The following is a 115,343-nucleotide window of genomic DNA, read 5'->3' on the forward strand; positions in this document are numbered from 1 at the left end:
CGTGCCGTCTTCCCAATGAATGATTGGAATCGGTTCACCCCAGTAACGCTGACGGCTGAATAACCAGTCGCGAAGACGGTATGTTATTTTCTTCGTACCGATTTCTTTTTCTTCCAGCCATTTGATCATGGTTGAAATGCCTTCTTCTTTATTCAATCCATCAAGGAATTCCGAATTCACATGAAGGCCATCGCCTGTATATGCTTCACTTGTCACATCTCCGCCAGCTACGACTTCCTTGATCGGCAAGTTGAACTTGACTGCAAATTCATAATCCCGCTCATCATGCGCAGGAACGGCCATGATCGCACCTGTTCCGTAGCTGATCAACACGTAATCAGCAATCCAGATCGGCATTTTTTCGCCGTTTACCGGGTTAATGGCATATGCCCCCGTGAACACGCCTGATTTATCCTTAGCCAAGTCTGTTCTTTCCAAATCGCTTTTATGTTTCACTTCATCTAAATATGCGTCGACTGCCGACCTTTGATCAGCTGTCGTAATTTTATCGACAAAGTGATGTTCAGGTGCCAATACGGCATATGTTGCACCGAATAACGTATCCGGACGGGTCGTGAATACCGTGAATGTATCTTCAAAGCCATCGATATTGAATGTAACCTCCGCTCCCTCGGAACGTCCAATCCAGTTACGTTGCATATCCTTGATGTTTTCAGGCCAATCCACATCATTCAAATCGTCGATTAAGCGGTCCGCATAAGCCGTGATTCGAAGCATCCATTGTTTCATCGGGCGGCGCTCAACCGGATGGCCTCCACGCTCACTTTTTCCATCGATGACTTCTTCGTTCGCCAATACCGTGCCAAGAGCCGGACACCAGTTAACGGCCACTTCATCAATATATGCAAGGCCCTTTTCATATAATTTCAAGAAGATCCATTGCGTCCATTTGTAATAGTCGGGATCTGTCGTGTTTATTTCGCGATCCCAATCATAAGAAAAACCAAGGGCTTTGATTTGGCGGCGGAACGTGTTGATATTGTGCTCCGTGAATTCAGCTGGATCATTTCCCGTATCGATCGCATATTGCTCTGCCGGAAGTCCAAATGCATCCCAGCCGATCGGGTGTAAAACATTATACCCCTGCGCCCGTTTCATACGTGCTAAAATATCGCTTGCCGTATAACCTTCCGGGTGCCCCACATGAAGACCTGCGCCTGAAGGGTATGGGAACATATCCAGCGCGTAGAATTTACGTTTGCCGCTTTCTTCACCCGTTTTGAATGTCTTATTGCCTTCCCAATACTGCTGCCATTTCGTTTCTATGCTTCTATGGTCAAAACTCATATGATTTCCTCCTAATTTCCGTATAAAAAACAATAAAAAACCCCTCATCCCAAAATAGGGACGAGAGGATTATGTATATCTTCCCGCGGTACCACCCACATTGGCGATAGCTAAAATCCGCCCAGCTTAAAACATCCGTAACATGGATTAAAACGCCAGGCATTACTTTTTACCTTCACACCCGGAACTCCAAGGGGAGTTCACGACCCTCCCAGGTTGACTTGCACCACCCGTCAACTCTCTTTACTGGAATCAAATCGCTACTGTTCCTCATCATAGTCTTTATGAGAATATTTGATTATATTAATTCTAGTCAATTTCACCGATAATTGCAATAGCCGTACATAAACATTATCGACAGGTTTTTCATTATATATGCGAATTCAAGGAAAATCGTGCAAAAAAAGGGAGCTATGCATCCATAGCTCCCTTGCTTCCCTTTAATGCCGCAGTAAAATCATTTCATTTTTCAATTCATTCATCTGCTGCCGCATCCGCGAAAGCATATCCCGTTGTTGGGCATTCGAACTGGCATACAATCGTTCCATATCCGTCAAAGCCTCTTCGATATACTTTTGCGAATTTTGAAATTGTTCATCATCATAATGCTCCTGCCGTGAGGCCTCGTTAAATTCAAACTCTGCAAAATGGAGAGCTCCTTCACATTGCTCTAAAAAATGATCGACGGATTGTCTGGTTGCCATTACAAACCCTCTCCTTCGCGTCTCATGTGGATGATTCGGAATCATCTTGTTTAGTTTGAGCAAATAACGAGTGGATTATCATTTTTTTTGAGGAATCAACCTTTATCCCAAAACTTCTCCCCGTGATGGGAAATGAACTGCTCGATCCACTCGGCAAAGCCCATATGGAGTTTCTCGCCTTCTTCAAAATCATCAATATGGCCTTTTACCATTAAATAATCCTTATCACCTTTAGCGACGGCTTCCCCATCTATCACGATATTATCTTGATAAATGCATGCCACTTTATAGCATCCTTCGTATGAATTTTCATATGTGTAATTAACAATATCATCCAGGCTGTATAAATCATTTTCCCCGCCAGATTCCACATTATCGAATAGACGGCATCCATTCGTTATTTTTAAAAACTCTTTATAATCATCGGGCAGAAGCAATCCGGTTTTCTTTTCAAAGGAATGAATTTGTTCATCCGAAGCAGGTGAATTGAAGGTGCAAGTGGCTTTGTATATGAACCCATCTTCATTTACTTCGATCACCTGATTATTTTCGGCTAATTTCTTTTTCATTTGATTAATCGCTTCTTCAACTTGACCGGTCATGTCCATCAGCTCCCGATTGGATATAGTCATTCATTAGATATACTGAAAATAGCAGCTAAATTTTAACCTTCAAGTATACAGTATACGCTTATTTTTCAAAAAAAGACCTAGCTGCCAGAATGTTGTATAATATATGTTGCGCTTTATTTTTAATTAGGAGGTTGCTGATTTGAATCAAGCAAACCCGTTTATATATGCAACGGATAACAAACGATATCATACATGGAATTACCACTTGAGAAATCATTTTGGACATAAGGTTTTTAAAGTTGCCCTGGATGGCGGTTTTGACTGCCCGAACCGTGATGGCACCGTCGCACATGGAGGCTGTACCTTCTGCAGTGCCTCAGGCTCGGGTGACTTTGCGGGCAGCAGGGTTGAACCGTTAGAAGTCCAATTTAAGAAAATCAGCGAACGGATGCATCATAAATGGAAAGACGGAAAATATATGGCCTATTTCCAAGCGTTCACGAATACCCATGCACCCGTGGCAGAGCTTCGCGAGAAATATGAAAGTGTATTGACCCAGGAAGGTGTCGTCGGACTCTCCATCGCGACACGCCCGGATTGCCTCCCAGATGATGTAGTCGAGTATTTAGCGGAATTGAACGAGCGCACTTACCTATGGGTGGAACTCGGTCTCCAGACGGTTCATGAAAAGACCGCGACGATGATCAACCGTGCCCATGACTTCAATTGCTACAAAGAGGGTGTCGATAAACTGCGTAAACACGGCATCCGCGTATGCTCCCATATCATCAATGGTCTTCCTCAGGAAGATTACGAAATGATGATAGAAACAGCCCGGGAAGTCGCCAAACTCGATGTGCAGGGCATAAAGATCCATTTACTTCATCTATTAAAAGGGACACCAATGGTCAAACAATATGAAAAAGGCCTACTTGAGTTTCTCGACCGTGACGATTATGTCAGCCTGGTATGTGACCAGTTGGAAATTATCCCTCCAGAAATGATCGTTCACCGCATTACGGGTGACGGTCCGATCGATTTGATGATCGGACCAATGTGGAGCGTCAATAAATGGGATGTCTTGAATGCCATTGACGCCGAATTGAAACGCCGCAACAGCTGGCAGGGGAAAAATCATCAGACGGAGGTACAAACATGAAGCTTGATCGAATTTTGCCATTCGCCAGGATTCTGCTTGAAAAGGCGGTTCAGCCTGGAGATATAAGCATTGATGGCACGATGGGCAACGGTTTTGATACGGTCTTTCTTGCAGGACTTACAGGTGAAAACGGACATGTCTATAGTTTTGACATTCAGAAAGAAGCCCTCCAAACCACAGCGGCGAAACTGAAGGCCGAGAATTTACAAGCGCACTGCACCCTCATTCACGATGGGCATGAACAATTGAGCAAATACATCAGGCAAGAACATTCCGGAAAGATCACAGGTGCCATATTCAACCTAGGCTACCTTCCTGGCGGAGACAAATCAATCATCACCCAAGCAGATACGACGATATCGGCCATTGAACAGCTGTTCGAGATGCTGGCACCAGAAGGCATCATCATCCTCGTCATTTATCATGGACATCCAGGGGGATCTGAAGAACGGGATGCATTGATGGATTATGTACGGGACTTTCCTCAACAGAAAGCACATATCCTAAAATACGGTTTCATCAACCAAGCCAACAATCCGCCATTCATCGTGGCGATTGAAAAGAGATGATCACGCATGACACCGTTCTTTAGTAACGGTGTTTTTGCATTAGACATTCGTTTAAGCCTCCACTCGAAGGGTGCATGGAACAAAATAAGAAAACGACGCGTTTAGACCTATTCGCCAATATCCTCCACATTATAAAAAGATACTTGTTATGTATTCCGTGCACCGGTCATCAAGACGAACGAATTGCTTACAAACACAGGTTAATCCAAATAAAAAAAGCTGCCAAAGGTCTCACTTCGGCAGCTTTTTCATTATATCCCGCAGTATGTACCGATCAAACGACATACCCTAATATCTTTAAACGATTTTCAACAAAACTCAGTGCATATTGAAATACATCATCACGCTCTGGCTCGTTGAAGATTTCATGATAAAGCTTCGGCCATTCCTTATATTGCTTTTCACTGGCCAAGTTATAATTAAACCACTCACGAACCGCCTTCTTATTCACGATTTTGTCATCTCCGCCCTGCATGACCAAAAGCGGTACATCCTGAATTTCGGGAATCTCTTCAAAAGCATCCTTCATAGCCTGTGCAAGCTCGCGATACCAACGAATCGAAACTTTTGTGATATATAGGGTATCGTTTCTATCGGATTCACGAACTTCAGAACTTCTCGTTGCCATTTCAGGTGTCAATCCGGAATCTACCCTGAACTTAGGCATCACGATGTTCAAACCATGAGAGAGGGCTGTCATGAGCTTCGGCGGCTTCGTCATGAGGCCTAAGCATGGTGAAGATAGAATCACCCCTGCAATGTCCCATTCCTCTTCCTGAAGAAGGCGTATCGAGATCAAACCGCCCATGCTGTGACCAAGTAAAAACACCGGCAGCGAATATTCGTAGGCATCTTCTATCCAGCTTTTCACTTCATCTAAATATTCATCAAAGGAATCGATATGTCCCCGGTAGGCGCGTGTTGTCATTCCCTGCCCAGGAAGGTCGCCCATGACCACATGGTATCCGGCTGAAAGCCACATTTGTGTAACCCACTTATAACGGCCGTGATGCTCCATAGCCCCATGAATGATGACAATGACGCCTTTTGCGTCTCCTTCTGTCTCCCATTTCCACATTCGAAATCCCCCTTTCACTTTTCACTTGTTGTATACGATCCATGATAGTTAAAATAATATATATAAATTATAACCATATTCGTGATTTTCGACAAAAAAGAAATCTAACAAGTTGTACATTGGTATTATAAATAGCCAAGTGTATTTGCATACGGTATATTAAAATAATACATAAAAACATTAACTTCGGAAAGGAAATGATTGAAAATGATTATTTATCCGTTTAAAGGCAAAGAACCTGAAATTGCTGAAAGCGCTTATATTGCTGAAAATGCTGTCGTCACAGGTGATGTGAAAATTGGTGACAAATCATCAATTTGGTTCAATTCCGTCATTCGCGGTGATGTATCCCCAACCATCATAGGGAAAAAAGTCAGTATACAGGATAATAGCGTCCTGCACCAAAGCCCAAATAATCCATTGATCATCGAGGATGAAGTGACCATCGGCCATCAGGTCATTTTACATAGCTGCAAAATCCGTAAAGGAGCTTTGATCGGCATGGGATCGATTGTGCTTGATGCAGCGGAAATCGGCGAAGGGGCATTTATCGGTGCCGGCAGTCTCGTTCCCCAAGGTAAAGTCATTCCACCGAACATGTTGGCATTCGGACGCCCAGCTAAAGTCATTCGCGAAATCAACGAAGAAGATCGCCAGGATATGGAACGAATCGTACGCGAATATGCCGAAAAAGGACAATACTATAAAACGGCAGAACGAATAAAATAAACTAACGAGTATTTGCTCCTAACTCACGAGTAAATGCACATAACTCACGAGTATTTGCTCCAATTTCACGAGTATTTGCTCTAATTCGCGAGTAAATACTCCTAACTCACGAGTAAACGTATATAACTGGCGAGTATTTGCTCCCATTTCACGAGTAAATGCTCCTAACTCACGAGTATTTGCTAAATTCGCGAGTATATGCTCCAATCCACGAGTAAACGCACATAACTGGCGTGCATTTGCTCCCATTTCACGAGTATTTGCTCCAATTCACGAGTATTTGCTCCTAACTCACGAGTAAAAGCACATAACTCACGAGTATTTGCTCCAATTTCACGAGTAAATGCTCCTAACTCACGAGTATTTGCTCCTAACTCACGAGTAAACGTTCCTAACTCGCGAGTATTTGCTCCAATTCACGAGTAAACATTCCTAACTCGCGAGTATTTGCTCCTAATTCACGAGTATACGACCATAACTCGCGAGTAATTGCTCCAATTCACGAGTAAACGCACATAACACGCGAGTATTTGCTCCAATCCACGAGTAAACGCACATAACACGCGAGTATTTGCTCCAATCCACGAGAAAGCTCCAAACTCACGAGTAACTATCGATTTCTTGAATTATTCCCCCTGAAGGCAAAATTAATCCATAAAAAAAGGTGCCCCGCTGTTGCGGGACACCTTTTTTTATGGATTATGCTTGTGCTTTTAATGTTTCTGCTTTATCCGTGCGTTCCCATGGAAGATCGACATCTGTACGGCCAAAATGTCCGTATGCAGCTGTTTGTTTGTAGATTGGGCGACGAAGATCAAGCATTTTGATGATACCAGCTGGACGAAGGTCGAAGTTTGCACGAACTAGGTCAACTAGGACTTCTTCGCTAACTGTACCAGTTCCGAATGTATCAATCGAGATCGATACAGGCTCTGCCACACCAATTGCGTATGCCAATTGAACTTCCGCTTTGTCAGCAAGGCCAGCGGCAACGATGTTTTTCGCAACGTAACGCGCTGCATATGCCGCAGAACGGTCAACTTTAGTAGCATCCTTACCAGAGAATGCACCACCGCCGTGACGAGCGTATCCGCCGTACGTATCAACGATGATTTTACGTCCAGTAAGACCAGCATCCCCTTGAGGTCCGCCAATTACGAAACGGCCGGTCGGGTTGATGAAGTACTTAGTTTGAGCATCGATCAATTCAGCTGGAACAACTGCTTTAATCACATGTTCTTTTATATCGGCTTGAATTTGTTCAAGCGTAATTTCTGCATCATGCTGTGTAGAGATAACGATCGTATCTACACGTACAGGACGGTTATTCTCATCATACTCCACAGTTACCTGTGTTTTACCATCAGGGCGTAAGTAAGCAAGAGTTTCATCTTTACGAACTTTAGCCAAGCGGAATGAAAGTTTATGTGCCAAGGAAATCGGAAGTGGCATAAGCTCTTCTGTTTCATTACAAGCAAATCCGAACATAAGACCTTGGTCCCCTGCACCGATTGCATCGATTTCTTCCTCTGACATGTTTCCTTCACGAGCTTCCAATGCTTTATCGACGCCAGCTGCGATATCAGCAGACTGCTCATCAATGGAACTCAATACAGCACAAGTTTCAGCATCGAAACCATATTTCGCACGTGTGTAGCCAATTCCTGCAATGGTATCACGAACGATACGCGGAATATCCACGTAAGCGGATGTTGTAATTTCACCAGCAACAAGCACAAGACCTGTTGTTACACTTGTTTCACACGCAACACGTGCATTTGCATCCTTAGCAAGGATAGCATCTAAAATGGAATCTGAAATCTGATCACAAATTTTGTCCGGATGGCCCTCTGTAACAGATTCAGAAGTAAATAGACGTTTCTTTGACATCATATTTCCTCCTTGGAAGTTAGTATGTTGTAGGCATAAGCCTGATTTTTTACGGAACTCGTTTCCCTCATTAGTTTCAACTATAGACACAGAATTACTTATAAATACACAAAAACCTTCCCTGGCAAATGAGGAAAGGTTTAAAATTCTGTCTTCTATCCTTTCACTCTTATCGTTCAAGGGTTTTTTACCTTGCTCAGGTTAGCACCATCACCACTATTCCTTGAAGAACCATCGCTTTATTTTCGGCGATCGATCTTGGAGTCAAGTTCAATATGGCAGGTTGCTGGGTTTCAAAGGGCCTGTCCCTCCACCAACTCGGGATAAGAGAATCCGTACAATTTAAGATAATATCGTATCAGGTTGGAACTTGTCAATGTTTTTCTAAAAAGAACATATCCGCCCACTTGAAAAAACGGGTTGTTTCAGCGTCTTCAAAGGGTTTCCAAGGCAGAAGGCGAATAGAAATGTTGAAAATTGCCATTAATAATAGAAAATAAAGCATACTAACAGGAATGGCCAATTAGAAATATGTTGCTTAATTACTTCCTATTTAAAATAAAATTTTCACTCCATGTAAGTATATGCAATTGTATTGACTCGGTTCCTGCGCCTTAATAATGAAAAATGATTAACGAAACCAGTTGAAAATAATCACAAATTAAAAGAAATAGTATAGACTATTTAAATGAATGTGTTATACTAATTGTAATATAAAAACTTAAACAAAGGAAGGTACCTCATATATGAATTCTGTAGATGTTTCTAATGAGTTACACCAGTTATTAACAGGAAACAATGTTCAAACTCAACTTTCAGTTCCTCAATTGGTCGAAAAAGTATTAAGCAGAAATGAAGGCGTACTAACATCAACTGGTGCAGTAAAAGCTGAAACCGGCAAGTATACTGGTCGTTCACCTAAAGATAAATATATCGTGGAAGAAGCATCCGTTAAGGATAAAGTCGATTGGGGTTCAGTGAACCAGCCAATTTCTGAAGATGTTTTCAATAAACTATATAATAAAGTAGTTGACTACCTAAAAGCAAAAGAAGAGATTTTCGTTTTCAAAGGTTTCGCTGGTGCAGACGAATCATCACGTCTTCCCATCCGAGTTGTTAATGAATATGCTTGGCATAATCTTTTTGCCCATACTTTGTTCATCCGTCCGAACGAAGAGGAATTAAGAGGTCACGAAGCTGAATTCACAATTCTTTCGGCACCTAATTTCAAAGCAGACCCAGAAGTGGACGGGACTTCATCCGAAACTTTCATCATCGTTTCATTTGAACGCCGTACCATCCTGATCGGCGGAACGGAATATGCAGGAGAAATGAAAAAATCGATCTTCTCGATCATGAACTACTTACTTCCAGAGGCTGGAATCCTTCCAATGCATTGCTCTGCTAACGTAGGACGTGAAGGAGACGTCGCTTTATTCTTCGGACTGTCTGGAACAGGTAAAACAACTTTATCCGCAGACACTAGCCGTAAACTGATTGGCGATGACGAGCACGGCTGGTCTTCTAACGGCGTATTCAACATCGAAGGTGGCTGCTATGCGAAAACGATCAACCTTTCACGTGAAAAAGAACCACAAATTTTCGATGCGATCCGCTTCGGTGCCGTATTGGAAAATGTAGTTGTGGATCCGGATACACGTGAAGCGGACTATGATGATAGTTCATTGACTGAAAACACCCGTGCTGCATACCAAATGCAAGCGATCGATAACATCGTGAACCCAAGTATTGCAGGACACCCAAATACAATCATTTTCTTAACAGCTGATGCTTCAGGCGTTCTGCCTCCAATCAGCAAGCTTTCCAAAGAACAGGCAATGTTCCATTTCCTAAGTGGTTACACTAGTAAATTGGCTGGTACTGAAAGAGGGGTAACTTCACCGGAAGCTACATTCTCCACTTGCTTCGGTTCACCGTTCTTACCGCTTCCCGCTCAACGCTATGCTGAGATGCTTGGTGATAAAATTGACGAGCACAATGCAAAGGTATACCTTGTCAACACTGGGTGGACTGGCGGAGCATACGGAACCGGAAGCCGTATGAAACTTGCTTACACTCGTGCGATGGTACAAGCGGCACTTGAAGGTGAATTAGCGAACATCGAAACGATCAAAGATGAAATCTTCGGTTTGGATATCCCGCTTCATGTTCCTGGAGTTCCTGACGAAGTGCTTCAACCAATCAAGACTTGGGCAGATCCTGCGGCTTATAAACAAGCAGCAACAGCTCTTGCAGCTCAATTCCGTGCAAACTTCAAGAAATTCGGTAGCGTTCCAAGTGAAATCGAAGAACTTGGCGGACCGACAGCTTAATAAATTGTACACAAAAGGACCAAGCTCTTGCTTGGTCCTTTCTTCATTTTGCTCCCCCCCGTGCCAGTTGCAGAGCTTGACTTTCAACCACAAAAAGGGCACTGTCCATAGTCAGCGCCCCCTTTATCCTTATTCCATTATCGATGTTTGTCCAAGTTTTTAGATGATCGCTTTATTCCTGGCTTTTTTCATGGACATCGTTTTGTATTGATATATATTGCCCAGGTTGGCCACCGGGACATCGGTTTCGTTCGCATCAATGCAATTCCGAGTATCCAAAATCAATTTATTGGCCATAAGATCCGATAGCTTATCATAATCCATCCGTTTAAATTCATCATGGTCGGTCAGGACAAGTATCAAGTCGGCACCTTTTACAGCATCTTCCACTGAAACGATTGGCATTTTCCCAGATTGAACATGCGGATCATGCAAGGCTACATCCACATTTTCCATTCCCATCAAGATATTGACGACATCAATGGCGGGACTTTCACGAATATCATCTACATTTCCTTTGTATGAAAGTCCGAAAACCGCTACCTTTGGATGACGGATTCCCTCGAGCATCATTCTTACGCAATTGACAATGTAATAAGGCATCGATACGTTCGTATCACGGGCCAATTTAATGATTCTCGCATACTCTGGTGCCTTTGCTACGACGAAATACGGATCGACTGCTAAACAATGTCCCCCGACTCCAGGGGCCTGGTTGGTGAATATTGACACGTGGGTGCTTGTTTGCCATCCCTATGACATCCAAGACATTGATGTCCAGCTGGAAGCAGACTTTCGCCAGCTCGTTTGCAAGGGCGATATTGACATCCCGGAAAGTATTTTCCATCAGCTTGGACATTTCCGCCGTTTTCGCATCCGTCTGAATGATTTCACCTTGAACGAAGGTTTCATAAACTAAGCTCCCTTTATAAGAACATGTTTCCGTGATCCCTCCGACGATACGATTATTATGAACTAACTCTTCAAGAATCCTTCCAGGTAAAACACGTTCCGGGCAATGAACGAGGAAGATGTCTTTACCGATCGTGAGGCCAGTCATTTCTATCATCGGTTTGATATGATCATCCATGCTTCTTGGCGCTATCGTCGATTCGATAATGATGACATTTCCCTTTTTGATAAAAGGAAGAATGGTGGATGTCGCTTCTAAGACGTAGGTTAAATCACATGATTGATGCATATCATCTTTTATTTGGAGTAGGGACTGCAATAATGAAAACATCAGCATGTTCCGGGCTTAAAGCAGCTCGAAACTTATTGGAAATAAGTACCTCATGTAATACCTGCTCCAGTCCAGGTTCTTCGATATGGAGCTTACCATTATTCAAATTGGAGATAACCTCAGGCTGGATATCCACGCCGATAACATCGACACCGTGTTTCGCAAACATTAAAGAAGTTGGAAGCCCTATATAACCAAGTCCCATTGTACAAAGTTTCATATTAACCACTCCTATCCTATTTTTCTGCTACACTCGTTTTGTTAGGCAGATTGATAAATATCGATAAAGATTTCCTTCTCTTGTTTCCAATTGTATTTTTGCCGGGCATTCAGGCAATTACTGCTCATTTCCGCCCTTTTTTCAGGATGTTTCAATAGGTAATTGACTCCTTCGGCAATTGACTTTGGATCATGTGAATCGACACACACGCCAATCTGTTCCGCATCGACCACCTTTTGAATTTCAGGAAAACTACAGGCAACCACAGGCACACCGCTCATCATGTATTCAAACAATTTATTTGAAGAAGCGGAGTAGTGATTAAAACAGACATTATTCAATACCTGAAAACCTAAATACGCATTTTTCGTATAATGGAGCAGCTCGTCGACCGGAACCTTCGGTAAGAACTTCACACGATGTTCCAGATGCATGTCGCTTACTTTTTTCATCAAATCATCCTTGATTCTTCCATCTCCTATAAAAACCACTGTCCCACCCTCTATCATCGGTACAGCATCAACCAATTGCTCTAAACCTCTGCCCATTTGAACGCCGCCTTGGTATAACAATATCGGCTCATTCGCTGGCAAATCGAGCAGCTCATGCAAATTCACGGCCGTACTTTCCTCCGGATTGGTTGGAATTGGGTAGTTATGGACCACATTGGGATATAAACCATATAAGTCTTCGTTATATTTAGCTCTCGTATGGTTTTCGGCAATCATTTCATCAACAAATATTAATAGGAATTTCTCCATCATCCCGTAAAGTCTGCTATTATATCCCGTTCTGCTCGTTTGTACCTCATGTGAGTCATATATCAGCTTTTTTCGCCTTAACCATTTACTGCTGATCGCTCCCTGCATTAGCGTATTCAAGTCATTCGAATGATAAAAATCATATTTCCTTTTCCGGCCATGGTGGATCATTTGACCAAAAATGTAGCTCCTTGTTAATAGGGTCGGCAGCTTCGTTTTACTCATGATCAAGGTGCCGATCGCAAGGAGTGCAAGGGAACCGAACAATATTCCCGATCCCACCCAGCCATTGATCAAATTTAAGTTCCACAACGTATTCCAAACCAATAATGCCAGTAGAACGATTTCAAACTTCTTTTTCTTCAATTTGCCTACGATCCTGAGAATCCTATGAAGCGCCTCCCAGCGGTTATTCACCCTAGTGACAGTGAAACCATTTTGATGTTTCTCCTTTTTGGGCAAATCCTTGATCTTCCAGTTATGAATGGCAATCAAATCCACTTCATAACCCGCTTCAGTAAGTGCTGTGCATTCTCTTAGAACCCTTGCATCGTTCGTAAAGTGATTCCACACAAACATACATACTTTCTTCGCCATGTTGTCCTCCAATTCCAGATTTTCAGCCTGACGCTTCCATCACGTTGATGAGACCTTTAATATTTTTGGACCATTGAAAATGTTGTTTAGCATACTGATAACCGTTTTCCCCCAGTTCTTTACGAAGGGCTGGATCTGAGGCCATGGTCAGGATATGCTGACTGATTTCATCAACATTTCGGCTGTCTGCCACCAACCCGCATTTCGCCTCTGAGAGCATCTTCTTGGCCCTTCCAGCAACATCACCGACAATGGGCTTTCCGACACACATATAATCGATGATTTTACCAGGCAGCACCTTGTTGAAGACCTCTTTTTCAACCAAGCTTACATATGCAATGTGAGAAGTTGAAACTTCATGAAGAGTCACTCTTCTATTCATCGCATTAATCACCTTTATATTAGTCAGCCCTTTAGATCCGATCTCCTTCTCCACTTCGGATACCCGATATCCATATCCGATCATCGAGAACTCGATTTGCTTATGTTCCCTTAGCTTTTCAGCCACGGCTATCAGTTTTTTCAGGTCTTGAGCCAGTCCAATATTCCCTGTATAAACGACCTTGATTATTTTTTCCGATACGGGTGTAAGCAAATTCTTTAAAGTCAGCTCATCCGCAGTAAGCGAATTAGGGATGAATTGGATGGTATCCTCCTTGACTCCCTTTGAAACGATATAATCCCTGAATCCAGGACTATTGATTATGATAAAATCCGAATGCCGATATAGCTTCCTTTCCAGAAAGAAAGCGAATTTCAAAACCCACTTATTTGTAAACACTCCTACTCCTATCAACGATTCCGGCCATAAATCCCTGACATCGGTAATGAGTTTCGCCTTCATCTTTTTCTTGGCGATCAACGCCGCCAATGTCGGGAAGATCGGCGGGGTCGTTGCAAACACATAATCATATTTTTTTTCGAGACGGATGATTGTATAAATGAAAAGCCACATCGCTTCAAGATAATGAAGCAACCGCTTTCCCATATTGCTTGTATACCGCTTCACTTTGTCCGGCTTTATCCTGATGACATCTTCTTCAATGCTATCTTCATCCCAAAACTTTGTATCTTGATATAAACTTTGATTAGGATAACTCGGCTTCAATGTGATGACCGTTACCTCAAATCCGTTTCTTTTCAAATGGAGATATATATTTTTCATTCTATTTCCCGCACTTCCGATTTCCGGATAAAAGTTTTGCACGATCATCAGGACGCTTTTCATATTCGCCTATCACCTCTATTCTTGGGTTGTTATGTTCCTGCTTTTCATTGTAAATGCCAGATATTAACTGAAAGTTAAAGAAATATAAAGTCCTTATTAATATTGTAAATATTCCGTTAATTATTGTTTCATTTTTATATTTTCCATGAACTTCCCGCTATAATGGGGAGGACATTTAGAAGGGGAGGAAATGAGCATGCCTAAACAACGTTTAAAGGTCATGACCGTATTTGGTACAAGACCGGAGGCCATCAAAATGGCACCCGTCGTATTGGAACTGAAAAAACATCAAGAAGAAATAGAAACCATCGTGGTGGTCACCGCCCAGCATAGGGAAATGCTCGACCAAGTCTTGCAATGTTTTCAAATAAAGCCAGATCACGATTTGGATATGATGAAGGATAGGCAAACATTAGAAGAAATTACAACTCGAGGCATTGAAAAGTTGAGTTCGCTCATGAAAAATATAAAACCGGATATCGTCCTCGTTCATGGGGATACAACGACAACTTTCATCGCAAGCTTGGCTGCTTTCTATAATAAGATACAGGTTGGTCACGTTGAAGCTGGTCTCCGTACCTGGAATAAGCATTCACCGTTCCCTGAAGAGATGAATCGACAGTTGACTGGAGTCCTGGCTGACTTGCACTTTGCACCGACCAAGAAGGCTGCTGAAAATCTCCTAATGGAAAACAAACAGAATGACCGTATCCACATTACCGGTAACACTGTCATCGATGCCTTGAAAACAACGATACAAAAAGACTACACGCATCCGATCCTCTCCGGGTTGAATGGCGATAGAATGCTATTGATGACCGTACACCGTCGTGAAAATATCGGAAAACCCATGCAAGGAATATTCCGTTCCGTGAAACGGCTTCTTGATGAACATGGGGATATCCAAGTTGTTTTTCCGATTCATAAAAACCCAGTCGTTCGCGAAATCGCTCATGAGATTTTCAACGATAACGATAGGCTGCATATAATCGAACCTTTAGAGGTGATTGATTTCCATAATTTCGCTGCGCGATCCCATCTGATCCTGACAGATTCCGGAGGGGTGCAAGAAGAAGCCCCATCACTGGGTGTCCCAGTTCTCGTATTGCGCGATACGACGGAACGGCCGGAAGGAATAGAAGCTGGCACTCTATTATTGGCAGGGATCGAAGAAGAAAGAATTTACCAATTAACCAATGACCTACTTACGAGTGAAGAGGCCTATAAAAAAATGGCCACAGCTTCCAACCCATATGGAGATGGACTTGCTTCAAAGCGGATTGTTGAAATCCTATTAAAGCATAGTATGAAATCCCCCCTTCCAATATGAAAATGGTTCAATAAAAAAGATGATTAAATCAGCCTGCCACTTTACCGGCAGGCTTTTTCCAATTAGTTAGATCTATACTTGAGCACCTTCGGAAATCTGTTCAGTCGCGGCACACCTATCATTTGCCCTTATCCCGAAATAACCGCTATTTCTTTTATTGAATCCGCGCCAGCATTAACATTCTGGGTCATCACTTGAATCATTTACGAAAGGGGACGCAAAAATAGTCAAAGCAACGAAGGACAAAAAACCACTATTAATTTGTATTTGAAATGGCAGATACTTATGATAGTTTTGATATATCAAAATTCATTGGATTTAAAAATTTACATTGCTTGGAGGTGTTTAAATGTTCGGGGAAGACCCAAAGTGTGTTAATTGTGGAAAAGAAATTAAAGGCGATGAAGTTGTTCTTGTGAAAATGCGTTATCCGAAGCGTAGAGGGATGACTGAAATAAAAGCATATTTAAAAAATGAAGGAAGTTTCTTCTGTGAAGTGTGTTTTGATAAAGCACAAAACTAATATATGATATTTAAATTTATCTCCCTTACTAAGTCTTTGGATAAAAAGGACCACCAAAATTGGTGATCCTCAATTTATCATTTTATTGAACTGGGCTTTTCCCCAAATTTTCGAACCTTTTCTTTTTAAATAAAGAAGGACGGTTAAGAATATGACCACCTCTGATAATGGAATGGCCAGCCATGCTGCATTCGTCCCGAATATAAGCGGCAATGTCAGCAAGAATATAAGCATGAAAATGAACTCTCGCCCAATCGTGATCCAGGCGGCCATCTTCACTTGCCCAATTGATTGGAAATAGGTCATCATGACAAAGTTGACACCCATTAGGATATAGCCGCTAAAGAAGATCCTAATTCCAATTGTAGCAAGTTCTTTAACGTCACTTGAAAAATCACCGAATAAATTCACGATGAAAGGAGCGGCAACCTGTCCCATGAGGGTAATGGATATTCCTGCCCCCATTGCGGTAAAAATGGCAATGCGGACCGTTTCGCGCTTCCTCTTTTCATCTTTTGCACCATGATAATAACTTACCAGCGGCTGGATCGCCGACCCTATGCCGAGAAACATCAGCAGCATGACACTATGGGCATAATTCACAATCGAAAATGCAGCTAATCCATCGGTGCCTGCAAGTCGGGAGAACGCATTATTATGAGCGATAGTAAAGACGGATACACCTATTTCCGCTAAGAAACTAGGAAAACCGATCATCATCGTCATCATGAATAGTGACTTTTCAAAACGGAACTTGACGAGACGAAGCGTATTCTTCTTCGTGAAAAAGTGCAGGCTTAGAACCAGTATCCCCAATGCTGCTGCCAAGATCGTACCATAAGCTGTCTCACGCACCCCTAGTTCAAGTACGTAAAGAATAATGAAGTTCAAAACGAAATTGGATATGGCTGTAACGATAAGGGAGGCCATGGCCAAATTCGGATTGCCATTATTCCTGACGAATATGCTTAAAGTGTTTTCCAACGTGAAAACAAAGCCCAGCATCAAGAAAACATTCATGTAGTCCGTTGCAAAGGGAGCCGTTGCTTCATTGGCCCCTAGTGCATAAACAAGCTGATGATGAAAAGCGTAGGCAATCAGACCAATGATTACGGTGAATATCGTAATCAAAATGATGGAATGGGTGAAAATAAAGCGTGCACGGCCATAATTCCTTGCCCCCATGCTTTGTGAATAAAGTGTTGCGCCCCCTACCCCAATCCAAATCGACATCGCTACAAAAATCGTATAAATGGGCCCTGCTATATTAACTCCTGCAAGGGCAACCGATCCAAGTTTATTGCCGACCATCACGCCATCGACAACAAAGTTCAATGCCATCAATACCATTCCTATCATGGAAGGAATCAAATAGCGTAAAAAGACCCTTCCCGTCGATTCCATCTCCAGTAGATTTTGTTGTTGTTTTTCTCTTAATGACATGTTTACCAGCTCCTGCTATTCGACCTTACTTTGAAATACCTCTCCAAAAAATGGACCATGACGCTGCAAGTTTTTCCGCCACCCGCTCTCGATTATCGGCATAAACCAGTTCAACCATAATGGCCACGATGACACCTGAATACGCCAATGTCAGGGTCCGCGCATTCCCTGTGTTTAAAGCCCCCTCTGATAACCATGATCGGAATATCTCTTCCATTAAGGCTTCCTGTTGAACCTGAATATCATCAGTCTCCTTCTGTATTTCATTGTATAGATGTGTTGGCGGAAAGAATCCCATGCGAAGCCAGAACTTCAAACTTTCTACCTCCTGGAACATCTTGATCATTTCTTCCAAAAATCCGTATAGCGTCTCTTCCGGATCACTGTTGCGCATCATTTTGAAATACTCCACATAAGACGAAAGCTCCATTTCCTTGGCGTCCTTAAGGACAGATAAAAACAGATCGTCCTTCCCTTTAAAGTGAGAATAAATGGATTGTTTCCTTATTCCGACTTCTTCCGCAATTTGTGAGAGTGAAGTCCCCTCATACCCATGAATCGAAAAATATTTTAGTGCCGCTTTTTTTATTTCATCGCTTTTCATAATAAGATTCACCTTTCATTGCCGAATATTCTTTTTTGTATTTCTGATAAACCTATCATACCCTAACGAACGTTCGTCAGGCAAGTTTTTATAATAAAAAACACACAAATCATATTCCCTGTGATGAAATAAAGGAGGATAAGATATCTCCGTCGAAATGAAAGTCATGTACAAGAAGGAGGATTCATATGAAAAATCAGGTTACCCCCTATTTAATGTTCGATGGACAAGCAAAGGACGCATTAGCCTTTTATGCAGAGGTATTCCAAGCAGAGATTACCGACCTGCAAACTTACGGTGAAGCTGGTTTCCCAACACCTGAAGAAGCGAATGACCTTGTTTTGCATGCCAAAATCAAAAAAGGCGATATGTTGATCATGGTATCTGATACGTTTCCAGGCAATCCCCTTCAAGTCGGGAATAATGTATCGTTGGTCCTCGAATGTGAAAGCGACTCGGAAATCCAGTATTTATATGATGCCATCTGTGAAAAAGGATTATCCTTAATGGAACTGCAAGATACCTTTTGGGGGGCCAAGTATGGTAAAGTCAAGGATCAATTTGGCGTTCACTGGGACTTGAATTACACAAAATGAATTCAAAAATGGCCGGAGATACAAATTTGTATCTCCGGCCATTTTTTATATCATCAAAACACATGAAAATAATTCAAGACATTTTTTCCAATCAGTAAAATCGTGACGCAAATGAATAATAAACGTACATAGGAAGCACCTTTCTTAATTGCGAAATTCGTTCCGACCAATGCTCCTGCGACCATTGAAAGACCCATCGGAATTCCATAGGCAAAATTGACGGTCCCCATCGATAAGAAAATGATAAGTGCGGCTATATTGCTTCCAAAGTTCAATATTCTTGCATTCCCAGCTGCCTGGACAAAATCAAATCCAATGATCAAAAATGAAAATAATAAAAAGGAGCCTGTCCCTGGTCCAAGAAAACCATCATAAAAACCAATGGCAAAAATTATGGCAATCAGAAGTAACATTTTCTTCCTTGTCAGTCCTTTATACCTTGCATCTTTACCCCAATCCTTTTTTACCATCGTATAAATCGCAACAATGACCAACAGGATCAAAATGAGGGGCTTTAATATTTCAGCGGAAACGAAATGTACAACAAAAGCCCCTAATGCCGCTCCAATCACAGTAATCGGAAACAGCTTGATGACGAATTTGAAATTGACTTTGCCAGCCCGAATGAATGAAATCGTACTCGTTAAAGATCCCATTGTACCCGCAAGCTTATTAGTCGCAAGTGCCGCAGAAGGCGAAATCCCCGTGAACAATAAAGCCGGAATGGAAATTAAGCCGCCTCCGCCCACAACGGAATCGATGAATGCAGCAATAAAACCCGCAATAATTAAAAATAGCAAAGTATAGAGATTGATATCCTCCATGTATTCCCCTTCTTTCAAAAGCACTATCTAAATCATTTTTCATCCAGATAATCGACTAACCCTTCCTCTGAAGTAACCGTGAATCCATGGCGTTTAAGCAAAGCCGCGGTCACTCCATTCCCGACCCTCCTCTCCCCCTTGAATTCACCATTATAAATCGTCGCACTTCCACAGGATGGACTATATTCTTTTAAAACGACAAGCGTCGCTCCAACCTCCTGGGCTTTCAATAATGTAAGATTGGCTCCTTCTATGTACAACTCCGTTACATCCCGACCCGACTTTTCAATTACCTTCGCTTTTCCATCAAGGACATCCCCACCATCACCGCCAATTATCTCAGCAGGTTCCCTAGGTGTCGAAAAACCGCCAAGCAACTCAGGACAAACCGCTACAGCCTTTTTCTCCCTCATTAATTCCATAATTCTATCGTCCAGGCTGTGTGTACCGTTGTACCTCACCTCAAGACCCGCTAAACAAGAACTCACCAAAATCACCAAATCACCCCACCTCATGCTTTTTCCACCATTTTATCATTCTTTTAGTGTCATTCATTTCGAATATTGAATATCAATTGGAATTTTGCTGTGTGGCGAATGACGAAGGTCGATTTATTGATGCGGAGGTCGATTTATTTGGGTGTAGGTCGATTTATCAGCGCGGAGGTCGAATTCTGCCAACTCAACCAAAAAAAGCACTTGCAGTGAAAACGATTCCCGGCAAGCGCTTGTCTATTTAGTTAGTTGAGTTCAGTGATAGAAGTTGGTACGTAATGATGGTCTTTTCACTGGTCCATTCAATTTTTTGGATAACGGCTGTTCCGCTTGAGTCAGATTGAATCGTTTTGCGGACATCAATTGGGATATCGATAGGGTATAACCGGTAACCTGCTTTCGATAGCCGAAAGATATTTTCTTCTTCTCGGGTTTCATTCCCTTTTGTAACGATCATAGTATTGAGTTCCATAGGCATGCCCATGTTGTATCTCCTCCTCTTGCCAATATACTTAGAATATACTTCATTCTATCATTATTCGGTTTTATTTTTCATCCAAGTTGTTAAATCTTCGACTACTTTTCTGTTAATGGCTGGTGGGAAGTAATGAGTGAATTGAGGAAAATACCAGCTTTCGACCTCTTTGTCATGCATTTTCAACCTTTTCTCCAACCTGTACGCGTGTTCAATGGCGACATTATCATCTTTTTCACCATGAATGATCAGAACGGGTATATTCAAATCTTCAATCGCAAACAATGGCGTACGGTATTCATATTGATCAGGGCATTTTTTTGGTGTTCCGCCGATGACCCGCTTCATCATCCGACGCATATCGACACGTTCGACATATGTTAAAAACATATCCGACACACCTCCCCATGTGACGATCGACGCTGCATTCTTGCAGTATATCCCAGTCCAAAGCGCCATGATGCCGCCACGGGAAAATCCGAGGATATGAATGTGGTCCTTGTTCACTCGGGGGTGCTGTTCAAGAAGATTGAACCCTGATATCGCGTCGAACCTATCTTCTCCCCCAAAATCCTCATCTCCCTCTCCGCCTTGATTTCCGCGGTAAAAAGGGGCAAAAACGATAAAACCTTCTACGGCATACTGCACAATCCTTGCGGGCCTAACCTTGCCGACATTTTTAATCCCGCCGCGTAAATATAAGAAGGCATCGTGAATTTCACCATCAACCGGTTCAGCCAGTAACCCCTTTACTTTCAGGCCTTGTGATATGTATGTAACTGAATAAAGATGGATTTGTGGATGCGGTGAGGGAAACCGCCGTTTTGAAATAATCGTTCCGTTCTCCAATTTCCACTCTCCTTTCTCTTTAATCTTATTGTAAAACATCCGCTTGTTTTTATCCCCTAAGAGACATTCACATTTTTTTCTTCCATTCATACGATAAGGTAGGCAAAATACCTATTTATCAAGGAGGAAGGAATTTTGAAAAAATGGTGTAAAGCAGGTGTCATATTTTTACTTCTGTGTATGCTGGTGATCCCGCTCGGAGCATGCGGCAACAAGGACCAGGAAACAACGAAGGTCAGGGTGGCCGAAGTTACCCGCTCCCTTTTCTATACACCGCAATATGTAGCGATTGAAAAGGGATTTTTTAAAGACGAGGGCCTAAGCATTGATTTGAAAACGACGGCAGGCGGCGACAAGACGATGACCACGCTTCTGTCCAATGGTGCGGACATTGCTCTCGTTGGCTCTGAAACATCGATCTATGTTCAGGCACAAGGTTCGAACGATCCCGTCATCAACTTTGCCCAATTAACACAGACGGATGGAACGTTTCTTGTTTCACGTGAAAAAATCGACAACTTCAAATGGGATATGCTGAAAAACTCTACATTCTTAGGCCAGCGAAAAGGCGGGATGCCACAAATGGCCGGCGAGTTCGTATTGAAAAAACATAACATAGACCCGAAAGAAGATTTGAATCTCATCCAGAATATTGATTTTGCGAATGTCGCAACTGCCTTCGCTTCCGGAACCGGCGATTTTGTTCAACTGTTCGAACCAACAGCCAGCGTGTTTGAAAAAGAAGGAAAAGGCTATATCGTCGCTTCTTTCGGCACCGAGTCCGGGCATCTTCCCTATACGGTTTATATGGCTAAGGAAAGCTATTTGAAAGAAGACAAAGAGACTGTCGAGAAATTCACGAAGGCATTGAAGAAAGCACAGGATTGGGTTCAGGAAAATGACGCTGCCGAAATCGCCAAAGTCATTCAGCCATATTTTGAAGATACCAATATCGAGACGATGGAAACAGTCATCAACCGCTACAAAGAACAAGGATCCTTTGCCACCGACCCCATTCTTGATGAAGAAGAATGGAACAATCTGCAAAACATCATGGATGAAGCAGGAGAGCTGCCTTCACGTATAAGCCATGATGAGCTGGTCAATACAGATTTTGCTGAAGAAGTCACTAAATAGCATAGCTAAAGGTAAGGAGGATGTCCGATGAGCTTTTTAAAAATCCAAGACATTCACCATACTTATTTTTCAAATCAGACGGCAGCGACCGCACTCGCGGACATTTCCCTCGACATTGAAAAAGGTGAATTCGTCTCTTTTCTAGGTCCCAGCGGCTGCGGAAAGACCACCCTGCTTTCCATCATCGCAGGGCTATTTCCGCCCACTGCGGGAAAGATCCTGCTCGAAAACAAACCGCTGAAGGCCAACAGTGACCTTTCAATCGGCTATATGCTGCAGCAGGATTATCTATTTCCATGGAAGACGATAGAAGAAAATGTTTTATTAGGATTGAAACTGATTAAAAAGGATGAAGGCCTTGAGAGAATAAAGACGCTGAAACTATTAAGTGACGTTGGATTGGGAGGCACCGGAAAATTATATCCGCGCGAACTCTCAGGCGGAATGAGGCAAAGGGCTGCACTGGCACGGACACTGGCGGTCGATCCAAAAATCCTTTTGCTTGACGAACCCTTCTCGGCCCTTGATTACCAAACGAAGCTGAAGCTGGAAGACCTTGTTTTTGAAACCTTGAAATCCTTCGGAAAGACAGCCGTGCTCGTCACCCATGATATCGGTGAAGCCATTGCAATGAGTGACCGCATTTATCTGTTTTCCGCGAACCCGGGTAGCGTGCACAAAACTTTCGATGTTCCCGATGAAATGCGTGAACTGACGCCTTTCCATGCACGCAACCATCCACAGTATCCGATGCTATTCCAAACGATCTGGAAGGAGCTTGAGAGCCTTGAATATTGAACAACTTCATAACCAATATAAAACCTCATTAAAAAAGGAAAACAGGCTCATTCGCTTTTATCAGATCCTGATTTTCATAGTTTTTTTCAGTAGTTGGGAACTTTTTTCCAGGATGGAATGGATTGACCCGCTCATCTTCAGCTCCCCAACTAAAGTGTGGCACCTTTTCATACAGAAATTGAGTGATGGAACGCTGCTTTCCCATTCCGGAGTGACACTATTCGAGACCGTTCTCGGCTTCATCATAGGGACTTTACTTGGAACGGTCCTGGCATCACTGCTCTGGTGGTCGCCAAGATTATCAAAAACACTTGACCCCTATCTCGTCATTTTAAATGCCATGCCGAAAGTGGCACTCGGCCCCATCATCATCGTAGCATTCGGCCCTGGCTTTCCTTCCATCATCTCGATGGGGGCAATCATCTCCATCATCATCACCACCATCGTCGTCTACACCGCATTTCGCGAAGTGGACCCGAACTACCTGAAGGTGCTCCAAACTTTTGGAGCCACAAGAACACAAGCTTTTCGGGAAGCCATATTACCCGCCTCATTCCCAACGATCATCTCGACATTGAAAGTGAATGTCGGCCTCTCCTGGGTCGGCGTCATCGTCGGAGAATTCCTTGTCTCGGCGAAAGGACTGGGCTACCTGATCATTTATGGCTTTCAAGTCTTCAACTTCACCCTCGTCATGCTTGCCTTGATGATCATCGCCGTCTTTGCCACCATCATGTATCAACTTGTCGAACTGCTCGAGCGAAAACTAATCAAAGACTAACCAAACTGCCGATAACCCTCGGCAGTTTTTCATTCATGTCAGGCGATTTATTCGTGAGTTTCGTGCCTTAACTCGTGAATTTGCGCGGTTTACTCGTGAGTTTCGTGCTTTTACTCGTGAGTTTCGTGCTTTACTCGTGAGTTTGCGCGATTTACTCGTGAGTTTCGTGCTTTACTCGTGAATTTCGGCGATTTACTCGTGAATTTGCGCGGTTTACTCGTGAGTTTCGTGCTTTACTCGTGAGTTTGCGCGGTTTACTCGTGAGTTTCGTGCTTTACTCGTGAATTTGCGCGGTTTACTCGTGAGTTTCGGTGATTTACTCGTGAGTTTCGTGCCTTACTCATGAATTTGCGCGGTTTACTCGTGAGTTTCGTGCTTTTACTCGTGAGTTTCGGCGATTTACTCGTGAATTTGCGCGGTTTACTCGTGAGTTTGGTGCTTTTACTCGTGAGTTTCGGCGATTTACTCGTGAGTTTGCGCGGTTTACTCGTGAGTTTCGTGCTTTTACTCGTGAATTCGAGCCTTAATTCGTGAATTTGATGTTTTTACCTATAAATTGTCAAACATCCGTAAATTTGCCCCATCTACTCGTTTCTCAGTTATATACTGCCATCCAGCCTTGATAAGCTCAACGGCACAATCTGATCTTTCATGATGAAACTAAACTCCTCACCCAGTACATCCGGAAATGATTCCAAAAAGATCGGGCCGTCCGTTTCCAGGTAATCTTCCTTCTTTTCGACCTCACGCAAAGAAGCATAGTATATCGATTTAACGAATGGCTTAACTGGGTCATGCACTTTATATTGTCCCAAAAATTGCAGCTCCTCCACTACCCCCCCTGTTTCTTCATACACTTCCCGTATGGCTGTTTGTTCTATCGACTCCCCTGCTTCCCGCTTACCTCCCGGGAACTCCAGCCCCCGCTCTCTGTGTTTGGTCAATACCCACATTCCCTTATACCTGCTTAGCACAAAAACATGCCAGGACTCACCAAAAACAGGATCCTCGGAGTATTCCACCTTATATCCGTTCTTATCTAAAAAGCGTTTCATTTTTCCCCTTCTCCCCATGTAAGAAATAATGCTGATTTTTATTGGATCCATCTTTCATTATAATCCAGCAAGAATCTCCATCACATCAAAAAAACGATGGTACCTCAATATTCGAGGCCATCGTCTGTTGGTTTTGCCTGTAAAATCCCCATACTTTCTATATGCCGTCTTCCTTCTTCAGTACCTAGTGCATAAATCATCTCGTAAATTTTTTGGAGTGTAATGTCCTGTTTATCATTTTCCCGGTCAAAATGATATTGTAGGTATGGGACATGTGCCCGGTAAAAGTTTTCTTCCCCTACTGAATAATTATAATCAAATAACTCACGTAACTTGATGACTTCATTATCAGTCGCCTCGATTTCGAAATTCCATGGAGAACTTTCCCTATCTTGTGTTATCTGCCCATTCGGAAGCCAAATGTAATACTTTTTCCTGTTTTCAGACACATTCATCCACCCTTTCCATAAATCCTACGCTTATTTTTTCACGTAATTCCCCACTTCATACAATGGAAAATATTGCTTAAAGAAGAACAAAGATGTTAAATAATAGATTAAAGTATCTTTCAAAGGGTAAAACATATAATAAGCCCAAGCATCCCTTCAGATTTTTATATGCACCCAGAGGTTTTTTTGATAACCTACATATAAAGAGATAACGGATTTCTAATAAATGTGAGGTGAGAGTTTTGAAGTTAATTGAAGAATTATACAATATGTACCGCAATAAGATGACTGGTGATGAAGAAGATATTGATATGCTTACTTTTGCCGTTCTGGAACAACTGGATCGCAAGGAAATTTTCGAATTGCTTCAAGAGATGGATGATCAGGAACTAACCAATCTAATGGGCCTTTACATTATTGAAACTTTAAAAGGGAAGTTCGCACAAAATAGCATGAACGACACGAAACCTACACATTTTCCGCCACGGAATATTCATTAATACATACTTGTCAGGTGTCCCTCTCTTGATGGATGCCTTTTTGTTGTTTTAGTTTTTTTCCTCCCAAAAAAAAACCCTACCGAAGTAGAGCTTTTCCTTAAACCTTAATGTCCTAAATACGCACGCAACATCCAAGCATGTTTGTTTAAGCTTTTCTTCATGCCTGTCAGCATATCAGCCGTAACCGGATCTTCTTGTTCCGCAACTTCGATAATTTCCAAGAACTCTTCGGAAAGCTTCTCAAAATCACTGATGACACTTTGAACCATATCTTCTGTATTTTCTTTCCCTGTCGCTTCTTCAATCGTGGTTAATTCCAAGTATTCTTTAAGGGTAGCGACTGGTTTTTCACCAATGGCCAATAGTCTTTCAGCCAGTTCGTCATAATTGGTTGTCACTTCTTTATATAGCTCTTCCAATTTTTGATGAAGTTCAAAGAAGTGCGGTCCATTCACGAACCAGTGGTAATTATGAATTTTCGTATAAAGAACACTGAAGTTTGCAATTTCCTTATTCACTAAAGTTCCTAATTTTTTCTGAGCCATAAATATCTACCTCCGTAAGTTGGTTATACCTTTATAATTCCCTCTATTCAAAAATTGAAACATTATCTAATTCGGTTCTTATGCTAAAATGAATCTAAATTGTGAACGTTAGGGGCTGTAAAGTATGATTACGGTTTTAGTTATCTCCATTATTGTGATTTTGATTGTATTGGCATTATCCGTCCTAACCATCGGAAAAGGTTACAGCTACAAGCATACAGTGGATCCCATTGACCCTTTGCCAGAGGATGAGCGGAATAAGGAAGAATCCGAAAAATAAAAAAGGTTCCTGTCAAAAAATGACGGGAACCTTTTTCATTAACCGAAAACTTTATGAAGTTCTTCTTTATCTTGTGTAAGCCAGAAATTCATTAATTTCTTAGCTCCTTCAAGATCATGCAATTTTGCTTGGCCGCATTGCTTTTCATTTGCAGCAGGAATTTCTGTAATTGTAACGGCATCCTTGAATGTATCTTCAAGAACATCGATGATTTCCGTTACTGTCGGCTCACCGCTGACAACAAGGTAATATCCTGTTTGACAGCCCATTGGCGAAATATCGATAATATCAAAATGATCGTAACGCTCAGAATGCTTACGGATATTGAATGCAAGCAAATGTTCCAGTGTATGGATCGTATCCGGCTTCATCGCTTGTTTATTCGGCTGGCAAAAACGGATATCAAATTTATTAACAACACCATCTGTTCCTACCTTATGGACACCGCAATGTCTAACATATGGGGCTTTAACAGCGTCATGATCTAATTCAAAGCTTTCAACTGAAGGCATTTAATTCACTCCTTAATTGTATGTCATCTCTATTTTACCTTGAATAACAATATATTTCATCCTTTAAAATTAATTCTCATTATATCTATCGGATTACCAATATGCTTATACCTTATTGGTAATTTAGAAAATATGCTATAATTGAGGGTAGTGAATTTACTCGAAAAGAGATGAAAGCATCGTGTTGAAAAAAGTATTAATGGGAATCATCCGTTTTTACCAAGTTGCCATTTCTCCATTAAAACCGCCTACCTGCCGTTTTTACCCAACGTGTTCCCATTATGGTTTGGAAGCGATCAACCGTTTCGGACCTATAAAAGGAAGCTGGTTAGCACTCATCCGGATTCTTAAATGTCATCCGTTTCATCCAGGAGGCATTGACCTTGTTCCTGAAAAAAAGAAAAAAGGTGAGGATTAGAAAAAACCCTTGCTTTCCTTTGCAATTTTTTGTATTATACAGAAGTCGAATCGTAATCATTTCGTTTTTACACATAAAATTCAAATCGTAATCAATACGAATTATAAAGGAGCATTTCATATGAAAAATCGAGCATTGCTCTCCCTTTTCCTTGTTACTGCGCTATTTTTGTCAGCCTGCGGCAACACAAAGGGAGAATCCACTAAAAAAGAGAAGGATACCTTAGATATATATACGACGGTTTACCCATTGCAATACTTCACGGAAGCCATTGGTGGGGAGTACGTGAACGTCGAAACGGTTTATCCACCCGGAACGGATGAACACTCATTTGAACCCTCTCAAAAAGATATTGTAAAAATGGCTGAGTCAGACCTATTTTTCTACATTGGCTATAATCTTGAAGGCTTTGTAACTAAAGCTGAACCAATTTTAAGCAAAGAAGGCGTCGGCACAGTCGCGATAGGCGAAACGGTTCATCTTGATGAAGAAGAGCATGCACACGAAGATGAACATGCACATGAAGAAGACGGTCATGACCATGGGGGCGTCAATCCGCATTTATGGTTAGATCCCATCTATTCCATAGAGATGGCTAAAACCATCAAGGACCAATTAACGAAGAAAATGCCTGAACAGGAAGAATATTTCGATAGCCAATTCAACAAGCTTTCCGAAAAGATGAAGTCACTTGATGAAAAATTCGCGACAACAATCGAGTCGGGTCGTACCAATAAGATCATCGTTTCCCATTCCGCTTATGGGTATTGGGAGGAACGCTACGGTCTTGAACAGATTGGCGTCACAGGACTAACATCTTCAAACGAGCCATCTCAAAAGGAACTGGGGAAAATTGTAACCATGGCCGATAAAGAGGACTTGAATTACGTCATCTTTGAGCAGAATATCAGTTCTAAACTAACCGAGATCATCCAAAAGGAAATGGGAGCGAAATCACTTGAGCTCCATAACCTTTCCGTTCTGACGGATAAAGATATCGAAGCTGGCGAAGATTACTTTAGTTTAATGGAAAAAAATATTAAGACACTGCAAACTGCATTGCAATAGTCAAAAAAAAAAGCGGGTCCTTATGGGTCCGCTTTTTTTTCCTTTTAAACGGACTAAAAAGCCCGCTTTCATTATTCCTTTAAATGCTTCTCGCGAATCTTTTCCATTTTCGTCATCAATTCGGTTCCAATCGTTGATTCAAATTCCGGATAGATGACGGTCATCTCTTCCATCCATTCTTTCTTTTCTTCATCTGACAGTGTATAGATGTCTATATTCGATTTTTGCTGAATTTCCCGTAGCTGTTCCTGATTCAATTCAGTTGATTTGTTCCATAGCCATTTCGTTGTATCATCCATCGCCCGTTGGATTTGCTGCTGAATATCCAACGGGAGTTTGTTCCAAAATGGCTTGTTTATCATGACGACATACCCTAAATAGCCGTGATCACTGATCGTTAAATATTTTTGCACCTCATATAATTTCTTGGAATAGATATTCGAAATCGTATTTTCCTGGCTGTCCGTTTCATTGATTTCAAGGCTTTTAAACGTATCATTAAACTCCAGCTGAGATGTTGTCGCCCCAAAATGCTTAAATTGGCTTTCCAGGACTGCACTTGGCATGATTCTAAAATTCTTTCCTGCAAAATCACTTGGATGCCGTATCGGTTTACTGCTTGTAATCTGTTTATAGTTATTCGACCAAAATGCGAGTCCCTCGATATCAATGGTATTCAGCTGCTTAAGCAGCTCTTCCCCCACTTCCCCATTCAAAGCTTCCTGCAAGGCAGCGTCCGTTGGAAAGACGTAAGGGAGGTCCAATAGCATCCATTTTTTTGATATACTCGTAATTTTAGATGTAGTTGGAGCAATCATCTGCACCTTGTTTTCCTGTAATGCTTCGATTTCTTCAAGATCACTATATAATGACTGATTAGGATAAACTTCAATTTTTACACGATGATCTGTATATTCATCGACTAGTTGGGCAAACCGGTTCGCAGCTAGCCCTTTAGGTGTATTTTCGGCTACGACATGACTGAACTTAATTACGATTTGATCCTTCATCCCTACCTGCTCCTCATCCTTCGGCAAATTGAAACCGAAGCTTGTAAAGAACGATTGAAACGATATATATACTGCTATCGACAGTCCCAAGCCAATTAATATGAAGTACCCCCATAATGCACGCATACCGACAACTCCTTACCGCTCACTTCACGTTAACACTATTCTATCACAGCCTTTTTGCTGTCGTAATACAATGCGCGAAAAATAGCGAAAAGTGATAGTAATTCTGTTACTATTAGGTATAGAAGTAATGGAGGAAAAACAATGGATAAATCCTTTCATATGCCCATTCAAGTTAAGATCACCCTGCTATCATTCGTAATCGTCGCTTTTTCGATACTTATAGGCGGGATTTTTATATTTGGAAATATCGTTTCAGTCAGGGAAGATGAAATTGGCAAACGATCGATGATCACCGCCCATACCATTGCCGAACTCCCTGAAGTACAAAAATTGGTCCGTGAGCCCGAAGGATGGACGCAGCTCAATCCGATTATTGAAAATTTAAGGAAAATCCATCAAGCGGATTATATAGTTGTACTCAACAATCAGCATATACGTTATTCCCACCCTGTGTTCAGCCAATTGGGAACCCCCTCTGGCAGCAGCGACGAAAGCGCTGCGTTCGCTGAACACGAATACCTTTCAAAGGCCGCTGGCGAACTTGGCATTTCCGTCCGCGCCTTTGTCCCGATCCTTGATAGAGATAGAGAGCAAATCGGCGTCGTTCTGGTTGGGAATATCCTGCCTACGATACCGGAATTAATCAAGGATCTGAAAGGCGAAATCGCGATTATCCTGGTCCTTACACTCCTATTCGGTGTATGCGGCTCATGGCTCATGGCCAGACGGATAAAAAAAGAGACCTTTCAACTTGAACCACATGAAATTTCACGGATGTTGGTTGAAAGGACAGCCGCTTTCAATGCCATGCATGAAGGGGTCATCGCCATAGATAATAATCAGACAATCACGATTTTCAATGAAAAGGCTAAGCAAATATTCAATATTGACGGTGCGGTCATAGGCAAGAATATCAATGATATTATACATGATACCCGTCTCCCGGAAGTGCTCGACCGGTCATCTCCCATCTTCAATCAGGAAATCTCCGTTCAAAACAGGAATATTGTAAGCAACCGGGTACCGATAAAGATTGCGGATAAAACGATCGGTGCCGTGGCCATTTTCCAGGATCGCACCGATGTGACGAAGCTAGCTGAAGAGTTGACTAGTGTCAAAGCTTTCGTTGAAGCCCTGCGCGTCCAAAACCATGAACATATGAACAAACTTCATACGATAGCTGGATTGATCCAGCTAGGTAATCTGGACGAAGCACTGCATTACATTTTTCAAATCACGGAAGAGCAAGAGGAATTGACCAGGTTCTTAACGAAGCACATTCACGATGATAATTTAGTGGGGCTTATATTAAGCAAGATTTCCTTGGGACGGGAACTCGGAATCGAACTAATCATGGACAAGCACACGAAATTGGACCACTTCCCAGCTGATATGGATCATCACGATTTTGTTTTAATAATCGGAAACCTGATTGAAAATTCATTCGCTGCACTAAAGCATTTTTCAGAGGAAACGAAACAGGTTTATCTATCCATCTACCAGGATGAACGTAATTGTCAAATCGTGCTTGAGGATAATGGACCCGGTATTCCCGAGGACATTCATAAAGATATATTCGAATATGGTTTTACAACAAAAGGTGCGGAAGGATCAGGAATTGGTCTTTACCTAATAGACCAAATTGTAAAAAAAGCGAACGGCGAAATGAAATTCACGACACGCCCTAATGAAGGAACAAGCTTTTTTCTTTCTTTTCCCATGCACGATATAGAGGAGAACCAAAATGACTAATGAAATTCGTGTACTTTTAATTGAAGACGACCCAATGGTCCAAGAGGTCAACAAACAGTTCATCGAGCGCCTGTCTGCCTTTAAAGTAGTTGATACAGCTTCCAATGGGCTTGATGGTCTAAAAAAAATCAGGGAGTCTAAACCCGACCTTGTGATTTTGGACATCTTCATGCCATCTTTAAACGGGGTAGATACACTTTATCAAATAAGAAAAGAGCAAATTGATGTGGATGTCATCATCATTTCAGCGGCAAATGATCAGAAAACGATCCGAAAAATGGTACAGAACGGGGCTTTTGACTATTTAATCAAGCCATTCAAATTCGAAAGGCTAAAACATACGCTTGAACAATATTTTGCTTTTCGGATGGAGGTTGAACCTGACCATCAAATCTCTCAAAATCAGCTTGACCGAATTCTCTTTCAAAACAAAACACCTTCTGAATCGAGTCCGAAATATGATGTTCCGAAAGGATTGAATGGCGCGACTCTTGAGCAAGTGACGAAATTCATAAAGACCCAGCCTGGATCTTTATCTGCGGAAGAAGTGGCTGATGGGATTGGAATCGCCAGAGTTACTGCAAGGCGCTATCTTGAATACTTGCATGGCGAAGAAGTCCTTCAGCTTGACGTTCAGTACGGCAGCATTGGCCGTCCAGTCAATAGGTACCGGCTTCAAAAACCTTAAAACGCATGGGGACCGGCTAGAACCGAAACGGTTCCCTTTTACCTTTTATTCATTTTACGCACCCGTCTTTCGATCATATAGGCCCCACTTTCTCTTCAAAAGAAACAGTTCACACTCCGCCAATGCCGTCACTTCTTTTATGACATAGTCCGGCATGCCTCTTCTTAGTAGAATTTCCGCAATAAGGTACGGTCTTTTCATGCTTTCCCCTCCCTTTCCCTTGTTTGCATACTTTTTATTTCATTATACAAAATAATCCAGTAAAGAAAAAATAGACAAAGCCCCATTTTACGAAAAAAAATATGACTGATCGGGCCATTTAAATGATTTTTCTTCTTTAAAACGCCATTTTTAATAGGGAATACTGGAGATAAAATATATTTGTAGTCTGCTGACAAATAAAAAAGAGTTCCAGTCTTTTTCAGAAATCCGTTCCCTTTCCGCTCTGCCAAGCATCTGGCGGGGTCTTGGCTAGCCAGTTATTCGGCAGGAGTATCCGAGTTAACTTTTAACACCATGATTCGGGGTGAGAGCTCCTTTTATCGACAAACTGATATTTGTTAGTATCCTATTAAAATCATTTTCCAAAAGGGTGGGGTTTTTGTCCAAGAAGTACTAAATGGGTGAGTTCCATATACCTTGATATCGAATGGATGAAGCATGAAGCACATTAGCTTTATAGCGAGATAGAGGATTATTATAAAATGTAGTTGGATTTGCAATATTGGTTCAAAAGAGGTGGGGCATTCACCTCCTTTGATGTTTTCACCTGTACAGTTTACTATATGTAGTCAAATCCTTTAGCCGCTTTTCATTAATGGCAAAACCGATCCCAGCTTTATCGGGGACTTGGATCATGCCATTTTTGACAATGACTTCCGGATCGATTATGTCCCCTTCCCAATAGCGGGATGAGGATGATATATCCCCGGGAATCGTGAACCCTTTTAATGTGGCAAGTGCGATATTATGTGCACGTGAAATGCCAAATTCAATCATGCCCCCGCACCAAACGGGCACTTCATTTTCCAGGCATAGATCATGTATTTTGACAGCTTCCGTCCAGCCGCCGACTTTTGCCATCTTAATGTTGATCACCCCACAGCTTACGAGCGACAGAGCACTTTTGGCATCATGAAAGGAATTTATGCTTTCATCAAGGCAAATGGGTGTCTGCAGCTGTTTCTGTAAAATGGCATGTTCAACAATGTCGTCATGTCCCAGCGGCTGCTCAATCATCATCAGATTAAACACATCAAGCTTCTGAAGGTGTGGGATGTCATCAAGAGTGTACGCTGAATTGGCATCTGCCATTAGCGGGATATCGTGATAGGCCCGACGGATTTCCGAAATTAACTCCAGATCATTTTGAGGATTGATTTTTATCTTATATCGCTGATAACCAGATCCGGAAAAATCCTCAATCTGGCGCAACGCGTCTTCAATATCATTGGAAGCAACGACAACACCAGCGGGCACTTCACTTCGTTCGCCGCCAAACAGCCGTCCGAGATAGACTTCTTTCTGCTTCGCATATAGATCAAGGATTGCCTGCTCTAAAGCTGACTTGGCCATCGCATTCCGTCTGATTCCGCTCCATAAGTTCGGCAGCTCATCAGGATGCTTGATCTGACTTGCCAATGTCAGCGGTATTAAGAAGTCATCCAACATATGAAAGCATGTTTTGATCGTTTCCTCGGTATACCAAGGACTTGCAAATGGCACCGCTTCCCCGTATCCAATCAATCCATCTTCATCCATGGCTTCGACAATTATCACTTCCCGGTCGCTTACCGTTTCGAGATGCGTCTTAAATGGCCGCTTTAATGGGGCCTTAATGAGCTTTAGTGAAATGGAGGATAACATCATTGCCATTCCCCCATTCCCTTCTTCAGTTCCCTTCTCAGAAGCTTGCTCGCCCCATTACGCGGAAGCTCCTGGCAAAAAATCACGTTCCGGGGAATTTTATAGGCCGCCAAGGATTCCCTGCAATACTCCAGCAGTTCGCTCTCACTAAGCTCTGCACCTTGGTTTAAGACGACAAAAGCGAGTGGAACCTGTCCCCATTTTTCATCGTCGGTCCCCGTCACTCCCGCTTCGAATACATCTGGATGCTTACTAAGGACATTTTCAATCTCGGCCGGATAGACATTTTCACCGCCGGATATGATTAAATCCGAGCGTCGGTCAAGCACATACAAAAAGCCTTCCTCATCGAGATAACCAAGGTCCCCAGTATAAAGCCAGCCATCGGTAATGGCCTGCTGTGTAGCATCCATCCGATTGAAATAGGCTTTTGTCACATTCGGACCTGAAACCACGATTTCACCCGCTTCCCCCGGTTCACACATATTGCCGTCTTTCTCTATACGTAATTGCGAAGGGAATAAAGGTTTTCCCGCTGATCCGATTTTTGTCATGCTATACTCCGGTGCCAGTGTCACAATCTGTGAAGACGTTTCGGTCATCCCATAAGACTGATAGACGGGAATCCCTTTCTCCTTACATGATTCAAGTAAATGAACGGGTGCAGGGCCGCCGCCCAACAGGAAACAGCGAAAGGTTTCCGGATAGCTAGTTCCCTTCAAATCCTGCACCATCCTATTCAGCATCGCCGTCACGACCGAAATGATCGTCACGCCATTTTCCTGAATGCTCCGGTTTGCTTCCCGTTCATCGAACCGTTCCACCAAAACGACCTTCATGCCATAAATCACATTTTTCATCAGGATGGATAAGCCGCTAATATGAAAGATCGGAACCGCGCAATACCAAGAATCCTCCTCATGCAATCCAAGGTTCAGAACCGACCCGACGGCACTCCACCAATGATTGCCGAAGGTTTGGATCACACCTTTTGGATTTCCTGTCGTACCTGATGTATACATGATCGTAGCGGTATCCTCAAGATAAAACTCTTGAAGTATCTCTGCCTTGCCTTCATCCGGCAATTGTTCCATTAAGTGAAGGTTTAAATCCGGGAGAATACCGCCAATATCCGAGAGTTTGTCGGTGAAGGTACCTTCCGAAACCAGATAAACGGTCTCACTATCTTCAAGCTGCCAGGACAACTCTTTTGCCGTTAACTTATTATTCAGCATCACAATTTTCACACCAAGATAAAATAGTGCGTGGATAGCGACAACACCATCAATATGATTACGGAGTAAAACCGCGCATGAATCGCCAGCCCTCAGACCAATGTTAGAAAGCTTGCCAGCCATCTTCTCCGATAATGTATGCAGTTCAAGAAAGCTATAGGTATGACCTTCAAACTCAATTGCCGGACGATCTGGTGAAAGATGCGCCCGATTTTTCAGCCAGTTCGGCAACTTTTCTTCTGCCATGTTTACTTAGCCTCCTCCATTTGGATATAGAAAACAGCCCAGCGAATATCCGCCAAGCTGTCAGTCTCATCGATTCACGCGTTTCATTAAGGGAAACGAGGGAATTGTCCAAAGTCCGGATTGCGTTTTTCTTTGAATGCATCGCGGCCTTCTTTTGCTTCTTCTGTTGTATAGTATAAAAGTGTAGCGTCACCAGCCAATTGTTGAAGACCTGCAAGGCCATCAGTATCAGCGTTCATTGCCGCTTTCAAGAAACGAAGTGCCGTTGGGCTCTTCTCAAGCATTTCTTCACACCATTTAACCGTTTCCGCTTCTAATTGGTCTAAAGGTACGACCGTGTTGACCAATCCCATATCCAATGCTTCCTGGGCATTGTATTGACGGCATAGGTACCAGATTTCACGTGCCTTTTTATGACCGACGATACGTGCCAGGTAGCCAGAACCATAACCAGCATCAAAGCTTCCAACATTCGGTCCAGTTTGTCCGAAGACTGCATTGTCAGCAGCAATCGTTAAGTCACAAACCACATTCAAGACATTACCTCCACCAATTGCATAACCTGCGACCATGGCTACGACTGGTTTTGGAATGACGCGAATCAAGCGTTGTAAATCAAGAACGTTTAGACGTGGAATGTTATCTTCACCTACATATCCGCCATTCCCACGTACACTTTGGTCTCCGCCTGAACAGAATGCTTTGCCACCTACACCCGTTAAAATAATGACACCGATGCTGGAATCATCACGCGCCCTTGCGAATGCATCAATCATTTCCGCAGTCGTTTTTGGTGTGAATGCATTATGTACATGCGGTCGGTTGATGGACACTTTTGCAATCCCGTTATATTTTTCATATAAAATTTCATCATACTCACGTATTGTTTCCCATTGTATCGTCATCTTAATTCCTCCTTCGATTTCTCTTTAAAAACTCACTTATTATTTTACCAAACTTTTCTCCATCTTCCACATGAATCGCATGTCCCGCACCATTTATTATTTTCCATTCAGCCCGCTTCAGCTTTTTTTTCATCGAGGCAGCAATTTCACAAAACTTAGGATCGAGTTCACCGGTTACAAGGAGCACAGGAAAATCAAGGGTTTTCAGTTCTCCCCAGTAAGAAGCTTGACTGCCGGTCCCCATACCTAGAAGGCTATTGTAAAGGCCGGCAGGGACATTTGCCATCCGCTGTTCCCGGATGGCCAACCTGGTTTTGGCCGGCAGCCGTTTTTGACTTTCAAACAGCGGGATGTTTTCCCATTGATCCACAAAAGCTTCCATGCCATTTTCAAGAATCCTTTCGGCAAGCTTTCTATCATTTCGCCTTCGGATTTCCCGATCCTCTTCTGTTAAAAGGCCTGGTGAAGCGCTTTCCAATATCAATGTATCAACATATCCAGGATATAAACAGGCAAATCCCAATCCAAGCCTTCCGCCCATCGAGTACCCAAGGATATGGGCTTTCGGGAAATGTAACGCATCCAAAATATCCTTAATATCTTCAGCCACTCGCTCCATCTCATACCTTCGATGATCAGCTGGTGATGCAGACATGCCATGGCCTATGATGTCGACCATGATCATGGTATACTGCTCACGCAAAAGCGGAATGAGGAATTTCCATGTATCCCGATTTCCCGTAAATCCGTGCAAAAGAACAAGAGGATCTCCATTTCCCGTTATTTCAACAGCATAATTGACATCCTTGATGACATAATTCATGATATTTCCCTGTCTAACACCATTTTTATTTCCTGGGAAACAAAACTCCACAAATTTCGATGCTTTTGTAAATTGGACTCTCTTTCTGTCGGTACTTCAATGATTTTCAGACCTTGTATTTCAAATGACTCTGTAAATACATTCTTTAACTCATCCCAATTTTGCACCTTGCTGTATTTACCGCCGTAAAGCTGGGCAGCATGGGAAAAATCGAGACCGTGAGGCGTCCCGAATAGCGTTTCGAAATGTTCTCTCTCATTCGCCTGTGGCAAGAAAGAGAAAATGCCGCCCCCATCATTATTGATCAACAATATCGTGATGTTTTGTTTTTGAAGTTTAGCCGCAAGCAAGCCATTCATATCATGGAAAAAACTTAAATCCCCGATTGCCAGTACAGTATTTTTCGATACCGTACTTACGCCAAGCGCAGTGGAAACGACACCATCGATGCCATTCGCCCCTCGGTTTGCAAAGGTTTTGATTCCCTTTCCATTATTCAAAAAGAATGTATCCAAATCACGTATGGGCATACTATTCCCGACAAACAAGGTGGATCCCGATGGCATCATATCAGCAAGCAGGGAGAACAGCTTGCCTTCACTTAACTCCCCTTCATCCTTGATGGAGGCTAAGGCATTCTTCGTCGCTCCGTTGACGGTTTGCCATAAACCAAGCCATTCATCATCATTGGCATCAGTAATATTTTCAGCAACACGCTTGCAGAAATCCTTCTCTTCGCTGTAAATCATGTTAGTTGCCAATCCTGCTGGCTCACGCCAACCTGCACCGCCATCGACGACCAAAGTGGTTGCCTGTTTTTGTTTTTTCATGAATAACAATAAAGGTTTAGAAACAGGCATTGTCCCGAAACGCAATATCACTTCCGGCTTGAAAGCCGCCTTTACCGCTTCATCGCGCAGAAACGTATCGTACGCATCAATTATGACGTCTTTGCCGTGACTCCCGCTCCTTAACTGGGAAAGAGGGTCAGCCAGTACCGGAAAAGCAAGTTTATCCGCTAATGCGACGATGGCTTCCTTCATCTCTGGATGCGGTAATTCGCCACATACAATCAACCCTTGCTTAGCTTGTGACAAAGTAGTTGCAATAGCTTCTATTTGTGATGCGGACAGTGACCGCTCTCCACTGTCAATCAACACTGCAGGCGTCATTTTATTTTGCCGATACTCCTTTGCTTGCTCCAGATCCGGAATCAATGGTTCACGAAGCGGGAAATTCAAATGTACAGGCCCTGCAGGTTCACTTGCCGCTGTAGCCACTGCCCTTGCACCAACCGTTCTTGCATACCGCATCATCTCATCCGTGCTTTCAGGAAGTGCCATTTCGACAAACCATTTTACTTGTCTACCATAAAGATGAATCTGATCGATTGCCTGTGGGGCGCCGACATCACGCAATTCATGCGGACGATCAGCGGTAAGTACAATAAGCGGCACCCTTGAATAGAATGCCTCAATGACGGCTGGGTAAAAGTTTGCAGCGGCTGTACCGGACGTACAAAGAAGTCCGACAGGTTCCTTTAAGGCCTTAGCCAAACCAAGGGCAAAAAAAGCAGCCGAACGCTCATCCACATTAATATGAACTTCGATATCAGGGTGTTCCACTAGCAACAAAGCTAGGGGTGTGGATCGTGAACCCGGGCTCACCACCACATGCTTCATCTCATTTTGTGCCAGCTCATCGACAAATGAAGCAGCATATGCTGTCAATGCATCTCGGTCATTCATTAAGATTTCCTCCTAAAGCACTTAACATCGGATTGAATTTAATCCCCGTTTCCCGGAATTCACTTTCGGGAGTCGAATCCTCCACTACGCCGCATCCAGCAAAAAGCGATGCCTCATTGTTCTGTATAAGCGCAGAACGTATCCCTACAGCGAATTCCCCATTTCCATACGTATCCACCCAGCCTAAAGGACCTGCATAAAAGCCGCGTTCAAGGCCTTCCATTTCCCGGATTCGCACAACGGCCTTTTCTTTTGGAAGTCCGCCCATAGCCGGTGTAGGATGTAGTTTCTCGACGAATTCAAAAATCGTGACACCTTCCTTGGATATTCCGCGGACCGGTGTATACAAATGCTGGATATGACGGTTTTTCATAAGTTTCGGTTCGGCTGGAACAATTACCTTTTCGCATACAGAATCAAAGGCATTTGATATCATCGACACGACATATTGGTGCTCTTGTAAATTCTTTTGGTCCTGTAGCAATTCATCACCAAGACAAACATCTTCTTGCTCATCTTTCCCTCGCCCCATCGATCCAGCAAGACAGGTAGAAAATACTTCATTTCCCTGTTTCTTAATTAAACGTTCAGGAGTGGCACCGACAAAACAGTCACCACCTGCTTCCAAACTGAAAATATAGCTTAATGGCTGCTCAGCAATCAATTGTTCAAGCACTTTCCCTGAATCGATGGAACGCTCAAAAACCAGTCGAAGCTCCCTCGCCAAAACGATTTTGTCGAGATCTGTCGTCTTGATTTCCTGAACAGCCTCAGCGACCGTCCGTTTCCATTCGTCAGGTTTGACTTCCCTCTGCTTAACCAGGGAATTGTGACCCAATCCAGTGTCATCCAAGCTTTCGAAAAGAAAAGCTTCCCGTTCATTTATCATATCTATGAAGAGTTTTTCTGAATCATCAGGCGAACAAAGTAAGTTTGTCGTTAAGTAAGCTTGTTTCCCCACTATTGATAGCATGAAGGCAGGTATATAAAACAGGTTGTCCCCGAATTGATTCCAAAGGAGCGTACTGTTAGTTTCATAATCAAAAGAAAAGCCCCCAAACAGTAAAGGACCGGTCGCTTCTACATCAGTCAATCCTGTTTTGACAGCAGTATTCTGCAGTTTGATCCAGCTCTTTTCGACTTCTCTATAACGTTCGGCATTCGATGCCGCTTTGAGTTTCTTAACATTGCCTAAGCCGGTGATGGTTATTTCCTTTGCAGGGTCCTCCCAGAAAAAGCGTTCACCCGCGTACCGTTCTCTTCCAGCTTGATAAAATGAAAGGGGGTTCGTGCAATTAACTTTCTTAATATGACTGAATAGAACTTGATCATTCAAGTCCTTCGCCTTTTGTATAGCTGAAGCCAGTCCCTGAAACTGCCCAGTTTCTTCTGAGATAGCCAAAAAAATCCCCCCAAATGTACATTTTAAAAGCTTTTTAACCTATTTAAAGATACACCTCCATTCAACCTCATGTCAATAAAACGCCCCTTTACCGAACGATTCATGCCTGCTTTTTTCCTTATTATATGAATCTTAGCGAATGAAGAGAAATATCCTTTATTTTGGAAGAGAATCTTCCACGAAATCAATTGACACCCTTACCTAATTTTCCTATCCTTATTAGGATAACCTTTTGTGCAACATTTCAATATTTGTTATAATTTCGAGAGAACCAATAATGATTTTGAGGAGAGAAATAATGCAAACAGAATACGACGGACTTCCCCTTAAACGGACCTGGAAGATTTGGTGGGAGTTAATTCGTCCACATACACTAACCGCAGCTTTTGTCCCGGTCTTACTTGGAACTGTGATTGCACTTTTGGATGATGGCGTGAATTGGTTACTATTCGCTGCCATGATGATTGCAAGTATCCTGATTCAAGCTGCAACCAATTTATTCAATGAATACTATGATTTCAAGCGAGGCTTGGATACTGAGGAGTCCGTAGGCATCGGTGGCGGAATCGTCCGTCATGGGATGACCCCCAAACTCATCATGACCTTGGCCCTTGGCATGTATGCCATCGCACTCATAATCGGAATCTATATCTGTGCCGCATCATCTTGGTGGCTTGCTGCAGTAGGCCTGGTTTGCATGCTTGTCGGCTATCTTTATACAGGCGGTCCCCTACCCATTTCATATACACCATTCGGGGAACTTTTTTCTGGATTGTTCATGGGCTTTTTGATAATCCTGATCGCCTTTTTCATTCAAACCGGTCATGTTTCCTCAACAGCCATCTTAATTGCCATTCCAAGTGGAATATTGGTCGGGTTGATCAACTTATCCAATAACCTCCGTGACCATGATGGGGATAAGGCACATGGCCGCAAAACCATGCCTGTAGTGATGGGCAGGAAAAACGCACTGAAATTCATGGCAATCATGTTTGCCTTCTCTTATCTATGGCTGGTTGGGTTAGTCCTTACCGGAAACGTAACAGCGTGGATTCTCCTTGCCTTCCTAAGCATCCCGAAAGCCATGGCCGCAATCAAAGGCTTCGTAGGTAAAACGCAGCCGATCACCATGGTGCCAGCAATGAAAGCCACGGCCCAGACGAACACCTTCTTTGGCTTACTCATGGCCATTGGATTATTCATCAGCTATCTAATATGATTTCCAAGGACTGAGCTCATCCGCTCAGTCTTTTTTCTATCTTCCGTTCCATTTTGTTTTCCTATACTACGATTCGGGTAATAGATAATACAACCATCTTACCAAAATAAAATGAGATATGGACTTTAGAAGGAGTGAAACGGATATGGCAACCAAACAGCAAATGCAAAAATTCAAAAAAGAACTGCTTCAAGAAAAAGATGAGCTTGGAAACAGGATTCAAAATGATGAACAATCCGTTCTGGATAAAAGCCAGACTGAATCCGTAGGGGAATTATCATCCTATGATAATCATCCTGCTGACCTAGGAACAGAATTATTCGAGATGGAACGGAACCAAGCACTGGATGAGCATGCACAATCTGAAATGGAGAAAATAGAAGAAGCATTGTATGCCATAGAAGAGGGTACGTATGGCCATTGTAAAACCTGCAATATAGAAATACCCATCGATAGGCTTGAAGCGATCCCAAGCACTCTTTACTGTGTCGAGCATGCCCCAGAACGGCCTACTGCACAAGACCGACCAGTGGAAGAGGATATATTGATTCCATCCAAGGGTGATCATTTTGAAAATCGTCATGGAAATGAAATAGTGGATAAAGAGGATAGCTTTGGTGAAGTCGCCAAATTCGGTACATCCGAAACGCCATCTGATTACACCGGCGATCATGACAATTATAATGATCTTTATAAAACCGAAGATGAAACGGATGGATTTCCAGAAGACTATGAAGGATTTGCAGCAAATGATATCGAAGGAAAAAATAGGGTGGATATACCGAACAAAAAGCAAAAGGAATATGAAGATACATTAGATGAAGAAAATATCGATTCCCAGCTTGGAGACATTCCTTATAAACAAAAAGATACTTATATCAATGAAAAGAAATGAAAAAAAGAAGCATACATGGATGTATGCTTCCTTTTTTGTTATGACCCGTACGGGATTCGAACCCGTGTTACCGCCGTGAAAGGGCGGTGTCTTAACCGCTTGACCAACGGGCCAAATGGCGGAGAAGGAGGGATTTGAACCCTCGCGCCGCTCGCGCGACCTACACCCTTAGCAGGGGCGCCTCTTCAGCCTCTTGAGTACTTCCCCATGGCTCCGCAGGTAGGACTCGAACCTACGACCGTTCGGTTAACAGCCGAATGCTCTACCACTGAGCTACTGCGGAACAATATAAATATGGTGGGCCTAAATGGACTCGAACCATCGACCTCACGCTTATCAGGCGTGCGCTCTAACCAGCTGAGCTATAGGCCCATATTTGGAGCGGGTGAAGGGAATCGAACCCTCATCATCAGCTTGGAAGGCTGAGGTTTTACCACTAAACTACACCCGCGAAATGGGGCGACTGATGGGAATCGAACCCACGAATGCCTGAACCACAATCAGGTGCGTTAACCACTTCGCCACAACCGCCGTAATATGAAAGATATGGTGGCTCAGGACGGAATCGAACCGCCGACACAAGGATTTTCAGTCCTTTGCTCTACCGACTGAGCTACTGAGCCACATTTGTATTAAATTTAAAAAATGGCGGTCCCGACGGGAATCGAACCCGCGATCTCCTGCGTGACAGGCAGGCATGTTAACCGCTACACCACGGGACCTAATAATTGCGGGGACAGGATTTGAACCTGCGACCTTCGGGTTATGAGCCCGACGAGCTACCGGACTGCTCCACCCCGCGACGGTAATAATGAAACGATTTGCATCAAGTTTTCGTGTATATTGTTTTTTCGCTTCCTCTATGTAAGGTTGTTTCAAAACAACTTGCTGCTTTTTAAAAAAATGGAGGAGGTAGAGGGATTCGAACCCCCGCGGGATTTGACTCCCCTGTCGGTTTTCAAGACCGATCCCTTCAGCCGAACTTGGGTATACCTCCACGGCTTTAAAAAATGCATATGGTGGACCTTGTAGGACTCGAACCTACGACCGGACGGTTATGAGCCGTCTGCTCTAACCAGCTGAGCTAAAGGTCCTTATATTTATTGGTAGCGGCGGAGGGGATCGAACCCCCGACCTCACGGGTATGAACCGTACGCTCTAGCCAGCTGAGCTACACCGCCAATATAATATAAGTATCTGATTGAAAAATGGTGGAGCCTAGCGGGATCGAACCGCTGACCTCCTGCGTGCAAGGCAGGCGCTCTCCCAGCTGAGCTAAGGCCCCATTCATTAAAAATCACGTGGTCGGGAAGACAGGATTCGAACCTGCGACCCCTTGGTCCCAAACCAAGTGCTCTACCAAGCTGAGCTACTTCCCGCAATAAAACATGGTGCGCCCGGCGGGAGTCGAACCTACAACCTTCTGATTCGTAGTCAGATGCTCTATCCAATTGAGCTACGGGCGCATATTAAGATGGTGCCGAGGACCGGAATCGAACCGGTACGGTAGTCACCTACCGCAGGATTTTAAGTCCTGTGCGTCTGCCAGTTCCGCCACCCCGGCACATACGAAAAGTGGAGCGGAAGACGGGATTCGAACCCGCGACCCCAACCTTGGCAAGGTTGTATTCTACCACTGAACTACTTCCGCATGAAAGATGCGGGTGAAGGGACTTGAACCCCCACGCCTTGCGGCGCCAGATCCTAAGTCTGGTGCGTCTGCCAATTCCGCCACACCCGCATATAAAATGGTGAGCCATGAAGGATTCGAACCTTCGACCCTCTGATTAAAAGTCAGATGCTCTACCAACTGAGCTAATGGCTCGTGCTTGTACTATTTCAAAAAATGGTGCCGGCAAGAGGACTTGAACCCCCAACCTACTGATTACAAGTCAGTTGCTCTACCAGTTGAGCTACACCGGCAGGTGTAAAATGGTGGAGGATGACGGGATCGAACCGCCGACCCTCTGCTTGTAAGGCAGATGCTCTCCCAGCTGAGCTAATCCTCCATATAAAACCTGCTTGGCGACGTCCTACTCTCACAGGGGGAAACCCCCAACTACCATCGGCGCTGAAGAGCTTAACTGCCGTGTTCGGAATGGGAACGGGTGTGACCTCTTCGCTATCGTCACCAAACAATGTTAACATTTTTTCAAGACATATATTATTATAACGTCTTTTCGAAAAAATGCAAGAAGAAATTTTCATTCCTTCAAAACTAGATAATAAGAAGGTATTTCATTTTTTTAAAGCGTTGGTTAAGTCCTCGATCTATTAGTATCAGTCAGCTCCACATGTCGCCACGCTTCCACCTCTGACCTATCAACCTGATCATCTTTCAGGGATCTTACTAGCTTGCGCCATGGGAAATCTCATCTTGAGGGGGGCTTCATGCTTAGATGCTTTCAGCACTTATCCCGTCCGCACGTAGCTACCCAGCTATGCCTTTGGCAAGACAACTGGTACACCAGCGGTGCGTCCATCCCGGTCCTCTCGTACTAAGGACAGCTCCTCTCAAATTTCCTGCGCCCGCGACGGATAGGGACCGAACTGTCTCACGACGTTCTGAACCCAGCTCGCGTACCGCTTTAATGGGCGAACAGCCCAACCCTTGGGACCGACTACAGCCCCAGGATGCGATGAGCCGACATCGAGGTGCCAAACCTCCCCGTCGATGTGGACTCTTGGGGGAGATAAGCCTGTTATCCCCGGGGTAGCTTTTATCCGTTGAGCGATGGCCCTTCCATGCGGAACCACCGGATCACTAAGCCCGACTTTCGTCCCTGCTCGACTTGTAGGTCTCGCAGTCAAGCTCCCTTGTGCCTTTACACTCTACGAATGATTTCCAACCATTCTGAGGGAACCTTTGGGCGCCTCCGTTACTCTTTAGGAGGCGACCGCCCCAGTCAAACTGCCCACCTGACACTGTCTCCCACCCCGATAAGGGGCGCGGGTTAGAATTTCAATACAGCCAGGGTAGTATCCCACCAACGCCTCCACCGAAGCTAGCGCTCCGGCTTCTCAGGCTCCTACCTATCCTGTACAAGCTGTACCAAAATTCAATATCAGGCTGCAGTAAAGCTCCACGGGGTCTTTCCGTCCTGTCGCGGGTAACCTGCATCTTCACAGGTACTATAATTTCACCGAGTCTCTCGTTGAGACAGTGCCCAGATCGTTACACCTTTCGTGCGGGTCGGAACTTACCCGACAAGGAATTTCGCTACCTTAGGACCGTTATAGTTACGGCCGCCGTTTACTGGGGCTTCGGTTCAAAGCTTCGCTTGCGCTAACCTCTCCCCTTAACCTTCCAGCACCGGGCAGGTGTCAGCCCCTATACTTCGCCTTGCGGCTTCGCAGAGACCTGTGTTTTTGCTAAACAGTCGCCTGGGCCTATTCACTGCGGCTTTTCCGGGCTATTCACCCTAAAAAGCACCCCTTCTCCCGAAGTTACGGGGTCATTTTGCCGAGTTCCTTAACGAGAGTTCTCTCGCACACCTTAGGATTCTCTCCTCGCCTACCTGTGTCGGTTTGCGGTACGGGCACCTTACATCTCACTAGAGGCTTTTCTTGGCAGCGTGGAATCAGGAACTTCGGTACTATATTTCCCTCGCCATCACAGCTCCGCCTTAATGGAAACGGGATTTGCCTCGTTTCCGGCCTAACTGCTTGGACGCGCATATCCAACAGCGCGCTTACCCTATCCTTCTGCGTCCCCCCATCGTTCAAACGATGTATAGGTGGTACAGGAATATCAACCTGTTGTCCATCGCCTACGCCTTTCGGCCTCGGCTTAGGTCCCGACTAACCCTGAGCGGACGAGCCTTCCTCAGGAAACCTTAGGCATTCGGTGGAAGGGATTCTCACCCTTCTTTCGCTACTCATACCGGCATTCTCACTTCTAAGCGCTCCACCAGTCCTTCCGGTCTGACTTCAACGCCCTTAGAACGCTCTCCTACCATCGACACCTAATGGTGTCAATCCACAGCTTCGGTGATACGTTTAGCCCCGGTACATTTTCGGCGCGGAGTCACTCGACCAGTGAGCTATTACGCACTCTTTAAATGGTGGCTGCTTCTGAGCCAACATCCTGGTTGTCTAAGCAACTCCACATCCTTTTCCACTTAACGTATACTTTGGGACCTTAGCTGGTGGTCTGGGCTGTTTCCCTTTCGACTACGGATCTTATCACTCGCAGTCTGACTCCCAAGAATAAGTATTTGGCATTCGGAGTTTGACTGAATTCGGTAACCCGTTGGGGGCCCCTAGTCCAATCAGTGCTCTACCTCCAATACTCTCATCTTGAGGCTAGCCCTAAAGCTATTTCGGAGAGAACCAGCTATCTCCAGGTTCGATTGGAATTTCTCCGCTACCCACACCTCATCCCCGCACTTTTCAACGTGCGTGGGTTCGGGCCTCCATTCAGTGTTACCTGAACTTCACCCTGGACATGGGTAGATCACCTGGTTTCGGGTCTACGACCTCATACTCATTCGCCCTATTCAGACTCGCTTTCGCTGCGGCTCCGTCTTATCAACTTAACCTCGCATGAAATCGTAACTCGCCGGTTCATTCTACAAAAGGCACGCCATTACCCATTAACGGGCTTTGACTACTTGTAGGCACACGGTTTCAGGATCTATTTCACTCCCCTTCCGGGGTGCTTTTCACCTTTCCCTCACGGTACTGGTTCACTATCGGTCACTAGGGAGTATTTAGCCTTGGGAGATGGTCCTCCCTGCTTCCGACGGGATTTCTCGTGTCCCGCCGTACTCAGGATCCACTCAGGAGGGAACGAAGTTTCAACTACAGGGTTTTTACCTTCTTTGACGGACCTTTCCAGGTCACTTCATTTACCCCGTTCCTTTGTAACTCCATGTTGAGTGTCCTACAACCCCAAGAGGCAAGCCTCTTGGTTTGGGCTAATTCCGTTTCGCTCGCCGCTACTCAGGAAATCGCATTTGCTTTCTCTTCCTCCGGGTACTTAGATGTTTCAGTTCCCCGGGTCTGCCTTCAGTACCCTATGTATTCAGGTAAAGATACTGTTCCATTACGAACAGTGGGTTTCCCCATTCGGAAATCTCCGGATCAAAGCTTACTTACAGCTCCCCGAAGCATATCGGTGTTAGTCCCGTCCTTCATCGGCTCCTAGTGCCAAGGCATCCACCGTGCGCCCTTTCTAACTTAACCGTTAAAAAGATCTTACAGATGCTTTGAAAAAAATTAATTGCCTTCTATCTATTATCTAGTTTTCAAGGAACAAAGCAGAAAGAATCCATCACATCGTGATGCTTTTCTTCCCTATTTGAATGAATTACTCATTCAAAACTGAACAAAACAAAAGCGCTCTCGTAATTATCCTTAGAAAGGAGGTGATCCAGCCGCACCTTCCGATACGGCTACCTTGTTACGACTTCACCCCAATCATCTGTCCCACCTTAGGCGGCTGGCTCCATAAAGGTTACCTCACCGACTTCGGGTGTTACAAACTCTCGTGGTGTGACGGGCGGTGTGTACAAGGCCCGGGAACGTATTCACCGCGGCATGCTGATCCGCGATTACTAGCGATTCCGGCTTCATGTAGGCGAGTTGCAGCCTACAATCCGAACTGAGAATGGCTTTATGGGATTCGCTTACCTTCGCAGGTTTGCAGCCCTTTGTACCATCCATTGTAGCACGTGTGTAGCCCAGGTCATAAGGGGCATGATGATTTGACGTCATCCCCACCTTCCTCCGGTTTGTCACCGGCAGTCACCTTAGAGTGCCCAACTGAATGCTGGCAACTAAGATCAAGGGTTGCGCTCGTTGCGGGACTTAACCCAACATCTCACGACACGAGCTGACGACAACCATGCACCACCTGTCACTCTGTCCCCCGAAGGGGAAAGCCCTATCTCTAGGGTTGTCAGAGGATGTCAAGACCTGGTAAGGTTCTTCGCGTTGCTTCGAATTAAACCACATGCTCCACCGCTTGTGCGGGCCCCCGTCAATTCCTTTGAGTTTCAGCCTTGCGGCCGTACTCCCCAGGCGGAGTGCTTAATGCGTTAGCTGCAGCACTAAAGGGCGGAAACCCTCTAACACTTAGCACTCATCGTTTACGGCGTGGACTACCAGGGTATCTAATCCTGTTTGCTCCCCACGCTTTCGCGCCTCAGTGTCAGTTACAGACCAGAAAGTCGCCTTCGCCACTGGTGTTCCTCCAAATCTCTACGCATTTCACCGCTACACTTGGAATTCCACTTTCCTCTTCTGCACTCAAGTTCCCCAGTTTCCAATGACCCTCCACGGTTGAGCCGTGGGCTTTCACATCAGACTTAAGGAACCACCTGCGCGCGCTTTACGCCCAATAATTCCGGACAACGCTTGCCACCTACGTATTACCGCGGCTGCTGGCACGTAGTTAGCCGTGGCTTTCTGGTTAGGTACCGTCAAGGTACCAGCAGTTACTCTGGTACTTGTTCTTCCCTAACAACAGAACTTTACGACCCGAAGGCCTTCTTCGTTCACGCGGCGTTGCTCCGTCAGACTTTCGTCCATTGCGGAAGATTCCCTACTGCTGCCTCCCGTAGGAGTCTGGGCCGTGTCTCAGTCCCAGTGTGGCCGATCACCCTCTCAGGTCGGCTACGCATCGTCGCCTTGGTGAGCCATTACCTCACCAACTAGCTAATGCGCCGCGGGCCCATCTATAAGTGACAGCGTAAACCGTCTTTCCATCTTCTCTCATGCGAGAAAAGAACGCATCCGGTATTAGCTCCGGTTTCCCGAAGTTATCCCAGTCTTATAGGCAGGTTGCCCACGTGTTACTCACCCGTCCGCCGCTAATCTCAGGGAGCAAGCTCCCATCGATTCGCTCGACTTGCATGTATTAGGCACGCCGCCAGCGTTCGTCCTGAGCCAGGATCAAACTCTCCGAAGAAATGTTTGACTTGCTCATTTTGCTTTTTTAATAGTGTGTGCTCACTTAAAATTTAACGTTGGCGCTTTGTTTTGTTCAGTTTTCAAAGAGCAATTTTTGTCGTTTCTCTCAGAAGCGACCTCTATAATGTAACACATTGTGTCACGTTTCGTCAACAACTTTTTTAAAATATTTTTCAACAACTTGTTAGCTGTTTAAGTTGCTGTCTTAGCGACAAGAAATAATATACCATGTACTAAAAATGTTTGCAATATGTTTTTTAAAACTTTTTTCAAAAAAACGTTTTTTTCTTTTTCCCTCTATATATCCTTCATTATCATCCCCCCCTGCTTCCTTGGCCAATAGCATGGTACATGAATAAACGAAGCATATTTCCAAAGAAACACAAATAGACATATAAAGATATCTTTTCCCATGAGGTGAAGCAATGAATCTATCATTAATCGGATTACTCATTTCTTACAGTATGGCCCTTTACTTATTCAGTACTGCTTTTTATGAAGCCATCAGGTTCAGCAGAGAAAAAGGCAAGGTGAATGGTACGACGTTTTTATTCAGCTTTACTTTTGCTATGATTTTCACACGAATCACCTATTTGTTTCATCCCTATTAAATAAAAGCAGTAAGTCAGGAGACTTACTGCTTTTATACGGAGACTTGTGTTTCTTCCTGTACCCTACTTTTCTTTTCATCCTTCAGGAACATCATCAAACCGCCCAATATGATGGTACCTCCCAGGACCTGCGTCCATAGTATCGGTTCATCTAATATGAAATAAGCCAGAACCGTCGCTCCAACCGGTTCAAGTAAGATTCCCATCGAAAGAGTCGAAGTGCTTAACCACTTTAATGACCAATTGAATAAAGAATGTCCTAATAATGTCGGAAAAATGGCAAGCAAAACAAAATAGATCCAATCGGCAGCAGGATATGGTGCCAATGCCTCTCCCTTGAAGATCACATAAAAAAACAAAGTGACTGCACTGATAGCATACACGACAAATGTATATGTTATAGAAGAGATGCGTTTTCGAACATTTTGCCCAAATAATAAATAACCGGTTACAAGCGCACATGCGATTAGCGAAAGAATATCTCCCCAAAGCGCCATGCCGCTGATTCTCAAATCTCCCCAGCTAATGACAAGACTGCCTGCTATCGCAATGATGCCGCTCAATATTGCCTTCATTGAAAACCTTTCTTTAAAAAACAAATAGGCTCCGGCAAAAGCGAATAAAGGCTGGAGGGTGACAAGTACAGTTGAACTCGCAACAGACGTGTAATTAAGCGATTCAAACCATAAAATAAAATGAAAAGCCAAGAACACTCCTGCAGCAATCGAATACAGCCAATCCTTTTTACCAATGAATTTAAGTTCATGGCGGTATTTCACCAAGAAAACCGGCAGCATAAGAAGGACAGTAAATAATAAACGGTAAAAGGCTATAACACCCGATGGAGCAGTCGCTAATTTAACAAGGATGGCCGAAAATGAAACGGATGCCACACCAATCGCCAACGCAACATAAGGATTCACTTTTGGCATTTGCATTTCAAACTCCTCCTATCAAAGGGAATTACTTAACATTGAACTCTATTCTACTATGTTAAAATTAATAGGGTAAGCTTTTTTGAAAAACGGGTATATGGCAACAGACGATCTTTTTCTTCGATAATAATTCGGAAGTGGTGAAACAAAATGGAATGGACATTCGACCCTCAATCGGAACTGCAAATCCTTATCAAATTGGGGATTTCAGCTCTCCTAGGACTAATTATCGGACTAGAGCGAGAAATGAAACGAAAACCCGTTGGATTAAAAACAAGCCTGGTCATTTCAATAGTCAGCTGTTTATTAACGATCGTTTCCATGGAGTCCGCTTATAAGTTCCCAGGAAGTGACGACGTAAATATAACAATGGACCCCTTGCGTCTAGCCGCTCAGATTGTTTCTGGCGTCGGCTTTATCGGGGCAGGCGTCATTCTCCGGCGGGGCAACAACAGCATATCCGGTTTAACGACAGCCGCCATCATATGGGGAGCGGCCGGAATCGGGATTGCCGTAGGAGCAGGATTTTTTCTTGAGGCAATAGCTGGCGTCATACTATTGATCATCAGTGTCGAATTGGTGCCAGCAATGGTCACCTGGCTCGGACCGATGAAGTTACGGCAAAAAGAAATCTTTCTGCAGCTGGTGGTCAAAAACAAAGATGACATTGCCGTCGTATTGAAAAAAATCAAAGAGGAAAAAATATTCATCAAGAACCTTAGAATCAAAGATGTAGAAGAAGACCACCACCTTTTGACACTTAAAGTTTTGGTCGATCATAAAGTTAGAACATCTGAAGTGTATTACACCGTCTCCAATCTTAAGGAAATTGCACGGGTAGAAATCGAAAATTCATAATAAAAGAACCGTTTGACTACTATCAAACGGTTTTTTTATCGTTTTTGCAAAAATCTCATTTTTTATATTGACTTTTCCCCAAAATCCGATAAAATAATTATTGTACCTCAATTCGGGGCATTAGCTCAGCTGGGAGAGCGCTACGCTGGCAGCGTAGAGGTCAGCGGTTCGATCCCGCTATGCTCCATATCCGAAGAACCCTTGTGTAGCAAGGGTTCTTTTCTTTTTTATATATCACTGTGCCCCTAATATTTTCTTCAAAAATGTCCGTCTGGTCACAATCTGGTCACACACGCAATTATTTAATAATTTCATCTAATTTACGAGCCACTTCTTCTTGCATTGATGGAAGAACGTGTGAATAGGTATCAAGTGTAACTTTTATGTTACTGTGTCCTAATCTTTCTGAGATGACTTTGACATGAACACCATTGGAAAGAAGCAAGGTAGCATGCGTATGTCTTAAATCATGAAAGCGGATTTCAGGAACATCAGCCTTTTTATAGTCCTTCTAATATTTGCAGGATTAAGCGGTGTACCATGCTGAGTACAAGCAACTAAATCAAAATCTTGATAAATAGGGCCTAGGCTTAGCCTTTCTTTCGAAACAGTTAATTTACGAGTTATAAGGACCTTTATAGACGACAAGGATAAATTTATTGTCCTTAGACTAGACTTGGTTTTAGCTCCGCTTAAAAATGTCTTACCGTCATGACTAAGAGTCTGTTTAATATTTAACAATCCTTTTTCCAAGTTAAGATCCTTCCAACGCAATCCAAGTAGTTCACCTTGTCGCATACCAGTTGTTAATGCAAGGTAAAATACAATATAAGCAGGATCCTCTTTTGCTACTTTTAGAAATCTATTTATTTCCTCTTCATCCCATACATTCATCTCTTTCTTATTAGCCTTTGGCAATTTAATTTTTAAACTACAAAATTTTTTCTACCTTAAACAAAATTCAACCAAACAACATATAATAACAATATGTGGTACACCATAAAGAAGATCGTGACTCAAACGTCACGGTCTAACAAACAATTATAGAAGTAATTGAGTAATCCATCCTCGTCAGCAAAAACAGGGTGGATTATTCTTTTTGTTTATTTTGTTTGCTCATGTGAACATCACCTACCTACTTATTCTTGTTTAAAGATGAGTTTATTAAGTTCCTTATCAATTACATAAGGTATTTACGGTAATTGTATTGTTTTGATATGCTCTAAATTCCGATAAACCGTTTCCCCTTCAGCTGTTATCAGCCTCATTTTGTTATTTCGAACCTTTTGGAGTAAGCCTATTTTTTCAGTATGGTCTCCACCATCAATAATCACTAGTTGATTTTCCAATCTTTTCAACTGTTCATAAAAGGATCTGGCTAAAGGAGTGGATATAGGCACAAGGGGTAGATTTTCCTTGTTTAAAGAATACGGTATTGTATTAGGAGAATACGGAATTAGCCACTTAACATGATTCATCGAAATAAACATTGTTTTGTACACTGGGGAGTGAAAGACAAAATAGTCGTTCATAATGCTGGTTATATAACCATGAATGGATTTATTCCCTGTGACGTAAACCTCGACAAACAAACCTTTAGCAATAGTTAATACTTTACGAAACGAAATGGTATCAGCTTCAATTGGTTTTTCTGAAGGAGGGTTAAAAGAGGTATATTCTTCATCTAAACTGGCTTCTTTCCATCTTTGAACATGAACAAATGGAATGTAGAGGAATGAATTTGTCCAGCCATCGTTTAAAACAATGATGTCCAACCCAGCATCTATTAGGATTCCCTTGTGAAAATCCCCTCCAGAAATTTCCACCTCAATATATTTTCCCATTAAATCTACAAAATCAGAAAGCATATTTATTCTCCTTTTTCCTCATATTGTTTTATCCTTAAAGTGCTCCACCAAAGAGCCAAGAAACCCAATAATATAAAACCACTAATGTGAATAATACAGTAGGCGGTATAACGACAGCTGTTACTTTTATATATTCCCACCAAGTGATTCTTACTTTTCCACGCTTTACAATGTGCATCCACATCAGCGTAGCCAACGTTCCCATTGGAAGTAGTAAGGAACCCATGTCGCTGCCAATGACGTTCGCCAGATAGGCGATTTTCAAGGAGAGTAAATCTAGATTCATATCCGTTAACGTGAGGGTTCCAATCATGAGTGCAGGGTGATTATTAAAAATATTTGAGAGTACTGATAGAAGTACACCCATCATAACACTTGCATTGAGCAGGCTTCCAGAAACCATTGGACGCATAAATTGGATCAACCAGTCTGTTAGACCGATATTATTCAGACCGTAAATAATCACATACATACTAAAAGCGAACACGATAATATACCACGGCGTTTTTTTCAGCATATCGGTTGGAGGTATTTTTAAATAAGCCCATCTCCATCCTAAAAGGACCAGAGAGCCAATTACAGCCATAAGAGAAACTGGAATGGAAAGAAACGAAGCTACAAATAGACTGACACGAACAGCAAATACAAACAGCAGGACGTTTCGCATAAACCTTGAACGTTCCTTCTCTGAACCATGTTTCATAGGACTTGGCTTAAGTGGATGGTAAGAAGGGTGTGACCGCCCAGTAATCTTAGTAGGAACGGTTTTCGGTAAGACTTTTTTGAAGCGAAGGAACAAGAGCCAAGTCAGCAGTAGTAAACCAAGCGTGGCAGGAACAAACATCATCGCCGTATGCAAATACAAGCTCATATGCACGATTTTTAGAGCGATCAGATTGACAATGTTACTTACACCTATTGGAGCACTCGAAGCAGTCGCAATTAAGGCTCCAGACAGCAAATACGGAATTTTTTGATGGTTTTTTAAGCCCATGTTGTTTAATAACATGACTAGAATTGGGGTTGTAATTAAGATACTTCCATCGTTATTGAAAAAGAGTGTCATGAGAAAACATAAAAGATTGACATACCAGAATAATCTGATGCCAGACCCATTTGCTTTTTCCGCAAGCTTCTCTGCCACCCAGTTAAAGAATCCAAAACTCTCTAAGACAATCGCCATTACAATCGTTGCCATAATAGTTATCGCAGCACCGCTTATCGTTTCTGCAATTAAACCCAGGTCTGTTAGAGAAACACTTCCACTGAGTATGACAATAATTGCACCTATCGTGGCAGGTATAGCTTCATTAATGCCTCTAGGCCTCCAAAGAATCAATCCGAGGGTAACCAAAAAAGATAAAACGGTTATCCAAACCATTGGTTGCATATTTTTCTCCTTCTTTCTAGCTAGTTTTTCATGATGTTTTCATGAGACGACCTAACCCCTTCATTGAGCAAGTCCACTCTTGTCCCCCCCTTCCATCTATCCCTCTTGTGATGTTGTACTGTATTTTATGTATCACGTTAAGAAAGGCTTTAGGTTTGTACCCATTTTTCCAAAAAATCCTCTAGAGTCTAAAAAACAACGATTCAAGTAATTACACATGTCAAGATAGAAGAACATACCTAATTACAAGAATTAACCCTTATTATTAAATTGAAGTAGTTTCTAATGGCAAAAATAAAAAGCGATGCTAAGTAAGCGTCGCCCGATATGGTTTATCCTATTTTTAACCTTCTGCTTATGGCTTTAAGTAGTCATGGAATTTTCTAGTTGGAATATCGATGCAGATTGTGAAGAATTGCACTTAAAGTAAAGGGTGCCTTAGCTGTAGATCAGAGCTGTCTTTATGGCAGCTTTTTCTTTATGCAACTATGTGTAAGCTTTATCAGATATATTTTTATTATCTGGTAAATGCAACACCCATTTGACTCTTTCTTTTTCCTTATTTAAATAACCTCTAATAAAGGCTGAGCTATTAATTTTAGAACTGTCTAAAGTAACTCCTTTTTCTAAAAATGCATCATCACTTATTCCTTTAGGTTCATAAAAAACAGCCTTTTTTATTTTGTGAAGAAATGTACTTAAACTAACTGGTGCTTTACTTCTATAAGGGAGGTTGCTGAGGCAGCCTTTTTCTTATGGCATTAAAGGGGCAGGTTACTTGAAGAAGGCTATGTTGCAATTCATATATTTTTTGAGATAATCCAAAAGCTCTGAGACTTTGAAGGTAAGGGGGATTATGCGAAGAAAATATTATACAAGATAATTGATTGGAAAATGGAAAATTAATGGTGGTGGACAGGGTGGGAAAATGGACCCACGGGCGTTAATTGAATAACGAAAGAGCTGTCTTGAGTGACAGCTCCTAACTTCAAAAATGTATGTGGGCGTGATGCGTTTGGGCGATACCTTCCAAAAGAAAAACATCGCCAGGCTCAAAAGGTTAAAACCCATTTACACAAAAATATTTTTATCCCATAGTTCTCATAATACACTTGAATACAATGCTATTGTCCCCTCTTTCGGCTTATGGGGATTTCATTTAGCATCACATTTCAAGCTTCCAATAATTATTCCGAGTATTTCTGTCCAACATCAAGCTCTAACTTCAGACATGTCGAATTTGTTTACTATTCCTCTGTCAATTAAGGAGGAACGGGGAAAAGCAGTTATGAATAGCCTCAAAAATTTAAAATTACACAAGTTGTATAAAAACGAAATAGAAAAATGGTGATCAAACATCAGGTTTTTTAGAGACCATAAAAAAACACTTTTTAGTTTTGCTGCTTAAAATGACTCCGGTAATGCGCCGGGGTCTTTTTTTGTAACTTTCTGGGTACATTCGTTTTAATAATCCGCTAAACAGCGATCCACTCTTCTTTTAAGTTCATTAAAGTTGGACTATCCATTACTCCAATTTATCTGTTAGATGCTGAGCGAATTTCTCACATGGATTTAGCGCCATCTCTTTCCCCCTCCTCCTATTCAATATCCTTCAGCTATTTTAAAAGGCGTTCTCTGCTTCGAATTAAGTCCTTTTTTTAACTATCCATTATTCTGGTCAGAGAGTTCATTGAGCAATTTCAGTCATTTAACTTCAGGAAATTCTAAAGGTTAGTGCATATACACATTTTTGATGAATTTCAGTCTTATTGATAGAAGATGGACATTTACCAAGGCACAATGTCATTCCATGACACATATACATACAGGGTAAATGATTATATAGGAAGGGGCAACATTATGAATAAGGAATGGTTAACTAATTTGGTTGGGAAAGTTCTAAAGATAGATAGAGGAGGACCGGAATCTCGGACAGGATTATTATTAGGCATATACGATGATCACTTATCGATTTTAACTGAGCAAGAAGGTGTTATCTACTATAAAACTGACCATATCAAAAGTATTACCGAGAATGTAAAGAATGGGTTCCAATTTCAACTGGAAATCCCCGAAGATTTTACTTTTAAAGCAGCTGATAATTTTATAGACATACTAGATGACCTCAGAAATCAATGGGTAAATATTAACCGAGGCGGTCCCGAGAAGCTTGAAGGCGTACTTCATGATGTTAATGATGAATACGTAACGTTAACACTAAACGAAGAAGTGATTCGCCTGGCAATGTTCCATATTCGCAGCATCAGTTATGGGGCAAGAGTTGAGAAACCAAAAGAAGATGAAAAGTCAGAAAAAAATAAAGATAATAAAGACGATGGAAAATCAGAAAATAATAAAGACGATGGAAAATCAGAAAAAAATAAAGATAATAAAGACGATGGAAAAGAAAATAATAAAGACGATGGAAAATCAGAAAAAAATAAAGATAATAAAGACGATGGAAAAGCGAAAAAAAATAAAGATAATAAAAGACAATGGAAAAGGAAAAAAAAAATAAAGATAATAAAGCAGAAGAAAAAGAAAAATAGTATATCCCATAAATGATGTGTCGCTTCTGGGCAGAAGCGACCATCCAAAAAGATATAAAAGAGGCAATCCAAGAAAACCTGACTGAAGAATTTAGGAACTCAGGCCCTCAAGAAATGAACGAACAATCCGTAAAGAAAAATAATTTAAAAGAAAAAGGAAACTGATAGATAAGAAATGTTACGAATTAATGAAGTCCACTGAAAAAAGTATACAGAAAATGGAAATCAAAAGCCGAATATTATTCATTGATGAAATTTGCTGAAAGAATACATGGGAAATTGAAGGCAAAACGGTTAAAGCCTTAAGATACAATTCAAGGCAAATTGAAAGGAGGACATGGAATGATGATTTTGTTTTTTTCTGTAATTGGGGGAGTCTTCTATTCTTTTTTTGTAAAACCTCAAAATCAAACCACACCTGATACCGTAAAAATTACACCATCCCAAAACAAGGCGGCAGAGGTAAATGCTTAGTTCACAAATTGTCTTAATGTTAATAATTTTTACTTTAACGATTATTCTCATGTTATGGAGACCATTTGGGATTAATGAAACTATACCTACTACAATAGGGGCCTTGACTGTATTAGTTGCAGGCATTGTTCCTTGGATGGATGTTTTAAATATATTTGATATTATCAGGGGCGCTTCTTTAACCATATTATCCACCATAATGATGTCTATTGTACTTGAGAGCATTGGTTTTTTTAGGTGGATTGCTTTAAATATCATCATCCGGTCTAAGGGTTCAGGGGTTAGATTATTCGTTTATACTAATCTCCTATGTTTTTTCATGACAATGTTTTTCAATAACGATGGAAGTATCCTTATCACAACACCTATCATTATTCACATTGTAACGTTACTAAAGATTAAACCTCACCAAAAAATCCCCTTTCTAATATCAGGAGCTCTAATAGCAACAGCAGCGAGTGCGCCAATAGCAGTAAGCAATATTTCCAATTTGATTGCACTAAAAATTGTAGGACTGAGCCTTAATAGTTATATCAATATGATGTTTGTTCCTTCAATGATAGGGATTTTAACAATCGGGTTATTACTTTATCTATATTTTAAGAAGGACCTTCCAAGGAAAATTCCCAGCGTACCTTTAAGGTGGGATAAAACCTTTTCACGCTATGTGCAAACTCATCCACTCGATGTTAAACAACAATCCGAAGATAATAATTGGATGTTGTTTAAAATGAGTTTTGCAATCGTCATTTTAACTCGGGCGAGTTTCTTCGCACTTACACCATTTGGGGTTCCCTTGGAATTGATCGGTATGATGGGAGCGTTCCTTTTGATATTACTGAGATGGTATAAAACCAAAACTGGTCCTAGCGATATTGTAAAGAAAACACCCTGGCATGTTCTTCTATTTGCTTTCAATATGTACGTGCTGGTATATGGTTTGAAGAATGTTGGCTTGAATGATTATATAGTCAGCAATTTAAAACCCTTAATTATGGACAGCCCATTCAACGCTACCATGATCATGGGCATATTATTAACTATCCTATCCAATTTATTTAATAATCTTCCTGCAGTTATGATAGGGACTTTGTCGATAACAGAGATGGGATTGGATCCTCACCTTGTACAAATTGCTTATCTTGCTAACGTGATTGGAAGCGATATAGGTGCTTTGTTAACGCCTGTTGGTACGCTGGCTACATTAATTTGGATGTATATATTGAAGAAACACTCCATCAATATCTCCTGGGGAAAGTATCTTAAAGTTACCTTTTTGATAATTCCTATAGGGTTAATCGTAAGTTTAATCTCGCTGTATTTTTGGACCACTTGGTTATTAATGTAGGAAGGAGGGGTGATTATGAATAATATCTTACAAAATCTCAGAGGAAAAACGATTGAAATAGAAATTTCAGGAAAAAAAATTTTTTTCGGTACACTGGTTGATACTGGTATTGATGTAGTGGTTATCTTTAATGGACAAGATTTTGTGTATCTTCCAATAATTCATATTCAAAATTGCAAAGTAAATACTACGGAAAACGAGGAGATTTCCCTTCCTGTAGACTCACCTGGAATTGAAGCTGAGGAAGAATTATCACTAAGAAAAACTCTTTTATCCGCGAAAGGGATGTTCACGGAATTATACGTAACTGGTAACCAGCCTTTACATGGTTATATAACAAGGGTGATGAATAATTACTTTGAATTCTATTCACCTGTTTATAAAACTATGTATATACCTTTAATTCATTTAAAGTGGATTATCCCATACACAGACAATCAAACTCCATATGGTTTAAGTAACAAGGATCTTCCTGTACATCCATCAAAACTTTCAATGGCAAGATCCTTTGACGTACAAGTGAAAAAACTGATCGGTAGCTTGATTATTTTAAATATAGGAGAAAATCCTAATTTAATTGGACAAATTAATAAGTTAGAAGATAATTTCATTGAACTTATTACTGCAAGGGAGGAACCTGTATATTTAAATCTTCATCATATTAAATCAGTTCACCTACCCTGAATTAAAGGCAGCGAATATGCTGCCTTTTTGATATTCCTTCTTTAAAGCGTAAACAAGGTGAGAATACTTTACCAAAAACCCAATTCTTACATATCTATCTTGTAGTGAAAAATGGTAATTTGTTCAATCCGCTTTATTTTTACCTCATATGATTATCGATGTTGGCTTTGTCCATGGAGTGGTCGGAACCAAGGGAGTTTTGTACTACCGATGAGATTGTGTATAAATGAATATGAAGTAACGGGAGCTTTACTTCTATATGGGGCTGGAAACAGCTCCATTTCTTATGCAACTAAAGGGGCAGGTTAGTTGAATAAGGAACTTGGTAGCTATAATAAAGAAAGCTCGCCAATACTGTGGCGAGTTTTGCTTTTTTATATGCTAATAACGAAGTCAAAACAACTGTCATTGTGGTTTATATCTCCGAAAACCCTTGTGTAGCAAGGGTTTTTTTCTTTGTCTTAAAAGAAAAACGTCGCGCACTGATCATATTTTGGTCATAAAAACGGTCACAATTTAATGATTTCATCTAATTAAAACCACTTCTTCTTGCATGTTTGGAAGAACATGTGAATATGTATTTGCCCAGATACCACTTCTTTGCATGCATATCCCAGCTAAGATTTGAAAGAATTTGTCGATATGATCATCGCGAAAGAGATAAAGAATCCTTTTATAAAAAAAGCCTACCCCCTTTAAGGAAGTAGGCGCATTCAAATTTAAAACTAACAATCGTTCAGGACATTTTATGAAAAAAAGATGCGATAAGCTGTCCTAGTCTTCTAGTTCCCTCGATTATTTCTTCCTCATTAGCATAACTGAACGAGAGCCGGAGGAACTCGGTTCCATCCTTTTCATCCAAGCAAAAGTACTTCCCTGGAACATACGAAACACCCTCAGTTAGAGCCTGTGATAATAATTGCGACGTATCCATACCTGGAATTCTCACCCATACAAAGTAACCACCATCTGGTACATACCAGGAAACGGATTCTGGAAGGAATTGTTCCAACGAATGGATTAACGCAGTACATTTAGCACGATACACATTTTTCAGAAGGTCGATTCGTTTCTCAAAATCCGTGTTTTCTAAGTATACAGCCATTGTACTTTGAGCAAATGGATGGTCTAAATCTTTTTTAAACCACTCTAATGCCTTAATGAATTCACTTTCTCCTGCTATCCATCCAATCCGCATTCCCGGTGCCACTACTTTGGATAATGAACCAACGTGGAGGACTCGTCCGCGTGTATCAAAAGATTTTATTGGCAGCGGATTTTCATCGAAGGCTAATTCTCCGTATGCATCATCCTCTAGAATGAGGAAATCAAACTCGATGGAAAGTTCCAATAAATGCTTCCGCCGCTCAGTTGTCATAGTCGTCCCAGTTGGATTTTGAAAGGTTGGGATGGTATATAGAAAACGCGGGAGGGTTAGACCTTTACGTTTCCTTTCATCCAGCATTTCTTTTAATAGGTACGTTTGGAGTCCATTTTCATCTATAGGTATACTAATAATCTGCTTCGTATAGTTTTGAAAAATCTCTAATGCCTCCATATAGGTGGGAGATTCTACAGCTACGACCGCTTTATCATCAAGGAGAATGCGGGCAATAAGATCAATCCCCTGGCAAGCACCTGATGTAATCAAAAGCTGTTCTTCCAAAACGCGAATTCCACGATCTTCAAGTCTTTTCTGGAGTTGCTGCTTCAGTCTTACAATCCTTGGGCTTCCGATATAATGGAGCGGCAAATCCTGCTCCTCATCAAGAAGTCCGGCTACAGCTACCTTGAGCTCCTCAGCAGGGACGAGCGCAGGATCAGGATAGCCTGAACTCAAACGAATACAACCATCTGGCAGGTCTGACATCCATGCACCGGGCGGATCATTCTTAAGTGCCACTTTAATGTTTTCAGGAAAAAAAGATTCAACATTCACTTCAACCATACCCCTTCCGTCTCAATCAAATCTTAATTGATATTCGCGATTTTTGAAGCTAACTCCTTTATTTTATATAAGCATAAATCTTTTGTAGAAACACCCTCTGATGAGAGACAACAATCACTCTTTATATTTTACAAATTCCGGAGTCCCTTTTACACAGACTTTCTTGGTCGCTCCAATGCAATTTTAAACTATGTGTGTATGGATGAGGTCGTTATTATTGTCCTCAGTATTTGTAAAGCTGATTAAAAGAACGAAAAAATAAAGAAAGGCAGATCATCCGCCTTTCTTCACTTATGCAACTCATTCCATTTCTTAACCAATCGCTTCGGTGCCGCACGTAAATAGGCTTCTTGAATTAGATAGGTCAATTCATCCCAGTCTTCCCTATCCGGACTTTGAATAGAGACCCAACCGTGATGTCCTATATATGGGGTTTTGAAAAAATTCTCTTTCTTTAGCAATAATTCTTGAGTTTCTCGATTTGACTTGAACGACAAGCTGAATCCTTTCTCGCTTTCACCTGAAATCACGAAGGATTTTCCATTGATTTTAAAAGTATTGTGACCGAAACCGTCAATATGTTCAACAGCTTCGGGCAGTGCAAGACAGATATTGCGTACATTTTCAAGCATGGCTGCCGTGCCTTGTGTTTCATGTTTTAATTCACCTATTATCAACTCTATTTTGCATTCACATCGGGTTGATGAATTCCAAAAGTATTGCCTTCGGTATCAATATAGTATCCTTGCCAAGCCATTCCGGGCAGGGCAAATTTGGGCATTGCGACCTTGCCGCCATTTTCAATAATTTTAGCTTCCGTTAAATCGTAACTTTCCACTCCCATGGTACAAGCAAATGCATTTAACGCTTGGTGTGTTTCCGGTGGAGCACTATGACGCTGCATCAAAGCACCATCGATCCCAGGTTCATTCTCATCACCAGTTACTGCTCCAAAGTAAGGCATTCCTGCATACTCACTCCAGTCTTGAAATGTCCATCCGAATACCTCTCCATAAAACTTCTTTGCCCGTTCCATGTCATTCACATGAATTTCGAAATGAACTATTCTTCCCATGATTTCCTCCTAATTTTTACAAGAATTAACCATTTCCTTAAATTATTCTCATTTATTATTATAATGGACATGGAAATAAATTCAATTATCATAAGAATATATTATTTTTAGTTGAGATTAAATCAATTTTTAGAGTCTCATCATACATCCTGTCATAACTTTTTAGAAAGACCATAGGAACCGTTTTTCAAATATAGTTAGTTCCTACCAACAGAATCGGCTCCCTTCCCCTTCTACATATCTACTCAATTATTTTTAAAAAATTAATTGTGACACTCACTCCACATGAATCGACTGTGGAAGCATTCTGTCTTATACCGTACCTTCAGCATTTTAATGTTTGTCGGAGGTAATAGGGAGTGTCCGTTCAACTATTACTCCTCTAGAAAAATACTATCTTGCGATAAACCTAATTTGGCATACCATCACATCTCACAATCCTACTAATTTACATACAGCAATAGCATATTCCCACAAAAAAACTGGTCACATTTTGGTCACGTACTATCGAAAACTATCGGAAACCATTAATCACTTTAATAAGTAAAGCTTCCTTAAAGGAGAAGCGGTAGATAAAAAGAAAAAACCCTTGAATATCAAGGGTTTTCGAATATGGAGCTTAGCGGGATCGAATCGCGACCTCTACGCTCCCAGCGTGGGGAGTAGAAGTACGATTTGATCAAATCCTAATACACTAAAAAAGTTCATAGTGATCAAAAAAGGTTGTTATAAAAAACACCTCTTTCTCTACAAATTGAACCCCTGTATCAATCTTTTTTTCTTTCTAAGTGGTCTAAAAACCTTCAATTCTCTGTAATTATTTTTTCTGCCTCTTTTTTTAATAATTCTATCTTATCCGTGTTTTCCCAAGGCAATTTGATATCCGTTCTTCCAAAGTGTCCGTAGCAAGCAGTTTGAAAGTAAATAGGTTGCCGGAGATTTAACATCTTAATAATTCCTGCAGGGCGAAGGTCAAAGCATTTACCTATTAGTTGAACGATTTTTGTTTCTTCTATTTTTCCAGTACCAAACGTTTCAACAGCTATTGAAACAGGGGAAGCTACTCCAATCGAATAAGCCAGTTGAACTTCACATTTGTCTGCAAACCCTGCTGCAACAATATTTTTAGCTACATAACGTGCTGCATAGGCTGCCGAACGATCAACCTTAGTTGGATCTTTTCCCGAAAAGGCACCGCCACCATGACGTGCGTATCCGCCATACGTATCAACAATAATTTTACGGCCTGTTAAGCCTGCATCTCCCTTTGGTCCACCAATAACGAAACGTCCAGTCGGATTTATAAAATATTTCGTGTTAGAGTCAAGCAACTCAGGTGGTACCACGTAAGCAATTACATGTTTCTGCACATCTTTTTTTATTTGTTCTAATTCTACGTTAGGATCATGTTGTGCGGAAATTACAATTGTATTAACGCGAATAGGCTTTGTGTCCTCATATTCCACAGTAACCTGAACTTTTCCATCTGGACGCAAATAACCTATTACCCCATTTTTTCGCACTTCTGTTAAACGTCTAGCCAGTTTGTTTGATAGAGAAATTGACAATGGCATTAACTCCTCGGTTTCATTGCAAGCAAATCCAAACATTAATCCTTGGTCTCCAGCACCAATTGCCTCTATTTCGTCCTCATTCATTAAACCTTCACGTGCTTCTAGAGCTTGATTAACTCCCATAGCTATATCAGGAGATTGTTTATTCAGTGCTATTAAAATCTTACATGTATCAGCATCAAGCCCATATTCAGAGTTGGTATAACCGATTTCCCGGATAGTTTCTCTTACTATTTTCAAGAAATCTACAGCGCAGTCCGTTGTAATTTCTCCGGATAAAACAACCAAATCTGAACTAACTGAACTTTCACAAGCAACACGGGCATTTCGGTCTTTTTCAAATATAGCATCCAATACAGCATCCGAAATTTGATCACACATTTTATCAGGATGACCTTCAGTAACCGACTCTGATGTAAAAAGATGCAGTTGTTTTTTATACATTACTTTCTCAACTCCCAAACTAACAATTATTTATACTATTTATCTTTTATGCCTAAGTTTTTCAACAATTTAATAGAAAGTTTCAAATATAAAGTTCCTCCATCAGGAACTTAATCATAAATTTCGAAGTATACTGTCATACTGACCTTCCGCATCAGGACAAACAATACCTTTTTCGGTCACAAAGGCTGTTACAAGCGAATAAGGCGTAATATCAAATGCAGGGTTATACACTTTAATTCCTTGTGGTGCAATCCGTTTTCCTAATCCAACCGTAATTTCAGCTTCCGAACGTTCTTCTATTTGAATGTTTTTTCCAGTGGGTGTGCTTAAATCAACCGAAGATAATGGAGCCGCCACATAAAATGGTATTCCATGAGCTTTCGCTAAAAGAGCTACCGTATAGGTTCCAATTTTATTAGCCACATCCCCATTGGCAGCCACCCGGTCCGTTCCAACAATAACAGCTTGTACCGACTGATTAGCCATCACCACAGCTGCCATACTATCACAAATAAGGGTGACATCAATACCAGCCTTTTGCAACTCCCATGTAGTAAGACGTGCCCCCTGCAAAACAGGACGAGTTTCATTGACAAATATTTTTAAATTCCACCCTTGTTCTTTAGCGATATAAAAAGGAGCTGTTGCAGTTCCATATAAAGCAGTTGCTAAACTTCCTGCATTACAATGCGTGAGAATTCCCATCCCGTCTTTAAATAAACTAAGAGCATGTTCGCCAATTTGTCGACAGACTCTCTCATCTTCCTCCTGAATCTTCAACGCTTCTTCGAGGAGATTTCTCTTAATAAAATCTACATTTAATCCTTTTTTCTGTCCCTGACAAGCTCTTCCTTTTAAACGGTTTAATGCCCAGAACAAGTTAACTGCTGTCGGCCTTGCCGTTGCTAAATACTCCGATTTTTTTTCTAATTCTGTTATGAAAGCATTTACACTTTTTTCTTGACTTTTTTGAACTCCCAAATAGAGACCGTAGGCAGCCGCCATCCCTATAGCAGGAGCGCCACGTACTTTAAGATATCGAATGGCTTCCCAAACCTCTTTTATAGTAGATAGAGACAAAAACACCGTTTCTTCTGGCAGACGGGTTTGATCCAGTAAAATGAGTTGGTCATTTTTCCACTGAATGGATTGAATAAACTTCTTAATCCTCATCTACCTCCCTATTTTTAATGTACCTGACTAAAGCGGTGAGATCACAAATCGTCCATACTGTTTCCCGTCTCAATACCAATTGTTGTCCAATGGCAAGGGCTAATCTTTCTCCTTTTGCTCTTAATTTAGGATCGTCTATGCTTTCTAAATCAGGAACATGGGCTAAACCGATTACTCGTCGCATCATTTCACAGCCCGCATATCCTAAAGTATCTTGAAGTAAACGCAGTATATAATCATCATCATATCCCTGTACGGACGCATAGAACGAACTCTCATTTCCCTTCCACAATGCTCTAAATTCTTTTTCAAAGATTGTCCAAATTTCCTCTACTATATTTAATAGATAATCCTGGTATTGAAGCCTTTCTTTTTGATCTAGAGAACATCCTTCATGTGCGCAAAAATTGAGTAATAGATTGGCAACCACATTTCCAATATCAAAACCCATTGGTCCATAAAAGGCGAACTCTGGATCAATTACTTTCGTGTCCTTTTCTGTGACCATAATGCTGCCTGTATGAAGATCTCCATGGATCAGTGCCTGAGCATGAGTGAGGAATCTTTCTTTTAACTTTGTAATTTCAAGTTTAAGCTCAGCATGATCCCAAATTTCTTTTATTACTTCCTTCATTAGCGGGTTAAATTGATTTGTTGTTGCGTCGTAGTACGGATCAGTAAACACAAGATCTTCTGTTATTTTGCACAATTCTAGATTAATAAATTTCACGACTTTCTGTTTTTTATATTGGGGCTCTAAGGCTAAATCTGAAGTTAAAAAGAGAGTCCTAGCTAGAAAAGTGCCTATGTGTTTTGCAAAATGAGGATATTGATTGCGAGTAATGAGTCCTTTGCGCATATTGATATGTGTCGATAAATCCTCCATGATAGTTAGGGACATTTCTTTATCATAAAGATAGACTTTTGGAACTAAGCCCGGACAAAGTATATTTTGTATCATTAATGCATCGCTCTCAATACGGGACCTGTCCAATGTTAACGGCCAGGACTCCCCTACGACGCGAGCATAAGGAAGTGCTTGTTTAATAATTATACTTTTACCTGACGTACCTTTTTCCGTTATACGAAATACTAGATTTAGATTTCCATCCCCCAATTCCTTGCAAATTAATAGAGCATTTTCTGAAAATAAACCTGGAATCTTCTTAACATATTGTATGGTTTCTAGCTCACTAAGCACGTGATAACCTGAGTTTGACATTGAGCTCCTCTTCCCTTTCCCCCAATTTTTTCACGAGTATAAATGACCATATGTTTGCAATGACATAAACTAAAGTTAGACAAATAATTGATTTTTGTTTGTTTATTCACTAAAAAGGTTATCTCATCATATGCTGTTTTAAAGAAGAGGTGATTAATTATTCAAAATAACCAATTTATAATCAAAGCATCCACTCAAATGGAACGCCTACCAAATCAATTTTTTTCTACATTAGTTGGGAAAGTGAATGAGTTTATTCATGCAGGGTATGATGTTATTAATCTTGGACAAGGTAACCCCGACCTACCTACCCCACCTCATATTATTCACTCATTACAAAAAGCTGCTGAAAATCCAATTAATCATAAATATCCACCATTTTCCGGGAAAAATGAACTAAAGGAAGCTATATGTACTTGGTATCAGAACGAACATGGAGTTACATTGGATCCAAAGAAGGAAGTAGCTATATTGTTTGGATCCAAAACCGGTCTCATACAAATATCACAAATTTTGCTCAATCCAGGTGACATGGCTCTCGTTCCTGACCCAGGCTATCCTGATTATTGGTCAGGAATTGCTATTGCTGGTGCTCAGATGGTCCCTATGGCATTAGACTTTACAAACGGATTTTTTCCCGATTTTTCAAAACTTACATCTTCCCAGTGCAAACAATCAAAATTAATGTTTCTTAATTATCCATCAAACCCAACAGGAGCTTGTGCGACTAGTTCCTTCTTTGATGAAGCCATTTCCTTTGCAAAGAAAAACAATATTGTCATTGCCCATGATTTTGCCTATGGAGCAATCGGTTTCGCCGGGCACAAACCTATCAGCTATTTATCCCGTTCAGGTGCTAAGGATGTTGGTCTCGAATTTTACACGCTGTCAAAAACCTATAATATGGCAGGGTGGCGCATTGGATTTGCTCTTGGTAACCAAGAGCTGATTCGGTTAATCAATGAACTTCAAGACCACTATTTTGTCAGCCTATTCGGTGGAATTCAAGAAGCAGCTATAACAGCCCTGACTTCCTCTCAAGAGTGCGTCCGAGAACTTGTTGCCACTTACGAATTACGACGCAATGCCCTTTTTGAAGAATTAAAAAAACTTGGTTGGAATACTCCGGTTCCTAAAGGCTCCTTTTTTGCCTGGGTTACTGTTCCACAAGGATACACATCAAGCCAATTTGCAGAGACCCTATTAGAGAAAGCGAAAGTTGTCGTAGCTCCAGGAATTGGATTTGGCAAGCACGGAGAGGGATATGTTCGAATCGGATTTCTTGCTGAAGAGGAACGTATTCGGGAAGCTGTGCAACGAATTTCCAAATTGTCTATCTTTTAAAGACCTATACAAACTTATATTCGGAGTTGAATCAATTGTGACAGTTGACCAAGATTATGTGATCGCTACCTATTTAGTTCATGGCAATCTTAAATTTCACAAAAAAGCAGAAGAAATCGCTGTAGGACTTACTGTCGGGACTTGGACTGATCTCCCAACCACAAAAAAAGAACAAATGAAACCGCACTTAGGAAAAGTAATCGAAGTAAAAGTGTTAAATCCCGATTCAAATGGTATACCTAAGGCTCTATTAATGATTGGTTACCCCCTTGTTAATATGAATCCAGATATACCCTCTATCCTCACAACGGTCTTTGGTAAATTATCAATGGACGGTCAAATTAAATTAATAGATTTGCACTTGCCAGATTCTCTTCTCTCCCAATTTCCAGGACCGCGTTTTGGAATTGATGGAATAAGAAGGCTGTTAGGCGTACACGACCGTCCATTATTAATGAGTATCTTCAAACAATGTATCGGGCTTCCTCTTCATGAACTAGAAAGGGAATATCAAAACCAAATTAATGGACAAGTCGACCTTGTAAAAGATGACGAGATTTTCTTACGGGATGATTATGCACCTGTTTTGAAGCGAATAGAAGCTTTTGAAAAATGTAATAAACGTCAAGAAGAAAAAAACGGAAAAAAAGTACTTTATGCCGTTAACTTAACCGGACCAGTTACTCTTCTAGTTGAACAGGCAAAACAATTGTCTAAAGCAGGAGCATCATGCTTGTTACTGAATGTGGCTCCATATGGATTTGATGTCCTCCACCGGATATCCGCAAATCCTGATGTCAATATTCCGATCATAGCCCACCCTGCCTTTACCGGTGCATTTTATCAATCACCTTATTACGGGCTATCAGCTCAATTGCTACTAGGAAAATTAATGCGTTTTTCTGGTGCCGACATTGTTCTTTATCCGTCTCCTTACGGTTCTGTAGCCATGCCAAAAGATGTAGCCCTTGATATAGCAAAACAACTACAATGTCCAAACCATATTCATCGTCCCGCTTTTCCAACACCTTCTGCAGGAATTCATCCTGGTCTAGTTCCAGCACTATATCGAGATTTTGGTGAAAATATCATTATTAATGCAGGTGGGGGAATTCATGGACATCCTCAAGGCACTTCAGCTGGAGGAAAAGCCTTTATTGATGCGATTCAAGCAGCCGTTTCAGGTCTTTCTCTGGAGAAAGCAGCAGAAAACGCTCCTGAGCTTCGTTCAGCGATACAAAAATGGGGTGCATTATAACCATGGATTCATTCAAAAAAATGGTTATATTTTGCGATTTTGATGGAACAGTTACAATAAATGATAACATTATCAATATTATGAAATATTTTAATCCGCCTGGATGGGAAACGATCAAAAATGATACTTTAGCGGGAAAAATGAGCGTCCGAGAAGGAGTAGGACACATGTTTTTATTATTACCTACTGCATACCGAGAAGAAATCGTTCATTACGCTATAAAACAAGCCAAAATTCGAGCGGGTTTTGATAAATTTATTCAATTTTGTCAGGATCACAATATTCGTCTACTTATTACTAGTGGAGGAATTGACTTTTTCGTTTACCCTATTTTATCGCAATACCACATCTCCCAAAATGACATCTTTTGCAATTCTAGTGATTTTAGCGGCAAACAAATCAAAATTCTATGGCCTTTTTCTTGTGATACACAATGTAGCAATGATTGTGGAATGTGCAAACCAAGTATTCTCCGTTCACTTTCAACTAACGATTCTATGAATATTGTCATCGGAGACAGCATCACAGATTTGGCCATTGCTAAAATGGCTGACCTTGTCATTGCAAGAGATTTTCTTTTACAGAAATGTAAAGAACACTCTCTTCCTTACAAAGAGTTTAATTCATTTTTCGATGTGATAAACATTTTAAACCAAATTCCAATAAGTGAGGTGTAGACCTATAACCAAAAATGATTTTGAAAAAATTAACCTTGAAGCAGTCCAACAAGCTTTTAAAACATTACAAAAAGTTAAAGGAACCCTATCGGAAAGAGGGTGGTTTCCAGCAACGAGTGGTAACATATCCGTTCTTGTAAAAGGTTCTTCATTTGAGAATAACCAGCCAATATTCGCCATAAGCTCTAGTGGAAAAGACAAATCGATTCATACTCCTGAAGATTTTCTTGTAATTAATTCGGATGGAAATCCTGTATTTCCTACCAATTTAAAACCTTCTGCTGAAGCTTTAATTCACACCTCCATTTATCAATTGATTCCTAATTGTAAAGCGGTTTTTCATGTCCATACTATTTATAATAATCTCATTTCGGACCTATACGGAGATCAAAGAAAGATTACCTTTACAAACCATGAACTGATTAAAGCTTTTGATATTTGGGAAGAAGAAGCTTCCATATCAATTCCCATCATAGAAAATTATTCCAGCATCCCTAAATTAGCAGAAGAAATCCTTCGGGTAATCCAACCCGAGGTACCTGGAGTATTAATCCGCAACCACGGAATCTATGTATGGGGAGATAGTGACTTTACTGCTAAACGCCATTTAGAGGCATTTGAATTTCTATTTGAATATCAAACCAATATGTATTTTCTAAAAAAATTCAAATAAACTTAATAAACTTTAAAAAAGGAGACTTTTACTATGGCAAACATTCGAATACGAAATACTAATGAAAGACTAACAGGAGAACAAGAGGTAAAAAGATTCTTGAATGAACAAGGTATTCTTTACGAACATTGGGATACAGGAAAAATACCCAATGATCTACGTGATACATTTATACTGTCTTATGAGAAAAAAGAAGAGATCCTTAACATCTTTGATTCTGAAATTAGGTCCCTTGCAAATCGACGTGGCTATAAAGAATGGGATATTGTTGCATTGTCCGATGCAACTCCTAATCTAGACGAACTCCTAAAGAAGTTTGAACAGGTACATGTTCATACCGAAGATGAAGTACGTGCCATCACAGCAGGAAATGGAATCTTTACTATCAAGGGGGATTCCGGGTATTTCGATGTAGAATTATCTGCTGGAGATGTGATTTCTGTCCCGGTAAATATACCCCATTTCTTTACTTTAATGGAAAATCGCAAAGTTGTAGCCGTTCGCTTGTTTATTGATGCTTCAGGCTGGGTTGCTCATTCTTATGAAGATCCGGAGTTCAAATCGTAATAGAAATTCATATATTGACTTTAAACAAAGAAATCAAAGATACGTAATTAGCCTCTTTCATCCGAAAGAGGCTTTTCCATATTTATAGTACCTTGTTTTTGATTAAGGGATTCGTGATCAAGAAGCCAATATAGACCATCATGATCCACAATGACTTTCAAGAAATCATCCCTTCCTGATTTATCGTTTGATTTCCACCTCGTATAAGCGATTGATACTAACATTGATACAAAAGCATCCCTATAATTTTCATCCTTGAAATTTTCCTCATTCCATCCTTTGATATTTTGTATGGAACTTGAAAGTCCAACGATTTTTTTACATACTTCTACTAAGAAATCCTTTTCTTTTTCCATTTCTCTTATTTCCTTTTTATTAAAAGGAAAATTTCTATGAGGGCTTGTTTCTAAATAAACTCTCTTTGATGCTCCCGATATTGGAAAATGATTTAGCCAGTCACTAATCTTAAGATAACCTTCTGGCTGCCATCTTGGATTAATCTGATTACAATCATTTTTTTCCACATCTACATCGCGAATATAGTATTCTGGTTTTACTGGAGTGCTTAAACAAGCACCTATCGTGAAAATGAGATATTCCTTTAAAAAAGAACCCTTCACTTTTTTATACCTGTTTTTAGAAAAAAATTTAATATTACGGTACAAAAATTCGAACGCATCTTCGTTATTATTCGTTTTCATTTCCCAATTTGTTCTATCCTTATACATGAGTACAATACAATCTCTTTCATTATAGTGGTAACTAGAGCCTAAGCTAACTCCGATAAATAAAGACTTTTCTTGGATGTCAGAAAAATCTAAAGGTATTATTGTCTTATTTTTTTGTCGCTTATCCCCCCAAGGTGTACCTTTATCATTAATTAATTTCACTATTATTTCACCTTCTAACTCAGAGATCCTTAATTCACAATTAATCCATATTTATATTATTCCAACACTATCAATATTATGACTTAAACTGAGTAAAAAGGGGGAAAACTCAAAGCCCCCAGCACGAGGAATCTATATTTGTTGGACTTATTAAATCGACATAAGAATTGATCCTCTTCCTTGATTTATTAAGAAAGAAGAATTGGTTATGTCTAGAAATTAAGCTGAACTTATATAAAAATAAAATAGAGAACTAGTCTATTTAACTCCAATCTTTCATTTCCTGTTCATATAACTCATGTAATCTTAGATTATCTAAGCTATTTATAACCGCATCCTTTTGTACGGACATAATTGCTGAAGGAATCTTAAACAAGGGTTCCATGTTGGCAGGAAGTGCTTGATGAGGGACAGAGATTTGAGGTATTTTCTTTGCCAATTTTTTATGTGCTCCTAAATGAAACCCCCATAAACCAAATGAGGGAACAGTCACATTATATTCCAGAGTAAGGAGGCCAGCTTTTTTAATGGTCTCAGCAATGCTCCAAAATGTCTTCGGTGCATCCTCCGGTGAACCAGACTGACAAACTAATGCACCATCTTTCGATAAATGGTTAGCCACCTGGCTAAATAATTCCTCTGTATATAATGAACTAAGGATAGGGTTAACAGGATCTGGAAAGTCAATGATAATTACATCATATGCTTGCAGCTCCCTTGTAATAAATTTTTGGGCATCCTCAATATGAACATGCACCCTGTCATCTAAAAAAGCTCCATTATTTAGAGCTAATAGTGCTGGTTCAGTTTTCGCAAGTTGAATGATAATTGGATCAATATCAACAAAATCAACATGTTTTACTTTTGGATATTTAAGAACTTCCCGCAACGCCAGACCATCGCCTCCGCCTAAAATAAGAATACGTTCATGGGGCGCTGCCATCTCCATTACCGGGTAAACTAATGCTTCATGATAATGCCTTTCATCCAGGGAACAAAACTGTAACTCTTGGTCCAAATACAAGCGAAGATCATTGGCTTTAACTAATAGTATATCTTGATATTGACTAGATCCATGATAAAGAACATCGTGTTTTCCTGCGATTATTTCTTTTAACTGCTTCATGTCCCAATCGTTTCCACGGTTGTCTTGTAATTGTAATAACTCCCGTGAGTTCCCCTTTTCGGTATTCTCAGTGTCTGAAGTAAGGATTAATTTTTTCATTGTAGAAGTGTTTTTCGATTCTTCTCCACGAGAGTGCTCATAAACTTCGACACGCTTAGCTTCTATTTTTTTCAGAATTTCCTTTACTGTAGGCCATATCTCCTGATTACCACATGTATACAAATCCAATGCCACATATCCATGTTCCGGCCATGTATGAATGGAAAAATGTGAAGTTGAAATACCAATAACTCCAGTGACGCCTTGAGGTGAAAAAGAATGAAAATGCGTTGATAAAATCTCCATTCCTATATGTTCAATTGCTTTTGTCAGTAATTCTTTTAATTGTTCTGCATTATTCAGAATAGCAGACTGACATTCAAATGCATCGATAATCAGATGTTGACCTTTCGTATCCATGAAACCACTTCCTTATTAGTAATAAGAGAATTATTGTTATAGTGGGATAAGTTTCTATCCCCTATTAATAACCACATACTCTTCAAATTCATTCATTTCTCTGTGCTTGTCTTTCTATAAATACTATATGTTTATCCAATTTAATGAGTTTGTGCATATATCTTATTTTATAAAATGTATTTGAAATGAAGGTTGTTTTGACTTTGATACGATAAATATCTATACAAAACAAAGAGCTGTAAAAATGTTTTCGAACGGAGACAGAGCAATAAGAACTTGATATTAGATTCAAAATAGCCTAGAGGCATCTTTCCCCCTAAGCTCAATATTAGCTCTTTGAATCAACAAACACGATTTAATCGATTACCATTTTGACCACTAAATTCTTTTTATCATTGGTCCAAATCCATCATATTTATATTTTTCTCAAGTTATTTAACAAGAATGTGAAATTATATTTTGACATACTATCACAACTTAAATTCTTAATATTTTGCATTAAATTTTATCTAGGTTTCTTACAAAATTCGGTTATACTCTATTCACATCGTGGTCACACACCACTGAAAACTATCGGAAACTACAGTTCATTTAAGCATTAATAATCTCCATAAAAACGTGATATAAAAACATTTAAGGATATTTTAGAAACTACAGGAAATTTCATCCTCACGCTGGCAGCGTAGAGGTCAGCGCTTCGATCCCGCTATGCTCCATACTTAGATTTACCAACGTTTTCAGACGTTAAATATCCGTTCAGCGTAACGGTGCTATTTACGTCAGCGTAACGGTGCTATTTACGTCAGCGTAACGCCTTACCTTCCCAAAGCCTATTACTTACCGTTTGTCCCTAATACCAAATTTTTGCGAAACTATGCGTATATTTTTGTGAAAATTGGACGAGACTGCTAGTAAATTAATCTAGGAGGTTATCAAAATGTTTAGATTCGGGAAGGGAAAGCCACGAAGTAAGGTCGGCAAATTCATCGATAAGCACGGATATTCACAAGAGGAGTTTGTAAGTGCGTCCGGAATCTCACGCAATACGATAAGCAGAGTTTGCAGCGATCCCAAGTATGTGCCATCAGCCGGAGTATTAAAGAAAATCATGAAGGCGGTTCGAAATATAGATGCTGGCGCAAAGGCAGATGACTACTTTGATTTATAAACAAAAAGGCCCCAGCGTAATGGCCGGGGCTAAATGTTGATACTCTCCTTATCCATGCTCCCTAAGTCCAAACTTTCCTTTCGCTGGAACAGCCGCATGTCCTTAACTTCCCAGGCGTATTCTCCCACTGTGAAGGCTCCTTAAAAAAAGCATTGCCTTGCTTCCACTTGTCCATCTTCCAGTATTGCCTGCATCCCGTTATTTTCAATTACCTTCAAACAATTTTCAAGCTTACATACACCAAAGATCATACCGGTTGGGAGATTGTCCAGGCGCTTGCGGTGAGGAGGCTTGGCAGCCAGTCGGCGGAAAGGGAGTGGATTTCTGAAATCAACTGGAACGTTTATTAAATAAAAAAACTGTAGGCAAATTATTCGAATTTGCCTACAGTCTGAAATCCCCCACCTCCATTAGGAGCGGGGATTTTCTTCATTTTCATTTCTTGCAGTTCTTTTGTTCCTTTTAGACAAACCCTGCAGGGATTTCTATTATCAAGGGCTTGTTATCGATTAGGGACAAAGGGTTATTTATTTCGCTTCAGCTATTTTCGACCAACCATTTTCTTTATGAACTGAACCACAGGCGACACAATGGAATCATGTACATTCGTAAGGGCATAACCGATCAGTCCCAATATTACCAGGGCCATTATTAATCCTATTATCAAACCCGATGTTTCTCTAAGTTCTTCAAGTACAGCATCCATTCCTTATCCTCCCCGGCTTGCCGATGCAACTTATTTTACGGTTTATCACCCATTTTACTTCTGAAAGCTTCATTAACCGTTTTATCTTCGAACTTTGCACCCATTCCGTTAAATTAGGTTCATTATAACGCATTGGATGATTATGGTCGAGGTGCCACTTTTAAACGTATTTATTGATGACTTTCACATCATCGCTTCCTGATAAAGCCTTTATTTCTAGCGTTTCTCTTTAAGTTAAAATATAAACCTTCGTTTCTATACGATCATAAAAGAAAAAATGTAAACCTTTTCATTTGTCCATAACCGACAAACGGAAGGCATAATTATTGTTTTTTTGAAACATTGTGAATATTGTCGAATAATCGTAAGCTTAATTTATTGAAATACATCTTCTTAGGGGGTGCGCTTTATATGGAAGCCATTACAAGGGACTTTTTCTTATTTTTATCTAAAAATAATCTGCTTAATAATATTGCTAAAAAAAGCGGAGGAAATTTTGCTGCTGGAAAGATCATTGGGGGAACTGATTTCCAAAGTTCCATTAAATTTATTAAACAACTTAATAATAGTGGCTTGTCGGTTACAGTCGATCATCTTGGGGAATTCGTTGATTCTAAGGAAGTGACTCAGGAAAGGACGGCAGAATGCATCGAAACCATCGAAATGATCAGCAGGGAAAAACTTGATTCACAAGTTTCTCTAAAGATGACTTCTTTGGGACTCGATATCGATCATAATCTGGTCATAGAGAACATGACGAAAATTCTTGATACAGCAGAAAAGCATAAAGTCATGGTCACGATCGACATGGAAGATGAAGTTCGCTGTCAGGCAACAATCGACATTTTTAGACAGTTCAAGGAAAAATACAGCTGTATAAGTACTGTTCTGCAAGCATATTTATTCCGCACAGAGAAAGATTTGGAGGACCTTGCCCAATATAAGCCATTCCTGCGTCTCGTAAAGGGTGCCTACAAGGAATCTCCAGATGTGGCTTTTCCCGAAAAGGATGATGTAGATGAAAACTATAAAAAGTTGATTAAGCAAAGTCTTCTTAACGGTAATTATACGGCCATTGCCTCACACGATGACAAAATCATCGAGTATACAAAAGAGTTGGCTAAGAGGCACAACATTCCAAATACACAATTCGAATTTCAAATGCTTTATGGCATGAGAAACAAAACACAATACGAGTTGGTCAAGCAAGGTTACAAAATGCGCGTCTATGTACCATATGGTCTGGATTGGTATGGATACTTCATGAGAAGGCTTGCAGAAAGGCCATCCAATATTGCCTTTGCCTTCAAAGGGATGGTCAAAAGCTAAATATACATTTAATATTCTAATTGTTACAAAAAATCTATAAAAAGGTGTGAGTATAAATGATTTCATATAAACACGAACCATTTGTTGATTTTACAAACGAGGAAAACAAAAAAGCGTATCAGGAAGCTCTTCAAACTGTTGAAGGCTACTTAGGGCAAGACTACCCTCTTTATATCGGGGCAGAGAAAGTGACGACTGATGAGAAAATCGTTTCATATAACCCTGCTGATAAGCAAGAGGTCATCGGCCGAGTATCGAAAGCGAACAGGGATCTTGCCGAAAAAGCCATGCAGGAAGCTGTTACCGCTTTTGAAAGCTGGAAAAAAGTGAAGCCGGAAATCCGTGCTGACGTTTTATTCAAAGCGGCTGCCATCATTCGCAGACGCAAGCATGAATTCTCTGCGTTATTGACAAAAGAGGCAGGAAAACCTTGGAATGAAGCTGATGCCGATACAGCTGAAGCAATCGATTTTCTTGAATTCTATGCCCGTCAAATGTTGACGCTTAAAGATGGTGTGCCTGTACAAAGCCGTCCGGGAGAATATAACCGCTATGATTACATTCCATTAGGAGTCGGCATCATCATTTCTCCTTGGAACTTCCCATTTGCCATCATGGCAGGTACAGCTGTTGCAGCTATCGTTACTGGTAACACAATCCTGTTGAAACCAGCTTCGACTACTCCTATTGTTGCTGCGAAATTCGTTGAAGTGATGCTTGAAGCAGGCCTTCCAGCAGGAGTATTGAATTTCGTTCCAGGGAACGGAGCCGAAGTGGGCGACTACCTGGTAGATCATCCAAAAACACGTTTCATTTCCTTCACCGGTTCACGTGATGTAGGTCTGCGCATTTACAAACGTGCTTCAGAAGTGAACGAAGGCCAAGTTTGGCTAAAGCGTGTCATTGCTGAAATGGGTGGAAAAGATACGATCGTCGTCGACAAAGAGGCGGATCTGGAATTGGCAGCTCAATCGATCGTGAAATCGGCATTTGGCTTCTCGGGACAAAAATGTTCTGCTTGCTCCCGTGCTGTCATTGTAGAAGATGTATATGATCAAGTTTTGGATCGCGCTGTCGAGTTAACTAAACAACTGACTGTCGGTAATCCTACAGAGAACCACTTCATGGGTCCTGTAATCGATCAAGCAGCTTTCGACAAAATCATGAGCTATATTGAAATCGGGAACCAAGAAGGACGCATTCTGACTGGAGGAGAAGGAGATAGCTCTAAAGGCTACTTCGTTCAACCGACAATCGTCGCTGATGTCGATGCGAAAGCCCGTTTGATGCAAGAAGAAATCTTCGGACCAGTTGTTGCCTTTACAAAAGCCAAAGACTTTAACGAAGCTCTTGAAATTGCCAATAACACAGAATACGGTTTGACCGGGGCTGTCATTACGACAAATCGCCTTAACATGGAAAAAGCACGTGAAGAATTCCATGTGGGGAACTTGTATTTCAACCGCGGCTGTACTGGTGCAATCGTAGGTTATCAGCCATTCGGCGGGTTCAACATGTCAGGAACCGATTCCAAGGCAGGCGGACCGGACTACTTGCAGCTTCATATGCAAGCTAAAACAACATCAGAAACGTTCTGATAATGTTCCATCAAGCAGTTTGAATACTCGTTTTGGTTATGTATCTTCCATTTTGCGATACAAAACCAAAACGAGGGTAAATGGAGGAAGTGACAAATAGGTTGCTTCCTCTTTTAAAACAAAAAATTATATATTTCAACCTGAAGGGAGTCTTTTATGGATTACGCATTAATAATTTCCATCAGCATTTACATGGCTGGCATGCTTTTCATTGGTTACTTCGCTTACAAACGGACTTCCAATTTAAATGATTATATGCTTGGCGACCGGGGCCTTGGTCCTGCTGTCACTGCATTAAGCGCCGGCGCTGCGGATATGAGCGGTTGGCTTTTGATGGGGATGCCTGGTGCCATGTTCGCAACAGGACTAAGTTCCATCTGGATCGTAATCGGCCTGACGCTAGGCGCCTATGCGAACTGGCTGTATGTTGCGCCAAGATTAAGAACCTATACGGAAGTCGCCAATAACTCCATTACGATCCCCGCTTTCCTGGAAAATCGTTTTGGCGAGGGTTCACGGATCCTAAGGCTCATTTCCGCTTTGGTTATCCTGATTTTCTTCACCTTTTACGTTTCTTCCGGAATGGTATCCGGCGGAGTCTTATTCCAAAGTACATTTGGCCTTGATTACCATACAGGTCTATGGATCTTAACAGGCGTCACCGTTGCCTATACTTTATTCGGTGGATTCCTGGCAGTAAGCTGGACAGACTTTGTTCAAGGAATCATCATGGTCGTTGCCTTGGTTCTTGTACCGATCGTCACCCTTTTCCATGTTGGCGGTTTCGGTCCTTCCATAGATACGCCACGTTCCATTGATCCAGCTCTATTGAATATTTTCACGGGGACGAGCTTTTTAGGAATCATCTCATTATTTGCTTGGGGACTGGGTTACTTCGGACAGCCGCATATCATTGTCCGCTTTATGGCGATCAGTTCTATTAAGGAAATCAAGAAAGCCCGTACTATCGGGATGGGCTGGATGATTTTCTCCAGTATCGGTGCCATGCTGACTGGATTCATCGGTATCACGTATTTCCATCAGAACAACCTGAAGTTAGATAATCCTGAAACGATTTTCATAGAGTTAGGTGAAATACTATTCCACCCACTTATCACTGGTTTCTTGATTTCAGCGATACTGGCAGCCATCATGAGCACGATTTCTTCGCAGCTTTTGGTTACGGCCAGCTCTTTAACGGAGGATATGTACAAAACTTTCTTCCGTCGTTCCGCTTCAGATAAAGAGCTTGTTTTCCTGGGCAGACTTTCCGTACTGACCATATCCATCATAGCGCTCATTCTCTCTTGGGAACAGAATGACACGATTCTTGGACTTGTCGGCTATGCATGGGCTGGATTCGGATCTTCATTCGGTCCATTGGTCATACTAAGCCTCTGCTGGAAACGGATGACAAGATGGGGCGCTTTAGCCGGGATGATCGTCGGTGCCGGGACTGTAATTTTCTGGTCCATGGCAGGATTATCCGATACGCTTTATGAAATGATTCCTGGTTTTGGCGCGAGCTTGATTGCCATCATCGTGGTCAGTCTTCTTACAGCGAAACCATCTAGGGAAGTAGAAGAAAAGTTCGAAGAATTCGAAAGAACATTAAAACAATAATAAATCCCCTAAAAGGAACGGTATATGAAATTTTTTTCATATACCGTTCCTTCTTTGTGCTTGCCCCTATACACATCATCCGTTTAAAAGTATTATTAGACTAAGTTATCATCCAATTCAAAAAACAGGGGGCCATATATGTCATTAGAAAAAATCCTTACTCTCACAAACATCAACGATATAACGGATATGGTCAGCACTTATTTAAAAAAACCAGTGGTCATCGAAAATGACCAATTTTTATTGCTGTCATATAGTTCATATTATATCGATCACTTCGACCAAGCCAATCGGCAAACCATTTTCACAAAGCATTGGCCGATTCCAATCTTGGAGAAATTCATGGATGAGGGCATTGTCGAACAGCTTAAAACGATGCAGCATCCCTTTAGAGTGAAACAAATCGAGGAAATCGGTTTAAATCAAAGAGTCGTTGTAAGCGCGGTACACAAAGGGCAAGTCTTCGGATTCATATGGGTTCAAGAGACGGAAATGATGACTGATTCAGACTTGGAATTTTTGCATGAGGTTTCCCATCATATCGGCAAGCTCCTTTATCAGAAAAAACAGATAAACATGAAAAAAGATGAAGAAAAAAATGAGTTTTATCAAAAGGTCATTGATGAAGTCTATCAAACTGAAAACCAAATAAAATGGGAAGCCGCCAATATGAATCTCCTCATTCCGGAAACTTTCCTTGTAAATGTCTTTACCATCGCTCAATCCGATGCGGAACATTTCGATGAATTAACGGATACAGTCAGTCTATTCGCCAATGCTTTGAATCATTTTTCCCATGTATTCACAAACCAATTGAAGATCATCGTATTAATTGGCAGCAACGGAAAAGGGAAAGAACTCCTTTCTGAAAGCGCCAATGATTTAACGAATACGGTTCTTTCCCAATTCAATGATCAAAGGGTGTTCCCGGGAATCGGAAATGAATATTCTTCGATTCTTCAATTAAGAAAATCCTACCTCGAAGCCCTGGAAGTGATCAATGCAGCGAAGTTCATCGGTAAACCTGAACAGCTTCCTTTCCAATATAGCAAGCTAGGGATTTTCCGTTACCTCGAAATGATCTCCCATCATCATACTAAAACGAATTATATCAATATGGATTTACAGATTCTTCAAAAGAAGGACCAGGAAAGCCAAACGAAACTCCTTCAAACATTGGAAATATATCTGTTGAACAATTGCCGGATCAAACCGACAGCTGAGCAGCTATACATTCATACCAACACATTGAAATATAGATTGAACCAAATAGCCGATCTCACTTCAATCGATTTTGATGACTTACACTCAAGAATACAACTCTACATCGATTTACAGCTTATAAAGCAGAAATCTTAAGGCATTTCGCTTTTACGGTTAAAAGATTCAAACAGCTAAAGAGTGAGGAGCACGGAGACCCATCAGCCGTGTTCCTCACTCTTTTTGGGATAACATCTCAATATGCCGGCACTTTCCCATTCTTTCATTGCTGGAATTTTAATTCAGCTTCAATTATTGCTTTGTCCATGGAATTCCCAGGTTGTTCTAGCATCTTTCCATGACCTACAGCAAGCAAATGCGGATTAAGACTTCTTAATTTCTTTGCACTTTCAAGGGCAAGGAGTTTATCCCATGTAGCAAAGGCCGGGAATGGAAATAAAGGTTTAATGATTCCAGAAATTGCAGTTCCGCCTCTTGTCTGCAGGGCATCCCCGACAATTAAACTATGATTCCGGGTATCAAGAAGCGATATCGAACCAGGGGTATGCCCAGGTGAATAAATCACTTCCAATGAACCGATACGGTCGCCCTCTTTAAGCAGCAAGTCTGGTTGAGTTTGAATGTTTTTGGGGACTCCACCGCGGATTGGATTTTCATTTTGTAAGGGGCTGGAATCACCAGCCAGTAATGATGCTTCCCTGATAGAAATACTCACCTGCACATCAGGCATTAACGCTTTTAGCCCGTCTAGTGCACCGACATGATCATCATGTGCATGAGTAACTATTATTCTTGTTATCGGTTTTCCAATAATCCGCGCCGCCTTCAAAATACTTTTTCCGCTGTAGGGTAAAGCTGCATCTACTAGTGTAAGGCTATCCTCTTCTTCTATGAAATAACAGTTTACGGGAAATACGCGTGGCATGAAAGATAGTTGATATACTGTATCGACCTTTGTCAGCTTCATCTTTAATCAAACTCCCCCACACACTTATATAATTACAATCATAAATAATATGATTATTTTCTCAATAATATTCCATCCTTATAGTCTTTCTATGTAAACTAAAGCCTCACTGGTTATGTTCACAATTTCAGTTTTGTCCTAGTTATCGCAATATGATAAAAAACCAGCTCTCAAATACCTTGAGCTGGTTTGTCATGTATCTTTTTATATTAATTTATTTCAGGGCATTTCTCTTCATGAAACGTTTTCCTTGTCGCTTGCGTATTCATGCTCCCAAAAGTCGGCGTTTTTTATGCCTAAAGCTTTGGGATCGAAAACCGGATCCACCCCCGCCTTCTTTTGCGTTTCGTAATCCTTTAACGCAATAAGCGCCGGTTTGGCCAGAATTAAAATGGCAATGACATTAAGCCAAACCATAATGCCCAAGCCAGCATCCCCTAATGCCCAAGCAAGCTCTGCCGTACGGACGGATCCATAGAAACTGGCTGCCAGGATGATGAGCTTCAAGGCGAACATGGCCCATTTACCATTCCGATTACGCATTAAATAGGCGATATTGGTTTCGGCAATATAATAGTAGGCCATGATTGTCGTAAAGGCGAAGAAGAAAAGGGCTATTGCAACAAAGCCAGCACCAAAACCTGGGATTACACTATCGATTGCCGCTTGTGTATACCCTGGACCAGGTGTTACATCTCCCAAATTATTGACGATGTATGAACCATTTTCAGCTTGTGTATTATACATGCCTGTAAATAAAATCATGAAGGCCGTAGCAGAACAAACGAACAATGTGTCGATATACACCGAGAATGCTTGGACAAGTCCTTGCTTTGCCGGATGTGATACTTCAGCCGCAGCCGCCGGATGAGCACCTGTCCCTTGACCGGCCTCATTCGAATAAACGCCGCGTTTCACTCCCCAAGCAATCGCCATACCAATGAGTCCCCCAAATGCAGAATCCAAACCGAAGGCACTTCTGAATATTAAAGAGATGACTCCCGGTAATTCAGTGATATTCATTAGGACGATGACAACGGATAGCAATATATAACCAAGAGCCATGAATGGGACGATTAAGGTTGCAGCATTAGCTATACGCTTAACACCACCGAATATAATGAAGCCCAGTAAAAGGACGATTGCCAAGCCAGTGATCACCGGTTTGATGCCGAATGCATTTTCCACTCCGGCAGCAATCGAATTGGATTGAACACCTGGCATAAGGATGGCCATGGCTATAAGGGCAGCAAATGCAAAAAGTACAGCAAACCACTTCCACCCTATCCCTTTTTCAATATAATAAGCGGGGCCACCCCGATATTGTCCATCTTGTTTGACTTTATAAATTTGAGCTAAAGTGGATTCCACAAATGCACTTGCCGCTCCTATGAAGGCTATGGCCCACATCCAGAAAACGGCACCAGGACCGCCAAAAGCGATAGCGGTTGCCACTCCTGCAATGTTACCTGTACCGACCCGCCCTGAGAGGGCTATCGATAAAGCCTGGAATGAGGAAACCCCCGCTTCCGAACTTTTGCCTTGGAACATCAAAACGACCATTTCCTTAATATGCCTCACTTGCAGAAAACGGGTTAAAATCGAGAATAATAAACCCACTCCCAATAAAATATAAATGACTGGCGCACTCCATAAAACTCCATTTAAAGCCGTAATAAAATCAGACAACCAAGCTCCCCCTTTGATTATATTTAGAAAATTCTAACTTATCTTTTATTAATTATATTTCATCTTAATGCATTAAACAATAGTTTCCGCGTCAGGAAATCTAACATGATAGTTTCGTCTTTCATTTCCTTCCCTAATCGAAAAAAACGCCAGCGATTCCGCCGGCGTCATGTTTTTTTCATTTAAGTCAAGATACTCTAATCGCACCGAGTATTTCCCGTTCCAACTGATTGGTTCTCTCCATTTTTGTTGATTCCGTCCACCCGAAGTATCCAGCCATATATTCAATCACTGCACTTTTATGCGTTTGGACTAAATCGATATCGAATAACAGGGTCCCGGTCCTTCGGAAGAAGAAGTCCACTGGAGTTGCGGCCATTTCATGTTCTAGTGCGTATTTCAGCTGTACGAACAATTTCTGCGGAAGGCCAATGCTTGCTGCTCCGTCTCCTTCGCTTTTTGCGATATCAAATAACACAGGTGCGTTGGACCCGTACATGGCCAATATTTCTTCGGAGTCCTTAACGGCAATTCCTGAGTCCACTCCCATTTGAATATGTTGCTTGATATAATCGGAGAAGTTGCTTGATCCTCCGACATCCCCTCCTGAAATCGGCATTCCTTTAGTGCTGCTGGTTGGGTAAGTCTTATTAGATTGCTGGGAAAGCTTCCCTGCCACAAGATCGACCGTCGTTTTTGCCATTTTGCGATAACCGGTCAATTTACCTCCCGCAATCGTGATAAGACCCGAATCGGACTCCCATATTTCATCTTTCCTTGATATTTCAGAAGGGTCTTTTCCTTCTTCAAGAATCAACGGCCTTACTCCAGCCCAGCTTGATTCGATATCATCATCGGAAATTTCCACTTCTGGAAACATATAATGTATCGACTTTAATAAATAGGCACGGTCCTCGGATGTAACGGTTGGCACTGCAGGATCACCATCATAAAAAGTGTCCGTAGTCCCTACATAAGCTTTACCGGCTCTCGGGATGGCAAAGATCATCCGTCCATCAGGTGTATCAAAATAAAGCGCCTGCTTCAACGGGAACTTCGATTGGTCGATGACCACATGGACACCCTTGGATAACTTCAGCGTTTTCCCTTTTTTCGATTGATCTTTCTCACGGATGGAATCCACCCATGGACCTGCTGCATTAATAACTTTGTCTGCGTATATTTCATAAGCATCACCTGAAAGTAAATCGGCAACTTGGACGCCGTTCACCTTTCCATTTTCATATAACAATTTATCTACTTTTGTATAATTTATCGCCATTGCACCTTTATCGACAGCTGCCTTCATCACTTCAATCGTCAGACGAGCATCATCTGTCCGATATTCGACATAGTAGCCTCCGCCTTTCAGTCCCTCTTTCTTAACGAGGGGCTCCCGCTTTAGTGTTTCATCTGCCGAAAGCATTTTCCTGCGTTCTGCTTTTTTAACACCTGCAAGGAAATCATATACACGGAGTCCAATGGAAGTACTGAATTTCCCGAAGGTGCCTCCTTTGTGCATCGGTAACAGCATCCATTCCGGCGTGGTCACATGCGGTCCATTTTCATAAACGATTTCCCGCTCTTTACCAACCTCAGCAACCATTTTTATCTCAAATTGCTTCAAATACCTTAAACCGCCATGGACCAGTTTTGTCGAGCGGCTTGAAGTACCTGCCGCAAAGTCCTGCATTTCAACCAATGCCACTTTCATCCCACGGGTCGTTGCATCCAGGGCGATTCCTGCACCGGTAATTCCCCCACCAATGACAACTACATCATATTTTTCCTTTTTCAGAAGTTCAATTGTTTCTTCCCGATATATATTTGAAAACCTCATCCCTGACTCCTCCTTTAAGTAATGCTCTCTATTGTCGTGTAGCTTGAATTACTCGTGTATTCGCGCTATTTACTCGTGTATTCGTGCTGTTTTCTCGTGAGTTCGCACTGTTTTCTCGTGGTTCTGCAAGTTTACTCGTGTATTCGCGCTGTTTACTCGTGAGTTCGTGTTGTTTACTCGTGAATTCTGCACGTTTACTCGTGAGTTCGCGCTGTTTTCTCGTGAGTTCGCTTATATTCAATTGGTTCATTTGTTCTCATAGTTTCTCATTCATATAGATATTAATATCCCTAATCTGCCTTTAAAAACAAAAAAGAGAGACCATAAATGCACATTATCGAATTCACGATAACGCATTCATGGTCTCTCCTGTTCTCCGGCCGAGTTATTAACTTGATTTCAGTATAGCATACTCCAGCTCATTTGAGAAAGAAATCACCTTGTTTTTTTATTTAAACGCCATTGCAGCGTGTACAGCTTTTTTCCAGCCCTCATATAATTTATCACTATCTTGCTCTGCCATGGATTGTTTGAAGGTTTTGTCCACCGCCCATTGCCGAGAGATTTCTTCTTGATCCTTCCAATACCCGACAGCAAGTCCCGCTAAATACGCAGCCCCCAATGCCGTAGTTTCGTTTATGATCGGCCTTTCGACAGGTACCCGTAATAAATCACTTTGGAATTGCATTAAGAAGTCATTCTTGACTGCACCGCCATCCACTCTCAATGTCTGCAGCTCGATTCCTGAATCCGCCTCCATTGCATCAAGGACATCCTTCGTTTGATACGCAAGTGATTCAAGTGTGGCACGAATGAAATGTTCTTTGGAGGTACCGCGCGTCAAACCAAAAACGGCTCCCCGTACTTCACTGTCCCAATATGGAGTTCCAAGGCCTACAAAAGCCGGCACTACATATACTCCATCCGTACTTTCCACCCGTTTTGCATAGGCTTCGCTATCCTTGGCATCATGAAGCATCCGCAGACCATCTCGCAGCCATTGGATTGCGGAGCCAGCTACGAATATACTGCCTTCCAGTGCATATTCGACCTTCCCATTCAATCCCCAAGCAAGGGTCGTCAATAGTCCGTGGTCGGAACTGACAGCCTTTTCCCCTGTATTCATGAGCATGAAACAGCCTGTGCCATACGTATTTTTGGCCATTCCTTCATTAAAGCAGGCTTGGCCAAATAATGCAGCCTGCTGATCACCGGCTGCTCCGGCAATCGGAATAGATTGGCCGAAGAAATGATACTCGACCGTACGTGCATACTCCTCGGATGATGGTCTTACTTCCGGCAGCATCGACTTCGGTACAGTCAATATCTCCAGCAGTTCTTCATCCCATTTCAGTTCATGAATATTGTACATCAATGTCCGGGATGCGTTGGAATAGTCCGTTACGTGAGCCTTGCCTCCTGAAAGCTTCCAGATTAGCCAAGTATCGATGGTACCGAATAACAGCTTGCCTTCCTCCGCCTTTTGTCGTGCCCCTTCCACATTATCGAGGATCCATTTCACTTTCGTTCCGGAAAAATATGCATCTATCAACAATCCCGTTTTATCTCGGAATAAATCATTAAGTCCCTTTTCCTTCAAATCATCACAGATTTCACTTGTTTGTCTTGACTGCCATACAATCGCATTATAAACAGGAGTACCTGTCTCCTTATCCCAAACGACTGCCGTTTCACGCTGATTAGTAATCCCGATACCAGCAATTTGCTCTGGCTTTACACCGGATTCCGATAGTACACCGGCAATCACTGCCAGGATCGATCCCCAAATCTCATTGGCGTTATGCTCGACCCAGCCTGGTTTAGGGAAATGCTGCGTGAATTCCTTTTGGGAGGAATGGACGATTTCCCCCTTTTTGTTAAATAAAATCGCCCGCGAACTTGTTGTTCCTTGATCTAATGATAAAATATATTTTTCCATAGTGTATGCCCCTCCTTTTAATTAACTAGCGATATTCCTGCTTTCCAATTCATGTGACTGTTTTTTCCCAAATGCATAGGCTAATACCAATAGTACCAAGCTTGCACCCAAAACAGACCAAAATCCTACTGTTATATCCCCTAAAAAGAATGCTTTATAACAAACGGCACCAAGTGAACCCCCAACAATCGGTCCAACTACCGGAATCCATGAATAGCCCCAATTCGAATTGCCTTTACCCGGTATCGGCAGCAAAAAGTGAGCGATGCGGGGCCCCAGATCACGGGCCGGGTTTATGGCATATCCTGTCGTTCCCCCGAGTGACATCCCAATCACGACAATTAATAAACCGACAGCGAATGGGTTCAGACCCTCTGTAAAATCATTGGCACCTATGAATAATAAACCAAGAATAAGGATGAAAGTTCCAATCATTTCACTTAATAGATTTGAAAATGTATGTGGGATAGCAGGTGAAGTCGCAAACACACCAAGCTTCGTTCCTGGATCATCAGTAGCTTTCCAGTGTGGTAAATAGTGCAGGAATACTAGAGTTGCCCCCAGGATTGCGCCAATCATTTGGGCAACGATGTAACCAGGTACATCACTCCATGGAAACTCTCCAATAATGGCAAATCCTACTGTGACCGCCGGATTTAAATGCGCCCCGCTTATGGATCCCACTGCAAAAACACCCATGGTGACAGCCAGTCCCCACGCAATCGTGATAACGATCCAACCGGCATCTTTAGCATAAGATCCCTTTAAGGATGAACCCGCTCCAATACCTGCTCCGAATAAAACTAAAATCATTGTGCCTACTACTTCTCCCCAAAATGGAGTCATGAATAAAACCCCTCCCCTGATAATTTAAAAACCTTGCAAACAAATAAAAGGAGATTCACAGCAGAACTATCCTCATAAAAAAATTATGAATAGATCTGTTGTGAATCTCCTAGTCTCCGTCACATATATTAACTTGTAATGTAAAATATACTAGGTTGTGAAAACGCTGTCAATTATTTTGTGAAAAATTAATCTATTTTTCTGTATTTTTTTTCAAATTCCTCGTTCTACCCTATTAGACGATATCCCATAATTCAGTTTTGGAAGTGGTGATTGCCGACGCTCCAGCATCAAGGGCGTTCAGGACTTCATCAGAAGTACGTATGAGACCGCCTGCAAAAATGGGTGTTTGTAGTCGTTCCTTCACTTCTTTTATCATCCACGGCATAGCGCCCGGTAAAACTTCGATATAATCCGGCTTGGTTTTCTGCACCAGCTTATAACTTTTCTCCAGCGCATGCGAATCTATTAAAAAGATTCGCTGGATGGCAATGACCCCCTTTTGCTTCGCTTTCAAAATAACGTTTGATTTAGTCGAAATCAACCCATATGGATTATACTCCTGACAAATGAATTCTGTCGCATATTCATCACTTCTTATGCCATGGATCAAATCGACATGATAAATCATTTTCTTATTATGCTGCTTTGCCATCATACTTACATTTTTCAATTGTGATATATGCAAATCAAGAAACACGCCTATTTCATAGGAACTTTCTAAGAATCTTTCGAAATCCTTCATGCTTGCCGAAGCAGGCAAAATCTTCTGGTTCATTATTTTCCCCCTTATCTCTGGAAAAACTAAAACTTTTAGTAATTCAGTATATTTTAAAGAGCTTGGTTTTTCAAACACATTTTAATGAATCGCCACCCTATCCATCCTTACACTAACATACCTGTCATCCCCTTTATATATTGCGGCTAAAAACGATCCATCATAAAGAAAGTTTCATTTTCAATGCACCATCGACAAGTTCAAATGATTTAATTGTGCCGACCGGGATTTTTCTAACGATGTTCCAAGCATCAACATTCATTTTGATCATTCTATTTTCAAATTCAAAAAATGGTGGTCTGTTAAATATCCTTTGGTTGATGAAACTCCTGTCAATCGGTTCCATTTCCACTAATTCTAATGAGATCGTTCTTTTTTCCACGTGAACCGGTTTTAATGTAATCCTGAAAGCTACGTTTTTCTTAAACATCATTTTTTTCACTTCCGTCGTTCCGGAAAGCACTATATGCTTTGGCGTAATCTCGACTTTAATATCCTGATCAGATGATTTCATCTTTATGATTCTCTCTATCATAGCTGCAGTTACCGTTATCGGTATGCCATTTCCAAATATATTGGATGGATCGAATGCATTCATCCTGGTATTCCCCTCCAACTTTCAATATCACAGTTCATAAGGAACGTCGGTTATAACATATGCCGGGTTCACGGATGCAGTTAACATTTCCCGAGTTAATAATCGATATATTCTAAATCTTCCACCTTCAACCCTTGACCTTTGTAAAAACTACCTGTATAGTCATAATTAATTTAATAGACAACTCTTATCCAGAGAGGTGGAGGGACTGGCCCTTTGATGCCTCAGCAACAGACTAATCATGTACTGTGCTAATTCCAGAAGTGTAAAAACTTGAAGATAAGAAGAGTAAATAGCTATGCTGCCAACACCTCTTCTTATTTTTAAGAAGAGGTTTTTTATTTTATAAAAGGAAAGAAGGAATGCAACATGTCAATCACATTAACGAAAGCGCCTTTTAGGGCGGACCACGTCGGGAGTTTATTAAGACCGGAACGTTTACATATTGCCAGAAAGCAATTTAAGGATGGTACAATTTCAGCGGAACGACTTCGTGAAGTTGAAACCGAAGAAATCAATCGGATTGTCGATAAACAGATTGAAGTTGGATTAGAGGCTGTGACGGATGGTGAATTCAGACGGACATGGTGGCACTTTGACTTCCTTGAACATTTAAATGGAATCGAGGGATATGTTACTGAAAAAGGACTCACTTTCGATGGTGTGGAAACAGAGAGATATAACGTTCGCAATACCGGAAAGGTTTCATTCAATCCTGAACATCCCTTCATTCGTGATTTTATTGAATTGAACAAAATTGTGGACGGACGTGCCGTTGCCAAACAAACCATTCCCAGTCCCAATCAATTATTTGCTGTAGGTGTTCAAAGTGAAGACGTCTACCCTGATATCGAAGACTATGCAAATGATATCGTCAAAGCGTATCAGCATGCTTTGAAAGCTTTTTATGATGCAGGAGTGCGTTATCTTCAATTGGATGATGTATATATTGCCAGGCTTTCAGCTCCGGATTTCCAGTTCAAAGAGGGAAAATATACGAGGGAACAATTAATTGATTTAGCACTGCGTGTAATTAATGGCGCATTGGAAGGCAAACCAGAAGACCTGGTAGTCACCACCCACCTTTGTCGTGGAAACTACCAGTCGACATGGGCATTTGAAGGAAGCTATGCCCGTATTGCCCCAACATTATTGGCAAAAGAAAAAGTGGATGGATTCTTCTTGGAATATGACGATGATCGCTCAGGGGATTTCGAACCATTGGAATACATTCCAAATGGCGGGGCGCGTGTCGTTCTAGGGGTCGTCACTTCAAAAAATGGAAAAATCGAAGACAAGGAAGCTGTTAAGGCACGTATTAAAGAAGCCTCGCGCTTCGTTCCTTTCGAACAATTATGCTTAAGCCCGCAATGCGGCTTCGCTTCCACCCATCACGGCAACAGGCTAACGGAAGAACAGCAGTGGGAAAAGTTGAAGTTCGTCGTTGATGTAGCAAAAGAAGTATGGGAATGATTTTTTTATTAATCATTTGACATATCGATAATTCTCGATATAATGAAATGTATGAAAACAATCGAGATATTTAAAGCATTATCCAATGAATCCAGGTTGCAAATCTTAAAATGGCTCAAGGCGCCTGAACTCCACTTCACCCCTCATGAGGGAATAGATATGAAGGAAACCGGCGTTTGTGTAAGTCAGATTACAGAAAAATTAAACATGACCCAATCCACGGCCTCTCAATACCTCTCGATGCTTCTTAGAGCAGGATTGATCAAGACGGAGCGGATAGGAAAGTTTACGTATTACAAACGAGATGAAGATGCAATCTCAAAAATTACTGATTTCTTGAAAGAAGAAGTATGAAAATGAACCTGATCCCTGCCTTAGTGGGTTAGGTTTTATTTTCCTTTTAACAATTCGACATTTCACGATATGTTTATTTTTTTATTCATACATATTAACATATTCCAATATGTCTTTTCATATAACCATAAATCATTAATGAGGAGTGAATCTATTTGCTTAATACATGGAAAATTTACATGTTGGCGATTATCAGTTTTTTAGTAGGAACATCCGAATTCATCATATCCGGGATTTTAGATAAGATTGCGGATTCTCTTGGAGTGACCCTTGCTGCCGCAGGACAGCTCATTACAATTTTCTCCCTTGTCTACGCAATCGGTACCCCCATTCTTATGGCTTTGACAGCAAGTTTAGATAGACGAAAATTAATGTTGTACTCACTTGGACTATTCGTAGTCGCCAATCTCCTTGCCTTCCTATTACCAGGCTTTGGACCGTTTCTATTTGCACGCATAATCATGGCTCTAGGTGCAGGATTGGTTGTTGTCACCGCTTTGAATATTGCTGCTAAGCTTGCTCCGCCAGACAAACAAGCTAGTTCTATCGCGACAGTGGTCATGGGGTTTACAGCTTCCCTTATCATTGGGGTACCTCTTGGAAGAATCATGACGGATGCATTCGGATGGAAATCTGTCTTTGGCGGAATCGCCCTATTCGGCCTGATTGCCATGATCGTTTTATTCTTTACCATTCCGCCTACCAAAGGGGATAAACCGGTACCTCTTCTCCAACAGCTGGCGCTTCTAAAAAAAAGGAAAGTTGCCCTTGGATTATCGATAACCTTCTTCTGGCTAGGCGGATACTCGATTGCTTATACCTACCTATCTCCCTACCTGCTAACTGTATCAGGGGTAAGTGACGCACTACTTAGCACAGCTTTGCTTATATTCGGAATCGCCAGCCTGATTGGATCAAAGTTTGGCGGATATAGTACGGATCGATGGGGTGTATCATTTACACTAATCGGCGGTATGGCGCTGCATATTGTGATGATCATCATGTTGTCCATCGTTACAAATTCATTGATTGGCGTTTTGACAATCCTTACATTATGGTCGTTCGCGGCATGGTCAACAGGGCCGACACAGCAATATCATTTAGCCACCCTTGAGCCTGAATCATCAGGAGTCATGCTCGGTCTCAATCAGTCGATGATGCAATTGGCCATGGCTGCCGGTGCTGGGATTGGCGGTGTTGCTGTAGAACATGTATCCCTTGCTTCCATAACCTGGATCGGTGCAACGGGGGTTGCCATTGCCATGGTCATGGTCATTGTTCTGGTCCTTTCAAGTTCATCGTCAAGCAGTAAAATAGCACAGTCCATAAAATCCTAGACCGTTATATAAACATTCATCATAAGGCTAGATTTTAGCCTTATGATAAATCCTAAAGCCGAAAGCAACAAAAAAAGAACGCCCACCAGCACGTCCCCTTTTTACTTGCAGCTATCTTCATCATCCATTTTCTTCACAAATATATCATCCGTCACCCTATCTTCCAGTTTGTTCCTCAATGCCAATTGCGCAGCCTTCCCATCACTGGGCGACCCGTCAGAGAAATACATCGGAAACAAGGAGAAAAACATAATATAGAAAGAAAAATAGATAAATTGATACCAGATTACCGAGCTATCCAGGATATTCTGATACACTAAGCTATATATGATCAGCATGCTGACTAAATTAAAGATAGCCCCCCCTAAATAAATCAGCGTATTCGTCAATCGATTATCATGTTTCAATCCTTTGAACTCGCAAGTCCCATTCCAAAAATAATATTTCCTCACCTCTATGTTCCGAAAGGCGAAAAGTTTATTACCACAACCGATCAAGATTTTCTTTTCTGATCCCCCAAAGATCGTAACAAAGAAAATATGCCCGCTCAAATGTATCAGCGTAACGATCGGCAAGATCAAAAAAAAGGAAAATAGAAATTTAATGATATCAGAGAGACCAAACATGTTAATCAACCCTCCTTATCAGAGCAATTTTCTCAAACACCCTATTACTGGGATGTTACTCTGATACCCTGTCCAAAATAGTTATAACTAGTAAATTTTCACAGTAGTAGTATGTTGCTTTCCGTCAGTGTTAAGAGAATAATTGGTTCTTCCACTGCTTAATTCGGCTGTTTCCAGCTTAATTCGGCTGTTTCCTTCTTAATTCGACCTAACTCCAACTTATTTCGCCCTTCAAAAAAAACAGGCTATCTCTTTTCAAAAAAATCCGGAAAAGTGATAGCCTTTACGTCATTATTTAGCGATTGGGGGTGCGAAGAATTTCTGCGTTGTTTTGTCCTGGCCTCAAGCCTGCATGTTTATATTCAGGGGTGAAAACCGATGTCCTAATCGGGCATGCGATTTGCTTCTGGGCATTTCCTTTTCCGTCAGGTACCTCGACAATCATTCCCCTCTCCTTCAAATGGGGGTGTTCGGCCGCTTCAGTGAAGGTCAGCACTGGTTCTGCGCAGGCCTCGAAATCAGCGAATATTTCCTGCCATTCATGAAAATCTCTTTCGAGGAAAGCAAGTCGGATGGCCGTTTTAAACCTGATTCCGCTTTCTTCATTGCTTTTCATGCTCAGTTCATACAATTCGGGTGCACCGATCGCTTCACATAATGCTTTTCGAAAAGGGGGCTCAAGGCTTCCTACCGAAAAATAGCGTCCATCTTTCGTTTCATAAAAGTCATAAAAGGACCCACCGTTTAACATCAGTTTTTCTGGTTCAAGCTCGAGGCCCCCTTGTAAATTCAGAGGTGCGGATATGGCATTCAAGGCAAAACTGCAGTCGGTCATGCTGATGTCGATGGCTTGGCCTCCTGTTCTTTCCCTATGAATGACTGCAGATAATATACCGATAACAGCATGCAGTGAGCCTCCGGCAAGATCTGCTATTTGGGTTCCGTTTTTTGCCGGGCCGTCCTTTTTCGTACCGGAATAGCCTGATAAGCCTGCAATCGAAATATAATTGATATCATGTCCCGGTCGGTCTTTATAGGGACCGGTCTGGCCGAAGCCAGTGATGGAACAGTAAATCAGCTTCGGATTGATCGATTTTAATGCCTCATACCCCAGTCCTAGGCGTTCCATGACACCTGGACGGAATTGTTCAATGACGATATCGTATTCCTTCACTAGATTTTTTACGGATTCGATGGACTCAGATTGTTTTAAATCAAGTGTGATCGACTTCTTCGATCTGTTAAGATATTGGTTCACACCCCATGAATCCTTTGCTCCCGGCCTCTCTACTTTCAAAACGTCCGCTCCTAAATCCGCTAGCATCAAAGTGGCAAATGGGCCTGGCAGTAACGTTGAAAAGTCCAATACTTTTAAATGAGTCAATAAGGTCATCAGCCGTGCACCTTCCCTTTCCATTGGAAATATTAAAAGCTTTCTCCGTCGTTCTGTACATGCAATTTAGCAGAGTTTACGATTATCATATAACACCTCCCACTAAATTTGTATAAATTTCCATTTAACAAAAATAAAAAGCTAGGAATCAACTTCCTAGCTTTTGATAATGAGCCTATAGAAAACAAGTAAAAGCCGGACAAATTGTCCGGCTTTTACTTTAAGCTTGTTCATTCGTATTTTTTGTCGAAGTCAAACTCGACTTCATCAATTTTAACGAATTTTGTCTTTCTTACCAGTTTATAGCCAAACCATAAACCAAGGAAAAGCGGGATTCCTAGGTACGCGGCTATAACACTGCCCCAGTCAATCTGGTCTGAGAAAAAGGCTTGGATATTTTGGGACAGGATTACGATCAAGCCAATTGCAATGGCAAAGATCGGACCTATCGGGAACCATAATGCCTTATATGGCAGCTTCTCCAATGAATGGCCTTGAGCGATGAATGCTTTTCGGAAACGATAATGGCTGATGGAAATGCCCAGCCAAAAGATGAATCCTGTAATTCCAATGGCATTCATTAACCAAATATACACTTTACCATCACCGAATACGGAAGCTAAAAAGGCTAGCATACCGATGGAACATGTCAAAATCATTCCTGCAACCGGTACCCCTCGTTTATTAAGTCTTGCAAAAATACGCGGTGCTTGGCCATCTTTTGCCATGGAATATAGCATACGCGTAGATGCATACAGACTAGAGTTACCTGCTGATAACACCGCTGTTAAAATGACCGCATTCATAAGTGAAGCTGCAAAGGCCACTCCAGCCTTTTCAAATATGAGCGTGAACGGGCTTACCATGACGTTATCCCCTTGTAAACTTGAGCTTGTATAAGGGATAAGAAGTCCTATCACAAAGATTGCCAATACATAAAAAAGCAGGATTCTCCAGAAGACACTTTTTATGGCCTTTGGTATATTCCGTGCAGGATCTTCACTTTCACCGGCAGCCACGCCGACGATTTCAGTACCTTGAAAAGAAAAGCCAGCCGCTATGAACACGATGAAGACACCCATGAACCCACCCGGGAATGGCGCGTCATCGACGGTGAAGTTTTTAAATCCTACTGCTTCGCCGCCCATAATGCCGATAATCATTAATATCCCAACGATTATAAAAATAACGATGGCTGTAACTTTTATGAAGGAAAACCAGTATTCGCCTTCACCATACCCTTTAACCGATAAATAGTTTAATAGGAAAATGAGCACCAAGAATGATGAACTCCACAACAATGATGGACTATTCGGAAACCAAAATTTCATGATCATTGTTGAGGCTGCCAACTCTGCCGCTATGGTCATCGACCAATTGAACCAATACGTCCATCCCAAGGCAAACCCAAATGCCGGATCGACGAATTTCGATCCATAGGTACTGAATGATCCACTTGTCGGCATAAAGGCTGCAAGTTCCCCCAAGCTTGTCATAACGAAGTAAACCATTGCCCCAACTAAGGCATAAGCAAGTAATGCGCCGCCTGGCCCAGCTGTATGAATGGCTGCCCCGCTGCTAAGAAACAGCCCTGTGCCGATTGCCCCTCCAATGGAAATCATCGTTAAATGTCGGGATTTTAAACCGCGCTTTAATTCTTGTCCTTCTTGCTGTGGAGGATGCTGAAAGACGTCATTTTCTTGTTTTGGTATCATAAATTTTCATCCCTTTCTATAGCGCTTACATGTATGGGGAAATCCATTTAATAAATTTTCCTATTTCATAGACTTTCAAATAGACCTAATTTACAATTCGAATATTCCTTTCTGAACCCTTCCTGAATTCCCTACCTGAATATATATGCAATTTTCATGCCAGATTTACAAAACCGCAATATTCAACAAATTAACAGAAAAAACGCAATAATAGACAAAACATTTTGCACTTTACGCCACGTTTTTTTGCACTTTATGCCAAGTTTTTTTGCACTTTTTATTCATTTGATTCAATTTAAATACATTCCAAATATTACTGGAAGAATATCCCGAAAGAATACTTCTATTAAAAACCATTTTTCTCCATTTAATTCCTTTAATTGTCATATTTTTTGCGTGTTTTCTCCATTTGATAATATATGAAGCAAATGTAAAAATGAGGTATTCTCATGAAGGAGTTGAGTGTTATGAAAGGTAAGGTATTTTTAGGAACTGCACTATCCATCGGTCTATTATTTTCTGCTATTCCCCATCAAGAAGCTTTAGCGGCAAAAAATGTGTTAAGTGTTGAAAAGTATAATAAGCATAAGGATTCGCTAGAATTCAAGTCTGGGAAACTTACGGACCCATCGAAGCAAACGGCAGAAGATATCATTCTTACCTTTTTTGACGAAAACAAAAAGTCTTACAAGCTAGAAAAGCAAAAGGCGAAAGACTCCTTCATTATCCAGAAAGAAAGCAAGGATGAACTTGGCAATACCGTCCTTAGATTGCAACAAACCTATAAAGGGGTACCTGTATGGAATTCTACACAATCAGTATTGATTGACGCTAAAGGGGTTTTAACGGTCGTATCCGGTACGGTCGAAGCCAATCTAAACACGAAATTAGGGAAAAAGGCTAAAAAAGGCATCAGTAAATCAGAAGCTATCAAAATAGCGGAAGCAGATCTGGGGTTCACTCCTGCCTATGAACAATCCCCTGAATCTGAGCTATATGTATACGCAAATGAAGGCAAGGCGGATTATGTATATAAAGTCAATTTGAATTTCTTAAGTCCGGAACCAGGAAATCATAATTATTTCATCTCAGTCAAAACGGGGAAAATACTGAATAAATATAATACCCTGGATGAAGTGACGGGAACCAATTCCGTAGGAACGGGCACAGGAGTATTAAACAACACCGTGTCGTTGAACACTACCTTATCCAACGGTAATTACTATTTACAAGACAATACACGCGGCAAAGGCATTTTCACTTACAATGCCAATAACCGTTCAAAATTACCTGGTACACTCTTTTCCAACACAACAAATGCTTTTACCACTTCTACCGATAAAGCTGCTGTAGATGCTCATTTTTATGCGGGTAAAACTTATGATTATTACAAATCCACATTTGGACGGGACTCTTATGATGGAAATGGAACCATCCTGAAATCAACCGTTCATTATGGCTCGAGATACAATAATGCTTTCTGGGATGGCACCCAAATGGTTTACGGTGATGGAGATGGCACGACGTTCATCCCATTGTCCGGCGGTCTGGATGTCGTTGCACATGAACTGACGCATGCTGTGACTTCCACTGAATCGAATCTTACCTATCAATATGAATCTGGTGCTTTGAATGAAGCGATTTCTGATATTTTTGGCACAGTGGTCGAATTTAAGAATCAAAGTGCCAAAGCGGATTATTTGATTGGAGAAGATATTTACACACCTAAAACTTCTGGTGATGCACTCCGTTCAATGGCTAACCCAACATTGAATGGTGACCCTGACCATTATTCGAACCGTTATACGGGTACGGGTGATAATGGCGGAGTCCACACGAACAGCGGAATCATAAATAAGGCAGCCTATTTGATCTCTGCAGGCGGCACTCACCATGGCGTGACCGTCTCCGGGATCGGTATCGATAAACTTGGGACAATCTTTTACCGGGCAAACACGACTTATTTAACTTCCTCATCAACTTTTTCACAAGCCAAAGCGGCAGTCGTACAAGCTGCAGCTGATTTATACGGTTCAACCAGTGCCGAAGTCACAGCTGTCAAAAATGCCTTTACAGCTGTCGGTGTGAATTAAGGGATTTACCTATATGAACGACACCTCCCTAGCTTCACTTTTAGCGGAGGTGTTTTTTCGTATGTACTGTAATGAATATCCATGCTATACGGAGTTTCGTGCATTTACTCGTGAGTTGGCGCACTTACTCGTGAGTTTCGTGCATTTACTCGTGAGTTTCGTGCATTTACTCGTGAGTTTCGTGCATTTACTCGTGAGTTTGAATCATTTACTCGTGAGTTTCGCGCATTTACTCGTGAGTTGGCGCACTTACTCGTGAGTTGGCCCACTTACTCGTGAGTTTCGCGCATTTACTCGTGAGTTGGCGCACTTACTCGTGAGTTTCGTGCATTTACTCGTGAGTTGGCGCACTTACTCGTGAGTTTCGTGCATTTACTCGTGAGTTGGCCCACTTACTCGTGAGTTTCGTGCATTTACTCGTGAGTTGGCGCACTTACTCGTGAGTTTCGTGCATTTACTCGTGAGTTGGCGCACTTACTCGTGAGTTTCGTGCATTTACTCGTGAGTTTGAATCATTTACCCGTGAGTTTCGTGCATTTACTCGTGAGTTGGCGCATTTACTCGTGAGTTGGTGCACTTACTCGTGAGTTTCGTGCATTTACTCGTGAGTTTCGTGCATTTACTCGTGAGTTCGTGCACTTACTCGTGAGTTTCGCGCATTTACTCGTGAGTTTGAATCATTTACTCGTGAGTTTGGATTTTAGAATAACTATGGATTTTCCGATACATCAGTAAAAAAAGATAACCAGATTTCGTATTTTTTGACCGTCCGGAATTTTGATTTGTCCTTCTCGTGAATTATTAAGTCCTACGTATACCTATGAAATAAAGGTTAAGCCTCAATTAATACATTAGTGTCATTTAAATGAGAAAATGATTAATTCCGTAAAATAGTTGCTTTTCTCCTTATTAACTGTCAAGCTTAGATGATCTGGACTATATTGAATAGAACAAGTAGGTGACGAACATGATTGAAGTTAAAACTTCCACACTCAGTGATGGTGAGTTCAATAGAGGCGTATTCGCAACACAGGACATTAAAAAAGGTGAGCTTTTACATGAAGCACCTGTCATTGCTTACCCAAACGAGGAGCATGTCTTCATAGAGAAAACATTGCTTGCTGATTATGCGTTTGAATATGGAATTAACCATACTGCCATGCTTTTAGGTTATGGCATGCTGTTTAATCATTCTTATACCCCAAACGCTACGTATGACATAAACTTTAAGAATCATACGTTTGATTTCTTTGCTTACACCGACATAAAAGCAGGAGAAGAAATCCTGATTAATTATAATGGTGAAGTCGATAATGAGGATCCGCTTTGGTTCAATAAAGAAGATGACGGTGAAGATGTAGCTGAATGATCATTGAACATTCATGAAAGCACTTGTGCTTTTGAAAGACCTGTCAAAGGTCTTCGAAAGCAACGGGTGCTTTTTCATTTTCCTTTTACCGGCTTGATGAATTCACAGCTGGATTTTAATCGTTTTAATTGTTGGATATTAAGCAAAAAAAACGCCCCATTAAGAACAACTTAATGGGGTGGTCATTTCACCTTAACGTACGGATGGGTTACTTGATTTTGATTTAGTCATTGATTGGAATTGGCTCTTAACCTTGTCAATTGTTTCTGGTGTGGCCAGTGTTTTTATTTGAGTCATGGTTTTTTCACGAGTTTTCTTATTGCGCATTAGAAATGCGGCAGCTCCTATCAGGACGGTTCCAAGCATTTTGTTTGATGGCATGTGAGTTTCCTCCTTCAAGTTAGTCATATATAGTATTCCCTCTATCTACAGAATTAAACAAAAGCTTCCTGTTGAGAGTGCGGTGTCCCTTTTATTTATCCAAATTCAGACTTTCAATATAATTCATGCTTTCAGGACTTTTCACCACTTTTTCAGCTTGATCCGGGTCAGCCTTCGTTTGCTTCATATTGAAGAGTTTATATGTCAAGACTCTTTTCACTGACTCGTTAATCCTATCCATCGGAACTTCCCCTGTCTTTGCTGCTTTTAGTAATCCGTTATATACCTCAAGCTCATGGGAATATTCATGACAGACGAGTAATAAGTCAGCTCCTGCAAGGATTGCTTGCTTCCCCATATCCTCATAGGAGAAATACTTGTTCACAGCTCCCATTTCCAAATCGTCCGTGACCACAAGCCCTTCATATTTAAGTTTTCCCCGAAGCAGGTCCTCTATGATGACTTTTGAAAGACTTGCCGGTTTTTCTTTATCATAGGCTGGATATTTAATGTGGGTCACCATCACGAAAAACTTTTGGTTATCCATTTCACTTATGATTTGCTTGAAAGGATAAATATCCGAATTTTCCAGATCAAGTTGGTTTGCTTCCACGGACGATGTTTCGACATGCGGATCGATTTCACTGCGTCCGTTTCCGGGAAAGTGCTTCAATGCACCCGTTATGGATACATCATTCAAGCCTTGAATGGCTTTCTTTCCGTATTGATAGACCTTTTCCGGATCTTTTCCCAATGAGCGCTCATCCGTTTTCGATAGATCAAGAACCGGGGCGAAATTTATGTTAATCCCCATGGAACCCAGTTCTGCCCCATTTAATTTTGCCACCTTGTACATGTCTTCCACAGATGCATTTTTCCCAAGGTCCTGTTGCGAAGGGAGTGGCGATACCCGTTCCCTCATCCGGATTATGTTCCCGCCTTCCTGATCGACGGCCACCATCAGCGGAAGCGAAAGTGTACTTTGATCTGCCGTTTGCTGAAGCGAATTGGATAACTTAGCCACTTGTTCAGGTGATTTCATATTGCGGTCAAAATAAATGACGCCCCCGATATGTTTTTGTTCAATAAGCTCCGTAATTTCACTGCTCTTTTCAGTTCCCCTGAAACCGACCATCATAAGCTGCCCAACTTTTTCTTCAAGCGTCATTTCTCCGAGCATTTTTTCTATTTTCTCATGGCTATCCGTAATGGCATCGACGTCTTTCCCTTTTTCGACTTTAGAATTCGCATCCATATTCAACTGAATGAACACCACTGAAAAAGCGAGAATTGCGATGAAAAGCAGGCCCATATATATTTTTCTTTTCTTCATGCTTTAACCTTCATTGACATTTTCTCTTTCCTTCCTTAATTGCCCTTTTATTGATTTTGCGGCACACTATCTTAATCATGTTCATAAATGGACCATTCTATATCATCATTGAGGATTTTTTTGCATAAAGCATTAGCCAGGTACCATACTACAAACATAGCCTAATTAAAAGGAGATGCCCCCCATGAACGGAATCTTGAAAAATATTGCCGTTACCTTAAATCATGCAGTCGATTATGCAAAACAAAAAATAACAGCAATTACAGGAACAACTTCCGTTACGATAGCGGAATTGAGTGCGCACATCATCAATCAGCCTGAAACAAAACTAATCAGCAAGAACCTTTTAGGGATACCCTTTTCTTTTTACCACTTACAAAAAGAAGATGTTACGTACTATTTGGAAATGAAGAGCTCTCAAATTCTCCAGTTGGATGTTCAAGCCCATAACCATACGATTGTGTCTTACAGGTCTTATCGAGATAAATCAAGCTTACCCACGGCGATTAGATTTCCTAAAACCCTTTTGTCCGAATGACTCTGGTACAAAAAATAAAAAGCTGATATTCCCTACATAAGGGGGTATCAGCTTTTTTTCAAATTTATAGGGAGAAAAACTGGTCTCTTTCCCTCGAAATCCATTTCTCGGCATCTTCTTCATCCTTTTTAACTAAGCGGTTAACGAGGATATCATGCCAAATGTAATTTTCGAGAAAATTGATATGAATGGGGTCATCTGTGTAAAACGCCGTTTCTCTCGCTTCCGAAGAAGGCCCGTAAATCGTCTCCTTGCCATCAATGGATAGGATGAACCATTTGTTCTCTCCGATATTATCCACATAGCTGGTTTGGCGATGTATATCTATACCTGATAATGGGTTTTCAACCTGAAATGCAATCCCCTTGAGAGTACAATGCGCGGCTGCCCCTTTAAGCTCTTGTTCAAGTTTCCCATACATCTTGTCCCATAAGGAAACCACCACCCTTTTCTCGGCTTTTTGAATCAAAGTACGACAGAAGGATAGGATATGCCCCTCACCTTTTAGCGTCATTACACGATTGTCGGAGATCGGCTCGATTTTCTCGAATTGTTTTAGTGTATGACTGATGGATTGATAGGTATTTTTCCATTTCGATTGGACGGATTCCAAAAACACATCGACTGGTAATGGTGAATATTGTATCGAGTCATTGATTTCCTCTTTTAATACGACTCCTTCTTCTTGAAGTCCATTTAATATTTCATAGATACGTGCCCTGGGAATTCCTGATTCCTTGCTTACTTGATAGGCACTGGTTGGACCTTGGCGAACTAAAGAAACATAAGCCTTTGCTTCATATTGACTAAATCCGAGAGACTGTAGTTTTTGAATGATATCTTGCATAGTACCTCCTAGTGCTTTAAGTAAGTTATATGCCTATCATACCAAATCTCTTATCGAAATTTATTCGATTTCAAAAGGTATGCATCATATTCTTATTTACAGAACGATTTCTGTTAGTTACTATTTAAATAGTGACTAACAGAAATACTTTGGGTTATGGCTACAGAAAAAGCAAGGATTCCGCCATAATGCCAATGTTTACGGAGGTATCTTGAATGGAAGATATACAAATTTCAACACTCTTGCTGCTGATATTTTTCGGCTTTCTGGCAGCATTCATTGATTCAGTAGTTGGCGGCGGTGGCCTGATTTCCATACCCGCTTTATTATTTTCAGGACTTTCCCCTTCAGCAGCGATCGCAACGAATAAGTTGGCAAGTTCCATGGGATCTTTAACAAGTACCATTGCCTTCATTCGCTCAGGTAAGGTTGATTTTCGATTGGTATCCAAACTTTTCCCACTTATTTTCATGGGATCCTTGCTAGGTGCTTGGGTTGTCAATTTCGTCTCACCCGAACTATTAAAACCACTGATCTTAGTTCTTTTACTAGCTATAGCCATTTATACCTTTTTAAAAAAGGACTGGGGACAAGAATCGACTTACCAAAGGCTTACATGGTATAAGGCAGCACTATTTACGTTCGCTATATTTGCCATTGGTTTTTATGATGGATTTTTAGGGGCTGGAACGGGATCTTTCATTTTGTTTGCCTTTTTAATGATTGGCTTTGATTTTTTGCACTCTGCAGGAAACGCAAAATTTTTAAACTTCGGAAGTAATCTGGCAGCACTGATCATGTTCATCTTTCTTGATACCGTCAACTTTTCCTATGGAATACCGATGGGGATCTCCATGATAGCAGGAGCATTGGCAGGTTCAAAATTTGCCATTAAGAAGGGAGTGGCATATGTAAGAGTATTATTTATCATAGTTACCGTCATTCTGATCATGAAAAATATATTCGATTACTTAATGGGTAGCTAAAATAGAAATTTCCGGCCACAGCAAGAACTGCATACATCTGAAAAATGCTTTGTTAAACATTAATATTGATATTTGAACAAATGAAAAAGACCACTTATTGTGGTCTTCTGAATTTCAAAATAAAATTTTTGGCAAAGTCTAATATTCTTTCCGCTCTATTTATAGTGTTATTAGGTGATTAATAGGGCTTGAATTTAGTGAAATACTTCTTTAACCAATCTGCCCCGTTAGTCGAAAAGGGGCTGCCACAGCAACCCGATTGTTTACGAAAGCCCCCTTTACTTTAAGGGAAATTCGCTCAAATCCTCGGGATATAAAGAGTGTTCTTTTGTAAATAATAAGATTGTTAAACAATAAATTGAGGAGGACTTATATGCAAAAGGATCAACAAGCTAAAGAGAATTTGGGTTCTATTATGAAACCGGAATTTTCCGGAACTGATGCACAAAAAGTAAAACAAGAAATTCAAAAAGATGTAAGCGAAGGACAAGGTGCAATGACTTCCCGAGAGGCAGGAGCAATGCGCGATTAAAAAACCACTCTGAGTGGTTTTTTTCTGCTTCAAAATTAATCACTTTACATCCCTCATTTCGATTTGATGGAGATGCTGAAAACTTAATGATATAAGCACGGTTGGTTGAAAGACCACCTCAAGCCATGTGAATATCTAGCTAAAGAAATAAACAAATAAATATAGCAAAAGGTAAGCTACATTAATTGGGTAACCCTTATTTTTATTGAGCTAACCTGCCCCTTTAGTTCCATAAGAAACTTCTATGGCGGCGATCCTCGCCTTAGTTCATTAAGAAAAGGTTGCTTCAACAACCTCCCTTATTGATGTAAAGCACACGTTAGCTTAACAAACAATTTAATGATGTTAATTATTTACCTTGTTCCTTTTTCCAAGCGAAAACCCAGCAGCTAATAAAGATACTGTCGCTAAACCAACTCCAATAATCATAGAATAGTCGAAATAATTTTTAAGTGCCATACCACTAGAAATAGCTACAATAAACAAAAGTAAAAAGAAAACCGTATAATTCTTTTTCATAATTCCTCACCACCCTTTAACTATATTACAAAAAAAAGCAAATAAATTGTTGAACTAACCTGCCCCTTTAGTTACATTAGAAAATGGAGCTGTTTCCTGCCCCATAAAGAAGTAAAGCATGCGTTAGTTGCATAAGTAAGAGGTTTGAAAAAATAGCCTGTATATATTTGAACGATGAATAACTTACCTATTTTCTTGTGTTTGTTTGCACCATATACAGAAAATTGGGAAAAACGTAATCAAAAACGCAACTAAGTTTATAAATTCATCAAAAAATACGTTAGAAACATTATATCAACAATTTAATAGATTGCAGTTTATTAATTGAGTTATTTTTTTCCAATTATTTTAAATTATTCTATATTAGTTCTTACGATGAATACAATGTCTTAACTATCGCAATTGACTAGAATTGATTTACAACCATTTAGAAACGTAACCAAAACCGTAACCATTTTTATAAAAAAACTCGTCAAGCGTAAAATTGAAAGTATGAATTAAAGCAGCCGTTTCTATATTGGAATGCGTTGCTTTATTTTTTATTGGAGCATATCAGAAATGTTTAGCTGTGGTAAGAAAACTACTAGCAATAAAAGCTATTAAGCTAAACGCTGGTAGCTTGCTACATTCCATCTATGCTTATTAATAGCTTTGTGTGTTCAGAAAACCATTCTAAGCGATTGTCAAACTTTCTAATGATGATTGATAAGCTAATTTTGTCTAAGGCTAGCTCTAACTCATCATCTATCTATTATTTATATAAATAATTTCATAATTGCGTAAACCTGTAAACCTTTTAACCTATAAACGTTGATATAGTAGGTTTTTTATAGGTTTACCTTTAAGTTATTAGAAGTAAATTCAGCGCATTGGTATTCCCTGACTTTCTTTGAGTGTGGGGTGTTGAGAAAGTATCTTGCTGAAAAGATCGAGACTTATCTTTTTATTCAGCTACCTAAGCCAAGTGAGTATCCAAATGTTTTAAAAATTTCTGCTGGTGATTACTGGTGTATCCAAAATAACGGCTGGTCTATTGATTCTGCTACTGAAATTTTTAGTGAGGAATGGATATCTGATGACGAGTTTTTTGTCACCGAATCTGAAATTTATGGGAATAATAAACTCTATCATCAATTGAAAAAAGAACTTCGAATAAGAAAAACATAGGGAGATTTTAGTCTTCCTATGTTTTCATTCATATTATTTATCTGTTTGTTTTTGCTTCTTTTTCAAATACTCCGCACGTATTTTTTCAAGATGCTGCTTTTTATCAAATTTGGCAGGCGTCTGTTTTTCATGAAACTTTGTCACAGCTACCTGACTTTTGTAATCCAATTGATATTTTCCCACTTTGTTCACCTACTTTTCATGTCTTTAAAGAAAATCTATTCAACAAATATAATATACCTTATTTTACTGAAGTAAACCTTATTACTTTATTAGTGTACTCTAACTTTGCATATATCAGTAAAAACATTAAAAACTTAGTAAAATAATTCATCGCCAAATGGTATTCATTTCATTGCTATAATCAAAATAAAATGCCTTGACACTCTGCATAAGCCTCAATAATTCTATTTCTTGTTTGTTCAGCTCTCTTCTAAAGGTCCAATTGTTCGGTAAATAAGGTTTAAAATATTAAAACAATCTAAGTCTACTCCATCTTTTAAATGGTTCTTAATGCTAATAACCATTACGTTCTCGATGATTTCAAATTTAGGTTTCTGAGGGGAAATATTGTTTTTTTTGCAAAGTCTTTTTACTACTTGTTTAAAAAAATCTACATCCCTAATATTTTTCTCCAAAAAATCACCCCTTGTTATTAACTATTCTACTTATATCCATCTTAATCCAAATATTACCTTATTCAACTAACCTGCCCCGTTAGCATTCCTGTAGAGCATTAAATATCGGCTTTGAAAAAAACAGAGCCCCTCAGTATGATGAGAGTACACACAAACCAAAACTCATCTTAAGGAGGAAGCTCTAATTTTCAGCTAACTCACCCGTCAACCAAACTGGGTTTATACCGTTTATTATGTTCGTTATAATTCAGTTTATAACTGTTTTTCTGCCTTTTATGACAGCTCCGGTTTACCACTAGTGAGAAATCCATTAGTTCCTTAACGCTTTTCTTACTTTCCTTGCAAAAACTAATGGGTCATCAACAGCTTCGATATTAACGTAAACCAAATTCGGATTATCAAAAAGCCACTCATTGTGTATGGATGAAACTATTATTCCTTGTTTAAGAATGGAAGCAACAAAATTCTCGACTTCTTTTTGCAAGAGTGCTACCCTACCTAGGCACAATGCTCGTCCAGTCTTATTATCTCTTGATTCAAATGAGAAAGAAGAGGTTACTCTAAAAGGTTTTCCTAAAATTTTTGCTTTTATTTCATTTCGATTTATGGTTGTCACACATTTTCCACCCGCAAATCCTTCTTGGCCGCCGATAATTCTTGCAAACTCTTGACAAATTAATTCATCATTAGATGCCATCTATTCATCTCCTCCCTAGTATTAATAGGATATGAATTAATGAATAGATTCGAAACGGCTATGCAGCTCTTTTGAAATAAAATTATGAAAATTATTTATATCTTATTAAACTAACCTGCCACGTTAGTTCATAAGAAAAAGGCTGCCGCAGCAACCTCCCTTTTTGAACTAAACCACCCATTAGTTGAAGAAATTTGTTGCCTATTATTCTTGAGTGTACTCGTCACTTTTGTATTCTAAAAGATCTCCCGGCTGACAGTCTAAAGCCTTACAAATCGCTTCTAACGTGGATAGTCGAATCGCTTTTGCCTTTCCATTTTTCAATATAGAAAGGTTAGCCATTGTTATTCCAACCCTCTCCGAAAGTTCTGTTACGCTCATTTTCCTTTTAGCCAGCATCACATCAATATTGATTATTATTGCCATGTTATTCACCTCAGACTATTAAGTCGTTCTCTGATTTTATATCGATGGCTTCTTTTAAAAGTCTTTGAAGAACAGCCGCAAAGACCGCAATCACCATGGGAGCAAAAATCAAGCCCATTCCGATTAGTACGAGACCCGGTGCGTCATCTATCTCCGCCATGATATAGACGAGTGGCAGAGCTACCACGTACAAGCCACTGATTGTGATGGCACAGTTTTTGATTTTCTTTAGGGCTCTTACAGATAATTCCGAGAAAGCTTGGTTCTTGTCAATATAGCTTAAAAGGTTAAAAGATTGATACAAAGCGAAGTAAAATGGGATTGCCGAAACATACATAACCATTAAAATTCCATATACAACATAAGCCAAATCTGAACCTCTTTCTGCTGCTTCATTTGCTTCATTCGCTATCTGAGGCAACAAAAATAGACACAAAGCAAGAACAGGAATGCCGATAAAAATAACAGCTACCTTTAAAAAGAGTGTTGAACTTGGTTTCATAAAAAGCACCTCATTTATTTATTGTCAAGTTGAATTTAACACATGTTTTATTGTATTACAATAAAATATTATTGATTATAATTACATTGTTATTGTTGCTAGACAAGATAAAAAGCATTCCTCATTACAGCGAAATGCTCTATAACTTTAAACCATTCAATTTATAACTTGTGCAACTAAACTTCCCCGTTAGCCATCCATGAAGCGCAAAATCGGCGCTTCACCACAGAGAATGAAAATTGGTCTCTATGTCGATAATGTTTTAATGGCTGGCGAAGAAGGTCGTTGAACTATGGTGCCTTTGAGCCCATCCGTTAGTCTGACTCCGACGACCACGGTGTACCACCGACTGTCGCGCCCTTTATGGGTAGCACTCATGGGAGATTAATCCTTTTTTGGTCGTCGCGCTAGCCTCTACTTAATATGCTGTGATTGGAGGTTTTTGTTTAACGATCTACCAAACTCAATCAGATTACTCATAAGGCTCAGCCTTTTTTTAAAAAGCGTTTTTACTGGGTCTATTTTGTTGTGGTTTTTTCTGGATTTTGAGCTTTTTTAATTTTCATGGGAGTTCACCAATAAAATCAACAATATCCTTTAAAATTGCAAAAAAAAGTACAACACTTAATTCCCGCCATGGAATGTGACATATAGGAATTATTTGGGTATATGATAGGTATAGAATGTGTGGAAAGGTGTGATTGGATGATTGAAAAGTGGACTGGCGAAGAAATGGCAGATCTTTCGGGGCAAACCATTGTAATCACTGGTGCTAATAGTGGACTTGGCTTCGAAACGGCTTTTGCACTGGCCGGTAAGGGGGCAGAAATCATTCTTGCCGTCCGGAATGCTTCAAAGGGTGAAAAGGCGGTCGATAGAATCATCTCGGTCCACCCTAAGGCAAATGTACGCGTTATGCAGCTGGATTTAAGTGATTTAAGCAGCATTCGGCATTTTGCTGATTCATATAAGGAAAACTATGACTCACTCTCCGTCCTTATCAATAACGCAGGTGTGATGATTCCGCCTTACAGCAAGACGAAGGATGGTTTCGAGCTACAATTCGGCAGCAATCATCTCGGTCATTTTGCTTTGACAGGCCTCCTGCTTCCGCGTATTCTTTCTACTCCAAAATCGCGGGTGGTCACGTTGAGCAGTTTGGCCGCCAACAATGGATTCATGGATTTCGAAAATCTAAATGGTGAAAACGGTTATAAACCAATGAAATACTATGCGCAAAGCAAGCTGGCCAATCTTCTCTTTGCCCGCGAATTACAGAACAAATTTAACCAGCATGATGCAAACCCGATTAGCATTGCCTGTCATCCGGGCCTTGCCCATACCAATCTCATGTCACGCGGATCTGGCAAGCCCATGAATAAATTTGTCCACTTTCTTTCCAAAACCATCACCCAGCCCGCAAATCTGGGCGCATTGCCCACTCTTTATGCCGCAACGGAACCTACATTAACAGGCGGGGAGTATATCGGTCCCGATGGCAAGAAAAGCAGAAAAGGCTTTCCAAGAAAAGACGATATCATCGATACCTTATATAATGAAGAAACTTCGAAAAGGTTATGGGATATTTCGGAATCCATGACAGAGGTCAACTATCGTTTCACTAAAAGCATTACGCCAACCTAACTAAAATGCTCACCCATTAAAGCGGGCTTAGAGGTTAAGTCTGCTGCCCATGAACATGGAAAAAAAAGAGGGGGCATAATGCCCCCTCTTTTCACTTCTATCATTCAGCGTCAAAAACTTCGACTTTTTCCATTTTGTCGCCATTTTTCATAGCTTTTGCTGTTTCAAGTCCAGATGTCACTTTACCGAATACCGTGTGAACGCCGTTAAGATGCGGTTGTGGTGCGTGCACGATAAAGAATTGGCTTGAGCCTGTATCTTTTCCGGCATGTGCCATTGATAGGCTGCCTGCCTCATGTTTGTGAGGGTTTCCTACTGTTTCACATTTGATTTGTGTGCCGCTTCCGCCTGCACCTGTACCTGTTGGATCTCCGCCTTGGCTTACGAAACCAGGGATGACACGGTGAAAGACTACGCCGTTATAAAATCCTGTGTTTGCTAAGTTTTCGAAGTTGGCAACTGTGTTCGGTGCTTCGTTCGGGAAAAGGTCGAATTCGATCTTTTCTCCATTTTCCATAAGTATGTATCCTTTTTTAGCCATGTAAAACATCTCCTTTAATATGAACTGAACTGAATCAAATCTAATAGTAACATTTTTAGAAGCAGAAAGAAAAGCAAGCACTACTTATTTCGATTTGTATCATTATACATCACAACGTTTTTTCTTTTATAATTGGATAGATTCATTATAAAAGGGGGAACGAACCATGATACAGCAATTTGATGCATTAGTCGTGAACAAGCAAGATGATCAATTCACCGTTAACATTCAGAAACTATCAGTTGATGATCTGCCGCAAGAGGATGTGCTCATCCGTGTTCATTATTCCGGTGTGAACTATAAAGATAGCCTTGCCAGCATTCCAAATGGAAACATTGTCAGCAGCTATCCGATCGTTCCGGGAATTGATATGGCTGGTGTTGTCGTTTCATCTGAGGATTCCCGCTTTAAAAAAGGGGACGAAGTCATTGCGACCTCCTATGGGATTGGCGTTTCACAATCCGGCGGCTACAGTCAATTTGCCCGTGTTCCTGCAGATTGGATCGTTCCACTTCCTGATGGCCTTACAATGAAAGAGGCGATGATCATCGGAACGGCTGGTTTCACTGCAGCTTTATCGGTTCAGCGCCTGGAAGAAAATGATCTTACTCCTGGGCAAGGGAGCGTTCTCGTCACTGGGGCAACTGGCGGGGTTGGCAGTTTCGCTGTCTCGATCCTTTCCAAACTAGGCTATTCCGTTGAAGCGAGTACAGGAAAAGAATCGGAACATGGATACCTGAAGGAAATCGGTGCGACGACTATTATATCCCGGGAAGATGTATATGATGGCAAGCTGCGGGCACTGGGCAAACAGAAGTGGAGCGGGGCGGTAGATCCCGTCGGCGGTGAACCGTTAGCCTCGGTCCTTAGCCAAATCAAGTATGGCGGATCTGTAGCGGTCAGTGGATTAACGGCAGGTACAAGCCTTCCTGCCACCGTCTTTCCATTTATCCTCAGAGGCGTTAATTTACTTGGTATCGATTCGGTCAATTGCCCGATGGATACAAGATTGAAAGTTTGGCATCGCCTTGCCACCGACTTTAAACTTACGCATTTAGAACAGCTCGTTCAACAGGAAATTACAATTGATGAATTGCCTGACATCCTTCCTACCCTATTGAAAGGGGAAGCAAGAGGCAGAACGATCGTTAAGCTATAATCCAAAAAGTGACGAGAGCATGGCTTCTCGTCACTTTTCATTGTGAACTTTCATTGATTGGGAGAATGATTTCTACAATCGTCCCTTTTCCCACTTCGCTGCTGAAATGAATTTCCCCATTATGTTCATGGATGATTTTAGTACTGACCATGAGCCCCAACCCTGTTCCTTTTTCCGAGGTGCTATAAAAAGGCTGACCTATATGCTTCATGCGCTCATTTGAGATTCCACAACCTTGATCAATGAATCGGATCATTGCGGAGGCGCCCTCATAGTTTAACTGTATATGAAGTTTGCCGCCATTCGGCATGGCTTCTATCGCATTATTGACGACATTCGTGAATACTTGTTTTAACTGATTCGGTTCGCCAATGACTGATGCCAAATCCGTATTGAATTCCTTGATGATTTCAACATCATTCAATATCGCTTGAAACTCGGCTAACGTAATCACACTATCCAATATTTCGTTAAGCCGTATCGATTCACAAACCTTCGCTTCAGGCTCTGCTAAACTTAAAAATTCATTGGCCAGGATTTCGATTTTCTCAACTTCACTGACCGTCATTTCAAGATAGTCCTTTTGCTCAGGGTCTTCCCTTAATAATTGTAAAAATCCTTTTACCGTAGTTAATGGATTTCTTATTTCATGTGCGATACCCGCAGCCATCTGTCCTACCGCTGATAACATATTGGATTTACAGAGCAGCTCATCGGTCTTTTTACGCTCCGTAATATCCCTGCAGAATACCTGTATGGCTGGCTGACCTTTATAAATAATCGGAAGCCCGAGTGTTTCTCCATAAAATACTTGTCCGTCAAGTCGAATGAACTTTTGTTCCAGTAAACCAACCGCCTGATAATCGTCCCTCATTATCTCGATTCTTTTTTGTACACTTTCCCGGGAATCCAGGTGAACGAATTGAAAAACCGATTTACCGATAATATCTTCCACACTATCCATCCCAAGCATTTTTGCCCCCATGGGATTCATATACTCTATGATCCCATTGCGATGCACAAAAATCGCTTCAGGTGACACCTCCACTAAACTGCGATACCTTTGTTCACTTTCCTTCAAGGCAGCTTCAGCAAGTTTTTGATTCGTGATATCCCGATAAACGAAGACCAGTGCACACGGCTCATTTTCTTTATCCCGGATATTAAATAGGGAGATGCTCACATCGATTAACCGGCCATCCTTCCTTTGCCTGACCGTTTCAAAGCCTTTCTTTTGTACCCCAGCCCTAATCTGGTCATGCAATCCTTTGACTGATTCCTTCAAGAATTCAGGAATAATGGGAAATGGCATGCCAATGAGCTCATCATTCGTCCAACCAAAAAACTCTTCAAAAGCTGCATTTACTTGAAGAGTCTTACCTTCCAGATCAACAATGGAAATGGCGTCCGGGTTATTCTCCATGAAAGACCTGAATTTCCAAGTATTATCCTCCGACTGTTCCCCCATTTGCCCTTGTCCATAATTAATAAGCTCTTTACTCATCAATTTTTTTATTCCTTTCTTATCCGGAAATTTACTGTCTCAATTTTACAGTAACAGTAAATCATTTGCCAGTTTTATCATATGATATTTACCATTTAGGGATTGATGCACAAAGAGGCTAAACCTCCATAAGGTTCAGCCTCTTCATTAAAATGTATTATAAATATTTTGACATTCTGCACCTGTTGGTTCATAAAAGCAATGAAGCTTGAATC

Annotated in this window: 111 protein-coding genes, 22 tRNA genes, 3 rRNA genes, 2 pseudogenes, 2 riboswitches and 1 other annotated feature (2 of these 141 cut by a window edge); of the genes and pseudogenes, 51 read left to right on the plus strand and 87 right to left on the minus strand. The window is 41.2% G+C overall.

Annotation, left to right across the window (positions count from 1 at the left end; translation table 11 throughout):
- From leuS to ABIE66_RS24355, 3 genes are all read right to left on the minus strand, one after another.
- A protein-coding gene (gene leuS, locus ABIE66_RS24345) for a leucine--tRNA ligase (RefSeq protein WP_289326699.1) crosses the window boundary here: on the minus strand, positions 1-1,308 show its 5' portion. Its footprint begins 1,107 nt before the window's first position; the window shows 1,308 of its 2,415 coding nt (coding positions 1-1,308); it begins with the start codon at positions 1,306-1,308; the stop codon falls past the left edge of the window.
- 53 nt (positions 1,309-1,361) lie between these two features.
- Positions 1,362-1,594, minus strand: a binding site (T-box leader).
- 154 nt (positions 1,595-1,748) lie between these two features.
- Positions 1,749-2,012, minus strand: a complete 264-nt coding sequence (locus ABIE66_RS24350; RefSeq protein ID WP_289326700.1) for a DUF2524 family protein — start codon at positions 2,010-2,012, stop codon at positions 1,749-1,751.
- 95 nt (positions 2,013-2,107) lie between these two features.
- The gene (locus ABIE66_RS24355; protein ID WP_289326701.1) at positions 2,108-2,614 is read right to left on the minus strand and encodes an SMI1/KNR4 family protein; all 507 of its coding nucleotides are present in this window, start codon (positions 2,612-2,614) and stop codon (positions 2,108-2,110) included.
- Positions 2,615-2,783: 169 nt separating this feature from the next.
- Between ABIE66_RS24355 and mnmL the strand changes: the two genes are divergently transcribed.
- Together mnmL and mnmM are read left to right on the plus strand one after the other, a co-directional pair.
- A complete protein-coding gene (gene mnmL, locus ABIE66_RS24360; RefSeq protein ID WP_370016609.1) occupies positions 2,784-3,743 on the plus strand; it encodes a tRNA modification radical SAM protein MnmL/YtqA in 960 nt (319 codons plus the stop codon).
- On the plus strand, positions 3,740-4,312 hold the full coding sequence (mnmM, locus tag ABIE66_RS24365) for a tRNA 5-(aminomethyl)-2-thiouridylate-methyltransferase MnmM (RefSeq protein WP_289326703.1): 573 nt from the start codon (positions 3,740-3,742) through the stop codon (positions 4,310-4,312). The genes mnmL and mnmM overlap by 4 nt, the downstream gene beginning before the upstream one ends.
- 274 nt (positions 4,313-4,586) lie before the next feature.
- Here the strand turns inward: mnmM and ABIE66_RS24370 are convergent, their stop codons facing one another.
- On the minus strand, positions 4,587-5,390 hold the full coding sequence (locus tag ABIE66_RS24370) for an alpha/beta hydrolase (RefSeq protein WP_370016610.1): 804 nt from the start codon (positions 5,388-5,390) through the stop codon (positions 4,587-4,589).
- Positions 5,391-5,600: 210 nt separating this feature from the next.
- Here ABIE66_RS24370 and ABIE66_RS24375 point away from each other — a divergent pair, with 210 nt between their 5' ends.
- The gene (locus ABIE66_RS24375) at positions 5,601-6,119 is read left to right on the plus strand and encodes a gamma carbonic anhydrase (protein WP_370017109.1); all 519 of its coding nucleotides are present in this window, start codon (positions 5,601-5,603) and stop codon (positions 6,117-6,119) included.
- Between the two features lie 18 nt (positions 6,120-6,137).
- Here the strand turns inward: ABIE66_RS24375 and ABIE66_RS24380 are convergent, their stop codons facing one another.
- The 3 genes from ABIE66_RS24380 to metK (ABIE66_RS24390) all read right to left on the minus strand — a co-directional run bounded on the left by ABIE66_RS24380 (position 6,138) and on the right by metK (ABIE66_RS24390) (position 8,012).
- Positions 6,138-6,368: a hypothetical protein gene (locus ABIE66_RS24380; protein WP_370016611.1), complete on the minus strand. Its 231-nt coding sequence runs from the start codon at positions 6,366-6,368 to the stop codon at positions 6,138-6,140.
- Between the two features lie 204 nt (positions 6,369-6,572).
- The gene (locus tag ABIE66_RS24385; protein WP_370016612.1) at positions 6,573-6,704 is read right to left on the minus strand and encodes a hypothetical protein; all 132 of its coding nucleotides are present in this window, start codon (positions 6,702-6,704) and stop codon (positions 6,573-6,575) included.
- A gap of 114 nt (positions 6,705-6,818) precedes the next feature.
- Positions 6,819-8,012 carry a methionine adenosyltransferase gene (metK, locus tag ABIE66_RS24390; RefSeq protein ID WP_289314667.1) on the minus strand — a complete coding sequence of 398 codons (1,194 nt, stop codon included), beginning with the start codon at positions 8,010-8,012 and terminating at the stop codon, positions 6,819-6,821.
- Between the two features lie 163 nt (positions 8,013-8,175).
- Positions 8,176-8,339, minus strand: a riboswitch (SAM riboswitch).
- A 416-nt stretch (positions 8,340-8,755) separates the two neighbouring features.
- Between metK (ABIE66_RS24390) and pckA the strand changes: the two genes are divergently transcribed.
- Positions 8,756-10,342, plus strand: a complete 1,587-nt coding sequence (pckA, locus tag ABIE66_RS24395) for a phosphoenolpyruvate carboxykinase (ATP) (RefSeq protein ID WP_370016613.1) — start codon at positions 8,756-8,758, stop codon at positions 10,340-10,342.
- A 159-nt stretch (positions 10,343-10,501) separates the two neighbouring features.
- Here the strand turns inward: pckA and ABIE66_RS24400 are convergent.
- From ABIE66_RS24400 to ABIE66_RS24410, 3 genes and pseudogenes are all read right to left on the minus strand, one after another.
- Positions 10,502-11,805: pseudogene (locus tag ABIE66_RS24400) on the minus strand (nucleotide sugar dehydrogenase).
- A 41-nt stretch (positions 11,806-11,846) separates the two neighbouring features.
- The gene (locus ABIE66_RS24405; protein WP_289326708.1) at positions 11,847-13,163 is read right to left on the minus strand and encodes a glycosyltransferase; all 1,317 of its coding nucleotides are present in this window, start codon (positions 13,161-13,163) and stop codon (positions 11,847-11,849) included.
- A 22-nt stretch (positions 13,164-13,185) separates the two neighbouring features.
- Positions 13,186-14,391, minus strand: coding sequence for a glycosyltransferase family 4 protein (locus ABIE66_RS24410; RefSeq protein WP_370016614.1), 1,206 nt, complete (start codon positions 14,389-14,391; stop codon positions 13,186-13,188).
- 196 nt (positions 14,392-14,587) lie between these two features.
- Here ABIE66_RS24410 and wecB point away from each other — a divergent pair, with 196 nt between their 5' ends.
- Together wecB and ABIE66_RS24420 are read left to right on the plus strand one after the other, a co-directional pair.
- Entirely contained in the window at positions 14,588-15,721 is a 1,134-nt protein-coding gene (wecB, locus tag ABIE66_RS24415) for a non-hydrolyzing UDP-N-acetylglucosamine 2-epimerase (RefSeq protein ID WP_289326710.1), read from the plus strand.
- Positions 15,722-16,070: 349 nt separating this feature from the next.
- A complete protein-coding gene (locus ABIE66_RS24420; RefSeq protein ID WP_370016615.1) occupies positions 16,071-16,244 on the plus strand; it encodes a Fe3+ hydroxamate ABC transporter substrate-binding protein in 174 nt (57 codons plus the stop codon).
- 69 nt (positions 16,245-16,313) lie between these two features.
- Here the strand turns inward: ABIE66_RS24420 and ABIE66_RS24425 are convergent, their stop codons facing one another.
- Positions 16,314-17,687: an MATE family efflux transporter gene (locus tag ABIE66_RS24425; protein WP_289326712.1), complete on the minus strand. Its 1,374-nt coding sequence runs from the start codon at positions 17,685-17,687 to the stop codon at positions 16,314-16,316.
- A 25-nt stretch (positions 17,688-17,712) separates the two neighbouring features.
- Entirely contained in the window at positions 17,713-18,291 is a 579-nt protein-coding gene (locus tag ABIE66_RS24430) for a TetR/AcrR family transcriptional regulator (protein WP_370016616.1), read from the minus strand.
- Positions 18,292-18,479: 188 nt separating this feature from the next.
- Between ABIE66_RS24430 and ABIE66_RS24435 the strand changes: the two genes are divergently transcribed.
- On the plus strand, positions 18,480-18,887 hold the full coding sequence (locus tag ABIE66_RS24435) for a VOC family protein (RefSeq protein WP_289326714.1): 408 nt from the start codon (positions 18,480-18,482) through the stop codon (positions 18,885-18,887).
- Positions 18,888-18,940: 53 nt separating this feature from the next.
- Here ABIE66_RS24435 and ABIE66_RS24440 read toward each other — a convergent pair whose 3' ends face one another.
- From ABIE66_RS24440 to ABIE66_RS24455, 4 genes are all read right to left on the minus strand, one after another.
- Entirely contained in the window at positions 18,941-19,711 is a 771-nt protein-coding gene (locus tag ABIE66_RS24440) for a TSUP family transporter (RefSeq protein ID WP_370016617.1), read from the minus strand.
- A 32-nt stretch (positions 19,712-19,743) separates the two neighbouring features.
- Positions 19,744-20,208, minus strand: coding sequence for a 2-thiouracil desulfurase family protein (locus ABIE66_RS24445; RefSeq protein WP_289326715.1), 465 nt, complete (start codon positions 20,206-20,208; stop codon positions 19,744-19,746).
- 238 nt (positions 20,209-20,446) lie between these two features.
- Entirely contained in the window at positions 20,447-20,689 is a 243-nt protein-coding gene (locus tag ABIE66_RS24450) for a DUF2584 domain-containing protein (protein WP_101225571.1), read from the minus strand.
- Positions 20,690-20,740: 51 nt separating this feature from the next.
- Positions 20,741-21,529 (minus strand): alpha/beta hydrolase family protein, encoded by a 789-nt coding sequence (locus tag ABIE66_RS24455; protein WP_370016618.1) that lies wholly within the window; start codon positions 21,527-21,529, stop codon positions 20,741-20,743.
- Between the two features lie 180 nt (positions 21,530-21,709).
- Between ABIE66_RS24455 and ABIE66_RS24460 the strand changes: the two genes are divergently transcribed.
- The 4 genes from ABIE66_RS24460 to ABIE66_RS24475 all read left to right on the plus strand — a co-directional run bounded on the left by ABIE66_RS24460 (position 21,710) and on the right by ABIE66_RS24475 (position 24,779).
- Positions 21,710-22,666 carry an ABC transporter substrate-binding protein gene (locus ABIE66_RS24460; protein WP_289327398.1) on the plus strand — a complete coding sequence of 319 codons (957 nt, stop codon included), beginning with the start codon at positions 21,710-21,712 and terminating at the stop codon, positions 22,664-22,666.
- A 27-nt stretch (positions 22,667-22,693) separates the two neighbouring features.
- Positions 22,694-23,464 (plus strand): ABC transporter ATP-binding protein, encoded by a 771-nt coding sequence (locus ABIE66_RS24465; protein WP_289326716.1) that lies wholly within the window; start codon positions 22,694-22,696, stop codon positions 23,462-23,464.
- Positions 23,445-24,245, plus strand: a complete 801-nt coding sequence (locus ABIE66_RS24470) for an ABC transporter permease (RefSeq protein WP_370016619.1) — start codon at positions 23,445-23,447, stop codon at positions 24,243-24,245. Before ABIE66_RS24465 ends, ABIE66_RS24470 begins: the two co-directional genes overlap by 20 nt.
- Positions 24,246-24,587: 342 nt before the next feature.
- Positions 24,588-24,779: a hypothetical protein gene (locus ABIE66_RS24475; protein ID WP_370016620.1), complete on the plus strand. Its 192-nt coding sequence runs from the start codon at positions 24,588-24,590 to the stop codon at positions 24,777-24,779.
- Between the two features lie 65 nt (positions 24,780-24,844).
- Here the strand turns inward: ABIE66_RS24475 and ytkD are convergent, their stop codons facing one another.
- Together ytkD and ABIE66_RS24485 are read right to left on the minus strand one after the other, a co-directional pair.
- Positions 24,845-25,300 (minus strand): RNA deprotection pyrophosphohydrolase, encoded by a 456-nt coding sequence (gene ytkD, locus ABIE66_RS24480; RefSeq protein ID WP_370016621.1) that lies wholly within the window; start codon positions 25,298-25,300, stop codon positions 24,845-24,847.
- A 104-nt stretch (positions 25,301-25,404) separates the two neighbouring features.
- Positions 25,405-25,755 carry a hydrolase gene (locus tag ABIE66_RS24485; RefSeq protein WP_289326722.1) on the minus strand — a complete coding sequence of 117 codons (351 nt, stop codon included), beginning with the start codon at positions 25,753-25,755 and terminating at the stop codon, positions 25,405-25,407.
- Between the two features lie 227 nt (positions 25,756-25,982).
- Here ABIE66_RS24485 and ABIE66_RS24490 point away from each other — a divergent pair, with 227 nt between their 5' ends.
- Entirely contained in the window at positions 25,983-26,249 is a 267-nt protein-coding gene (locus tag ABIE66_RS24490) for a DUF6154 family protein (RefSeq protein ID WP_370016622.1), read from the plus strand.
- A gap of 104 nt (positions 26,250-26,353) precedes the next feature.
- Here ABIE66_RS24490 and ABIE66_RS24495 read toward each other — a convergent pair whose 3' ends face one another.
- On the minus strand, positions 26,354-26,794 hold the full coding sequence (locus tag ABIE66_RS24495; RefSeq protein WP_289326723.1) for a Dps family protein: 441 nt from the start codon (positions 26,792-26,794) through the stop codon (positions 26,354-26,356).
- Between the two features lie 124 nt (positions 26,795-26,918).
- On the opposite strand from ABIE66_RS24495, the gene ytzI reads away from it, so the two are divergent.
- Positions 26,919-27,074, plus strand: coding sequence for a YtzI protein (gene ytzI, locus ABIE66_RS24500; protein ID WP_289326724.1), 156 nt, complete (start codon positions 26,919-26,921; stop codon positions 27,072-27,074).
- 38 nt (positions 27,075-27,112) lie between these two features.
- Here ytzI and ABIE66_RS24505 read toward each other — a convergent pair whose 3' ends face one another.
- Positions 27,113-27,586 carry an S-ribosylhomocysteine lyase gene (locus ABIE66_RS24505; protein ID WP_289314647.1) on the minus strand — a complete coding sequence of 158 codons (474 nt, stop codon included), beginning with the start codon at positions 27,584-27,586 and terminating at the stop codon, positions 27,113-27,115.
- Between the two features lie 199 nt (positions 27,587-27,785).
- On the opposite strand from ABIE66_RS24505, the gene yidD reads away from it, so the two are divergent.
- Complete coding sequence (gene yidD, locus ABIE66_RS24510) at positions 27,786-28,004, plus strand: membrane protein insertion efficiency factor YidD (RefSeq protein WP_370017110.1); 219 nt, start codon at positions 27,786-27,788, stop codon at positions 28,002-28,004.
- 120 nt (positions 28,005-28,124) lie between these two features.
- Positions 28,125-29,072 (plus strand): metal ABC transporter solute-binding protein, Zn/Mn family, encoded by a 948-nt coding sequence (locus ABIE66_RS24515; protein ID WP_370016623.1) that lies wholly within the window; start codon positions 28,125-28,127, stop codon positions 29,070-29,072.
- Between the two features lie 71 nt (positions 29,073-29,143).
- Here the strand turns inward: ABIE66_RS24515 and ABIE66_RS24520 are convergent, their stop codons facing one another.
- Positions 29,144-30,208 (minus strand): DctP family TRAP transporter solute-binding subunit, encoded by a 1,065-nt coding sequence (locus ABIE66_RS24520; protein WP_289314644.1) that lies wholly within the window; start codon positions 30,206-30,208, stop codon positions 29,144-29,146.
- A 141-nt stretch (positions 30,209-30,349) separates the two neighbouring features.
- Here ABIE66_RS24520 and ABIE66_RS24525 point away from each other — a divergent pair, with 141 nt between their 5' ends.
- Both ABIE66_RS24525 and ABIE66_RS24530 read left to right on the plus strand, forming a co-directional pair.
- On the plus strand, positions 30,350-31,960 hold the full coding sequence (locus tag ABIE66_RS24525; RefSeq protein WP_370016624.1) for an ATP-binding protein: 1,611 nt from the start codon (positions 30,350-30,352) through the stop codon (positions 31,958-31,960).
- Positions 31,953-32,648, plus strand: coding sequence for a response regulator (locus tag ABIE66_RS24530; RefSeq protein WP_289326729.1), 696 nt, complete (start codon positions 31,953-31,955; stop codon positions 32,646-32,648). The genes ABIE66_RS24525 and ABIE66_RS24530 overlap by 8 nt, the downstream gene beginning before the upstream one ends.
- A 54-nt stretch (positions 32,649-32,702) precedes the next feature.
- Here the strand turns inward: ABIE66_RS24530 and ABIE66_RS24535 are convergent, their stop codons facing one another.
- The 7 genes from ABIE66_RS24535 to ABIE66_RS24565 all read right to left on the minus strand — a co-directional run bounded on the left by ABIE66_RS24535 (position 32,703) and on the right by ABIE66_RS24565 (position 40,873).
- Entirely contained in the window at positions 32,703-32,849 is a 147-nt protein-coding gene (locus ABIE66_RS24535; protein WP_289314641.1) for a hypothetical protein, read from the minus strand.
- Positions 32,850-33,413: 564 nt separating this feature from the next.
- Positions 33,414-34,517: an o-succinylbenzoate synthase gene (gene menC / locus ABIE66_RS24540; protein WP_289327399.1), complete on the minus strand. Its 1,104-nt coding sequence runs from the start codon at positions 34,515-34,517 to the stop codon at positions 33,414-33,416.
- Positions 34,514-35,995 carry an o-succinylbenzoate--CoA ligase gene (locus ABIE66_RS24545; RefSeq protein ID WP_370016625.1) on the minus strand — a complete coding sequence of 494 codons (1,482 nt, stop codon included), beginning with the start codon at positions 35,993-35,995 and terminating at the stop codon, positions 34,514-34,516. Before ABIE66_RS24545 ends, menC begins: the two co-directional genes overlap by 4 nt.
- Positions 35,996-36,081: 86 nt before the next feature.
- Positions 36,082-36,900 carry a 1,4-dihydroxy-2-naphthoyl-CoA synthase gene (gene menB / locus ABIE66_RS24550; protein WP_289314639.1) on the minus strand — a complete coding sequence of 273 codons (819 nt, stop codon included), beginning with the start codon at positions 36,898-36,900 and terminating at the stop codon, positions 36,082-36,084.
- A 1-nt stretch (position 36,901) separates the two neighbouring features.
- On the minus strand, positions 36,902-37,723 hold the full coding sequence (menH, locus tag ABIE66_RS24555) for a 2-succinyl-6-hydroxy-2,4-cyclohexadiene-1-carboxylate synthase (RefSeq protein ID WP_370016626.1): 822 nt from the start codon (positions 37,721-37,723) through the stop codon (positions 36,902-36,904).
- Positions 37,720-39,471 (minus strand): 2-succinyl-5-enolpyruvyl-6-hydroxy-3-cyclohexene-1-carboxylic-acid synthase, encoded by a 1,752-nt coding sequence (gene menD / locus ABIE66_RS24560; protein ID WP_370016627.1) that lies wholly within the window; start codon positions 39,469-39,471, stop codon positions 37,720-37,722. Before menD ends, menH begins: the two co-directional genes overlap by 4 nt.
- On the minus strand, positions 39,464-40,873 hold the full coding sequence (locus ABIE66_RS24565) for an isochorismate synthase (RefSeq protein WP_370016628.1): 1,410 nt from the start codon (positions 40,871-40,873) through the stop codon (positions 39,464-39,466). The genes menD and ABIE66_RS24565 overlap by 8 nt, the downstream gene beginning before the upstream one ends.
- A 298-nt stretch (positions 40,874-41,171) precedes the next feature.
- Here ABIE66_RS24565 and ABIE66_RS24570 point away from each other — a divergent pair, with 298 nt between their 5' ends.
- On the plus strand, positions 41,172-42,092 hold the full coding sequence (locus ABIE66_RS24570; RefSeq protein WP_370016629.1) for a 1,4-dihydroxy-2-naphthoate polyprenyltransferase: 921 nt from the start codon (positions 41,172-41,174) through the stop codon (positions 42,090-42,092).
- A 145-nt stretch (positions 42,093-42,237) separates the two neighbouring features.
- Positions 42,238-42,987 carry a TraR/DksA C4-type zinc finger protein gene (locus tag ABIE66_RS24575; protein WP_370016630.1) on the plus strand — a complete coding sequence of 250 codons (750 nt, stop codon included), beginning with the start codon at positions 42,238-42,240 and terminating at the stop codon, positions 42,985-42,987.
- 41 nt (positions 42,988-43,028) lie between these two features.
- Here ABIE66_RS24575 and ABIE66_RS24580 read toward each other — a convergent pair.
- The 24 genes from ABIE66_RS24580 to ABIE66_RS24695 all read right to left on the minus strand — a co-directional run bounded on the left by ABIE66_RS24580 (position 43,029) and on the right by ABIE66_RS24695 (position 49,900).
- Positions 43,029-43,100, minus strand: a tRNA-Glu gene (locus ABIE66_RS24580).
- A gap of 3 nt (positions 43,101-43,103) precedes the next feature.
- Positions 43,104-43,194 (minus strand) — tRNA-Ser (locus tag ABIE66_RS24585).
- A gap of 1 nt (position 43,195) precedes the next feature.
- Positions 43,196-43,270: transfer RNA gene (locus tag ABIE66_RS24590), tRNA-Asn, on the minus strand.
- A gap of 12 nt (positions 43,271-43,282) precedes the next feature.
- A tRNA-Ile gene (locus ABIE66_RS24595) sits at positions 43,283-43,359 on the minus strand.
- A 5-nt stretch (positions 43,360-43,364) separates the two neighbouring features.
- Positions 43,365-43,438: transfer RNA gene (locus ABIE66_RS24600), tRNA-Gly, on the minus strand.
- A 4-nt stretch (positions 43,439-43,442) separates the two neighbouring features.
- Positions 43,443-43,518: transfer RNA gene (locus tag ABIE66_RS24605), tRNA-His, on the minus strand.
- A 16-nt stretch (positions 43,519-43,534) separates the two neighbouring features.
- A tRNA-Phe gene (locus tag ABIE66_RS24610) sits at positions 43,535-43,610 on the minus strand.
- A gap of 23 nt (positions 43,611-43,633) precedes the next feature.
- Positions 43,634-43,709, minus strand: a tRNA-Asp gene (locus tag ABIE66_RS24615).
- 6 nt (positions 43,710-43,715) lie between these two features.
- Positions 43,716-43,789: transfer RNA gene (locus ABIE66_RS24620), tRNA-Met, on the minus strand.
- Positions 43,790-43,891: 102 nt separating this feature from the next.
- Positions 43,892-43,984 (minus strand) — tRNA-Ser (locus ABIE66_RS24625).
- Positions 43,985-44,004: 20 nt separating this feature from the next.
- A tRNA-Ile gene (locus ABIE66_RS24630) sits at positions 44,005-44,081 on the minus strand.
- Positions 44,082-44,091: 10 nt separating this feature from the next.
- Positions 44,092-44,168 (minus strand) — tRNA-Met (locus ABIE66_RS24635).
- A 28-nt stretch (positions 44,169-44,196) separates the two neighbouring features.
- Positions 44,197-44,272: transfer RNA gene (locus ABIE66_RS24640), tRNA-Ala, on the minus strand.
- A 17-nt stretch (positions 44,273-44,289) separates the two neighbouring features.
- Positions 44,290-44,366: transfer RNA gene (locus ABIE66_RS24645), tRNA-Pro, on the minus strand.
- 10 nt (positions 44,367-44,376) lie between these two features.
- Positions 44,377-44,453, minus strand: a tRNA-Arg gene (locus ABIE66_RS24650).
- A 9-nt stretch (positions 44,454-44,462) separates the two neighbouring features.
- Positions 44,463-44,551: transfer RNA gene (locus ABIE66_RS24655), tRNA-Leu, on the minus strand.
- Between the two features lie 12 nt (positions 44,552-44,563).
- Positions 44,564-44,638: transfer RNA gene (locus ABIE66_RS24660), tRNA-Gly, on the minus strand.
- Positions 44,639-44,646: 8 nt separating this feature from the next.
- Positions 44,647-44,728, minus strand: a tRNA-Leu gene (locus tag ABIE66_RS24665).
- Positions 44,729-44,736: 8 nt separating this feature from the next.
- Positions 44,737-44,812: transfer RNA gene (locus tag ABIE66_RS24670), tRNA-Lys, on the minus strand.
- A 22-nt stretch (positions 44,813-44,834) separates the two neighbouring features.
- A tRNA-Thr gene (locus tag ABIE66_RS24675) sits at positions 44,835-44,910 on the minus strand.
- A gap of 10 nt (positions 44,911-44,920) precedes the next feature.
- A tRNA-Val gene (locus ABIE66_RS24680) sits at positions 44,921-44,996 on the minus strand.
- Between the two features lie 11 nt (positions 44,997-45,007).
- A 5S ribosomal RNA gene (gene rrf, locus ABIE66_RS24685) occupies positions 45,008-45,123 on the minus strand.
- A 118-nt stretch (positions 45,124-45,241) separates the two neighbouring features.
- Positions 45,242-48,174: ribosomal RNA gene (locus tag ABIE66_RS24690) — 23S ribosomal RNA — on the minus strand.
- A 175-nt stretch (positions 48,175-48,349) separates the two neighbouring features.
- Positions 48,350-49,900: ribosomal RNA gene (locus ABIE66_RS24695) — 16S ribosomal RNA — on the minus strand.
- Together the 16S, 23S and 5S rRNA genes with 21 tRNA genes alongside form the textbook arrangement of a ribosomal RNA operon.
- A gap of 427 nt (positions 49,901-50,327) precedes the next feature.
- On the opposite strand from ABIE66_RS24695, the gene ABIE66_RS24700 reads away from it, so the two are divergent.
- Positions 50,328-50,513 (plus strand): hypothetical protein, encoded by a 186-nt coding sequence (locus ABIE66_RS24700; protein WP_289314632.1) that lies wholly within the window; start codon positions 50,328-50,330, stop codon positions 50,511-50,513.
- 32 nt (positions 50,514-50,545) lie between these two features.
- Here the strand turns inward: ABIE66_RS24700 and ABIE66_RS24705 are convergent, their stop codons facing one another.
- Complete coding sequence (locus tag ABIE66_RS24705; RefSeq protein WP_370016631.1) at positions 50,546-51,451, minus strand: DMT family transporter; 906 nt, start codon at positions 51,449-51,451, stop codon at positions 50,546-50,548.
- A gap of 147 nt (positions 51,452-51,598) precedes the next feature.
- On the opposite strand from ABIE66_RS24705, the gene ABIE66_RS24710 reads away from it, so the two are divergent.
- Together ABIE66_RS24710 and ABIE66_RS24715 are read left to right on the plus strand one after the other, a co-directional pair.
- Positions 51,599-52,306, plus strand: coding sequence for an MgtC/SapB family protein (locus tag ABIE66_RS24710; protein WP_289314630.1), 708 nt, complete (start codon positions 51,599-51,601; stop codon positions 52,304-52,306).
- Positions 52,307-52,420: 114 nt separating this feature from the next.
- Positions 52,421-52,493, plus strand: a tRNA-Ala gene (locus ABIE66_RS24715).
- Between the two features lie 111 nt (positions 52,494-52,604).
- On the opposite strand, the pseudogene ABIE66_RS24720 reads toward ABIE66_RS24715, so the two are convergent.
- The 3 genes and pseudogenes from ABIE66_RS24720 to ABIE66_RS24730 all read right to left on the minus strand — a co-directional run.
- Positions 52,605-53,248: pseudogene (locus ABIE66_RS24720) on the minus strand (site-specific integrase); the annotation flags it as partial.
- Between the two features lie 251 nt (positions 53,249-53,499).
- On the minus strand, positions 53,500-54,174 hold the full coding sequence (locus tag ABIE66_RS24725; RefSeq protein ID WP_370016632.1) for a DUF2642 domain-containing protein: 675 nt from the start codon (positions 54,172-54,174) through the stop codon (positions 53,500-53,502).
- A 34-nt stretch (positions 54,175-54,208) separates the two neighbouring features.
- The gene (locus ABIE66_RS24730) at positions 54,209-55,555 is read right to left on the minus strand and encodes an arsenic transporter (protein ID WP_370017111.1); all 1,347 of its coding nucleotides are present in this window, start codon (positions 55,553-55,555) and stop codon (positions 54,209-54,211) included.
- Positions 55,556-56,558: 1,003 nt separating this feature from the next.
- On the opposite strand from ABIE66_RS24730, the gene ABIE66_RS24735 reads away from it, so the two are divergent.
- The 6 genes from ABIE66_RS24735 to ABIE66_RS24760 all read left to right on the plus strand — a co-directional run bounded on the left by ABIE66_RS24735 (position 56,559) and on the right by ABIE66_RS24760 (position 60,619).
- Complete coding sequence (locus ABIE66_RS24735) at positions 56,559-56,915, plus strand: hypothetical protein (protein ID WP_370016633.1); 357 nt, start codon at positions 56,559-56,561, stop codon at positions 56,913-56,915.
- 509 nt (positions 56,916-57,424) lie between these two features.
- Entirely contained in the window at positions 57,425-58,129 is a 705-nt protein-coding gene (locus tag ABIE66_RS24740) for a hypothetical protein (RefSeq protein ID WP_370016634.1), read from the plus strand.
- Complete coding sequence (locus ABIE66_RS24745) at positions 58,129-58,278, plus strand: hypothetical protein (protein ID WP_370016635.1); 150 nt, start codon at positions 58,129-58,131, stop codon at positions 58,276-58,278. Before ABIE66_RS24740 ends, ABIE66_RS24745 begins: the two co-directional genes overlap by 1 nt.
- A 177-nt stretch (positions 58,279-58,455) precedes the next feature.
- Positions 58,456-58,587 (plus strand): hypothetical protein, encoded by a 132-nt coding sequence (locus ABIE66_RS24750; protein ID WP_370016636.1) that lies wholly within the window; start codon positions 58,456-58,458, stop codon positions 58,585-58,587.
- Complete coding sequence (locus ABIE66_RS24755; RefSeq protein WP_370016637.1) at positions 58,580-59,935, plus strand: arsenic transporter; 1,356 nt, start codon at positions 58,580-58,582, stop codon at positions 59,933-59,935. Before ABIE66_RS24750 ends, ABIE66_RS24755 begins: the two co-directional genes overlap by 8 nt.
- Before the next feature lie 15 nt (positions 59,936-59,950).
- The gene (locus ABIE66_RS24760; protein WP_370016638.1) at positions 59,951-60,619 is read left to right on the plus strand and encodes a DUF2642 domain-containing protein; all 669 of its coding nucleotides are present in this window, start codon (positions 59,951-59,953) and stop codon (positions 60,617-60,619) included.
- Between the two features lie 736 nt (positions 60,620-61,355).
- Here ABIE66_RS24760 and ABIE66_RS24765 read toward each other — a convergent pair.
- The 6 genes from ABIE66_RS24765 to mtnK form a co-directional block, all read right to left on the minus strand.
- Positions 61,356-62,558, minus strand: a complete 1,203-nt coding sequence (locus ABIE66_RS24765) for an aminotransferase-like domain-containing protein (RefSeq protein WP_370016639.1) — start codon at positions 62,556-62,558, stop codon at positions 61,356-61,358.
- A 296-nt stretch (positions 62,559-62,854) separates the two neighbouring features.
- The gene (locus ABIE66_RS24770; protein WP_370016640.1) at positions 62,855-63,244 is read right to left on the minus strand and encodes an MmcQ/YjbR family DNA-binding protein; all 390 of its coding nucleotides are present in this window, start codon (positions 63,242-63,244) and stop codon (positions 62,855-62,857) included.
- Between the two features lie 2 nt (positions 63,245-63,246).
- A complete protein-coding gene (locus tag ABIE66_RS24775) occupies positions 63,247-63,642 on the minus strand; it encodes a VOC family protein (protein WP_370016641.1) in 396 nt (131 codons plus the stop codon).
- A gap of 803 nt (positions 63,643-64,445) precedes the next feature.
- Positions 64,446-65,660, minus strand: coding sequence for a methionine adenosyltransferase (metK, locus tag ABIE66_RS24780; protein WP_370016642.1), 1,215 nt, complete (start codon positions 65,658-65,660; stop codon positions 64,446-64,448).
- A gap of 114 nt (positions 65,661-65,774) precedes the next feature.
- The gene (gene mtnA, locus ABIE66_RS24785; protein ID WP_370016643.1) at positions 65,775-66,836 is read right to left on the minus strand and encodes an S-methyl-5-thioribose-1-phosphate isomerase; all 1,062 of its coding nucleotides are present in this window, start codon (positions 66,834-66,836) and stop codon (positions 65,775-65,777) included.
- Positions 66,826-68,058 (minus strand): S-methyl-5-thioribose kinase, encoded by a 1,233-nt coding sequence (gene mtnK, locus ABIE66_RS24790; protein WP_370016644.1) that lies wholly within the window; start codon positions 68,056-68,058, stop codon positions 66,826-66,828. The genes mtnA and mtnK overlap by 11 nt, the downstream gene beginning before the upstream one ends.
- Positions 68,059-68,217: 159 nt before the next feature.
- Between mtnK and ABIE66_RS24795 the strand changes: the two genes are divergently transcribed.
- From ABIE66_RS24795 to ABIE66_RS24815, 5 genes are read left to right on the plus strand one after another with little or no spacing between them, the layout of a single operon-like run.
- Positions 68,218-69,402: a pyridoxal phosphate-dependent aminotransferase gene (locus ABIE66_RS24795; RefSeq protein ID WP_370017112.1), complete on the plus strand. Its 1,185-nt coding sequence runs from the start codon at positions 68,218-68,220 to the stop codon at positions 69,400-69,402.
- A gap of 37 nt (positions 69,403-69,439) precedes the next feature.
- Positions 69,440-70,660, plus strand: coding sequence for a 2,3-diketo-5-methylthiopentyl-1-phosphate enolase (locus ABIE66_RS24800; RefSeq protein WP_370016645.1), 1,221 nt, complete (start codon positions 69,440-69,442; stop codon positions 70,658-70,660).
- 2 nt (positions 70,661-70,662) lie between these two features.
- The gene (locus tag ABIE66_RS24805) at positions 70,663-71,337 is read left to right on the plus strand and encodes a 2-hydroxy-3-keto-5-methylthiopentenyl-1-phosphate phosphatase (RefSeq protein WP_370016646.1); all 675 of its coding nucleotides are present in this window, start codon (positions 70,663-70,665) and stop codon (positions 71,335-71,337) included.
- Positions 71,327-72,010, plus strand: coding sequence for a methylthioribulose 1-phosphate dehydratase (gene mtnB, locus ABIE66_RS24810; protein WP_370016647.1), 684 nt, complete (start codon positions 71,327-71,329; stop codon positions 72,008-72,010). The genes ABIE66_RS24805 and mtnB overlap by 11 nt, the downstream gene beginning before the upstream one ends.
- Positions 72,011-72,043: 33 nt before the next feature.
- Entirely contained in the window at positions 72,044-72,577 is a 534-nt protein-coding gene (locus ABIE66_RS24815) for a 1,2-dihydroxy-3-keto-5-methylthiopentene dioxygenase (RefSeq protein WP_370016648.1), read from the plus strand.
- A 47-nt stretch (positions 72,578-72,624) separates the two neighbouring features.
- Here the strand turns inward: ABIE66_RS24815 and ABIE66_RS24820 are convergent, their stop codons facing one another.
- Together ABIE66_RS24820 and speD are read right to left on the minus strand one after the other, a co-directional pair.
- Positions 72,625-73,467, minus strand: coding sequence for a hypothetical protein (locus ABIE66_RS24820; RefSeq protein WP_370016649.1), 843 nt, complete (start codon positions 73,465-73,467; stop codon positions 72,625-72,627).
- 262 nt (positions 73,468-73,729) lie between these two features.
- Entirely contained in the window at positions 73,730-75,052 is a 1,323-nt protein-coding gene (gene speD / locus ABIE66_RS24825; protein WP_370016650.1) for an adenosylmethionine decarboxylase, read from the minus strand.
- 937 nt (positions 75,053-75,989) lie between these two features.
- On the opposite strand from speD, the gene ABIE66_RS24830 reads away from it, so the two are divergent.
- Positions 75,990-76,220, plus strand: a complete 231-nt coding sequence (locus ABIE66_RS24830) for a helix-turn-helix domain-containing protein (RefSeq protein WP_370016651.1) — start codon at positions 75,990-75,992, stop codon at positions 76,218-76,220.
- A 541-nt stretch (positions 76,221-76,761) separates the two neighbouring features.
- Here ABIE66_RS24830 and ABIE66_RS24835 read toward each other — a convergent pair.
- Positions 76,762-76,926 carry a hypothetical protein gene (locus tag ABIE66_RS24835; protein ID WP_370016652.1) on the minus strand — a complete coding sequence of 55 codons (165 nt, stop codon included), beginning with the start codon at positions 76,924-76,926 and terminating at the stop codon, positions 76,762-76,764.
- 411 nt (positions 76,927-77,337) lie between these two features.
- Here ABIE66_RS24835 and ABIE66_RS24840 point away from each other — a divergent pair, with 411 nt between their 5' ends.
- The 4 genes from ABIE66_RS24840 to ABIE66_RS24855 all read left to right on the plus strand — a co-directional run bounded on the left by ABIE66_RS24840 (position 77,338) and on the right by ABIE66_RS24855 (position 82,835).
- Positions 77,338-78,255 (plus strand): proline dehydrogenase family protein, encoded by a 918-nt coding sequence (locus ABIE66_RS24840; RefSeq protein WP_370016653.1) that lies wholly within the window; start codon positions 77,338-77,340, stop codon positions 78,253-78,255.
- A 56-nt stretch (positions 78,256-78,311) separates the two neighbouring features.
- Positions 78,312-79,853, plus strand: coding sequence for an L-glutamate gamma-semialdehyde dehydrogenase (gene pruA, locus ABIE66_RS24845; protein ID WP_370016654.1), 1,542 nt, complete (start codon positions 78,312-78,314; stop codon positions 79,851-79,853).
- A gap of 156 nt (positions 79,854-80,009) precedes the next feature.
- Positions 80,010-81,476, plus strand: a complete 1,467-nt coding sequence (gene putP, locus ABIE66_RS24850; RefSeq protein WP_289326743.1) for a sodium/proline symporter PutP — start codon at positions 80,010-80,012, stop codon at positions 81,474-81,476.
- 138 nt (positions 81,477-81,614) lie between these two features.
- Positions 81,615-82,835 carry a PucR family transcriptional regulator gene (locus ABIE66_RS24855; protein ID WP_370016655.1) on the plus strand — a complete coding sequence of 407 codons (1,221 nt, stop codon included), beginning with the start codon at positions 81,615-81,617 and terminating at the stop codon, positions 82,833-82,835.
- 124 nt (positions 82,836-82,959) lie between these two features.
- Here the strand turns inward: ABIE66_RS24855 and ABIE66_RS24860 are convergent, their stop codons facing one another.
- From ABIE66_RS24860 to ABIE66_RS24870, 3 genes are all read right to left on the minus strand, one after another.
- The gene (locus ABIE66_RS24860) at positions 82,960-83,664 is read right to left on the minus strand and encodes an MBL fold metallo-hydrolase (RefSeq protein ID WP_289326744.1); all 705 of its coding nucleotides are present in this window, start codon (positions 83,662-83,664) and stop codon (positions 82,960-82,962) included.
- A gap of 234 nt (positions 83,665-83,898) precedes the next feature.
- A complete protein-coding gene (locus tag ABIE66_RS24865) occupies positions 83,899-85,353 on the minus strand; it encodes an alanine/glycine:cation symporter family protein (RefSeq protein WP_370016656.1) in 1,455 nt (484 codons plus the stop codon).
- Between the two features lie 187 nt (positions 85,354-85,540).
- On the minus strand, positions 85,541-87,193 hold the full coding sequence (locus ABIE66_RS24870) for a glycerol-3-phosphate dehydrogenase/oxidase (protein WP_370016657.1): 1,653 nt from the start codon (positions 87,191-87,193) through the stop codon (positions 85,541-85,543).
- An 83-nt stretch (positions 87,194-87,276) separates the two neighbouring features.
- On the opposite strand from ABIE66_RS24870, the gene ABIE66_RS24875 reads away from it, so the two are divergent.
- Positions 87,277-87,471 (plus strand): hypothetical protein, encoded by a 195-nt coding sequence (locus ABIE66_RS24875; RefSeq protein ID WP_370016658.1) that lies wholly within the window; start codon positions 87,277-87,279, stop codon positions 87,469-87,471.
- 170 nt (positions 87,472-87,641) lie between these two features.
- Here ABIE66_RS24875 and glpK read toward each other — a convergent pair whose 3' ends face one another.
- The 4 genes from glpK to ABIE66_RS24895 form a co-directional block, all read right to left on the minus strand.
- Positions 87,642-89,132 carry a glycerol kinase GlpK gene (gene glpK / locus ABIE66_RS24880; RefSeq protein ID WP_370016659.1) on the minus strand — a complete coding sequence of 497 codons (1,491 nt, stop codon included), beginning with the start codon at positions 89,130-89,132 and terminating at the stop codon, positions 87,642-87,644.
- A gap of 21 nt (positions 89,133-89,153) precedes the next feature.
- Positions 89,154-89,978, minus strand: a complete 825-nt coding sequence (locus ABIE66_RS24885) for an MIP/aquaporin family protein (protein ID WP_289314617.1) — start codon at positions 89,976-89,978, stop codon at positions 89,154-89,156.
- Between the two features lie 235 nt (positions 89,979-90,213).
- On the minus strand, positions 90,214-90,756 hold the full coding sequence (locus ABIE66_RS24890) for a glycerol-3-phosphate responsive antiterminator (RefSeq protein ID WP_289326750.1): 543 nt from the start codon (positions 90,754-90,756) through the stop codon (positions 90,214-90,216).
- 160 nt (positions 90,757-90,916) lie between these two features.
- Positions 90,917-91,354, minus strand: coding sequence for a hypothetical protein (locus tag ABIE66_RS24895; RefSeq protein ID WP_370016660.1), 438 nt, complete (start codon positions 91,352-91,354; stop codon positions 90,917-90,919).
- Between the two features lie 184 nt (positions 91,355-91,538).
- Positions 91,539-91,640: riboswitch (SAM riboswitch) on the plus strand.
- A gap of 83 nt (positions 91,641-91,723) precedes the next feature.
- Between ABIE66_RS24895 and ABIE66_RS24900 the strand changes: the two genes are divergently transcribed.
- From ABIE66_RS24900 to ABIE66_RS24910, 3 genes are all read left to right on the plus strand, one after another.
- Positions 91,724-92,827 (plus strand): 5-methyltetrahydropteroyltriglutamate--homocysteine S-methyltransferase, encoded by a 1,104-nt coding sequence (locus ABIE66_RS24900; protein WP_370016661.1) that lies wholly within the window; start codon positions 91,724-91,726, stop codon positions 92,825-92,827.
- Between the two features lie 51 nt (positions 92,828-92,878).
- Positions 92,879-93,181 carry an ArsR/SmtB family transcription factor gene (locus tag ABIE66_RS24905; protein WP_370016662.1) on the plus strand — a complete coding sequence of 101 codons (303 nt, stop codon included), beginning with the start codon at positions 92,879-92,881 and terminating at the stop codon, positions 93,179-93,181.
- A gap of 179 nt (positions 93,182-93,360) precedes the next feature.
- On the plus strand, positions 93,361-94,518 hold the full coding sequence (locus ABIE66_RS24910; RefSeq protein ID WP_370017113.1) for an MFS transporter: 1,158 nt from the start codon (positions 93,361-93,363) through the stop codon (positions 94,516-94,518).
- Between the two features lie 101 nt (positions 94,519-94,619).
- On the opposite strand, the gene ABIE66_RS24915 is transcribed toward ABIE66_RS24910, so the two are convergent.
- The 3 genes from ABIE66_RS24915 to ABIE66_RS24925 all read right to left on the minus strand — a co-directional run bounded on the left by ABIE66_RS24915 (position 94,620) and on the right by ABIE66_RS24925 (position 98,252).
- A complete protein-coding gene (locus ABIE66_RS24915; RefSeq protein ID WP_370016663.1) occupies positions 94,620-95,144 on the minus strand; it encodes a hypothetical protein in 525 nt (174 codons plus the stop codon).
- 295 nt (positions 95,145-95,439) lie between these two features.
- Complete coding sequence (locus ABIE66_RS24920) at positions 95,440-96,561, minus strand: CaiB/BaiF CoA transferase family protein (RefSeq protein ID WP_370016664.1); 1,122 nt, start codon at positions 96,559-96,561, stop codon at positions 95,440-95,442.
- Positions 96,562-96,767: 206 nt separating this feature from the next.
- Entirely contained in the window at positions 96,768-98,252 is a 1,485-nt protein-coding gene (locus ABIE66_RS24925; protein WP_370016665.1) for an amino acid permease, read from the minus strand.
- A 467-nt stretch (positions 98,253-98,719) separates the two neighbouring features.
- Between ABIE66_RS24925 and ABIE66_RS24930 the strand changes: the two genes are divergently transcribed.
- The 3 genes from ABIE66_RS24930 to ABIE66_RS24940 all read left to right on the plus strand — a co-directional run bounded on the left by ABIE66_RS24930 (position 98,720) and on the right by ABIE66_RS24940 (position 101,714).
- On the plus strand, positions 98,720-100,345 hold the full coding sequence (locus ABIE66_RS24930; protein WP_289326757.1) for a M4 family metallopeptidase: 1,626 nt from the start codon (positions 98,720-98,722) through the stop codon (positions 100,343-100,345).
- Positions 100,346-100,406: 61 nt separating this feature from the next.
- On the plus strand, positions 100,407-100,604 hold the full coding sequence (locus ABIE66_RS24935; RefSeq protein ID WP_370016666.1) for a hypothetical protein: 198 nt from the start codon (positions 100,407-100,409) through the stop codon (positions 100,602-100,604).
- A 708-nt stretch (positions 100,605-101,312) separates the two neighbouring features.
- Positions 101,313-101,714 carry an SET domain-containing protein gene (locus ABIE66_RS24940; protein ID WP_289314608.1) on the plus strand — a complete coding sequence of 134 codons (402 nt, stop codon included), beginning with the start codon at positions 101,313-101,315 and terminating at the stop codon, positions 101,712-101,714.
- Positions 101,715-101,906: 192 nt separating this feature from the next.
- Here the strand turns inward: ABIE66_RS24940 and ABIE66_RS24945 are convergent, their stop codons facing one another.
- Together ABIE66_RS24945 and nagZ are read right to left on the minus strand one after the other, a co-directional pair.
- Entirely contained in the window at positions 101,907-102,095 is a 189-nt protein-coding gene (locus ABIE66_RS24945) for a hypothetical protein (protein ID WP_289326759.1), read from the minus strand.
- A gap of 91 nt (positions 102,096-102,186) precedes the next feature.
- A complete protein-coding gene (gene nagZ, locus ABIE66_RS24950; protein WP_370016667.1) occupies positions 102,187-103,428 on the minus strand; it encodes a beta-N-acetylhexosaminidase in 1,242 nt (413 codons plus the stop codon).
- 184 nt (positions 103,429-103,612) lie between these two features.
- Here nagZ and ABIE66_RS24955 point away from each other — a divergent pair, with 184 nt between their 5' ends.
- On the plus strand, positions 103,613-103,966 hold the full coding sequence (locus tag ABIE66_RS24955; RefSeq protein ID WP_370016668.1) for a hypothetical protein: 354 nt from the start codon (positions 103,613-103,615) through the stop codon (positions 103,964-103,966).
- Between the two features lie 64 nt (positions 103,967-104,030).
- On the opposite strand, the gene ABIE66_RS24960 is transcribed toward ABIE66_RS24955, so the two are convergent.
- Complete coding sequence (locus tag ABIE66_RS24960; RefSeq protein WP_370016669.1) at positions 104,031-104,813, minus strand: TrmB family transcriptional regulator; 783 nt, start codon at positions 104,811-104,813, stop codon at positions 104,031-104,033.
- A 215-nt stretch (positions 104,814-105,028) separates the two neighbouring features.
- Here ABIE66_RS24960 and ABIE66_RS24965 point away from each other — a divergent pair, with 215 nt between their 5' ends.
- The gene (locus ABIE66_RS24965; RefSeq protein ID WP_370016670.1) at positions 105,029-105,799 is read left to right on the plus strand and encodes a TSUP family transporter; all 771 of its coding nucleotides are present in this window, start codon (positions 105,029-105,031) and stop codon (positions 105,797-105,799) included.
- A gap of 373 nt (positions 105,800-106,172) precedes the next feature.
- On the plus strand, positions 106,173-106,331 hold the full coding sequence (locus tag ABIE66_RS24970) for a hypothetical protein (RefSeq protein WP_289314602.1): 159 nt from the start codon (positions 106,173-106,175) through the stop codon (positions 106,329-106,331).
- Positions 106,332-106,676: 345 nt separating this feature from the next.
- Here ABIE66_RS24970 and ABIE66_RS24975 read toward each other — a convergent pair whose 3' ends face one another.
- Entirely contained in the window at positions 106,677-106,850 is a 174-nt protein-coding gene (locus tag ABIE66_RS24975) for a hypothetical protein (protein WP_370016671.1), read from the minus strand.
- Between the two features lie 903 nt (positions 106,851-107,753).
- Here ABIE66_RS24975 and ABIE66_RS24980 point away from each other — a divergent pair.
- Positions 107,754-108,017, plus strand: coding sequence for a hypothetical protein (locus ABIE66_RS24980; protein WP_056529736.1), 264 nt, complete (start codon positions 107,754-107,756; stop codon positions 108,015-108,017).
- A gap of 33 nt (positions 108,018-108,050) precedes the next feature.
- On the opposite strand, the gene ABIE66_RS24985 is transcribed toward ABIE66_RS24980, so the two are convergent.
- From ABIE66_RS24985 to ABIE66_RS25005, 5 genes are all read right to left on the minus strand, one after another.
- Entirely contained in the window at positions 108,051-108,200 is a 150-nt protein-coding gene (locus ABIE66_RS24985) for a hypothetical protein (protein WP_289326765.1), read from the minus strand.
- Positions 108,201-108,439: 239 nt separating this feature from the next.
- Positions 108,440-108,655 (minus strand): hypothetical protein, encoded by a 216-nt coding sequence (locus ABIE66_RS24990; RefSeq protein ID WP_370016672.1) that lies wholly within the window; start codon positions 108,653-108,655, stop codon positions 108,440-108,442.
- Positions 108,656-108,965: 310 nt separating this feature from the next.
- Complete coding sequence (locus ABIE66_RS24995; protein ID WP_370016673.1) at positions 108,966-109,352, minus strand: DUF1259 domain-containing protein; 387 nt, start codon at positions 109,350-109,352, stop codon at positions 108,966-108,968.
- 204 nt (positions 109,353-109,556) lie between these two features.
- Positions 109,557-109,778: a helix-turn-helix domain-containing protein gene (locus ABIE66_RS25000; RefSeq protein ID WP_289314598.1), complete on the minus strand. Its 222-nt coding sequence runs from the start codon at positions 109,776-109,778 to the stop codon at positions 109,557-109,559.
- Between the two features lie 10 nt (positions 109,779-109,788).
- Positions 109,789-110,280 (minus strand): DUF2975 domain-containing protein, encoded by a 492-nt coding sequence (locus tag ABIE66_RS25005; RefSeq protein ID WP_289314597.1) that lies wholly within the window; start codon positions 110,278-110,280, stop codon positions 109,789-109,791.
- 705 nt (positions 110,281-110,985) lie between these two features.
- Here ABIE66_RS25005 and ABIE66_RS25010 point away from each other — a divergent pair.
- Positions 110,986-111,924 carry an oxidoreductase gene (locus tag ABIE66_RS25010; RefSeq protein WP_370016674.1) on the plus strand — a complete coding sequence of 313 codons (939 nt, stop codon included), beginning with the start codon at positions 110,986-110,988 and terminating at the stop codon, positions 111,922-111,924.
- Between the two features lie 100 nt (positions 111,925-112,024).
- Here the strand turns inward: ABIE66_RS25010 and ABIE66_RS25015 are convergent, their stop codons facing one another.
- The gene (locus ABIE66_RS25015; protein ID WP_053348803.1) at positions 112,025-112,465 is read right to left on the minus strand and encodes a peptidylprolyl isomerase; all 441 of its coding nucleotides are present in this window, start codon (positions 112,463-112,465) and stop codon (positions 112,025-112,027) included.
- Between the two features lie 166 nt (positions 112,466-112,631).
- Here ABIE66_RS25015 and ABIE66_RS25020 point away from each other — a divergent pair, with 166 nt between their 5' ends.
- Entirely contained in the window at positions 112,632-113,624 is a 993-nt protein-coding gene (locus ABIE66_RS25020; protein WP_370016675.1) for an NADPH:quinone oxidoreductase family protein, read from the plus strand.
- A 37-nt stretch (positions 113,625-113,661) separates the two neighbouring features.
- Here ABIE66_RS25020 and ABIE66_RS25025 read toward each other — a convergent pair whose 3' ends face one another.
- Together ABIE66_RS25025 and ABIE66_RS25030 are read right to left on the minus strand one after the other, a co-directional pair.
- The gene (locus ABIE66_RS25025) at positions 113,662-115,128 is read right to left on the minus strand and encodes a PAS domain-containing sensor histidine kinase (protein ID WP_370016676.1); all 1,467 of its coding nucleotides are present in this window, start codon (positions 115,126-115,128) and stop codon (positions 113,662-113,664) included.
- Between the two features lie 147 nt (positions 115,129-115,275).
- A protein-coding gene (locus ABIE66_RS25030; RefSeq protein ID WP_289326772.1) for a cell wall hydrolase crosses the window boundary here: on the minus strand, positions 115,276-115,343 show its 3' portion. 361 nt of this gene lie beyond the right edge of the window; only the last 68 of its 429 coding nucleotides appear in the window; the start codon falls outside the window, past its right edge; the stop codon is at positions 115,276-115,278.

The sequence above is a fragment of the Peribacillus sp. B2I2 genome (genome assembly GCF_041261685.1).
Taxonomy (GTDB): domain Bacteria; phylum Bacillota; class Bacilli; order Bacillales; family DSM-1321; genus Peribacillus.

Coding starts and splice junctions, on each gene's coding strand:
- ABIE66_RS24350 (WP_289326700.1), bottom strand. CDS start 2,012: ATGGCAACCAGACAATCCGTCGATCATTTTTTAGAGCAATGTGAAGGA.
- ABIE66_RS24355 (WP_289326701.1), bottom strand. CDS start 2,614: ATGACCGGTCAAGTTGAAGAAGCGATTAATCAAATGAAAAAGAAATTA.
- mnmM (WP_289326703.1), top strand. CDS start 3,740: ATGAAGCTTGATCGAATTTTGCCATTCGCCAGGATTCTGCTTGAAAAG.
- ABIE66_RS24370 (WP_370016610.1), bottom strand. CDS start 5,390: ATGTGGAAATGGGAGACAGAAGGAGACGCAAAAGGCGTCATTGTCATC.
- ABIE66_RS24380 (WP_370016611.1), bottom strand. CDS start 6,368: ATGGGAGCAAATGCACGCCAGTTATGTGCGTTTACTCGTGGATTGGAG.
- metK (WP_289314667.1), bottom strand. CDS start 8,012: ATGATGTCAAAGAAACGTCTATTTACTTCTGAATCTGTTACAGAGGGC.
- pckA (WP_370016613.1), top strand. CDS start 8,756: ATGAATTCTGTAGATGTTTCTAATGAGTTACACCAGTTATTAACAGGA.
- ABIE66_RS24405 (WP_289326708.1), bottom strand. CDS start 13,163: ATGGCGAAGAAAGTATGTATGTTTGTGTGGAATCACTTTACGAACGAT.
- ABIE66_RS24410 (WP_370016614.1), bottom strand. CDS start 14,391: ATGAAAAGCGTCCTGATGATCGTGCAAAACTTTTATCCGGAAATCGGA.
- wecB (WP_289326710.1), top strand. CDS start 14,588: ATGCCTAAACAACGTTTAAAGGTCATGACCGTATTTGGTACAAGACCG.
- ABIE66_RS24420 (WP_370016615.1), top strand. CDS start 16,071: ATGTTCGGGGAAGACCCAAAGTGTGTTAATTGTGGAAAAGAAATTAAA.
- ABIE66_RS24425 (WP_289326712.1), bottom strand. CDS start 17,687: ATGTCATTAAGAGAAAAACAACAACAAAATCTACTGGAGATGGAATCG.
- ABIE66_RS24430 (WP_370016616.1), bottom strand. CDS start 18,291: ATGAAAAGCGATGAAATAAAAAAAGCGGCACTAAAATATTTTTCGATT.
- ABIE66_RS24435 (WP_289326714.1), top strand. CDS start 18,480: ATGAAAAATCAGGTTACCCCCTATTTAATGTTCGATGGACAAGCAAAG.
- ABIE66_RS24440 (WP_370016617.1), bottom strand. CDS start 19,711: ATGGAGGATATCAATCTCTATACTTTGCTATTTTTAATTATTGCGGGT.
- ABIE66_RS24450 (WP_101225571.1), bottom strand. CDS start 20,689: ATGGGCATGCCTATGGAACTCAATACTATGATCGTTACAAAAGGGAAT.
- ABIE66_RS24460 (WP_289327398.1), top strand. CDS start 21,710: ATGCTGGTGATCCCGCTCGGAGCATGCGGCAACAAGGACCAGGAAACA.
- ABIE66_RS24465 (WP_289326716.1), top strand. CDS start 22,694: ATGAGCTTTTTAAAAATCCAAGACATTCACCATACTTATTTTTCAAAT.
- ABIE66_RS24475 (WP_370016620.1), top strand. CDS start 24,588: ATGAATTTGCGCGGTTTACTCGTGAGTTTCGTGCTTTTACTCGTGAGT.
- ytkD (WP_370016621.1), bottom strand. CDS start 25,300: ATGAAACGCTTTTTAGATAAGAACGGATATAAGGTGGAATACTCCGAG.
- ABIE66_RS24485 (WP_289326722.1), bottom strand. CDS start 25,755: ATGAATGTGTCTGAAAACAGGAAAAAGTATTACATTTGGCTTCCGAAT.
- ABIE66_RS24495 (WP_289326723.1), bottom strand. CDS start 26,794: ATGGCTCAGAAAAAATTAGGAACTTTAGTGAATAAGGAAATTGCAAAC.
- ytzI (WP_289326724.1), top strand. CDS start 26,919: ATGATTACGGTTTTAGTTATCTCCATTATTGTGATTTTGATTGTATTG.
- ABIE66_RS24505 (WP_289314647.1), bottom strand. CDS start 27,586: ATGCCTTCAGTTGAAAGCTTTGAATTAGATCATGACGCTGTTAAAGCC.
- yidD (WP_370017110.1), top strand. CDS start 27,786: ATGGGAATCATCCGTTTTTACCAAGTTGCCATTTCTCCATTAAAACCG.
- ABIE66_RS24515 (WP_370016623.1), top strand. CDS start 28,125: ATGAAAAATCGAGCATTGCTCTCCCTTTTCCTTGTTACTGCGCTATTT.
- ABIE66_RS24520 (WP_289314644.1), bottom strand. CDS start 30,208: ATGCGTGCATTATGGGGGTACTTCATATTAATTGGCTTGGGACTGTCG.
- ABIE66_RS24525 (WP_370016624.1), top strand. CDS start 30,350: ATGGATAAATCCTTTCATATGCCCATTCAAGTTAAGATCACCCTGCTA.
- ABIE66_RS24530 (WP_289326729.1), top strand. CDS start 31,953: ATGACTAATGAAATTCGTGTACTTTTAATTGAAGACGACCCAATGGTC.
- ABIE66_RS24535 (WP_289314641.1), bottom strand. CDS start 32,849: ATGAAAAGACCGTACCTTATTGCGGAAATTCTACTAAGAAGAGGCATG.
- menC (WP_289327399.1), bottom strand. CDS start 34,517: ATGATGTTATCCTCCATTTCACTAAAGCTCATTAAGGCCCCATTAAAG.
- ABIE66_RS24545 (WP_370016625.1), bottom strand. CDS start 35,995: ATGGCAGAAGAAAAGTTGCCGAACTGGCTGAAAAATCGGGCGCATCTT.
- menB (WP_289314639.1), bottom strand. CDS start 36,900: ATGACGATACAATGGGAAACAATACGTGAGTATGATGAAATTTTATAT.
- menH (WP_370016626.1), bottom strand. CDS start 37,723: ATGAATTATGTCATCAAGGATGTCAATTATGCTGTTGAAATAACGGGA.
- menD (WP_370016627.1), bottom strand. CDS start 39,471: ATGAATGACCGAGATGCATTGACAGCATATGCTGCTTCATTTGTCGAT.
- ABIE66_RS24570 (WP_370016629.1), top strand. CDS start 41,172: ATGCAAACAGAATACGACGGACTTCCCCTTAAACGGACCTGGAAGATT.
- ABIE66_RS24575 (WP_370016630.1), top strand. CDS start 42,238: ATGGCAACCAAACAGCAAATGCAAAAATTCAAAAAAGAACTGCTTCAA.
- ABIE66_RS24700 (WP_289314632.1), top strand. CDS start 50,328: ATGAATCTATCATTAATCGGATTACTCATTTCTTACAGTATGGCCCTT.
- ABIE66_RS24705 (WP_370016631.1), bottom strand. CDS start 51,451: ATGCAAATGCCAAAAGTGAATCCTTATGTTGCGTTGGCGATTGGTGTG.
- ABIE66_RS24710 (WP_289314630.1), top strand. CDS start 51,599: ATGGAATGGACATTCGACCCTCAATCGGAACTGCAAATCCTTATCAAA.
- ABIE66_RS24725 (WP_370016632.1), bottom strand. CDS start 54,174: ATGCTTTCTGATTTTGTAGATTTAATGGGAAAATATATTGAGGTGGAA.
- ABIE66_RS24730 (WP_370017111.1), bottom strand. CDS start 55,555: ATGGTTTGGATAACCGTTTTATCTTTTTTGGTTACCCTCGGATTGATT.
- ABIE66_RS24735 (WP_370016633.1), top strand. CDS start 56,559: ATGTATGTGGGCGTGATGCGTTTGGGCGATACCTTCCAAAAGAAAAAC.
- ABIE66_RS24740 (WP_370016634.1), top strand. CDS start 57,425: ATGAATAAGGAATGGTTAACTAATTTGGTTGGGAAAGTTCTAAAGATA.
- ABIE66_RS24745 (WP_370016635.1), top strand. CDS start 58,129: ATGTGTCGCTTCTGGGCAGAAGCGACCATCCAAAAAGATATAAAAGAG.
- ABIE66_RS24750 (WP_370016636.1), top strand. CDS start 58,456: ATGATGATTTTGTTTTTTTCTGTAATTGGGGGAGTCTTCTATTCTTTT.
- ABIE66_RS24755 (WP_370016637.1), top strand. CDS start 58,580: ATGCTTAGTTCACAAATTGTCTTAATGTTAATAATTTTTACTTTAACG.
- ABIE66_RS24760 (WP_370016638.1), top strand. CDS start 59,951: ATGAATAATATCTTACAAAATCTCAGAGGAAAAACGATTGAAATAGAA.
- ABIE66_RS24775 (WP_370016641.1), bottom strand. CDS start 63,642: ATGGGAAGAATAGTTCATTTCGAAATTCATGTGAATGACATGGAACGG.
- metK (WP_370016642.1), bottom strand. CDS start 65,660: ATGTATAAAAAACAACTGCATCTTTTTACATCAGAGTCGGTTACTGAA.
- mtnA (WP_370016643.1), bottom strand. CDS start 66,836: ATGAGGATTAAGAAGTTTATTCAATCCATTCAGTGGAAAAATGACCAA.
- mtnK (WP_370016644.1), bottom strand. CDS start 68,058: ATGTCAAACTCAGGTTATCACGTGCTTAGTGAGCTAGAAACCATACAA.
- ABIE66_RS24805 (WP_370016646.1), top strand. CDS start 70,663: ATGGATTCATTCAAAAAAATGGTTATATTTTGCGATTTTGATGGAACA.
- ABIE66_RS24815 (WP_370016648.1), top strand. CDS start 72,044: ATGGCAAACATTCGAATACGAAATACTAATGAAAGACTAACAGGAGAA.
- speD (WP_370016650.1), bottom strand. CDS start 75,052: ATGGATACGAAAGGTCAACATCTGATTATCGATGCATTTGAATGTCAG.
- ABIE66_RS24830 (WP_370016651.1), top strand. CDS start 75,990: ATGTTTAGATTCGGGAAGGGAAAGCCACGAAGTAAGGTCGGCAAATTC.
- ABIE66_RS24835 (WP_370016652.1), bottom strand. CDS start 76,926: ATGGATGCTGTACTTGAAGAACTTAGAGAAACATCGGGTTTGATAATA.
- ABIE66_RS24840 (WP_370016653.1), top strand. CDS start 77,338: ATGGAAGCCATTACAAGGGACTTTTTCTTATTTTTATCTAAAAATAAT.
- pruA (WP_370016654.1), top strand. CDS start 78,312: ATGATTTCATATAAACACGAACCATTTGTTGATTTTACAAACGAGGAA.
- putP (WP_289326743.1), top strand. CDS start 80,010: ATGGATTACGCATTAATAATTTCCATCAGCATTTACATGGCTGGCATG.
- ABIE66_RS24855 (WP_370016655.1), top strand. CDS start 81,615: ATGTCATTAGAAAAAATCCTTACTCTCACAAACATCAACGATATAACG.
- ABIE66_RS24860 (WP_289326744.1), bottom strand. CDS start 83,664: ATGAAGCTGACAAAGGTCGATACAGTATATCAACTATCTTTCATGCCA.
- ABIE66_RS24870 (WP_370016657.1), bottom strand. CDS start 87,193: ATGAGGTTTTCAAATATATATCGGGAAGAAACAATTGAACTTCTGAAA.
- glpK (WP_370016659.1), bottom strand. CDS start 89,132: ATGGAAAAATATATTTTATCATTAGATCAAGGAACAACAAGTTCGCGG.
- ABIE66_RS24885 (WP_289314617.1), bottom strand. CDS start 89,978: ATGACTCCATTTTGGGGAGAAGTAGTAGGCACAATGATTTTAGTTTTA.
- ABIE66_RS24890 (WP_289326750.1), bottom strand. CDS start 90,756: ATGAACCAGAAGATTTTGCCTGCTTCGGCAAGCATGAAGGATTTCGAA.
- ABIE66_RS24895 (WP_370016660.1), bottom strand. CDS start 91,354: ATGAATGCATTCGATCCATCCAATATATTTGGAAATGGCATACCGATA.
- ABIE66_RS24900 (WP_370016661.1), top strand. CDS start 91,724: ATGTCAATCACATTAACGAAAGCGCCTTTTAGGGCGGACCACGTCGGG.
- ABIE66_RS24905 (WP_370016662.1), top strand. CDS start 92,879: ATGAAAACAATCGAGATATTTAAAGCATTATCCAATGAATCCAGGTTG.
- ABIE66_RS24910 (WP_370017113.1), top strand. CDS start 93,361: ATGTTGGCGATTATCAGTTTTTTAGTAGGAACATCCGAATTCATCATA.
- ABIE66_RS24915 (WP_370016663.1), bottom strand. CDS start 95,144: ATGTTTGGTCTCTCTGATATCATTAAATTTCTATTTTCCTTTTTTTTG.
- ABIE66_RS24920 (WP_370016664.1), bottom strand. CDS start 96,561: ATGGAAAGGGAAGGTGCACGGCTGATGACCTTATTGACTCATTTAAAA.
- ABIE66_RS24925 (WP_370016665.1), bottom strand. CDS start 98,252: ATGATACCAAAACAAGAAAATGACGTCTTTCAGCATCCTCCACAGCAA.
- ABIE66_RS24930 (WP_289326757.1), top strand. CDS start 98,720: ATGAAAGGTAAGGTATTTTTAGGAACTGCACTATCCATCGGTCTATTA.
- ABIE66_RS24935 (WP_370016666.1), top strand. CDS start 100,407: ATGTACTGTAATGAATATCCATGCTATACGGAGTTTCGTGCATTTACT.
- ABIE66_RS24940 (WP_289314608.1), top strand. CDS start 101,313: ATGATTGAAGTTAAAACTTCCACACTCAGTGATGGTGAGTTCAATAGA.
- ABIE66_RS24945 (WP_289326759.1), bottom strand. CDS start 102,095: ATGCCATCAAACAAAATGCTTGGAACCGTCCTGATAGGAGCTGCCGCA.
- nagZ (WP_370016667.1), bottom strand. CDS start 103,428: ATGAAGAAAAGAAAAATATATATGGGCCTGCTTTTCATCGCAATTCTC.
- ABIE66_RS24955 (WP_370016668.1), top strand. CDS start 103,613: ATGAACGGAATCTTGAAAAATATTGCCGTTACCTTAAATCATGCAGTC.
- ABIE66_RS24960 (WP_370016669.1), bottom strand. CDS start 104,813: ATGCAAGATATCATTCAAAAACTACAGTCTCTCGGATTTAGTCAATAT.
- ABIE66_RS24965 (WP_370016670.1), top strand. CDS start 105,029: ATGGAAGATATACAAATTTCAACACTCTTGCTGCTGATATTTTTCGGC.
- ABIE66_RS24970 (WP_289314602.1), top strand. CDS start 106,173: ATGCAAAAGGATCAACAAGCTAAAGAGAATTTGGGTTCTATTATGAAA.
- ABIE66_RS24975 (WP_370016671.1), bottom strand. CDS start 106,850: ATGAAAAAGAATTATACGGTTTTCTTTTTACTTTTGTTTATTGTAGCT.
- ABIE66_RS24995 (WP_370016673.1), bottom strand. CDS start 109,352: ATGGCATCTAATGATGAATTAATTTGTCAAGAGTTTGCAAGAATTATC.
- ABIE66_RS25000 (WP_289314598.1), bottom strand. CDS start 109,778: ATGGCAATAATAATCAATATTGATGTGATGCTGGCTAAAAGGAAAATG.
- ABIE66_RS25005 (WP_289314597.1), bottom strand. CDS start 110,280: ATGAAACCAAGTTCAACACTCTTTTTAAAGGTAGCTGTTATTTTTATC.
- ABIE66_RS25010 (WP_370016674.1), top strand. CDS start 110,986: ATGATTGAAAAGTGGACTGGCGAAGAAATGGCAGATCTTTCGGGGCAA.
- ABIE66_RS25015 (WP_053348803.1), bottom strand. CDS start 112,465: ATGGCTAAAAAAGGATACATACTTATGGAAAATGGAGAAAAGATCGAA.
- ABIE66_RS25020 (WP_370016675.1), top strand. CDS start 112,632: ATGATACAGCAATTTGATGCATTAGTCGTGAACAAGCAAGATGATCAA.
- ABIE66_RS25025 (WP_370016676.1), bottom strand. CDS start 115,128: ATGAGTAAAGAGCTTATTAATTATGGACAAGGGCAAATGGGGGAACAG.